Below are 110,792 nucleotides of genomic sequence, written 5' to 3'. Positions count from 1 at the left end.
GGGTGGACGAGTGCGGGGTCGAGAGACTCGCGGGCGAGGAAACGAGACGGATGGCCGCCGCCGACGACGGAGGTAAGGCACACATGGCACCGTACGCATCCGACGACAGTACGACCGCCGGGGAGGGCGAGGACCTGCGCGCGGCGCGACGGCGCAAGGCCGCGCGGTATGTCGTCCCGGTCACGGTCGTGGGAGTCGCGGCGGCGACCATCGGGCTCGTCCCGGCGATCGCCGACTCCGGCGACCCGGACCTGCCGGAGATCACCGCGCAGCAACTCATCGAGAAGATCGCCCAGTCGGACGTGCAGCAGCTGTCCGGCACCTTCAAGATCACCACCGATCTGGGCCTGCCCGACCTCGGTGGCCTGGAGTCGAGCCTCACCTCCGGCGCCATGGGCTCGGGATCGGGTGACGGGTCCTCCGCCGACCCCTCGGCCAAGCTCACCGAGCTCGCGTCCGGCACGCACACGCTGCGCGTCGCCGCCGACGGCCCGGACCGGCAGAAGCTCTCCCTGCTGGAGGACGCCGCCGAGTACAGCCTCATCCACAACGGCAAGGACATCTGGGGCTACGACAGCGCGTCGAACGAGGTGTTCCACGGCACCGCCGAGGAATCCCAGGGCGAGAAGGGCAAGGGCAGGACCGAAGAGGTACCGGCCACTCCCAAGGAGCTCACCGAGGAAGCCCTCAAGGCGGTCGACGACACCACGTCCGTCACCGTCGACGGCACCGCGCAGGTCGCGGGTCGGGACGCGTACCGGCTGCTCATCAAGCCGAAGCAGTCCGGGACCACGGTCGGCGCGATCACCGTCGCCGTGGACGCCAAGACCGGCATGCCGCTGAAGTTCACGCTGACCCCGTCAAGTGGCGGCGCGGCCGTGATCGACGCGGGCTTCACCCAGGTCAGCTTCGCCAAGCCGGCCGCCTCCACCTTCGACTTCACCCCGCCCAAGGGTGCGAAGGTCACCGAGGAGGGTGAGCTGGACGGCGCGGCCCCGGAGCACGGCGGCGCGAAGTCCGAGGACGAGCTGCGCAAGGAGTTCGAGAAGGAGTTCGGCGGTCCGAAGGGCGAGGGCGAGCAGGGCAAGGCGCCCGAGGGCGGCCCCGAGGTCATCGGCGAGGGCTGGAACTCCGTGGCCGTCTTCGACACCGGCGGCGAGGGCGTCCCCTCCGGCGCCGAGGTCGGCGGCGACATGGGCGGCTTCCTCGACTCGCTGGGCGACAAGGTCACCGGCAAGTTCGGCTCGGGCACGGTCTTCAAGACCCGCCTGATCAACGCCCTGATCACGGACGACGGCAAGGTCTATGTGGGCGCGGTCGACAAGGACGCGCTCGTGAAGGCGGCCGAGTCGGCCAAGTGAACCGGCCCCGACCGCCGTACCAGCACCATTAGCCGAGGAGCCTGAGGAGCCTATGGAGGAGCTGTCCGCCGCGGACACCGACGAGGTCGATCACGCGGACCAGGTCGACCGGCTCGATCAGGTCGACCCGGTCGACGACGTCGGCACGGTGATCGCCACCCGCGCGCTCACCAAGCGCTACCGCGGCGGACAGCTCGCCGTGGACGGTCTCGATCTGACCGTCCCGGCGGGCAGCGTCTTCGGCTTCCTCGGGCCAAACGGCTCGGGCAAGACCACCACCATCCGCATGCTGATGGGCCTGATCGAGCCCACCTCCGGTACCGCGCGCGTGCTCCGGCAGCCCATGCCCCGGGCCGCGCGCGCCGTACTGCCGCACGTCGGCGCGCTCATCGAGGGGCCCGCCCTGTACGGCTTCCTCTCCGGCCGCGACAATCTCCTCCGCTACGACGCCGCCGACCCGACCGCCGATCCGCGTACCCGGCGCCACCGCGTCGCGGCCGCGCTGGACCGGGTTGGCCTGACGGCCGCCGCCGGCAAGAAGGCGAAGGCGTACTCGCTCGGCATGAAGCAGCGGCTGGGACTCGCGGCCGCGCTGCTCCAGCCGCGCAGGCTCCTCGTCCTGGACGAGCCGACCAACGGCCTCGACCCGCAGGGCATGCGCGAGATCCGTTCGCTGGTCCGGGAGTTGGCGTCCGACGGCACGACCGTCTTCCTCTCCTCCCATCTCCTCGACGAGATCGAGCAGGTGTGCACCCACGCGGCGGTGATGGCCCAGGGGCGGCTGATCACCCAGGGCGCGGTGGCGGAGCTGGCGGCCGGGGCACGCGGCCGGCTGGTCGTGACCACGCCCGACACCTCGGACGCGGCCCGGGTACTGAAGGAGCAGGGCGCCGGAGACGTCGTCATCACCGAGGACCGGGTGACCGCCGAACCTCCCGATCGTGATCTCGCCGATCTCAACGCGGCGTTGGTCACCGCCGGGGTCAGGGTCCGCGGTTTCGGCGTGGAACGGGCCTCACTGGAGGACGCGTTCGTGGCGCTCACGGGGGAGGGGTTCGATGTCGCGGGCTGAGGTCATCCAGCGGGGTGGCGAGATCGCCGGCGCCCGAAAGGTCAGTCCCTTGTGGACATTCGGCCTCCTCCGCAGCGAACTGATCACCACCTTCCGCCGCTGGCGCACGCTCGCGCTGCTCGGTGTCCTGGCCGCCGTGCCGATCCTGGTCGGCATCGCCGTGAAGATCGAGACCGGCGACGGTTCGTCGGCGGGAGGCGGTGGCCCGCAGGGCGGTGGCGGTGGCGGCCCGGCGTTCATCTCCCAGATCACCAACAACGGCCTGTTCCTGGTCTTCACCGCCCTGGCCGCGACGCTCCCGTTCTTCCTGCCGATGGCAATCGGCGTCATCGCGGGTGACGCGATAGCGGGCGAGGCGAACGCGGGCACCCTCCGCTACCTCCTGGTCGCCCCCGCCGGCCGCACCCGCCTGCTGCTCACCAAGTACGCGACCACGATGGCCTTCTGCCTGGTGGCCACACTCGTGGTCGCGATCTCGGCGCTCACGGTCGGGGCACTGCTCTTCCCACTCGGCGACCTGACGACCATCTCCGGTACCCGGATCAGTTTCGCCGAAGGGCTGGGCAGAGCCCTGTTGATCGCCCTGGTCGTCGCCGCGTCACTCATAGGCGTGGCGGCGCTCGGCCTGTTCGTGTCGACGCTGACCAACAGCGGCATCGCCGCGATGGCGACGACGGTCGGCCTGCTGATCACGGTCCAGATCCTCGACCAGATACCCCAACTCCACGCGATACAGCCGTACTTCTTCTCCCACTACTGGCTGTCCTTCGCCGACCTCATGCGCGAACCCGTGTACTGGGACGAACTGGTCAAGAACCTCGGCATCCAGGCCCTGTACGCGGCGGTGTTCGGTTCGGCGGCGTGGGCGCGGATCACGGCGAAGGACGTCACCGCGTAGCACGACATCGCGGCGTAGGACATCACCGCGTAGGAGTCACTCCGTCTCGTACGGGAAGCGAGCGAGCGGTGCCTCCTGGGCGAAGAACGTCTTCGCGCGCGAGAGTGCCTCGGTGTCGTTCAATACGTCGCCCGGCTTGCTGCCGTTGCCGAGCAGTACTCCGCCGAAGCGCATCCCCATGTACGCGGCGGAGTTGCTGAGCGTGCCGACCAGCGGGTCGGCGACCTCCTGCTCCTCGTGCGCGAGCGCGCTGACACCCCACAGGGTGCGCCCCGACAAGGTCGCCTTGAAGTCGAGGCCGGGAGTGCGCAGCCACCCCGCCCAGTAGTCGAGGTAGCGCTTGACGTGCGCGGACACCGAGTACCAGTACAGCGGGGAGGCGATCACGACGTCCGTCGCGGAGAGCGTCGCGTCGAGCAGCAGCGCCACGTTCCCCTCGGTCGGGCGCACATGGTCGCTGTCGTGTCGCAGGTCCTCGAAGTCCGGCAGCGGATGCGCGGCCAGGTCGATCCACTGCTGCTCGACCCCCTCGGGCAACTGCTCGGCGGCCCTACGGGCCAGAAGTTCGGTGTTGCCGTCAGGGCGGCTGCTGCCGAGGACGAACAGGAAGCGGCGGGTCATGGGTCCCCCAAACGGTCGGCCACAACTGGTGCCGCAGATGGTCGGCATACGAATATTACTCGCGCGTGCATCTATCGCTCATGCATTAATCTCTCCGCGCATTATATGTGCACGCATGCACTTGTCCAGGGTCCGATATGCCTCTCGGCCACCCCAGCCACTCCGAGCAGCAGCGATTCCGCTCCACGCGCCGCCACGAGCTGGAGCCCGACCGGGCAGCCGTCAGCGTCGAATCCCGCGGGAATGCTGATCGCTGGATGCCCGCTCAGGTTGAACGCCCAGGTCAGCGCCGTGGAGTAGCGGTCGCCGGGGCCTTCGTGGCCGTGTGGTGAGGTGGGGGCGGTCGGGGTCACGAGTAGCTGTGCGTCGGCGAGGAGGCTGTCGAGGCGGCTTTCGTTCGCCGCCCGGATGCGGTGGGCGGGGGCGAGGTCGGCGCCGGGCGTGCGGAGCGCGAGCCATGCGGGGGCCGGGTCATCGAGGTGGAGGGGTGGGTTTGGGTGTGTGAGCCGTAGCGCGCCGGCTTCGGCGAGTCGTACGGCTGCGGAGTGGGCGACGGCGACGATGGCCGGGTCGGGGGAGTCGAAGCCGAGGTCGGGAGACCATACGGCCGTCGGCGTGGCGAACTCGGTGGGCGGTGCGTCGTTGTCGTCCGACCCCTCCGCCCGCACTGTCCCCCCGTGCGCCCGCGACATCACACCCCAGTACGCCGCCACATCCGCCACGCACCGGGCCAGCACCCCCGGCGCCATGAGCCCGGTACGGTCGGCCGACGGCAGCCGCCCGTTGGTCACCTTGAGTCCGACGATCCCGCACCACGCCGCAGGGATCCGTACCGACCCGGCCCCGTCGCTCCCGGTCGCGAGCGGTACCAGCCCCGCCGCCACAGCCGCCGCGGAACCGGCGGAGGAGCCGCCCGGCGTACAGTCGTACCGCCACGGGTTGACGGTACGGCCGTAACGGCCAAGCCCCCAGGTCTGCCAGGGAGTTCCCGGCCCCGGAACGGACGTCGCCCCCACCGCCACGCACCCCGCCGCCAGCAGCGGGCCGGCGGTGCGCAGCCCGTGCCGCCCCTTGACGCCGATCGGCACACCGGCCAACGGCAGCCGCTCACCCGCGCCGACTCGCACGTCCACCTCGCCGGCGCGTTCGAGTGCCTCCTCGCCCCACACCTCGAGGAAGGCGCACAGCACGGGATCGGTGCGCCGGATCCGTTCGAGGGCCGCCGCGACGACGTCGACGGCGCGGAGAGTGCGCGAGCGGACGGCGGAGGCGATCTGCTCGGCAGAGAGGGGGGCGGGGGCGGGCCGGGGTTCTGGGCGGCGGTCGCGTGCGGTCGTCATGGGGTGATTCTCCGCGAATGTTCCCCCGTAAGGGCCTCGCAAGCTTCCGCGGAGTCACCACGCCGACCGACGCACCCCGCCCCGCTTCAGCGAGAACGCCCCGACCGACGCACCCCGCCCCGCCTCAGCGAGACCGCCCCGTCAGCCGCGCCAGCGCATCCGCCTCCCGAGGTGGCTTCCCGGTCAGATCGCCGAGCCGCCAAGCGGGCACCCAGGGCACCCGGTACACATCGATGACCGACTCGATCACCTTGACGCGCTCGGCGAGTGGCCGCGGAAGTCGTCCCGGCGCGTCCGCGACCAGGACCACGGCATTGAGGTCGAGACCGTGTGGCGCCTCCCCGCGCCGGAAGACCTCGAGGGCGTTCAGGGCGGCGGCCAGCCCGGTCGCATGCGTGCGGGCGACGAGCAGTACCGACGGCGGGTCGGCGGGCCCCGGCCAGGCGTGCCCGCAGTCGTGGCCGCCGTACACCGTGGCGAGCGTGGAGACACCCGCCCCACCGTGTGTGCCGACCCAGGAGAAGCGCCGGGGCGTGTCGGCGGCGGGAGAGGGCGGGGGGTCGTCCGGTAGGGCCACCGGCCCGCGGATCCAGATCTCCGGTCCGAGTTCCGGTTGCCCCTGTTGCACGTGCATGTCAGTCCGCATGCCCGCACTCCTCCCTCGTCACGCCACCGATCTTGGCGCCAGGCATGAGAACGCTGTGACGTGGCACAAGCTCCTGGAACGAGTCTGTGACGCCACGGTGACGTCCGCGCCGCCCGCGTCCGGAGAGACTCGACAATATGTGTACGAGGTGCAGGCCGGGTCCGAAGCGCGGGTCCGGCCTGTACGACCGGATCGTGACGCCGGGGAAGCCAGGCGGACGGCGGCAGGGAGCACCATGGAACCGGAACCCGCCGTCCGCGACGTCCCCCGACGCATGCGAGTGAGGGAAGCGATGTCTCGACTCAGCCGCGCGAAGAAGCGGGAACAGAAGCGCGCCGCGGCCTCGGCGGCCCCCGCGGCCGCGCCGATCGACGTGCGCGTCCCCGCCGTCGGTCCGGGCGCGAGCGGCGCGTCGATCGGCGGCGTACCCGTCGCCGCGGCCCCCGGCGAGGAGATCCAGCACGTTGTCCTGACCCACCTCCAGCGCATCGCCCTCGCCTCCGGCCACCCCGTGCATGCCACGGTCCACGACGAGCGCATCGGTTACGTCGTCCCGCTCCTGGTGGACGCGGACGGCTCCAGCCGGTTCACGGCTGATCCCGTACGGACGGCTCCCCCGGTGGAACGGACGGTTCCGTCGGCGGAGCGCACGGCCTCGCCGGGGGAACAGGCATTGCCAGGAGATGCCGATGCCGTACGGCATCCCGTGGTGCCGCCGGCGTCGTCCATGCCGCCCGCGTCACCCGTTCAGTCGGCGTCGGAGACCCCGCCTGCTCCGCCCGCTCCGGATGCGACTCCGTATCGGGACAGGCCTACCCATGTCCTACGACCCCTGCAGGACCCGTCGCAGGACGCCCCGCCCACGTTCCGGATGCGCACCTTGTCCGGGCCGGTGCAGGACAGGGTGCCCGGCACGGTCGCGCCGCCGCTGGGGGAGTTCGGCCCACCGCCGCCCATGGACGCGAGGCCGCTGCCGACGGACGTACCGCAGGCCGACGTACCGCCAGTCGGCATGCCGATTCCCGGCGGCCCGACCCCAGGTGTGCCCAGGGTCGACCAGGCGCCGGACCACGTACGCGAACCCACACCCCTGCCCGCCCGTGACTCCACCCCTGCCCGTGACTCCGCCCCCGCCCGTCACTCCGCGCCCGAGCGCGACCCCCTCCTCCTCTCGGAGCCCGACCCCGACCCCACCCCGCCACCCCGAGGCTTCGACGCCGTGGCCGAAGCCGTTCTCGGGGACGGGCGACCCGCGCCCACCGCCGACGCCTCCCCCTTCGCCGAGCAAGTGGCCCGGATCCACGAGGCCGTGACGGCGGGGCGGACCACGGAGGCGGCGGAGCTCGCGGAGCGGGCCGTGGCGGAGGCGTCCGCGGTGCTGGGGCAGGCGCATGCCGAGGTGCTGTGGATCCGTGAACTCGCCGCGTACATCGCCTATTTGACCGGCGATCCGGTGCAGGCCTTCCGTCTCTCCCTCGAGGTGTCCCGGACGCACCACCGCATCGGGGACGCGGATGCGGCGTACGGCAGCCTCCATGGCGCGGCCACGGCCTGGCGGGCCGTACGCGACCCGGCGCTGGGGCTCGACCTGGGCCGGGAGCTGCTGGGCCTGTGGACCGAGCAGCTAGCGACCGAGGGCGGTCCGGCCGCCGCGGACATCGAGGAGCTGGAGTCGGCCCGCGCCCGCATGGACCGGCTCGCCACTCGTGCCGCCAAGTCGGCCGAACCGCCCGTGGATTGAGTCAGCGGCTCCGCGGATCAGGGGATCAGCGGGTCACTCCGACAGCTCCCACACCGCGTACGCCACGGCGTCGCTGTTCCGGTCGAGGGCGGTGTCGTTGATGTTGGACGTGGTGTCGCAGGACGAGTGGTAGCAGCGGTCGAAGGCCTGCCCCGACGTACCGCCCCACTTGGCCACCTGTGCCGCCGTCTTCGTGCGGCTCGCCCCCGTGAACAGCCCGCCCACCGGCACGCCCGCGCTCTTGAACGGTGCGTGGTCGGAGCGGCCGTCGCCCTCGGTCTCGATCTCGGTCGCGACGCCGAGGCCGGCGTAGTAGTCCTTGAAGGTCTTCTCGATCGCGGGGTCGTCGTCGTAGACGAAGTAGCCGGGGTTGGGCGAGCCGATCATGTCGAAGTTCAGATAGCCGCTGATCTTCGCGCGGTTGGCGGCGGAGAGGTTGTTGACGTAGTAGCGCGAGCCGACGAGCCCCAGCTCCTCCGCGCCCCACCAGGCGAACCGCAGATGCTTGGTGGGCTGGTAGCCGGCCCGCGACACGGCGAGCGCGGTCTCCAGGACGGCCGCCGAGCCGGAGCCGTTGTCGTTGATGCCGGGGCCGGAGGAGACGCTGTCGAGGTGCGAGCCGGCCATGACGACCTGGTTGGTGTCGCCGCCGGGCCAGTCGGCGATGAGGTTGTAGCCGGTACGGCCGGAGGACGTGAACTGCTGGATGGTCGTGGTGTACCCGGCGGCGTCCAGCTTGGCCTTCACATAGTCGAGCGAGGCCTTGTAGCCGGGGCGTCCGTGGGCGCGGTTGCCGCCGTTGGCGGTGGCTATGGACTGCAGCTGGGTGAGGTGGGCCTTGACGTTCGTCACGGGTATGTCGGGCGCGGCGGCGGCCTCGACGTCGGCCTTGGATGCCGCGCCGGCCATGGACCCGCTGGTCAGCAGCGTGGCGGTGGCGACCGCGGCGGCCGCCGACGCACGCCAGGAGACGGAGAGCTTCATGTGGGGGGCTCCGAATTCCAGGGGGACCCCCGTGGGGTCACCACAGGGGATCCACAGTGAATGGGGTGCCTGGATGGTCGGCGCGTGCCTGACTCTCCGTCAAGAGCCTTATTCGGACTGGAAGTTCCTATAGGGAAAACCCTGCGCTCCGCGTTCGTTCCTCACTGCACGCAGAACTCGTTCCCCTCCGGATCCGCCATCACCGCCCACTCCCCGCCCGGCTCCTTCACGTGCCGCAGCACACTCGCTCCCAGCCTCTCCAGCCGCCCGACCTCGGCCTCGCGCTCCCCGGCCGCCGCGTGCAGATCGAGATGGAGCCGGTTCTTCACGCTCTTCGCCTCGGGCACCCGCTGGAACAGCAGCCGCCGCCCGAGCCCGGTCCCCCTGTCCTTGTCATACGGGTCGTCCGGATGCCGCACGGCCACCAGATCCCGGAAGGCGAGGCGGGCATGGAACTCGACGACCGCCTCACGCGGCAGCGCGCCGAGTTCCAGCAGCCGCTCGATGAGGGCGTTGTTGTCCTCGACCTCGTAATGCAGCGCGGCGGCCCAGAAGTCGGCCTGCGACTGCGGGTTGGCGCAGTCGATGACGAGCTTCCAGTGGAGGGGGGCGGGTGCGGTTCCGGGGGCCTGTGTTGGCTGTGTCATGCGACCACTCATAGGGGGAGGGGGAGCGGGCCGCAATGGGAATCGCCGGTCGGTCGGTCACTCTCAACGCCGGTCCAGGCGAACTCAGCCCGTCCGGCGTTTGAGGACGAGGCCCCTTCAGGGCCGAAGCGGGGGTCTGGGGGCGGCAGCCCCCAGCTCAGGCGTCCACCGCGGCGGACGCCGGCTTCTCAACCCGCGGCACGCTGAGCCGGCCCACCCGGCCCCGCCGAGCGGAGCGCATCGCGTCTGCCGTCAGCAACGTCAACGCCAGCCACACCAGCGCGAACCCGGCCCACCTCTCGGCCGGCATCGCCTCATGGAAGTACAGGACACCGAGCAGGAACTGGAACACCGGCGCAAGGTACTGCAACAGCCCCAGCGTCGACAGCGGCACCCGTATCGCGGCCGCGCCGAAGCAGACGAGCGGCAGGGCGGTGACGACACCCGTGGCCGCGAGCAGCGCCACGTGTCCCGGCCCCTGCGAGGTGAACGTCGACTCCCCGCGCGCCGACAGCCAGACCAGATACCCCAGGGCGGGCAGGAACTGGATCGCGGTCTCGGCGGCCAGCGACTCGACGCCGCCGAGGTTGACCTTCTTCTTCACCAGCCCGTAGGTGGCGAAGGAGAAGGCGAGGACGAGGGAGATCCACGGCGGCCGCCCGTACCCGACGGTCAGCACGACCACCGCCGCGAGGCCGACCCCGACCGCCGCCCACTGCACCGGCCGCAGCCGCTCCTTCAGCAGCAGCACGCCCATCGCGATGGTGACGAGCGGATTGATGAAGTACCCGAGCGAGGCCTCCACCACATGGCCCGTGTTCACGGACCAGATGTAGACGCCCCAGTTGACGGTGATCACACCCGCGGCCACGGCGACGAGGGCCAGCCGCCGAGGCTGCCGTATGAGCTCACCCGCCCAGGCCCAGCGCCGTACGACGATCAGGGCGACCGCCACGAAAACGAGGGACCAGGTCATCCGGTGCGCGAGGATCTCGACCGCCCCGGCGGGCTTGAGCAGGGGCCAGAAGAGGGGAACGAGCCCCCACATCCCGTACGCCGCGAAGCCGTTCAGCAGTCCTGCGCGCCGCTCACTCTGCGACTTCCCGCTCACGGCCCCTCCTTCGCGCCCTCACCCGGCCGCGCGAACGCGACGGCCTGCACGAAGGTAACGCCGAACGCCCCCGCGTGTCATGTCCGTATCGCCATACGGTCATGACACGCGGGGGTGCGGCTCTCGACGTGCGCCTCGGTCGCGCCGGGCTCAGTTCTTGACCGCGGCGGCGATCGCGTCGGCGAGGGGCGTGGTCGGACGGCCGGTCAGGCGGGACAGGTCCCCGCTGTCGACGACCAGCTCGCCCTTCTCGACGGAGGCGTCCACGCCGGCCAGGATCGCGGCGAGCGGTCCGGGCAGCCCGGCGCCGGTCAGGATGCCGGTGAAGGCCTCGACGGAGACGGGGTTGTTGGCGATCTCCTTGCCGGTCTGCCGGCTCAGCTCGGCGGCGTACTCGGCGAAGCTCCAGGCGACGTCGCCGCCCAGCTCGTACGTCTTGTTCTCGTGCCCCTCGCCGGTGAGTACGGCGACGGCGGCGGCCGCGTAGTCGGCGCGGGAGGCGGAGGAGACGCGGCCCTCGCCGGCGGCGTGGGTGACCGCGTTGAACTGCAGAACCGGGGCGAGGTTCTCGGTGTAGTTCTCGTGGTACCAGCCGTTGCGCAGCAGCGCGTACGGCAGACCGGACTCCAGGAGCGCCTTCTCGGTGCCCCGGTGGTCGTCGGCGAGGGCGGCCGTGAGGCTGCCGGGGGCGCTGGTGTAGGCGAGCAGTGCGACGCCGGCGGCCTTGGCGGCGTCGATGACGACCTTGTGCTGGCCGACGCGGTCGTTGCCGACCTCGCTGCCGGATATGAGCAGCACCTTGTCTCCGGCCGCGAACAGCCCGTCGAAGGTCTCGGGGGTGTTGTAGTCGGCGACGGCGATCTTCACGCCGCGCTCGGCGAGGTCGGCGCCCTTCTCGGGGGTGCGGACGACGGCGGTGACCTGGTCGGCCGGAACCTTCTCCAGCAGCTGTTCCACGACGTGGCGGCCCAGGTTTCCGGTGGCTCCGGTGACGACGATGCTCATGAGGAGAACTCCTTGTGGGGTGCGATGGCACTAACCCTAGGAGAGGCGCTAACTATGCGAAAGTACCCACTTTGAAGTAAGGTACTGGCATGACAGTAAGTACTGTGGACACCATGACAGCCGTGCCGACCGGCAAGTACGGCACCGGCGAGGAGATGTGCCCGTACCGCCTGGTCCTGGAGCATGTCACCAGCCGATGGGGTGTCCTGGTCCTGATCGAGCTCCTGGAGCGCCCGTACCGCTTCAGCGAACTGCGCCGCGCGATCAGCCGCTGGGGAGGCCGGGGCGTCAGCGAGAAGATGCTGACCCAGACCCTCCAGACCCTGGAACGCGACGGCCTCGTCCACCGCGACGCCAAGCCGGTGATCCCGCCCAGGGTCGACTACTCCCTGACCGACCTGGGCCGCGAGGCGGCGGAACAGGTGCGCGGGCTCGCGCTGCGGACCGAGGAGCGGATGGCGGAGGTGCAGAAGGCGCGGGAGGTGTACGACGCGCGGAAGAGCGCTTCTGAGCAGCGATGATGGGCTCGGCCGGAGCCGAATGAACGAATGCGGGCGGCGCCTGCGGGGCACACGTATGTCAGGGCGCCGGTCGACGTAAGCCTCACGTCCTTCCGTGCGCCCCCTCTCCGCCTCCCGCTCCGACTTGAACTGCCGGGCATGCTGGAGGCGGTCTTTCGAGTCCACCGCGCACCGGTCCTCGCGCCGCCCGCAACGCCGCGGACAGGAGGAAGGGGCTGCCTGACACGGGGGTTGACATGCCCACTCTGATGCCACCTCTGCGGCGGATCGGCTTGGCGATGCGGGCCGGATTCCGTCGACGACGGCACCAGGAGGAGCTTGTCCTGGGTCTCGTGCGGGAACTGGCCCGTCTGAGGTCCGAGATCCACTACGCGAATCTGATCCAGTACCACCGCCTGGTCATGGAGCAGTCGAGCGAGGCGATGGACGACCCGGCCCTCGGAGAGACGCTGAGCACGCTCAAGGCGGTGACGGAGCGGCAGCGCCGGCAGTTGCTCTTCGCGAACCGCGAGTATGCGACGGTGCTCCTGGCGCATCGCATCGGCCTGTTCGACTGGGACGAGCTGATCGGGCATCTGAGGGTGCTCAGCATCAACCCGGTGTTCGCCGACTACTGGCGACGCACGGCGGAGCACCGCCTCAGCCTTCCCCATGAATCGCTCGAGGCCACGGTGGGACGGGCGGTGGACGTGCTGATGGAAGAGCTGGCCGATGACCCGGATGAGTGGTGGGTGGTGGGCGACGGCGACGGGCCGCAATCGCCGGACTCGGCGACGTGATCGACCACCCCGGTACGCCAAGCGGGGTGTCGACATGCAGACATGATTACCAAGAGTTACTCAATCTCACGGAAATGTGCATACTTCTACAGTCGGCTGGGTACGATCTCGCGCCTGCGCAGGTACGCGGAAGGCGCTTTTCCTGGCTTCCAGTTGACGAACTGTCAGATTCAGTGGCCTTCCGCTGCGTGCTGCCCTCAATCGTCTCTCGGCGGGCTCGGGGAGTCCGCCGTGGGAGGTTGTGAGCGCAGAGGGAGCCCGCGCGTGTCCTTGAGAATCGTCCGTCGCATCGGAGATTCCCCCCGTCAGCGAGGCAGCGTCACCGGAGAGACCTGCCCGGACATCTTCGAGCTGAGCGACGGGGACTTCGCGGTCATCGGCACGGACCGGACCGAGGACCTGGACGCGCAGCTCCCGGCGGACGCCGCCCGGGCCGACTATGAGCGCATCGTCGTCATCTCCCGCGAGACCCTGGTCCGAGCCAAGAGGGACATCCCCAGCGCCTGACGGCGTACAGGGCGAAGGGCTTGGACGCCGTACGACACCCAAGCCCTCCGCCGTGTTCGAACGCGCCGGTCAGCCCACGACCGTCCAGGTGTCCCCACCCGCCAGCAAGGCCGCCAGGTCACCCTTGCCGTTCTGCTCGATCGCCGAGTCCAGCTGGTCGGCCATCTGTGTGTCGTACACCGGACGGTCCACCGAGCGGAACACGCCGATCGGGGTGTGATGCAGGGTGTCCGGGTCGGCCAGGCGGGACAGGGCGAAGGCTGTGGTCGGGGATGCGGAGTGGGCATCGTGGATCAGGATCTGCGACTCGTTCTCCGGCGTCACCGTGACGACCTTCAGGTCACCCGTCTGTGCGTCCCGTACGACGCCGCGCGAACCGTCGTCGGTGCCGAAGCGGATCGGCTGCCCGTGCTCCAGGCGGATCACCGCCTCCTCGGCCTGCTGCTTGTCCTTGAGGACCTCGAAGGCGCCGTCGTTGAAGATGTTGCAGTTCTGGTAGATCTCGATCAGCGCGGTGCCCTTGTGGGCGGCCGCCTCGCGCAGGACCTGGGTGAGGTGCTTGCGGTCGGAGTCCACCGTGCGCGCCACGAAGGACGCCTCCGCGCCGATCGCGAGGGATACCGGGTTGAAGGGTGCGTCCAGCGAGCCCATCGGTGTCGACTTGGTGATCTTGCCGACCTCGGACGTCGGGGAGTACTGGCCCTTCGTCAGGCCGTAGATCCGGTTGTTGAACAGCAAGATCTTCAAGTTGACATTTCGGCGCAGGGCGTGGATCAGGTGGTTGCCGCCGATCGACAGCGCGTCGCCGTCGCCCGTGACCACCCATACCGACAGGTCCCGGCGCGACGTGGCCAGGCCCGTCGCGATCGCGGGCGCGCGGCCGTGGATGGAGTGCATCCCGTATGTGTTCATGTAGTACGGGAAGCGAGACGAACAGCCGATGCCCGAGACGAAGACGATGTTCTCCTTGGCCAGGCCCAGCTCCGGCATGAAGCCCTGTACCGCGGCGAGGATCGCGTAGTCACCGCAACCGGGGCACCAGCGCACCTCCTGATCGGACTTGAAGTCCTTCATGGACTGGCGGGCCTCGGCCTTGGGGACGAGCGAGAGCGCCTCGATCGTGCCCGTGCCTTCCGCGGACGTCTCAGGCATCGATGGCCTCCTTGAGAGCCTTGGCGAGCTGTTCCGCCTTGAACGGCATGCCGTTGACCTGGTTGTACGAGTGGGCGTCCACCAGGTACTTCGCGCGGACCAGAGTGGCGAGCTGGCCGAGGTTCATCTCGGGGATCACCACCTTCTCGTAGCGCCCGAGTACCACGCCCAGGTTGCTCGGGAACGGGTTCAGATGGCGCAGATGCGCCTGCGCGATCGACTCACCGGCGTTGCGCAGCCGGCGCACCGCGGCCGTGATCGGGCCGTACGTCGATCCCCAGCCCAGCACCAGCGTCTTCGCCTCGTGCGGGTCGTCGACCTCCAGGTCGGGCACCTCGATGCCGTCGATCTTGGCCTGACGGGTGCGGACCATGAAGTCGTGGTTGGCCGGGGCGTACGAGATGTTGCCCGTGCCGTCCTCCTTCTCGATCCCGCCGATCCGGTGCTCAAGACCCGGCGTGCCCGGGATCGCCCACGGCCGGGCGAGGGTCTGCGGGTCCCGCTTGTACGGCCAGAAGACCTCGGTGCCGTCCTCCAGGGTGTGGTTGGGCCCCTGCGCGAACTGCGTGGTCAGGTCCGGCAGCTCGTCCAGCTCCGGGATGCGCCAGGGCTCCGACCCGTTGGCCAGATAGCCGTCGGAGAGCAGCATCACGGGTGTTCGGTACGTCAGCGCGATCCGCGCCGCCTCCAAAGCCGCGTCGAAGCAGTCGGCCGGTGTGCGCGGGGCGACGATCGGCACCGGTGCCTCGCCGTTGCGGCCGAACATCGCCTGCAGCAGGTCCGCCTGCTCGGTCTTGGTCGGCAGACCGGTCGAGGGCCCGCCGCGCTGGATGTCGATCACCAGCAGCGGCAGCTCCAGCGACACCGCGAGGCCGATGGTCTCGGACTTCAGGGCTACGCCCGGACCGGACGTCGTGGTCACCGCGAGCGAACCGCCGAAGGCCGCTCCCAGCGCCGCGCCGATACCGGCGATCTCGTCCTCGGCCTGGAAGGTCCGTACGCCGAAGTTCTTGTGCTTGCTGAGCTCGTGCAGGATGTCCGAGGCCGGGGTGATCGGGTACGAGCCCAGGAACAGCGGCAGGTCCGCCTGGCGAGACGCGGCGACCAGCCCGTAGGACAGCGCGAGGTTCCCCGAGATGTTGCGGTAGGTGCCGACGGGGAAGGCCTTCGCCGCCGGGGCGACCTCGTAGGAGACGGCGAAGTCCTCCGTCGTCTCGCCGAAGTTCCAGCCCGCGCGGAAGGCGGCGATGTTGGCGGCCGCGATGTCGGGTTTCTTGGCGAACTTCGACTTCAGGAACTTCTCGGTGCCCTCGGTCGGGCGGTGGTACATCCAGCTCAGCAGGCCCAGCGCGAACATGTTCTTGCTGCGCTCGGCCTCCTTGCGGGTGAGGTCGAACTCCTTCAGCGCCTCGACGGTCAGCGTCGTCAGCGGCACCGGATGGAGGCTGTAACCGTCGAGCGAACCGTCCTCCAGCGGGCTGCTGTCGTAGCCCACCTTCTGCATCGCCCGTCTGGTGAACTCGTCCGTGTTGACGATGATCTCCGCGCCGCGCGGCAGATCGCCGATGTTGGCCTTCAGCGCCGCCGGGTTCATCGCGACCAGCACGTTCGGCGCGTCGCCCGGCGTCAGGATGTCGTGATCGGCGAAGTGCAGCTGGAAGGAGGACACGCCCGGCAGGGTGCCGGCGGGGGCGCGGATCTCCGCCGGGAAGTTCGGCAGCGTCGACAGGTCGTTGCCGAAGGACGCCGTTTCCGAGGTGAAGCGGTCGCCGGTGAGCTGCATACCGTCGCCCGAGTCTCCCGCGAAACGAATGATCACCCGGTCCAGCCGGCGGACGTCCTTCGTCCCTGCCGGTTTGCGCTGCTCTCCCACGACGGCTTCGTCGGCCTGCTCCGCTGGGCTACTGACCTGGCTGGTCACTGAACTGGCCCTCCTTCGAGGCGGCTGTCTGGGCATGGCCTTCCCGCAAGCCTTCCCAGGATCAACCCTACGTCCGCAGAGGTCGCCCTCCCGGGACCATTCGCATGACGGACATGATTTTGAGACGCTTCCCCACCCTGACTTGTCATGATTTCCACGCCCCCCGGCGCTTGCTTACAAGACGCTCCCCGCTCGTTCTTCGGTTCTGGGCTCCGCCGGAGCCCCGTTATCTGACACGGTGTCAGACCGTCAGGAGTTCAGGTAGGTGAGGACCGCCAGAACACGGCGGTGGTCACCGTCGCTCTGGGACAGCCCGAGCTTGAGGAAGATGTTGCTGACGTGCTTCTCGACGGCGCCGTCGCTCACCACCAGCTGCCGGGCGATCGCGGAGTTGGTCCGCCCCTCGGCCATGAGTCCCAGGACCTCCCGCTCCCGCGGAGTCAGCCCCGCGAGCACGTCCTGCTTACGGCTTCGGCCCAGCAGCTGGGCGACGACCTCCGGGTCGAGGGCCGTCCCCCCTTGCGCCACCCGCACGACCGCGTCCACGAACTCGCGAACCTCCGCCACGCGGTCCTTGAGCAGATAGCCGACTCCGCGGCTGGAACCGGCCAGCAGTTCGGTGGCGTACCGCTCCTCCACGTACTGCGACAGTACGAGTACCCCCAGCCCGGGGTGCGACTTGCGCAGCTGTACGGCAGCCCGTACTCCTTCGTCGGTGTGCGTCGGCGGCATTCTCACGTCCGCCACCACCACATCCGGCAGCTCGCCCTGTCCGTCCAGCTCGGTGATGGTCTTGATCAGCGCGTCGCCGTCTCCGACGCCCGCCACGACCTCGTGCCCACGGTCGGTCAAAAGCCGGGTCAGTCCCTCCCTGAGCAGCACCGAATCCTCGGCGATGACCACCCGCACCCTGTCCTCCACGTCCCCGGCCCCCCGTGTGCCTTGGCATTCGGCCGAGCGTGTCCCGGCCCTGTCGTTCTTCGCGCCCTCAGTATCCCGCGATCGGCTCTTCCGCACCGGGCCTGTGGATAACTGCATGCGAACGGCGTGACGGGACTCGGGGTGTGTTTGCGGGCAAGGCGTGCTTGCGGTCAATTGCGTGCTTGCGGTCAATGCGTGTTTGCTGCCACACGGAAATCCGGCCCCCGAACCAACCGGAGCCGGATCCCTATGTCAGTGGGACGCCGAAGGGCACCCCCGAACGGCACCCGAACGGCACCCTCCGAACTACACGGTCCGCCAGGGAAGCTCCGCCGTCACCCGGGTGGGCCCGCCGACCGGCGAGTCGACCACCAGGATCCCGTCGACCGCGTCCAGCCGCTCGGCCAGTCCCGACAGCCCCGAGCCGCCGGAGGTGCCCGCGCCACCGACCCCGTTGTCCACGACCTGCAGCATCAGCCGGTTCTCCACCCGCCACACATCCACGGCCGCCCAGGTGGCCCGCGAGTGCTTGCTGATGTTCTGGAGCAGCTCCGACACCGTGAAGTACGCGATCCCCTCGATCGCCGGCACCGGCCGCTCCTCCAGGTCTACCTGTACCTCCACCGGTACCGCGCACCGCGAGGCCACCGCGGACAGGGCCGCGTCCAGCCCCCGGTCCGTCAGCACCGCCGGATGGATGCCGCGTGCCAGATCCCGCAGCTCCTGCAGGGCCGTCTTCACCTCGCCGTGCGCCTCGTCCACCATCCGGGCCGCGGCCTGCGGGTCCTCCGCGAGCTTCTCCTTCGCGAGGCCCAGATCCATGGCCAGGGCCACCAGGCGGGCCTGGGCGCCGTCGTGCAGGTCGCGCTCGATGCGCCGCAGGTCGGCAGCCGCCGTATCGACCACGACACCGCGGTCGGACTCCAGCTCCACCACACGCGTGGCCAGCCGGGACGGCCCGAGCAGGCCGTGCACCATCACCCGGTCGACCATCGTCAGCGCCCGGACGATCCAGGGAGTCGCGAGGGTGAAGAGCAGGCCGACCAGCGCGGTCACCGTGATCTCGAAGGGGTTGTCGAGGTAGATGCGGTGGGTCCCGTCGCCGTACAGCTGAAGGCCGTCCTGGCCCGCCCACACCGGGAAAACCCAGAACCACAGCGGATAGGTGAGCAGCGCCCAGCCGTACGCCCAGACGTTCACGGCGACGACGAAGGAGAACACCGCCCACGGGAAGTGCAGCACCGCGTACAGCAGGGTCCGCCACGACGTGCCGCTCTTCAGTACCGCGCCCATCCAGGCCATGAAGCCGCGCCGTCGCATCCGCAGCGGCTCCGGCTCGGCCACGTTCAGGTCGAGCAGCGCACGCGCGCGTGCCCGCTCCAACGCGCCGAACCCCCGGCAGCCGGCGAGGGCCGCCGCCAGCACCGGGATGCCGAGGAACGTCACCAGCAGGCCCGCGCCCAGCGACACCATGGTGATGGCGTACACGAACAGCAGGATGCTGATCGGCAGGCTCAGCAGCACATACCCGAACTCGCGCCAACTGCGCGCCTCGAACGGCGCCCGCAGCCCGGCCGGCAGCCGGTGCCGTCGTTCGCCGCCGTGCTCGGGGAGGCCGCGCTCGGGGAAGCCGAGCCCGTGCCCGTAGCCCTGTCCGTACTCCGTGGCCATCGGCGCCGTCCGTTCTCCTCGTCCCGTCAGCCCCGCCGGGGCTGTTGCGTCGTACCTCCACCCTCCTCGACGCCGGGTCCGGGGAACATGGAGGCCGTCGGCGTCTTGAACGGGGGGTTTTCCCTACCCCTGCCCGGGGACGCGGTCCCGCCAGGGCAGCTCGGCCGTCACCGTCGTAGGGCCGCCCTGCGGTGACTCGATGACGAACAGGCCGTCCACCGCGTCCAGCCGGTCGGCGAGCCCGCGCATGCCCGTGCCGCCGTCGAGGCTCGCGCCACCGCGGCCGTCGTCCCACACCTGGATGAGCAGCCGGTCGTCCGACCGCCACACATCGACCGACGCCGTCTTCGCCCAACTGTGCTTGCTGATGTTCTGCAGCAGCTCGGAGACGGTGAAGTAGGCGATGCCCTCGATGGCCGCGGCCGGTCTGGACAGCAGGTCGACCGTCACCTTCACCGGCACCGTGCAGCGCGAGGCGACCGCCGACAGGGCGGCGTCCAGGCCGCGGTCGGTGAGGACGGCCGGATGGATGCCGCGCGCCAGATCGCGCAGCTCCTGCAGTGCGAGCTTCACCTCGCCGTGCGCCTCCTCGACCATCGCCGCCGCCGAGTCGGGGTCCTCGAGGAGCTTCTCCTTGGCCAAACCCAGGCCCATGGCGAGGTTGACGAGGCGAGCCTGCGCGCCGTCGTGCAGATCGCGCTCGATGCGCCGCAGATCGGCGGCCGCCGTATCCACGACGACCCCCCGGTCCGACTCCAGTTCGGCGATACGGCGCTCCAGCTCGTCGGAGGGCGACAGCAGGCCGCGCACCATCGCCCGGTCCGCGTTGGCCAGACCCCGCGCGATGAAGGGCAGCACCGGCCACAGCACGAACAGCGAGGTCAGCGTGATGGTGAAGGTGAGGATGCCCCAGGGCAGCCGGATGAAGTCGTACAGGACCGTCCGCCAGCCCACCGGGTCCTTCAGTGCCAGCCACAGCTGCGGGAAGAAGCCGTTCCTGCTGCCACGCAACGGCAGCGGGCTCGGCTCGTCCACCCGCACCCCGAGCAGCGCACGCGCGCGTGCCCGCTCCAGCTTGCCCAACTGCCGCGCGCCCATCAGCCCGGCCGCGAGCAGCGGGAACCCGATCACCGTCACGGTCAGCCAGGCACCGGTGAACAGCACCGTCACGACGTAGACGAAGCCGAGCAGCGACACGGGAAGGTTCGCCAGGAGGTGCGCGATCTCCTTCCATGTGGTCCGGTCGTAGGCGAAACGGGCAGGTGGCAACGGCGGCTGGTCGCTGTCGGGCCGCCCGGCGGCGTTCCGCGATGGGCTGGGGCGTTCGGTCATATGGGCTAGCGTGCCGCGCGGTACGCCGTCGCGCCATGAGGCGGACCGCCGTGATCTCCGGGGGAAATCCCCACCCTCGGGACCGGCCGGGCCGTGGGCCCGCGTCCGCCGTCGCATCTCGACGAGATCTCAACGCGTGACGGGCTGCTTACGCTGTCTTTAGCAGGGCCTAGACTCCCGTGCGTACAGATCGTCGAACAGTGGTGTTCACGAGATCACATTTCGCAGGACACTGGTCCCAGGGCCTGTTTCCTGGGGCATCGGTCACGAGGTCAGGGAGCGAGGGACGGACGTGTCGGAACAGACCGTCGTCGTCGCGGCGGATGCGCACTACGTCGTCGTCTCGGCGGACTACTTCCAGTCCTACTCGGTCGTCGGACTGCTAGCCGTCATCGGCGTGCTGTTCGTCGCCGTCGCCTTCGGGGCGGGCCGACTGCTGCGCCCCGTGGTCCCCACGCCCGAGAAGCTGCTGACGTACGAGTGCGGCGTCGACCCCGTCGGCGAGGGCTGGGCCCACACCCAGGTCCGCTACTACGTGTACGCCTTCCTGTACGTGATCTTCGCCATCGACTCGATCTTCCTGTTCCCCTGGGCGACGGTCTTCGCCGACCCCGGCTACGGCGCGACCACGCTCGTCGAGATGTTCGTCTTCCTCGGCTTCCTGGCCGTGGGTCTGCTCTACGCATACAAGAAGGGCGTTCTGGCATGGACGTGACGCCAGACACCAACGAGCAGCCGGTTCTGTTGCCGGAACCGAAGCGGCTGGGCGCGCTGGCCCGCCTCGCTCCCGAGCCGATGAAGGTGATCCTGAACTGGGGCCGCCGCTACTCGCTCTGGGTCTTCAACTTCGGCCTCGCCTGCTGCGCGATCGAGTTCATCGCCGCGTCGATGGCCCGCCACGACTTCATCCGCCTCGGCGTGATCCCCTTCGCGCCCGGCCCGCGCCAGGCCGACCTGATGGTCGTCTCCGGCACGGTGACGGACAAGATGGCCCCGGCCGTGAAGCGCCTGTACGAACAGATGCCCGAGCCGAAGTACGTCATCTCCTTCGGGGCCTGCTCGAACTGCGGGGGCCCGTACTGGGACTCCTACTCCGTCACCAAGGGCGTCGACCAGATCATCCCGGTGGACGTGTACGTCCCCGGCTGCCCGCCACGCCCCGAGGCGCTGCTCCAAGGGATCCTGAAGCTCCAGGAGAAGATCGCGCGGGAGTCGCTCGGGGAGCGGTACGCGGGCGCGGCGGGGCGTCCGTCGACGGCGGCTCTGCAGAGTGGGCTGGTGCGGGGGCCTGGGGTGGCGGGGGTCGGTGGTGGTGCTGAGGGTTCTGGCGGCGCCCCTGGTAGCAGCGGGGCCGATGGTGCTGCTGACGGTGTTGCCGATACTGGCGGCACGGGGGAGGCGGCCCGATGACGACGATCGGCTGGCTGCCCGCCCCCGTCGAGGACCTCTTCGGCGCGGAGGCCACGGCCGAGGAGTCGTATGAGGTCCTGACCGTCGACGTACCCCCCGCATCCTGGCTCGTGGCGCTGGAGACGGCCCGCGACGAGCTGGGCTGCACCTACTTCGACTGGCTGAGCGCGGTCGACGAACCGGGCACGGGCTTCCGCGTCGCCGCCCACGTGGCGGCTCTGTCTCCGGTACGACGCCTGCTGGTCCGTACGACGGTCCCGCATGAGGCCCCGACGCTGCCCTCCGCGGTCGGCGTCTACGCGGGCGCGGCCTGGCACGAACGCGAGACGCACGAGATGTTCGGCGTGCGGTTCGCCGACCACCCTGCCTTGGACCACCTGCTCCTCCCGGAGAACTTCGAGGGCCACCCCCTGCGCAAGGACTTCGTCCTGGCGGCCCGCGTCGCCAAGGCCTGGCCCGGCGCCAAGGAACCCGGCGAGTCGGAACACGGCGGCCCCAAGCGCCGCCAGATGCTCCCGCCCGGCGTCCCCGACCCCAACGAATGGGGCCCCCTGAAGGGCCAGCTACCCCCTGCCCCGGCCCGCCCGGCCAGGGGCGCGGGACGTGCAGCTGGGGAGCGGCCGGCGCGGGCTGCGGGGGAGCGGCCGGTGCGGCGTACGCGTACGGCGGCGGAGGGGTCGGCGAGCCAGGCCGGTGCGTCGGCCGGAGCTCCGGAGGGGGGTGCGGTGCCACGGCGGGCTCGTTCGGCGGCGGAGGGTTCGGCGAGCCAGGGTGGGGAGTCTGCGGCTGGGGCACCGGCGGCCGGTGCGGTGCGGCGGACGCGTACGGCGGCCGAGGGTTCGGCCGGCCAGACCGCTGCTGCGGGTGCCGAGCCGGCGAGGGAGGCAGGCTCGTCCCCCGCGGATACCGGCACGACGCCGACCGCATCCGGCACGCCGGCCGCGCCACGCCGCGCGCGGACTGCCGGCGAGGGCTCGGTGAGCCAGCGGGCCGAGGCGCTGACGGACACAACAACCGAGGGAGCGGACGAGCGCGCAGAGGGGGACGGCCGGGGAACGGCGGCACCCAGCACCTCACCGACCGCGCCCACCACCCCGTCGGCCCGGCGTACCCGCAGCGCGAGCGAAGGCTCTGCATCACAGCGCCCTGGAACGGGGAGCGCCCCGAGCGGCCCTCGCCGTTCGCGCAGCGCCTCGGAGGGCTCGGCGAGCCAGAGGGCAGTTGACGCTCCCGATGAGCCCGTGTCCGATGAGCCCCTGTCCGATGAGGCCGCCTCCGGCAAGGCTCCCGACAAGGCCGCCTCCGGTGCGGCGGCGTCCGATGCTTCTGCGTCTCCGAGGACCCCCACGGCCCCCCGCAGCCCGGACGCCCCGTGGCACCACGCCCGCCCGGCCTTCGACGAACCGGAAACCAGCCGCCAGGTCGAGCCCGACCCGCAACCCGAGCCGGCACCAGAGCAGTCCGACCCCGGCGAGGCGACCGCCGCCGAGCCCACCCCCAAGAGGGACCGGGCAGCCAACCCCGAGCAGTCCCCGGACTCAGACGACGACCCCACCGATCCCGCAGGAGGCCCGCAGTGAACGACGCGCTCGACGTCACCCTGCGACTCCTGATCGTCTTCGTCGTCTTCCTCACCTTCCCCCTGATCATCGGCCAGACCGAGCACAAGGTGATGGCCCACATGCAGGGCCGCCTCGGCCCGATGTACGCCGGCGGCTTCCACGGCTGGGCCCAGCTCGTCGCCGACGGCGTGAAGTTCGCGCAGAAGGAGGACGTCGTCCCCGCCGGCGCGGACCGCCGCATCTTCCAGCTCGCCCCCGCTGTGGCCCTCCTCCCGTACCTGCTCGTCCTCCTCGCCATCCCCATCGGCCCGGGCGAGGGCGCGGTCGGCGAGGTCATCGACGCCGGCATCTTCTTCGTCCTCGCGGTCATGGGCGTAGGCGTCCTCGGCTCGCTCATGGCCGGCTGGGCCTCCGCCAACAAGTTCTCCCTCCTCGGCGGCCTGCGCACCGCCGCCCAGCTCCTCGCCTACGAACTCCCGATGCTGCTGACCGCCGCCTCCGTCGCGATGGCGGCCGGCACCGTCTCCCTTCCCGGCATCCTCGACGCCTTCGAGTGGTGGTGGCTGCCCTGGCAGATCGTCGGCGCGATCGTCTTCTTCGTCGCCGGACTCGCCGAACTCCAGCGCCCGCCGTTCGACATGCCCGTCGCCGACTCGGAGATCATCTTCGGCGCCTACACCGAGTACACCGGCCTCCGCTTCGCCCTCTTCCTCCTCGCCGAGTACGCCGGAATCGTGGTCCTGTGCGGCCTGACCACCGTCCTCTTCCTGGGCGGCTGGCACGGCCCCTGGGGCGCCGACGGCCTCGGCTGGGTCTGGACCCTGCTGAAGACGGCCGTCCTCGCCTTCATCGTGATCTGGCTCCGCGTCACCTACCCCCGACTGCGCGAGGACCAGCTCCAGAAGCTCTCCTGGACCCTCCTCGTCCCCCTCTCCCTCGCCCAGATCGCCCTCACCGGCGTCGTCAAGGTGGTGATCCAGTAACCATGGCCATTCCTGGAAGTGGCCTCGCCAAGGGCCTGGCCGTCACCCTCCGCACGATGACGAGGAAGTCCGTCACCGCGCAGTACCCGGACACTCAGCCCGACCTCCCGCCCCGCACCCGCGGCGTGATCGGACTGTTCGAGGAGAACTGCACGGTCTGCATGCTGTGCGCCCGCGAATGCCCGGACTGGTGCATCTACATCGACTCCCACAAGGAGACGGTCCCGGCAGCGACCCCCGGCGGCCGCGAACGCAGCCGCAACGTCCTCGACCGCTTCGCCATCGACTTCTCCCTGTGCATGTACTGCGGTATCTGCATCGAGGTCTGTCCTTTCGACGCCCTGTTCTGGTCCCCGGAGTTCGAGTACGCCGAGACCGACATCCGCGACCTCACCCACGAACGCGACAAGCTCCGCGAGTGGATGTGGACCGTCCCGGCCCCGCCCGCCCTTGACCCCGGTGCGGAGGAGCCCAAGGAGATCGCCGCCGCCCGCAAGACCGCCGAGAAGCTGGCCGCCCAGCAGCAGGCCGCAGCCGCCGAACCCCCCGCCCCCAGCACGACCGAGCCGCACGCGGACGAGCAGGCCCGCGCCGCCGGGCAGCCCACACGACCGGCGGGGGAGTCCAAGCAGCAGACGGACCAGCCGAAGCAGGAGGGCCGGGAATGATCCTCGCCGCAACCGCCGGCATCCTCGCGGCACATCCGACCACCACGGCCGCCACCGACACCCACGGCTTCCTCTCCCCGACCGGAGTCGAGATCGCCTTCCTCCTGGTCGGCCTGGTCACCTTCGGCGCCGCGCTGGTCACCGTCACCACCCGGCAGCTGGTGCACGCCGCCCTGTGGCTGGTGGTCACTCTCGGCGGCCTCGCAGTCGAGTTCCTCCTGCTCACCGCCGAGTTCATCGCCTGGGTGCAGGTCCTCATCTACGTCGGTTCCGTCGTCGTCCTCCTTCTGTTCGGTCTGATGCTCACCAAGGCCCCCATCGGCCGCTCCCCGGACGCCGACTCCGGCAACCGCTGGGCCGCCCTCACCGTGGCCGTCGCCAGTGCGGCCACCTTGATCTGGGTGGTCGTCGACGCCTTCCGCACGACCTGGATCGACCTCGACGGCCCCGCCGCCGGCTCCACCAGAGCCACCGGCGAGAGCCTCTTCCAGAACTGGGTCCTCCCCTTCGAGGGCCTCTCCGTCCTCCTCCTCGCCGCCCTGGTCGGCGCGATCGTCCTGTCCCGCAAGGCGAAGGAAACAGCCGAACAGCCCGGCGCGGGCGTCTCCGCTCCGACTCCCGCCGACCGGCCCGGCACTGGCGCCTCCGCCACCGCCGCCACCGAGCCCGGCGCCCCGAGCGAGAAGGAGCCGCGCTGATGCACCTCGCCTACCCCGCCGTACTCTCCGCCCTCCTCTTCTGCACCGGCCTGTACGGCGTCCTCGCCCGCCGCAACGCGATCCTGGTCCTGATGTCGGTCGAGCTGATGCTCAACGCCGTCAACCTCAACCTGGTCGCCTTTGACGTCTGGCTCAGCAAGACCGCCGAGGAGACCCTGCACTCCGGCCAGGCCCTGACCCTGTTCACCATCACCATCGCCGCCGCCGAGATCGGCATCGGCCTGGCGATCGTCCTCGCCGTCCACCGCAACCGCGGCACCTCGGACATCGACAAGCTCCGCGACACCGCCGAGAGCCACGACACCGACGGCCCCGACCACGACGCCCTCACGACCGGGCAGGCCGAGAAGGCTGAGGCCACCGCGTGACCACGACCACCCTCGCCGCACTCGTCCCCCTCCTCCCCTTCCTGGGCGCCTCGGCCGGCCTGCTGCTGGGCCGCACGGCCCCCGGATTCGTCCGCCCGCTCGCCGTCGTGCCGACGCTCGCGTCCCTGGTACTCGCCGCGGTGGTCGCCGTGCGCCAGGGCGGAGACCAAGCGATCAACGCCGCCACCGAGCTCACGCCCACCGGCTCGGTCCCGATCGAGCTCGCCCTGCACATCGACGGCTTCGCAGCCCTGGTCGCCGTCCTGGTCGGCGTCGTCGCGACCTGCGTGCAGATCTACTCGACCGGCTACCTGCGCGAGGACCCGCGCTACCCCTCGTACGCCGCGCTCGTCTCCCTGTTCACCTCCGCGATGCTGCTCGTCGTCTACTCCGGCGACCTGATGGTGCTGCTGGTCGGCTGGGAGATCATGGGCATCTGCTCGTACTTCCTGGTCGGCCACTACTGGGAGACCCCGGAGGCCCGCGCCGCCTCCATCAAGGCCTTCCTGGTCACCAAGCTCGGTGACGTCCCCTTCCTCATCGGCCTGTTCGCCCTGGCCACCGACGCCGGTTCCTTCCGCATCACGAAGGTCCTCGGCACCGTCGCGAGCGGCGGACTCGACCACCCGACACTGATCGCCCTGCTGCTCCTCGCGGGAGTGGCAGGCAAGTCGGCGCAGTTCCCGCTGCACACCTGGCTCCCCGACGCGATGGCGGGCCCGACGCCCGTCTCCGCGCTGATCCACGCCGCGACGATGGTCGCCGCCGGTGTCTACTTCATCGCCCGACTCCTCCCCGTCTTCGAGGCCTCCCAGGCCGCGATGATCGTCCTCGCCGTCATGGCCGCCGTCACGATGATCGGCTCCGGCCTCGCCGCGCTCGCCCAGGACGACATCAAGCGCGTCCTCGCCTACTCGACGATCGGCCAACTCGGCTATATGACCGGCGCCCTCGCTGTCGCCGACCGCGGTGCCGCCGTCTTCCACCTCCTCTCCCACGGCGCCTTCAAGGCGCTGCTCTTCCTCGCGGCCGGCGTGATCATCCACGCCGCCGGCACCAACTCACTGGCCGCCATGTCGCGCATGAGCCACCTGCGCGACCGCGTCCCGGACGCCTTCTGGACGATGACCGTGGCGCTCCTCGCGCTCGCCGCGATCCCGCCGTTCAGCGGCTTCTTCTCCAAGGAGTCCGTCCTCGGCGCCGCCGAGCACGTCGCCACCGGCCACACCGAGCACGCCCCCGGCGCCGCGGGCTGGACCGTCCTGATCGCCGGCGTGGTCACCGCCCTGCTCACCGCCGCGTACGCGATGCGCTTGTGGCTGCTGGCCTTCCGCGGCCGGGGCGCCGAGGCCCCCGACCACGGCAGGCAGCCGCTGACGATGACCGTGGTGCTGTGGGTGCTGGCCGTGCCGTCCCTCGCCGTCGGCGCGCTCGCGTACCGCGTGCTCCCGGACTGGTTCGACGGCCGCGACCTCGCCCCGACCCTCACCACCTCCGTCCTCGGCACGGGCATGGCCCTGATCGGCGGCATCGTCACCTACGCGGCCTGGCGACACACGACCTCGCTCGCGGCCCGTGTCCCGCTGGGTGCGGTCGCGGCCCATCCCGAGGGCGACGCCGCCCAGGTCGAGGCGGAGGCCATCGCCAGTCACGCGCCCGTGTACGGGGGAGTGGCCTACGCCCCGGACCCGGCGGACCCCGGCCGACTGCTGCTCGGCCCGCTGCACCGCCCCGCGGCCGTCGGCTTTCACCTCGACGAGGTGTACCGGGCGCTGTTCGTCCGCCCTGTCCAGGGCGGCGCGAGCCTCGTCCGATTCCTCGACCGTGAGGTCGTCGACACCTACGTGCGTGGGGCGGGTGCTCTACCCCGCTGGCTCGGCATCGCCGTACGGCGCGCCCAGACCGGCAATGTGCAGACCTATGTGAGCGCGCTGCTCGCCGGCACCGTCGTCCTCGCGGTCGCCGCCGTCCTCGTCGCCATGGGAGCGTGAGCAGGCGTGATCGATATCAACGAGTCCGTGATGCAGTTCCTTCTGGCGTTCGTCGTCGTCGGCCCGCTTCTCGGCGCGGCCGCCGCTCTCCTGCCGGCCCCGCCCGGGCTGAAAGGGAAGTCGCCCGAGCAGGCCGTACTCCGGCACGGCGTCACCGTCACCGGCGCGGTCCTCATCGCCGCGATCGTCCTCGCGCTCGGCTTCGACCACGACCAGCCGTCGAAGATGCAGGCCAGCACGGACATCAGCTGGATCCCCGCACTCGACGTACGCATCCACCTCGGCATCGACGGCATCTCCCTCCCCCTTCTGGTCCTGACCGCGCTGCTGACCTTCCTGTGCGCGCTCTACTCGTACTTCAAGATGCCGTCGGGCCCGTCCCCGAAGGCCTTCGTCGCACTGCTGCTCGTCCTCGAGTCCGGCACCCTCGCCACCTTCGCCGTCCTCGACCTGCTGCTGTTCTTCCTCGCCTTCGAGATGGTCCTGATCCCGATGTACTTCCTCATCGCCCGCTGGGGCGGTGAGGGCCGGGCCGAGGCCGCCTGGAAATTCATCCTCTACACGCTGCTCGGCTCCGTGGTCATGCTGCTCGGCCTGCTCCTGATCGGAATCAAGGCGGGCACATTCGACATGGTGGCACTCGCCACTGACAACGGCCGGTCGCTGACCGCATCCGTGCAGGTCATCGCAGTATTGGCGATCGGGATCGGGCTCGCGGTCAAGACACCGATGTGGCCGCTGCACAGCTGGCTGCCCGACGCCCACACCGCCGCGCCGACCGTCGGCTCGGTCCTGCTGGCCGGCGTCCTGCTGAAGATGGGCACGTACGGTTTCGTCCGAATCCTGCTGCCGATCACCCCCGACGGGTTCACCGACTTCGCGCCGTATCTCGCCGCCTTCGCCGTCGTCGGGATCATCTACGGATCCCTGGCCTGCCTCGCCCTCGCCAAACGGGGCGCGAAGGGCGACCTCAAGCGCCTCATCGCCTATTCCTCCGTCGGCCACATGGGCTTCGTGCTGCTCGGCATCGCCACGATGACCCCGACCGGCGTGAACGGCGCCCTGTTCGCCAACATCGCCCACGGCCTGATCACCGGCCTGCTCTTCTTCCTGGTCGGCGCGCTGAAGGACCGTACGGGCACGACCGACCTCGACGCCCTCGCCGAGCAGACCGGGGCCGCGCTGTACGGCAAGGCCCCGCGCTTCGGCGGCCTGCTCGCCTTCGGGGCGGTCGCCTCGCTCGGGCTTCCGGGTCTCGCCGGGTTCTGGGGCGAGATGCTCGCGCTGTTCGGCGCGTTCCAGCCCGCCGCCGAGCTCAGCCGCCCGGCGTTCCTCACCTTCATGGCGATCGGCGCCTTCGGCACCCTGCTCACGGCCGCGTACCTGCTCGTCGTGGTCCGCCGCGTCTGCATGGGCGCAGTACCGCAGGACGCCCCGAAGCTCGCCGACGTCCAGAGCTACGAGTACGCGGCCTGGACCCCGCTCGTCGCCCTCACCGTCGTCGCCGGACTGTGGCCGAAGACCCTCCTCGGCCTGACCGACCCGGCCGTGCAGCAGCTCCTCGCAGGAGGCACCCGATGAGCTCCCTGGCCCAGCCCCTGGCCGAGTCGGTGGTCCAGTCCGTCGACTGGCTCGCCATCGCGCCGCCCACCATCGCGGCGGTCGTGGGACTCGTGGTCCTCGTCGCCGACCTGTTCGTCGCGGAGAACAAGAAGGCGCTGCTCGGCTGGACCTCCGTGGTCGGCCTGGCTGCCTCCGCGCTCCTGCTGCTGCCCCTCCTGGACGGCGATCGCTCCACCTTCTGCCTCACCGGCGACCCCGGCGTCTGCAGCTACACGGCGGACCGCTTCACCCTCGTGATCCAGTTCCTGGTCCTCGGCGGCGCCCTCCTCGCGGCCCTCCTCTCGGTCACCGCCCTCAAGGACGCCAACAAAGGACTCCCCGAAGGGGAGTTCTGGTTCCTCCTGCTCTCCTCCGCAGCCGGAGCCGCCCTCCTGCCGGCCTCCCGGGACCTGGCGACCCTCATCGTCGCCCTCGAAGTCGCCTCTCTCCCCGCATTCGCCCTGGTCGGCCTCCGCTACGGTGACCGCAAGTCCTCCGAAGCGGCCCTGAAGTTCTTCCTGTCGTCGGTCACCGCGACCGCGGTCAGCCTCATGGGCATCAGCTTCGTGTACGCCTCCACGGGCACCCTCTACCTCACCCAGATCGCCGAGCGGATCCAGAACGTCGACGGACAGCTCGAGATCCTCGCCCAGACCGGAGTCGTCCTCACCCTGGTCGGCTTCGCCTTCAAGACCGCCGCCGTGCCCTTCCACTTCTGGGTGCCGGACACCTATGTCGGAGCACCCCTGCCGGTCGCCGCCTATCTGTCGGTCGTCGGCAAGGCGGTCGGCTTCACCGGGCTGATCCTCGTCACGGTCATCGCCCTCCCGTCCTACGCCGACGTCTGGGGCCCCGCCCTCGCGGCGCTCGCCGCCCTCACCATGACCGTCGGCAACGTAGGTGCCCTGCGCCAGCAGGCCACGCGCGCGTACAGCGCGGTACGCCTGCTCGCCTGGTCCTCCGTCGGCCAGGCCGGCTACCTCCTGGTGCCGATCGCCGCCGCCGCGTACTCCGACGACGCCGAGCGATCCATCGGCTCCACCGTCGCCTACGCCCTCATGTACGGCGCCGTGAACCTGGGCGCCTTCGCGGTGGCCGCACTCGTCGGCCGTACAAAGACCCTCAACCGCATCAGCGACTACCGCGGCCTGTACCAGCGCAACCCGCTGTCGGCACTGGTCCTGGCCTTCTTCCTGCTCTGCCTCGCCGGACTCCCGCCGGGCATCATCGGCCTGTTCGCCAAGGTCACCGTCTTCTCCGCCGCCGTCGACGCGGGCCTCGGCTGGCTCGCCGTGATCATGGCCGTCAACGTCGTGATCGCGCTGTACTACTACCTCCAGTGGACGGCAGTGCTCTTCCGCGCCCCGGAGGGCGAGCCCGTCAAGCACCTCGTCCCCGCTCCCGTGACGGCCACGCTGGCCCTCACCGGCGTCGTCGCCATCGCCCTGTCCGGCGCGCCTCAGCTGATCCTGCGCTTCGCCGACACCGGACTCTTCTGAGCCCTGGCGCACTACGCCGGCGTTGTGAGCCCTGGCACGTTCAGCACGCGCGCGTGCCGCACCCATGCCCCCGCGCGCGTGCCGGCGCCTTCACCCGGTCGGCCCACGCCCGCCGCCGTACCCACCAGGGAACCCGTGGCCCTCGCCTGGCGTTGACCAGTACGGAAGGGTCCACTGGACGTGACACGACGACACCAGTGGCATCGGAGATCGACCAGCAAAGGGTTCCCCTGCCGCACCACTTGGAGGGCGTACCGTGCACCGCCGGCACAACGGGCTCAGGACCGCAGTACTCCTCGGGGGACTGTCCGCACTCATCATCGTCATCGGCAGCTTCTTCGGCCGTATGGGGCTCGTCGTCGCGGTCCTGATCGCGCTGGGAACGAACGCGTACGCGTACTGGAACAGCGACAAGCTGGCGCTACGCGCGATGCGCGCCCGCCCGGTCAGCGAGTTCGAGGCCCCGGGGCTCTACCGCATGGTCCGCGAGCTCTCCACCCAGGCGCGCCAGCCCATGCCCCGCCTCTACATCTCGCCGACGGAGGCGCCGAACGCGTTCGCGACGGGCCGCAACCCGCGCAACGCCGCCGTGTGCTGTACCGAAGGCATCCTGCGCATCCTCGACGAGCGCGAGCTGCGCGGCGTCATCGGCCACGAGCTGAGCCACGTCTACAACCGTGACATCCTGATCTCATCGGTCGCCGGCGCTCTCGCCTCGGTGATCATGTTCCTGGTCAACTTCGCCTGGCTGATCCCGATCGGCCGCTCCGATGACGACGACGGCCCCGGCATCCTCGGCCTCCTGCTGATCATGATCCTGGGCCCGCTCGCCGCCACACTCATCCAGTTGGCCATCAGCCGCTCCAGGGAGTACGAGGCCGACGCGTCCGGATCCCAGCTCACCGGCGACCCGCTCGCTCTCGCCAGCGCCCTGCGCAAGCTCGAACTCGGCACCAAGCAGCTCCCGCTGCCCCCCGAGCCCCGCATCGAGACCGCCAGCCACATGATGATCGCTAACCCCTTCCGCCCGGGTCAGGGGTTCTCCAGAATGTTCTCCACCCACCCGCCGATGGCGGACCGTATCGCCCGGCTCGAAAAGATGGCAGGCCCCCCACAGTGAAGACCATCCTCAACGTCATCTGGCTCGTCCTGAGCGGCTTCTGGCTGTTCCTCGGCTATCTGCTCGCGGGCCTCCTGCTCTGCATCACGATCATCGGCATCCCGTTCGGCATCGCGGCCTTCCGTATCGGCATCTACGCCCTGTGGCCCTTCGGGTACACCACGGTCGAGCGCCGCGACGCCGGAGCGCCGTCCTGCATAGGAAACGTCCTGTGGCTGGTCCTCGCGGGCTGGTGGCTGGCCATCGGCCACATCGTCACGGGCCTCGCCCTCTGCATCACGATCATCGGTATCCCGTTCGGCATCGCCAACTTCAAGCTGATCCCGGTGTCGCTGTTCCCGCTGGGCCGCGAAATCGTGCGGTCGGACCAGCCGTTCTCGTCACGCTGGTAACGCTGTGGGGCGCCGGTAGAGCTGCGGGACCGGGGCTGCGTAGACCACCGGGTTTCCACAACTCGGTGGTTGTCCACAGGCCGGACCGATTGTCAGTGGCGGCTTGCATCATGAACGCATGACCGAGAACGAGCAGTTGCTGACGAGGGTGGCGGACAAGGCCCGCAACACCCGCCCGTGGGGCTGGACTTCACTCCCGGAGCCCGTGGACGCGGCCATTCTGGCCCGTGCCGAGGCCACCCTCGGCTTCCGCCTGCCCCCGCTGCTCGCCGACCTCTACCTGAGCATAGGAGACGGCGGATTTGGACCGGAGTACGGTCTGTTGCCCCTGCTCGACAGCCCTCCCGCCGGTGAGCCCGCCGCCGTCCTGCAGTACCTCGCCAACCGTGAGAGTGCCCGCAAGGATCCCGACTGGCCCTGGCCCGAAGGCGTCCTGCCGATATCCCACTGGGGCTGCGCGATGTACGCGTGCGTGGACTGCCACAGCCCCCAGGCCACCGTCCTGCTCTTCGAACCGAACGCCGACGACGCCGACCAGGCGTGGTACGTGGACGCCCCGAGCCTCACCGACTGGCTGCGCGCCTGGGTCGACGGCACGGGCTGGTACGAGGAGATGAACGAGGAGCTGGAGATGGTCCCTTGGGCCGACTTCCGCATACGAGCGGCGACGACTCGGGCGTCCTGAGGACGCGCGAACGGGCGGTTGCCGACTGGGGCCGGTCGGCGCCGAGCGGACGACTCGCTGCGATGACGTCCGGCACGCCCTGCTGCTCCACTGCCGTTCCGCTTTACAGCCCACTGCCACTCGCCTTACCGCCCTGCTGCGCTTCCGCCTTGCCGCACGGCCCTACGCCCCACCCCACCACAGCGGCGACCACCGACTCACACCACGGGCCCACACCGGGAAGTCACACCAGCGGACTCAAACCAGCTACTCACGTCAGCGACTCACACCCCTACGCCGCCCTACCGCGCCCGCCCACCCGACCGCTCCGCCACCCACCGCCGCACCCCATACGCGACTACACCCACCGCCAGCACCCCCGCACCGGCAACGACCGATATCCCCGGAAGGGAGAACGCCAGCACCACGCAACCGAGCAGCCCCACCGCCGGCACGATCCGCGCGGCCGGCTTCGAGTCGAGAGTCCAGGCGGACGCGTTGGCCACCGCGTAGTACGCCAGCACACCGAAGGAGGAGAACCCGATCGCGCCCCGCACATCCACCGTGGCGGCCAGGACCGCGACCACCGCACCCACGGCCAGCTCGGCCCGGTGCGGCACCTGGAAACGTGGATGCACGGCTGCCAGGGCACCGGGCAGATGCCGGTCGCGGGCCATGGCCAGCGTCGTCCGCGAGACGCCCAGGATCAGAGCGAGCAGCGAGCCCAGCGCGGCGACAGCGGCGCCCACTCGCACCACGGGGGCCAGCCCGGGTACCCCGGCCGCCCGGACCGCGTCGGCCAGCGGCGCGTCCGCGTCCCCGAGAACCTCCGGCCCCAGCACGGAAAGGACAGCCACCGCCACACACGCGTACACCACCAGCGCGATGCCCAGGGCCAGCGGAATCGCCCGGGGGATGGTGCGCGCGGGGTCCCGCACCTCCTCGCCGAGGGTCGCGATCCGTGCGTACCCGGCGAACGCGAAGAACAGCAGCCCCGCCGCCTGCAGCACCCCGTCCACGCCGCCCGAGGCCCCGATGTCCAGGCGCCCGGCATTGGACTCCCCGGACCCCAGACACACGACCACCACACAAGCGAGGACAGCCAGGACCACCGCAACGATCGCCCGCGTCAGCCAGGCGGACTTCTGGACGCCGCCGTAGTTCACCGCGGTCAGCGCCACCACGGCCGCCACCGCGACCGCGTGCGCCTGCCCCGGCCAGACGTACGCGCCCACGGTGAGCGCCATCGCAGCACAGGAGGCCGTCTTGCCGACGACGAAGGACCAGCCGGCGAGGTATCCCCAGAACTCTCCGAGCCGCTCCCGGCCGTACACGTACGTGCCGCCCGAGGCTGGATACAGAGCGGCCAGCCGTGCCGACGATGTGGCATTGCAGTAGGCGACGACGGCCGCGACCGCGAGCCCGAGCAGCAGCCCGGATCCGGCCGCGCGCGCGGCGGGGGCCAGGGCGGCGAAGATTCCGGCGCCGACCATCGAGCCGAGCCCGATGACCACGGCGTCCCCGACCCCCAGGGTGCGCCGCAGCTCGGAAACGGAATTGGAGCCTGTCATGGCTCGCACCCTACTGATCAGTGCAACCGAGGAGTGCCACAGTGACGTCCTCTTCATCAACAGAGCACGAACAGGCGCGCCACGAGCCGGACTCAATGCCGAGCGGCACACGGCGCGCAGCACACACGCACGTCGCGCCACGCACCAACTGTCCGCACGGAAGTCACACAGGTCGGACAGTGAGAGCACGGCGCGGAAGGGCAGGTTCAGGTCATGACCATCATCAGCTGGATCATCCTGGGGCTGTTGGCCGGGGCCATCGCGAAGTTCCTGCTGCCGGGCCGAGACCCGGGCGGCTTCATCGGCACGACGATCATCGGCATCGCGGGCGCGTTCATCGGTGGCTGGATCTCGGCCCGCTGGCTGGACCACCCGATCACCAAGGACTTCTACGACGGCACCACCTGGGCCGCCGCGATCGGCGGCTCACTCGTGCTCCTGATCGCCTACCGCATCCTGTTCGGCCACTCGCGCAACTGAGCGAGGAGCACATACCGGACCGCGGCCAGCAGGCGAGAAGGGTGGGCACCGACGGGCGCCCACCCTTCCTCGTACCTCCTGCGACGGTGACTCAGTGGGTCACCGGTAGTTCACGAACTGCAGCGCGAAGTCGAAGTCCTTGCCCTTCAGCAGGGCGATCACGGCCTGCAGGTCGTCACGGCTCTTCGAGCTGACCCGAAGCTCGTCGCCCTGCACCTGAGCCTTGACACCCTTCGGTCCCTCGTCGCGAATGATCTTCGCCACCTTCTTCGCGTTCTCCTGGGAGATGCCCTCCTGGATCGACGCGAAGATCTTGTATTCCTTGCCCGAGAGCTGGGGCTCGCCCGCGTCCAGGGCCTTCAGCGAGATCCCGCGCTTGATCAGCTTGGACTGGAAGACGTCGAGGACTGCGTTCACCCGGTCCTCGGAGTTCGCCTCCATCAGGATCTTCTCACCGGACCACGAGATCGAGGCACCCACGCCCTTGAAGTCGTAGCGCTGCGAGATCTCCTTGGCGGCCTGGTTGAGGGCGTTGTCGACCTCCTGCCGCTCGACCTTCGAGACGATGTCGAAACTGGAGTCGGCCATGTCCTGTGGCTCCTTGTATCGGGGTGCGTGTTGGGTGCGTATCGGCGGGCGTGGGGGTGGCCGCCGAGCCCGGGGCAGGCCCCGGCCGCATCCGGACAAGCCTAGCCACCCGTCGTGCCCCGGGAGGCGATCAATCGGGTGGCGAAGCACCCCTCCGCATCGGGTATTGTTTACGTCGTTGCCAGGGAGCACCGCCGAAAAGCGGTTCGAATGGCAGCAAACCCGGCGGTGTGCCCGAGCGGCCAAAGGGAGCAGACTGTAAATCTGCCGGCTCAGCCTTCCCAGGTTCGAATCCTGGCGCCGCCACGCTGAGCGATACCCCCTCCGATCTGCGGAAACGTAGAGCGGAGGGGTTTCCGCGTTCCGGGATCACGGCCGGGGCACACTGGCCCCATGGCCACGCGTCGCAGAAGCTGCCCCGAGTGCCGTCGTGAGATCGCCGTCGTCGCCGGCCGGTTCGCGCGGCACGATCCGCCCGGCGCGCGGGAGAACGGGGAACTGATGTCGTGCCCCGGATCACGGCGGCAGGCGCAACTCGGGGCCGCGCAGCCCGCCCTCGACGGGTACGTCGTGCCCGATTTCCCTGGGCAACTTCCGCTGTTCTGAGGCTTCGAACGCCCGGTTTTCGTCAGCCCCGGTTCCGACAGCCCAGAGTCCCCTCTCCGAGGGCCTCTCCCTAGCCGCCCGCTCGGACATCCATCCGCGTCACCAGCCCGTCCCCGTCGAACCGGTACACATGCTCGACCGTCTCCTCCGCCCACCGCTCACCCGACGCGTCGCGCACCCCGAGTCGCACGGTAGCCACGACCGCATCGCCGTCCGCGTCGCGGTGCAGACCCTCCAGCCGTACGAGGGGATGCCCGGCGGCGAACTGCCGTGCCCAGTACGCGCGTACCGCCTCGCGGCCGTGCAGCCGGACACCGTCCAGGACGTTCGGCCAGTCCACGTCGGGCGCCAGGCACCGCTGCATGAACGGCTCCCGCTCGTCCGTCGAGAAGACCTCGTACATGCGTCGCAGCAGCGCCTCTTGTGCGTCGGGCACGCCCTCGCCGCTCAACTTCAGTTACCTGCCACCGACTTCACCGCCACTGACACCGGAGCCGATCCGCTGATCAGTTCGAGCGTCAGGCCGGCCGTCGCCGGTGTGTCGAGCAACTCCGCGAGTACGGCGGCCACGTCGTCGCGCGGGATGGGGCCGCGGCCGGTGCTGGCCTCAAGGCGTACCTGCCCGGTACCGGCGTCGTTCGTCAGCATGCCGGGACGCAGGATCGTCCAGTCCAGGGCGTCCAGGCCACGGACGTACTCGTCGGCCGCGCCCTTCGCGCGCAGGTAGACGTCGAAGATCTCGCTGCCTTCGTGATTCGGGTCCGCGCCCATCGACGACACGATCACGAAGCGCCGTACGCCCGCCCGCACCGCCGCGTCCGCGAAGAGGACCGCCGCCCCTTTGTCCACCGTGTCCTTGCGGGCGGACCCGCTGCCGGGGCCCGCGCCGGCCGCGAAGACCGCCGCGTCGGCGCCCCGCAAACGTTCCGCGACCTCCTCGACCGAGGCCGACTCCAGGTCCAGCAGGACGGGCTCGGCGCCGGACTCCCGCAGATCGTCGGCCTGTTCGGCCTTGCGGATGATTCCCGCGACCTCGTCCCCACGCGCGGCGAGCAGCTTTTCCAGCCGCAGCGCGATCTGACCATGACCACCAGCGATGACAATGCGCATGTTTCCGACCGTACGCCCGGACGGCCGCATCCGCCGCACGACTTCAGCCACGCCTCACGCGCCCAGGCGCACGCCCACCGCCGAGGGGCGCACAGCTACGTCCGTGGGGCGCACGCCCGTCCCGGACGCCGGGCACACGCCCGTCCCCAGACGCGTACACACGCCCGTCCTCGCTGGGCGCACAGCCTCCGACACCCCCCGAAGCACCCCCACGCCCACACCGCCGGAGAGCACCTACTCCAGCTCCCGCCGCCCTCAGGACAGCTCCCCCCGCCCCTGCCGAGGCAACCCCAACTCCGCGGCCACAGCCGAGTTGCAGTACTCCCGCACCGCGCTCGTCCGTGCCACCACGCGCCCCCGATGCACCACGATGCGGCTGTACGCGAGTGACAGCGCACCCGCCAGCCGGTCCCCGCGCACCGCCAGCAACTCCGCCGGGAAGCCCGCCTCGACGCGCACCTCCGGCAGGCCCAGCACCGCACGGGCCGACGCGCTCACCGCGTCGTAGGAGTCCTCTGGGCGCAGCCCATGGCGCGAGGAGAGCAGATAGGCGGCCTCCAGCGGATCACCGCGTCCCACCGGATTCGCTACGTCCCTCAGGGCGCCGCTCCCCGCCGCGACCCGTACGCCGGCGGAGCGCAGCAGACGTACGGGCGCCGTGGCCCGCCGTTCCACACCCGCGCAGCCGCCCTGCGGCAGGCACACCACCGTCACCCCGGCCGCCGCGAGTTGGTCCGCGGTGCGCGAGGCCACCTGCGCGGGCAGGCGTCCGAGGGCGCCGCACGGCCCGAGGGTCACCCCGGGGCGCAGCCCGCCGGCCATCGCGGCGAGGCGCGCCAGGCGGGCCGGGTCGGTGGCGTCGGTGTGCAGGTCGACGGGGCAGCCGTGCTCCGAGGCGACCTCCAGGACCGCCTCCACGTAACCCGTCGGATCAGGGTCCAGGTCGGGACAGCCGCCGACCACCGACGCGCCCATCTTCAACGCGTCCCGCAGCATCGCCAGCCCCTCGGCGCCGGCCACGCCGGTCAGCAGTCGCGGCATCGCCACCGTCGTCAACTCGGTGAGTCCGCGCAGTGAACGCCGTGCCTGGAGTACGGCGGTCAGCGCGCCCAGCCCCTGGACGTCACCCACGCGCACATGTGCCCGCAGCGCGGTCGCCCCGTGCCCGAGCTGGAGCAGGGCGGCCTCGGTGGCCCGGCGCTGGACGTCCTGGGGGTCGTACGAGACGGGCCCGCCCTGGTCGGCGGAGAGGGCGGTGTCGCCGTGGGCGTGCGGTTCGGCCGGGGCCGGCAGCAGCAGATAGCCGCTGAGGTCCACGCGCGCGCCGCACGCGCGCGTGCCGTCCCCCGCCAGGCTCCCGGCCGTACCGACCGCCTCGATGCGCCCACCGACCAGCCGTACGTCCACGGTCCGGCCGTCGGTGAGCCGCGCTCCGCACAGCAGCAGTGCGGCCGGGTCGGCCGGTCCGGACGAGCCCGACGAGGACGACGAGTGGGGCGGCTGGGGCTGACTGTCGGGCATCGCGTTCCAGAGGCTCGGGGCTGCGCGTCGGGGCTGTGGGGACGGTGCCGGGGAACTGCGCCGGGCACGCAAGATCACGCAGAGTGAGACGAGCCTAGGCTGGCGACCCGGCCCTGGCGCGCAGGAGCGCAATAGTCGTACTGGTGTGGTCCGCCGAACAGGGGCCCGCTCCGCGGTGGCTCCGTGGTGGCGCAGTGGCCTGCGAGGCGTCTGTGTGGTCAGCCGATCGGCCGCAGGGAGGGGCCGCGAAACGGATTTGGGTGAACGGCAGCCGAGCGTGTAATGTCTTCATCGCTCGCCCCAATAGCTCAGTCGGCAGAGCGTCTCCATGGTAAGGAGAAGGTCTACGGTTCGATTCCGTATTGGGGCTCTGGTGTGAAGGGTTCCCGCCGCGAGGCGGGGGCCGATCGCATCACAGCGGTGTAGCTCAGTCGGTAGAGCAAGCGGCTCATAATCGCTGTGTCACCGGTTCAAGTCCGGTCACCGCTACTGACAGTAGCCGATTGCGGGGTCGGTCCTTCGATCGGCTACTCTTTCTTGCGTTAAATCAATCTATCCGTTCGTCAAGGAGCACTCACGTGGCTGCCACCGACGTCCGCCCGAAGATCACGCTGGCCTGCGTGGAGTGCAAGGAGCGGAACTACATCACCAAGAAGAACCGGCGTAACAACCCGGACCGTCTTGAGATGAAGAAGCACTGCCCGCGTTGCAACGCGCACACCGCGCACCGCGAGACGCGATAAATCAGGCTCGTACGCGAGGCCGCCCCCACAAACGGGGGGCGGCCTCGCGTCGTTTCCGCCCCGGTTACCGGTCGGTTCCGGCCGGCCCCGGGTGAATCAGCCAGGCGAACCAGCAGGTCAGCCGCAGCAGACAGCAGGAGGTGCCGAGCCATGGCGCTCGACCAGTCCTTCGTGGGGCGGAGCTACCCGCCCACCGACCCCTACGAGGTGGGCCGGGAGAAGATCCGGGAGTTCGCGCAGGCGGTCGGGGACACCAACCCGGCGTACACGGACCCGGAGGCCGCCAAGGCGCTCGGCCACTCGGATGTGATCGCTCCGCCGACTTTTGTGTTCGCGATCACCTTCAAGGCCGCGGCACAGGTCACCACCGACCCCCAGCTGGGCCTGGACTACAGCCGGGTGGTGCACGGCGACCAGAAGTTCGCCTACACCCGCCCGGTGCGCGCCGGCGACCGGCTGAGGGTCACCTCGACCATCGAGGCCATCAAGTCCATGGCGGGCAACGAGATCCTGGACATCCGCGGCGAGGTCCACGACGAGGCGGGGGAGCACGTCGTGACCGCCTGGACGAAGCTCGTCGCCCGTGGGGCGGACGCCACAGAAGGGGAGGCCTGAGACCGATGACGGCGAAGATCGCTTACGGCGACATCGAGGTCGGCACCGAACTGCCCACCCAGACCTTCCCCGTGACCCGCGCCACCCTCGTCCAGTACGCGGGTGCCTCCGGTGACTTCAACCCGATCCACTGGAACGAGAAGTTCGCCAAGGAGGTCGGCCTGCCGGACGTCATCGCGCACGGCATGTTCACCATGGCCGAGGCGATCCGCGTGGTCACCGACTGGGCCGGAGATCCGGGCGCGGTCGTCGAGTACGGCGTCCGTTTCACCAAGCCCGTCGTCGTTCCGAACGACGAGCAGGGGGCCACGATCGAGGTCAGCGGCAAGGTCGCGGCCAAGCTCGACGACAACCGGGTCCGCGTCGACCTGACCGTGAAGAGTGCCGGGCAGAAGGTGCTCGGGATGTCGCGGGCGGTCGTACAACTGGCGTGAACGGCACGCGCGCGTGCCGCGAGGTAAGGGGCGTCCTCCATGGCGGGGCGCCCCTTACGCCTTCTCGGCCGCCGCCCTTGTCCAGTTAGTGATTGAGTACTAACTTTGTTCTCATGCCCAGGATGAGCGCAGAAGAGAGGCGCGAGAGCGTCATCCGCGCGGCGACGACCGAGTTCGCCCGTGGTGGCTACCACGGCACGTCGACCGAGGCGATCGCCAAGCGCGTCGGAGTCTCGCAGCCGTATCTCTTCCGGCTCTTCCCGGGTAAGAAGGCGATCTTCCTCGCGGCCGCCGGGCGCTGTGTCGAGGACACCATCCGGATGTTCGAGGAAGCCTCCGACGGGCTGGAGGGTGAAGAGGCTCTCCAGGCCATGGGGGAGGCGTACCGGAAGGTGGTCACGGAGCAGCCCGAGTGGCTGATGATGCAGATGCAGATGTACGTCGCCGTGGCGGCCGCCGAGCAGGAGGGCGACCACGAGTTCGGCGAGGCGGTGCGCGCCGGCTGGATGCGGCTGTGGGACACCGTGCACCTGCCACTGGGGGCGGATGTCAACGAGACGACGACCTTCTTGGCGTACGGCATGCTCATCAACTGCCTGCTGGCCATGGGCTTCCCGCCCGAGCACCGGGTCTGGGCGGGAATGACCCCGCCGGAGCGGCCCGAGGAAAAGCCCTGAGGGTGGCATGCGGAGGGTTTCGGCCCCGCTTCATGAGCGCAAAAGTTAGTGATCAATAACTACCAAAGGCGGAACCTGGAGACGAACGACCCCAGCGAACTGTCCACAGCCGACCGGAACCCATGCATCACCCCTGGGGGAGCGATGACACACCACACCGACCAGAACGCGCGGACAACCCTCAAAGGCGGGGCCGGCTGGGCCCTCGTCATCACCAGCGTCGCCGGGTTCATGGCGTCGCTCGACAACCTCGTGGTCACCACCGCGTTGCCCTCGATCCGCAAGGACCTGGGCGGAGCGCTGCACGACCTGGAATGGACGGTGAGTGCGTACACACTCACCTTCGCCGTCCTGCTGATGTTCGGCGCGGCACTGGGTGACCGCTTCGGCCGCCGACGGCTCTTCCTCGTCGGCATCACGATCTTCACCGGCGCGTCCGCGGCCGCGGCCCTCGCCCCCGGCATTAACTCCCTCATCGCGGCCCGCGCCGTACAGGGCGTCGGCGCGGCGATCATGATGCCGCTGACGCTGACCCTGCTGACGGCGGCCGTGCCCGTGGCCAAGCGGGGGATGGCATACGGCATCTGGGGCGCCGTCAACGGCCTCGCCGTCGCCTCCGGCCCTCTCATCGGCGGCAGCCTCACGGAGCACATCTCCTGGCAGTGGATCTTCTGGCTGAACGTTCCGCTCGGACTCGTCCTGCTACCTCTCGCCCGGCTGCGTCTCGCCGAGTCGTACGGCACCGGCGCCCCGCTCGACATCCCCGGCACCCTGCTCGCCAGCGGCGGCCTGTTCGGCATCGTGTACGGCCTGGTGCGCGGACCCGCCGACGGCTGGACCGGCCGACTGGTCCTGGCCGGCCTGTTCACCGGAGGGGCGATGCTCGTCGGCTTCGTCCTCTACAGCGCCCGAGCCAAGAACCCGATGCTGCCGATGAGGCTGTTCCGCTCCCGGGCCTTCTCCGGGATCAACGCCGCGAGCATGCTGATGTTCCTCGGCATGTTCGGGTCGATCTTCCTGCTCAGCCAGTACATGCAGGGAGTGCTCGGCTACTCGCCGACCGAGGCGGGCCTGCGCATGCTGCCCTGGACCGGCATGCCCATGCTCGTCGCGCCGATCGCGGGCATACTCTCCGACCGCGTCGGCGGTCGCCCCGTGGTCGCCACGGGCCTCTTCCTCCAGGCCGCGGGCCTCGCCTACCTGACCTCCGTGATCACCGTCGACGCCTCCTACGGCGCCCAGCTGCCCGGCCTGATCATCAGCGGCATCGGCATGGCCCTGTTCTTCGCCCCGGCCTCCAACCTGGTCATGTCCAGCGTCCGAGCCTCGGAGCAGGGCATCGCCTCCGGCGCAAACAACGCCCTGCGCGAGGTCGGCGGCGCGCTCGGCATCGCCGTCATGGCGTCGGTCTTCTCCGCGCAGGGTGGCTACGAGACCGGCCAGACCTTCGTCGACGGACTGCGGCCCGCCCTGGTCACCGGCGCCACGGTGGTGGCCCTCGCCGGAGTGGCTGCCCTGCTGATTCCGGGCAGGCGGCGCGACGGCAAGGCCGCGCGCGTGGCCGAGCAGCTGCCCGAGCCCGTCCTGGAGACGGCCCGCCACTGACAACCCCCGACCCGTGAGGAGCAGTCATGCCCACCCTTCCCTGGACCGTGCCGAACCCCGCGCCGCCGGACACCGAGGTGCACGTCTTCGCCTCCCGCTTCGAGACCCGCACCCTTTGGGGAGCGCTTCGCTTCCTCGCCCGTACGCCCGGTGTGTGGCGGCAGGTGAGCCAGGCGCCCGGAGCGTACGGGGCATCCCTCAAGGCGGAGCCGTTCAAGCGGACCTTCTGGACGCTGTCCGCATGGGAGTCACCGGCGGCGCTCAAGGACTTCGCTCGCTCGGGCACTCATGCCCCGACGTCGCGGGGCCTGTCCGCGCAGATGCGGGATGCGAAGTTCGCCACCTGGCAGGTGTCGAGCGACGACCTCCCGCTCGGCTGGGCCGAGGCGTTCCGGCGTCTGACCTGAACGGCACGCGCGTGTGGCGTGTGCCTCCGCCCCGGCGCTCACCAGGGGTGCCGGGGCTGTCAGTGCCGTCTCGTAGTCTTGAGCGCGTGCAGGAACTCCACGACGCCCCACTCGCCCCCCTCACCACCTTCCGGCTGGGCGGCCCCGCCACCCGCCTGGTGATCGCGACCACCGACGCCGAGGTGATCGACGTCGTGCGCGAGGTCGACGCCGCCGGTACGCCGCTGCTGCTCATCGGCGGCGGATCGAACCTCGTCATCGGCGACAAGGGCTTCGAGGGCACCGCACTCGTCATCGCCACGAAGGGCTTCGAGCTCGACGGCACCACCCTCGAACTGGCCGCCGGCGAGGTCTGGACCGACGCCGTCGCCCGCACCGTCGAGGCCGGGCTCGCCGGCGTCGAGTGCCTCGCCGGAATCCCCGGCTCCGCGGGCGCGACGCCCATCCAGAACGTCGGCGCCTACGGCCAGGAGGTCTCCTCCACGATCACCGAGGTGATCGCGTACGACCGCCAGGCAGGCCAGACCGTCGTCATCTCGAACGCCGACTGCGCCTTCTCCTACCGCCACAGCCGCTTCAAGGCCGACCCCGAGCGCTACGTCGTCCTGCGCGTCCGCTTCCGACTGGAGGACGCCGACGGGCTCTCCGCCCCCGTGAAGTACGCCGAGACGGCCCGCGTTCTCGGAGTCGAGGTCGGCGACCGCGTGCCCCTGGCGGCCGCCCGCGAGACCGTGCTGAAGCTGCGTACGGGGAAGGGCATGGTCCTGGACCCCGAAGACCACGACACCTGGTCGGCGGGATCCTTCTTCACCAACCCGATCCTCACGGACGAGCAGTTCACCGCGTTCCACGCGCGTGTGCGCGAGCGCCTCGGCGACGGCGTGGAACCGCCCGCCTACCCCGCGGGGGAGGGCCACACCAAGACGTCCGCGGCCTGGCTCATCGACAAGGCGGGCTTCACCAAGGGGTACGGCACCGGCCCCGCCCGCATCTCCACGAAGCACACCCTCGCGCTCACCAACCGCGGCGAGGCGACCACCGAGGACCTCCTCGCACTCGCCCGCGAGGTCGTCGCAGGCGTCCGCGAGACCTTCGGCATCACGCTGGTGAACGAGCCGGTGACGGTCGGAGTCAGCCTCTAGCCCAGGCTTTCTCCAGGCCAGACCCTCAGTAGGCCACGCCCACCCCCTCCTTCACCGTCGCCGGATCGCCGATCATCCCCAGCATCGCGTGGGCCACATCCGCCCGCCCGATGAAGCGCCCCCTGAGCGGAAACCCGCCCACAACCGTGCGGTACCTGCCGGTGACCGGCTTGTCCTGCAGTCGCGGGGGCCGTACGACCGTCCAGTCCACGTCGCCACGGGCGACCTCGGCCTCCATCACCCGGAGGTCGGCGTAGATGTCCTTGAGAACGGCCGACACGATGCCGCGCACCGCACGGTCCAGGAACCCGTCCCCCTCCGGCTCGGGCCCGACCGGCGCGGCGCTCACCACGAGCAGCCGCCGCACCTCCTCTGCCTCCAGTGCAGCCAGCACCGTACGGGTCAGCCGTGCCGCGACCCCCGCATCCCCGCGCCCGCGCGCACCGAGGCCGGACAGCACCGCGTCCCGTCCCGCGACGGCGGGCCGCAGCGCACCGGGGTCGGTGAGATCCGCGCGGAACACCTCCAGACGGTCACCGGTGAGGGGGAGGCGCGCGGTGTCCCGCACGACGGCTGTGACCTCATGGCCGGCGTCCAGGGCCTGACGGACGATCTCCTTGCCGATGCCTCCGGTCGCGCCGAAAACGGTGAGTTTCATGAGGGCTCCCGTCCGCATGAGATTCGGTGGGTGAGTGTTCACTCACCCGGTCTCCCTCTAGAGTGAGTAAGTACTCACCCACCCGTCAAGTGCGATTGGACAGGCCATGGAGAACAAACCGACCCGCGTGCGGCTCCTCGACGCCGCACACGAGCTGATGCGCACGGTCGGACTGTCGCGGGCCACGACGAAGGAGATCGCACGGGCGGCCGGGTGTTCCGAGGCGGCGCTGTACAAGCACTTCGAGAGCAAGGAGGAGCTCTTCATCCAGGTGCTCACCGAGCGGCTGCCCCCGCTCCGCCCGCTGCTCAGCAGCCTCGCCGCCGAGCCGGGCCGGCACTCCCTCCAGGAGAACCTCACCGAGATCGCCCGACAGGCGGCGCTGTTCTACGAGCAGAGCTTCCCGATCGCCGCGTCGCTGTACGCGCAGACCGAGCTCAAGCGGCGGCACGACGACGCCGTACGGCAGATGGGGGCGGGCCCGCATGTGCCGATCCAGGAGCTCGACACGTACCTTCGGGCCGAGCAGGAGCTGGGCCGGGTCGGCACGGACGCGGACACGTTCGCGGCGGCGTCCCTGCTGATGGGCGCCTGCGCGCAACGGGCGTTCGCCTATGACGCGACGAAGGAGGCGGTACGGCCGCCGGTGGACGAGTTCGCCGCCCGGCTGGCCCGTACGCTGCTGGCCGGTATCGGCGGCTGACCGGCCGACCCCGCACCCCGCGCAGCACCCCCCGCTACGCGAGCCAGTCGTCAATTCCCGCCAGCAGCTTCGCCTTCATGTCCTCCGGCGCCGCCGACCCGCGCACCGACTGCCGGGCCAACTCCGCCAGCTCCTCGTCCGTGAAGGCGTGGTGGTGGCGGGCGATGTCGTACTGGGCGGCGAGCCGCGAGCCGAAGAGCAGCGGGTCGTCGGCGCCGAGGGCCATCGGGACGCCGGCCTCGTACAGCGTCCGCAGCGGGACGTCCTCCGGCTTCTCGTAGACGCCGAGGGCGACGTTCGACGCGGGACACACCTCGCAGGTCACGCCCCGGTCGGCGAGCCGCTTCAGCAACCGTGGGTCCTCGGCCGCCCGCACCCCGTGGCCGATCCGGTTCGCGTCCAGGTCGTCCAGGCAGTCCCGGACCGAGGACGGGCCGGTCAGCTCGCCACCGTGCGGGGCCGACAGCAGGCCGCCCTCGCGGGCGATGTGGAACGCACGGTCGAAGTCCCGCGCCATGCCCCGGCGCTCGTCGTTCGACAACCCGAAGCCGACGACACCCCGATCCGCGTACCGCACCGCGAGCCGCGCCAGCGTGCGGGCGTCCAGGGGGTGCTTCATCCGGTTCGCGGCGACCAGGACGCGCATCCCGAGACCCGTGTCCCGCGACGCCGTCTCCACCGCGTCCAGGATGACCTCCAGCGCCGGGATCAGACCGCCCAGCCGGGGCGCGTACGACGTCGGGTCGACCTGGATCTCCAGCCACCCGGCGCCGTCCTTGATGTCCTCCTCCGCCGCCTCCCTGACCAGCCGCTGGATGTCCTCCGGCTGCCGCAGGCACGAGCGCGCCGAGTCGTACAGACGCTGGAAGCGGAACCAGCCCCGCTCGTCCGTCGCCCGCAGCTTCGGCGGCTCCCCGCTGGTCAGCGCGTCGGTCAGCGCCTCCGGCAGACGCACCCCGTATTTGTCGGCCAGTTCCAGCAGGGTCGCCGGCCGCATAGAGCCGGTGAAGTGCAGGTGCAGATGGGCTTTCGGCAGTTCAGAGACATCACGTACACGCTCCATTCCAGGATCCTGCCGTACGTGTCCGCCGTCCCGGTAGCGGTTTCCCCTTTAGTGGTCTTGCTCGCACAAACAAATGAGGCACCTCCGAAATCCGGAGGTGCCTCATGACAGCGACGGACCTCAGTCCCTGGCCTCCGCCAGCAGCTTCTGGATCCGGCTCACGCCCTCGACGAGGTCCTCGTCACCGAGCGCGTACGACAGCCGCAGATAGCCCGGCGTGCCGAAGGCCTCGCCCGGGACCACCGCGACCTCGGCCTCCTCCAGGATGAGCGCGGCCAGCTCGACCGAGTCCTGCGGGCGCTTGCCGCGGATCTCCTTGCCGATGAGGGCCTTCACCGAGGGGTAGGCGTAGAAGGCGCCCTCGGGCTCCGGGCAGACCACGCCGTCGATCTCGTTGAGCATCCGCACGATCGTCTTGCGGCGGCGGTCGAAGGCCTCGCGCATCTTCGCGACGGCGTCCAGGTCGCCGGAGACGGCGGCGAGGGCGGCCACCTGCGCCACGTTCGAGACGTTCGACGTGGCGTGCGACTGCAGGTTCGTCGCGGCCTTGACGACGTCCTTCGGGCCGATGATCCAGCCGACCCGCCAGCCCGTCATGGCGTACGTCTTGGCGACACCGTTGACCACGATGCACTTGTCGCGCAGCTCCGGCAGGACCGCGGGCAGCGACACGGACACCGCGTCGCCGTAGACCAGGTGCTCGTAGATCTCGTCCGTCATCACCCACAGGCCGTGCTCGACGGCCCAGCGGCCGATCGCCTCGGTCTCGGCCTCGCTGTAGACCGCTCCGGTCGGGTTGGACGGGGAGACGAACAGGACGACCTTCGTCTTCTCGGTGCGGGCCGCCTCCAGCTGCTCGACCGAGACGCGGTAGCCGGTCGTCTCGTCGGCGACGACCTCGACCGGGACACCGCCGGCGAGGCGGATCGACTCGGGGTACGTCGTCCAGTACGGGGCCGGAACGATGACCTCGTCGCCCGGGTCGAGGATCGCGGCGAAAGCTTCGTAGATGGCCTGCTTGCCGCCGTTGGTGACCAGGATCTGGGAGACGTCGGGCTCGTAGCCGGAGTCCCGCAGCGTCTTCGCGGCGATCGCGGCCTTCAGCTCGGGCAGGCCGCCGGCCGGGGTGTAGCGGTGGTACTTCGGGTTCTTGCAGGCCTCGATGGCGGCCTCGACGATGTAGTCCGGGGTCGGGAAGTCGGGCTCACCGGCGCCGAAGCCGATCACCGGTCGCCCGGCGGCCTTGAGGGCCTTGGCCTTGGCGTCCACGGCGAGGGTGGCGGACTCGGAGATCGCGCCGACTCGGGCGGAGACCCGGCGCTCGGTGGGAGGGGTTGCAGCGCTCATGGGGCCCATGGTTTCAGACCGGAAACGCGGGCGGCATGCGGGTTTCACAGACTGAACATCGGTTGAACATTCGTCCGGATCGGGCCCGCGGCCAGGGCGATCTTGCGCCGTCGCACCGCCGAACTCCGGGCGATCTTCCGCCAACCAAGCCCTCATCGGCCACTTTCTGTTCGACGGGGCGCCCGGGACCACGTACACTCTCACCTCGTTGGCCTTCAGCAGCCCGCAGTCGCACGGTGCACAACGAGCACCCGGTCGGATGCGGTACGTTGGGGGACACACCAAAGGGTCGTAGCTCAATTGGTAGAGCACCGGTCTCCAAAACCGGCGGTTGGGGGTTCAAGTCCCTCCGGCCCTGCTACACACACCTTCGCCAGGATGTGTGCGCATGTACGTACAGCAATGCACCGCCGTGCGGCTCAGACCGGGCGCGGCACGGCCACGACCCGGAATCAGGTGAGGACGAGTGACGGACGCCGTGGGCTCCATCGACATGCCTGATGCCCAGGACGAGGCGCCGGAGTCCAAGAAGAAGACCCGCAAGGGCGGCAAGCGTGGCAAGAAGGGCCCGCTGAAGCGACTCGCGCTCTTCTACCGCCAGATCGTCGCGGAACTCCGCAAGGTCGTCTGGCCCACGCGCAACCAGCTGACGACGTACACCACCGTGGTGATCATCTTCGTCGTCATCATGATCGGCCTGGTGACCGTGATTGACTATGGGCTCGACAACGCCGCCAAGTACGTCTTCGGCTGAGCCAAGAGCGAAGGGCGCCGTGGTTACCGGCGCCCCTTTCGCATGTTCCACCCCTATGTATCCAGGAAGAAGCAGCCACCGTGTCTGACCAGAACCTGAACGACGCCATCGAGCCGCACGGACAGGACGCCGAGTCCGTGGAAGACGAGCTCGACATCGTCGAGGGCGCGGACGAGGACCTGGACGAGGTCGAGGCTGCCGACGCCGAGGCGGGCGAGCCGGCCGAGGAGGCCGCGCTGCACGTGGAGGACGAGGAAGAGGCCGCCGAGGAAGAGGCCGAGCCCGTCGACCCCGTCGCCGCCCTGCGCGAGGAGCTTCGCACGCTGCCCGGCGAGTGGTACGTCATCCACACCTACGCCGGTTACGAGAACCGCGTGAAGACCAACCTGGAGCAGCGCGCCGTCTCGCTGAACGTCGAGGACTACATCTTCCAGGCCGAGGTGCCGCAGGAAGAGGTCGTCCAGATCAAGAACGGCGACCGCAAGACGATCAAGCAGAACAAGCTGCCGGGTTACGTCCTGGTCCGCATGGACCTGACGAACGAGTCCTGGGGTGTCGTCCGCAACACCCCCGGCGTCACCGGCTTCGTGGGCAACGCCTACGACCCGTACCCGCTGACCCTGGACGAGATCGTCAAGATGCTCGCCCCGGAGGCCGAGGAGAAGGCCGCCCGCGAGGCCGCCGAGGCCGAAGGCAAGCCGGCTCCGGCCCGCAAGGTCGAGGTCCAGGTGCTGGACTTCGAGGTCGGCGACTCGGTCACCGTCACCGACGGCCCGTTCGCCACGCTGCAGGCCACCATCAACGAGATCAACGCCGACTCGAAGAAGGTCAAGGGCCTCGTGGAGATCTTCGGCCGCGAGACGCCGGTCGAGCTGTCCTTCGACCAGATCCAGAAGAACTGATCCCTCCCGGGGTTTCCGAGTCTTCTGGACTCACCGCTTCCGCGCAGGTCAGACGGGCTCTCGTAGCCGGTCTGACCTGCGCGGTTTTTAGCCGCGCATCTATACCCGTTATCGTTGTGCGGTATGCCTTCATCCGGGACGCGACCCGGGCGAGGGCACACTTCAATCGAAAGGACCCGGAGAGTAATGCCTCCCAAGAAGAAGAAGGTCACGGGGCTCATCAAGCTCCAGATCCAGGCCGGTGCCGCCAACCCGGCCCCGCCGGTCGGCCCCGCGCTGGGTCAGCACGGCGTCAACATCATGGAGTTCTGCAAGGCCTACAACGCCGCGACCGAGTCGCAGCGCGGTTGGGTCATCCCGGTGGAGATCACGGTCTACGAGGACCGTTCCTTCACCTTCATCACCAAGACGCCGCCGGCCGCCAAGATGATCCTCAAGGCCGCGGGCGTGGAGAAGGGCTCCGGCGAGCCGCACAAGACCAAGGTCGCCAAGATCACCGAGGCGCAGGTCCGCGAGATCGCCACCACCAAGATGCCCGACCTCAACGCCAACGACCTGGACGCCGCCGCGAAGATCATCGCCGGCACCGCCCGATCCATGGGCATCACGGTCGAGGGCTGACCTCAACCCCCGTACACCAAGCAGATACGTGGGAGGGCCTGCTCGGCCCGGACCACGACTCCTAAGAAAACACAGGAGCAGCAGTGAGCAAGCGCAGCAAGACTCTCCGCGCTGCGGACGCCAAGGTCGACCGGGAGAAGCTCTACGCCCCGCTCGAGGCCGTCCGTCTCGCCAAGGAGACGTCCACGACCAAGTTCGACGGCACCGTCGAGGTCGCCTTCCGTCTGGGTGTCGACCCGCGTAAGGCCGACCAGATGGTCCGTGGCACCGTGAACCTTCCGCACGGCACCGGTAAGACCGCCCGGGTCCTGGTCTTCGCGACCGGCGACCGTGCCGAGGCCGCGCGTGCCGCGGGCGCCGACATCGTCGGTGCCGACGAACTGATCGACGAGGTTTCGAAGGGCCGCCTGGACTTCGACGCCGTCGTCGCCACCCCGGACCTCATGGGCAAGGTCGGCCGCCTCGGCCGCGTGCTCGGTCCGCGTGGTCTGATGCCGAACCCGAAGACCGGCACCGTCACCCCCGACGTCGCCAAGGCCGTCACCGACATCAAGGGCGGCAAGATCGAGTTCCGCGTCGACAAGCACTCGAACCTGCACTTCATCATCGGCAAGGTGTCCTTCGACGACACCAAGCTGGTGGAGAACTACGGCGCCGCGCTGGAGGAGATCCTCCGTCTGAAGCCGTCCGCCGCCAAGGGTCGCTACATCAAGAAGGCCGCCATCACCACCACGATGGGCCCCGGCGTTCCCGTCGACCCGAACCGCACCCGCAACCTCCTCGTCGAGGAGGACCCGGCCGCGGTCTGAGCCATCGGCTCACCAGGCTCGAAGCGGGCCCCGCACCCTTCCCGGGTGCGGGGCCCGTCCCCTTGTCCGGCTCCGTTTGTCAGTGCCCTGGGTTAACTTTCATTAACGGGGTTCGCACAGGGGGGACGAATGACGAGTACGAGGGCGCGTCGGCCGGTGCTCTGGATCGCGCTGCTGACCGCGCTGACGGCCCTGGCCGCCTGCACCTCCTCCTCCGACCGTCCCGACGAGCAGAACCGCGCCACGCCCTCCCGCGCCGTCACAGCCGCCCTGCGCAGCGTCGAACGGTCCACCGGCCAGGCCGAGTCAGCCCGGGTGAAGTCCACGACCACCATGGGCTCGGCACTGTCCATGACGGCCGATGGCACCCTCGCCTGGGGCGACGGCCTCACCGGCACCCTGACGATCACATACACCGGCGGCACGACGGCCGAGACGATGCGCCGACTCGGCAGCACGTCGATGGAGGCCCGCTATCTCCCCGACGCCTACTACGCGCGCATGGGCGACGGGTTCGCCGCGAAGGCCGACGGCAAGCACTGGATCAAGTACGCCTACGACGACCTGGAGGACCTCGCCGGTGGCTCGGGAGCGGACCTCGCCGACCAGATGCGCGGCACCGCGCCGCACACATCGGTGAAGCTGCTGCTGACCTCCACGGACGTGCGGAAGGTCGGCGAGGAGACGGTGCGAGGCGAGCCCACCTCGCACTACTCCGGCAGCGTGCCCGGGGAGGGCTCCGGCCCGCAGACCGTCGACATATGGGTCGACGACCGCAACCTGCTGGTCAAGAAGGTCGAGAAGGGCCACACGGCCACGGGGCAGCTCACCCAGACCGCGTACTACAGCGACTACGGGGTGAAGGCCACGGCCGAGAAGCCTCCGGCGGGGGACACCGTGGACCTCAAGGAGCTGCTGAAGCAGCGAGGAGGGCTCGACGGCACGCCCTGAGCGCCGGCAACGGTTCCTTGGGGCCCAGGCTTCGGCCGCCGAGGGGCGCTCGAACCGACGGGGAGCCGAGCACCGTAGGGGCCGATTTGCTTGACAGCGAATCCGTCCCGTACTCTCCTACAGAAGCCAAAGACCGCTGGTCGTTGCCGTGCGCTCGTAAGAGGGTGCGGTGGCCGAAGGATCCGCTGAACTGCGGACGACCCGCGCAGGTGACAGTGGAAGAACTCCCGGAGTACACGCGTCCCGCGTGTGCGGCCGGTCGAGTCCGCCCCGTGCGCCTGCGCCGGGGCGTTTCGTTTTCCCCAGTCCTCCTTCGGGTCCGCGCGGTCAGAATCACCCGGAAGGAGGCCGAGGCTCATGGCGAGGCCCGACAAGGCTGCCGCAGTGGCCGAGTTGACGGAGCAGTTCCGCAACTCCAACGCTGCCGTGCTGACCGAGTACCGCGGTCTCACCGTGGCGCAGCTCAAGACGCTGCGTCGTTCGCTCGGTGAGAACGCCCAGTACGCCGTGGTGAAGAACACGCTGACCAAGATTGCGGCCAACGAGGCCGGGATCACGACGCTGGACGACCTGTTCAACGGTCCGACGGCTGTCGCCTTCGTCACCGGTGACCCGGTGGAGTCGGCGAAGGGTCTCCGTGACTTCGCCAAGGACAACCCGAATCTCGTCATCAAGGGCGGTGTCCTTGAGGGTAAGGCGCTCAGCGCCGACGAGATCAAGAAGCTTGCGGACCTCGAGTCCCGCGAGGTTCTGCTCAGCAAGCTGGCCGGTGCCTTCAAGGCGAAGCAGTCCCAGGCTGCCTCCGTCTTCCAGGCGCTGCCGTCGAAGCTCGTCCGCACGGTGGACGCGCTCCGCGCCAAGCAGGCCGAGCAGGGCGGTGCCGAGTAATTCGGCTCGCACACTGGCCCCCGCAGCCTGACCGCGGAGGCCACAGCGGGCCGACGTACGCCCGCCTCACCCAGTACATCCGGCACCTGCCGATTTAGTGGAAGGACCGCCATCATGGCGAAGCTCAGCCAGGAAGACCTGCTCGCGCAGTTCGAGGAGATGACCCTCATCGAGCTCTCCGAGTTCGTGAAGGCCTTCGAGGAGAAGTTCGACGTCACCGCCGCCGCTGCCGCGCCGGTCGTCGTCGCCGGTGGTGCCGCTGGTGGCGCCGCCGCCGAGGCCGCCGAGGAGAAGGACGAGTTCGACGTCGTCCTCACCGGCGCCGGCGACAAGAAGATCCAGGTCATCAAGGTCGTGCGTGAGCTGACCTCCCTCGGCCTGAAGGAGGCCAAGGACCTGGTCGACGGTGCGCCGAAGCCGGTTCTCGAGAAGGTCAACAAGGAAGCCGCCGACAAGGCCAAGGAGGCCCTCGAGGGCGCCGGCGCCTCCGTCGAGGTCAAGTAAGACCTTCGCGAACGCCTGTGACAGCCCCAGGGGGCTGTAACGCGAACGCACCGAAGAGCGATCATCCATTCGGGTGGTCGCTCTTCGGCGTTCCCGGGGGCCCGGCCACGGTTGCCTTGCTCTCGCATACGCGAGGGGTATGGTGATCTTCGTCGTGTCTCCGGAACCCCTGGTTCGGCCAAGGGGGCCTTGACGAACCGCACGCAGCGCGCAATTCTCAGGACGCGTCGTCACAAGGATCCGATTCCGAGGCATGGATCGACGACGAAGAGGGCAGTATCAACGTGCGTTGAGGGCAGGCATGGCGCAGACGTTGAGAACAACGAGGGTCTCAGAAAACCGGGACTGGACAGCAGTGTGCCGAGTGGCTACACTGACCCTTTGCGCTGCCTGTTAGCTGTCCCCTGCCCGTCACCAGGGGTCTGCCCTCGCCTCAGCATCGACGATCGGAATTCCCTGACCTGGGTTTTCTGTCTCTTTGTGTGGGTGAGGGGCCGGTACGCGCGTAGTGAGTCCGAGCCCTCGGAAGGACCCCCTCTTGGCCGCCTCGCGCAACGCCTCGACCGCGAATATGAACAACGGCGCCAGCACCGCCCCGCTGCGCATCTCCTTTGCAAAGATCAAGGAGCCTCTCGAGGTTCCCAACCTGCTCGCGCTGCAGACCGAGAGCTTTGACTGGCTGCTCGGGAACACCGCCTGGCAGAGTCGGGTCGAGGAGGCTCTGGAGTCCGGTCAGGATGTCCCCACGAAGTCCGGTCTGGAGGAGATCTTCGAGGAGATCTCCCCGATCGAGGACTTCTCCGGGTCGATGTCGCTGACGTTCCGTGACCACCGCTTCGAGCCGCCGAAGAACAGCATCGACGAGTGCAAGGAGCGCGACTTCACGTACGCCGCCCCGCTCTTCGTGACGGCTGAGTTCACCAACAACGAGACCGGCGAGATCAAGTCCCAGACGGTCTTCATGGGCGACTTCCCGCTCATGACGAACAAGGGCACGTTCGTCATCAACGGCACCGAGCGTGTCGTGGTGTCGCAGCTGGTCCGTTCGCCCGGTGTCTACTTCGACTCGACCATCGACAAGACGTCCGACAAGGACATCTTCTCAGCCAAGATCATCCCGTCCCGGGGTGCCTGGCTGGAGATGGAGATCGACAAGCGCGACATGGTCGGTGTCCGTATCGACCGCAAGCGCAAGCAGTCCGTCACCGTCCTGCTCAAGGCGCTCGGCTGGACGACCGAGCAGATCCTCGAGGAGTTCGGCGAGTACGAGTCGATGCGCGCCACCCTGGAGAAGGACCACACCCAGGGCCAGGACGACGCGCTGCTCGACATCTACCGCAAGCTGCGTCCGGGCGAGCCCCCCACGCGTGAGGCCGCGCAGACGCTTCTTGAGAACCTGTACTTCAACCCCAAGCGTTACGACCTCGCCAAGGTCGGCCGCTACAAGGTCAACAAGAAGCTGGGTGCGGACGCTCCGCTCGACGCGGGCATCCTGACCGTCGAGGACGTCATCTCGACGATCAAGTACCTGGTGAAGCTGCACGCCGGTGAGACCGAGACGGTCGCCGACAGCGGTCAGACGATCGTCGTCGAGACCGACGACATCGACCACTTCGGCAACCGTCGTCTGCGCAGCGTCGGCGAGCTCATCCAGAACCAGGTCCGTACGGGTCTGGCCCGTATGGAGCGCGTCGTCCGCGAGCGCATGACGACCCAGGACGTCGAGGCGATCACGCCGCAGACCCTGATCAACATCCGGCCGGTCGTCGCCTCCATCAAGGAGTTCTTCGGCACCAGCCAGCTGTCGCAGTTCATGGACCAGAACAACCCGCTGTCCGGGCTGACGCACAAGCGTCGTCTGTCCGCGCTCGGCCCGGGTGGTCTGTCCCGTGAGCGGGCCGGCTTCGAGGTCCGTGACGTGCACCCGTCTCACTACGGCCGTATGTGCCCGATTGAGACCCCTGAAGGCCCGAACATCGGTCTGATCGGTTCGCTCGCCTCCTACGGCCGCGTCAACGCGTTCGGTTTCGTCGAGACGCCGTACCGCAAGGTCGTCGACGGTCAGGTCACCGACGAGGTCGACTACCTGACGGCCGACGAGGAGGACCGCTTCGTCATCGCGCAGGCCAACGCCACGCTGACGGACGACCTGCGCTTCGCCGAGGCCCGGGTGCTCGTCCGCCGCCGTGGCGGCGAGGTCGACTACGTCGGTGGCGAGGACGTGGACTACATGGACGTCTCGCCGCGCCAGATGGTGTCGGTCGCGACCGCCATGATCCCGTTCCTCGAGCACGACGACGCCAACCGCGCCCTCATGGGCGCGAACATGATGCGCCAGGCCGTTCCGCTCATCAAGGCGGAGGCCCCGCTCGTCGGCACCGGCATGGAGTACCGCTCCGCCGTCGACGCCGGCGACGTCGTCAAGGCCGAGAAGGCCGGTGTGGTCCAGGAGGTCTCCGCGGACTACATCACCACCGCCAACGACGACGGCACGTACATCACGTACCGTCTGGCCAAGTTCGCCCGCTCCAACCAGGGCACCTCGGTCAACCAGAAGGTCATCGTCCACGAGGGCGACCGCATCGTCGAGGGCCAGGTCCTCGCCGACGGTCCGGCCACCGAGAACGGTGAGATGGCGCTGGGCAAGAACCTGCTCGTGGCGTTCATGCCGTGGGAGGGTCACAACTACGAGGACGCGATCATCCTGTCGCAGCGCCTCGTGCAGGACGACGTCCTCTCCTCGATCCACATCGAGGAGCACGAGGTCGACGCCCGTGACACCAAGCTCGGCCCCGAGGAGATCACCCGGGACATCCCGAACGTCTCCGAGGAGGTCCTCGCCGACCTCGACGAGCGCGGCATCATCCGTATCGGTGCCGAGGTCATCGCCGGTGACATCCTCGTCGGCAAGGTCACCCCGAAGGGTGAGACCGAGCTGACGCCGGAGGAGCGCCTGCTGCGCGCGATCTTCGGTGAGAAGGCCCGTGAGGTCCGTGACACCTCGCTGAAGGTGCCGCACGGCGAGACCGGCAAGGTCATCGGCGTCCGCGTCTTCGACCGCGAGGAGGGCGACGAGCTTCCCCCCGGTGTGAACCAGCTGGTGCGCGTGTACGTCGCGCAGAAGCGCAAGATCACCGACGGTGACAAGCTCGCCGGCCGTCACGGCAACAAGGGTGTCATCTCGAAGATCCTTCCCATCGAGGACATGCCGTTCCTCGAGGACGGAACTCCGGTCGACATCATCCTCAACCCGCTGGGTGTGCCGTCCCGAATGAACCCGGGACAGGTCCTGGAGATCCACCTCGGCTGGCTCGCCAGCCGCGGCTGGGACGTCTCCGGCCTCGCGGACGAGTGGGCGCAGCGCCTCCAGGCGATCGGCGCCGACCAGGTCGACCCGGGCACCAACGTCGCGACCCCCGTCTTCGACGGTGCGCGCGAGGACGAGCTCGCGGGTCTGCTGCAGCACACCATCCCGAACCGCGACGGCGAGCGCATGGTGCTCCCGACCGGTAAGGCGCGGCTGTTCGACGGCCGTAGCGGTGAGCCGTTCCCGGACCCGATCTCCGTCGGCTACATGTACATCCTGAAGCTGCACCACCTGGTCGACGACAAGCTGCACGCTCGCTCGACCGGCCCGTACAGCATGATCACCCAGCAGCCGCTGGGTGGTAAGGCCCAGTTCGGTGGCCAGCGCTTCGGTGAGATGGAGGTGTGGGCCCTCGAGGCCTACGGCGCCGCGTACGCCCTCCAGGAGCTGCTGACCATCAAGTCCGACGACGTGACCGGCCGCGTGAAGGTCTACGAGGCCATCGTCAAGGGCGAGAACATCCCCGAGCCCGGCATCCCCGAGTCCTTCAAGGTGCTCATCAAGGAGATGCAGTCGCTCTGCCTGAACGTGGAGGTGCTGTCCAGCGACGGTATGTCCATCGAGATGCGTGACACCGACGAGGACGTCTTCCGCGCTGCGGAGGAGCTCGGCATCGACCTGTCCCGGCGCGAGCCGAGCAGCGTCGAAGAGGTCTGACGGGAGTCCGGCGGGGCCCTCACCCACAGGGCCCCGCCGACCCCCAGGCCCCCGTTTCAGACCACAGACTTACAACCCTGAGAGGGATTGACGCATAGTGCTCGACGTCAACTTCTTCGATGAGCTCCGGATCGGTCTGGCCACCGCTGACGACATCCGTCAGTGGAGCCACGGCGAGGTCAAGAAGCCCGAGACCATCAACTACCGCACCCTCAAGCCCGAAAAGGACGGACTCTTCTGCGAGAAGATCTTCGGTCCGACCCGGGACTGGGAGTGCTACTGCGGCAAGTACAAGCGCGTCCGCTTCAAGGGCATCATCTGCGAGCGCTGTGGCGTCGAGGTCACGCGCGCCAAGGTGCGCCGTGAGCGGATGGGCCACATCGAGCTGGCCGCGCCCGTCACGCACATCTGGTACTTCAAGGGTGTCCCGAGCCGGCTGGGCTACCTGCTCGACCTGGCTCCCAAGGACCTCGAGAAGGTCATCTACTTCGCGGCGTACATGATCACGTACGTCGACGAGGAGCGCCGTACCCGCGACCTGCCCTCCCTGGAGGCGCACGTCTCCGTCGAGCGGCAGCAGATCGAGAACCGCCGGGACGCCGACCTGGAGGCCCGCGCCAAGAAGCTCGAGACCGACCTGGCCGAGCTGGAGGCCGAGGGCGCCAAGGCCGACGTGCGCCGCAAGGTGCGCGAGGGTGCCGAGCGCGAGATGAAGCAGCTGCGTGACCGTGCGCAGCGCGAGATCGACCGCCTCGACGAGGTGTGGACCCGGTTCAAGAACCTCAAGGTCCAGGACCTCGAGGGCGACGAGCTCCTCTACCGCGAGCTGCGTGACCGCTTCGGCACGTACTTCGACGGCTCGATGGGTGCCGCGGCGCTGCAGAAGCGCCTGGAGTCCTTCGACCTCGACGAGGAGGCCGAGAAGCTCCGCGAGATCATCCGTACCGGCAAGGGCCAGAAGAAGACCCGTGCGCTCAAGCGCCTGAAGGTCGTCTCCGCGTTCCTGCAGACCAGCAACAGCCCCAAGGGCATGGTGCTGGACTGCGTGCCGGTCATCCCGCCGGACCTTCGCCCGATGGTGCAGCTGGACGGTGGCCGCTTCGCGACCTCCGACCTGAACGACCTGTACCGCCGTGTGATCAACCGCAACAACCGTCTGAAGAGGCTCCTCGACCTCGGCGCGCCCGAGATCATCGTCAACAACGAGAAGCGCATGCTTCAGGAGGCTGTTGACGCCCTCTTCGACAACGGTCGTCGTGGTCGCCCGGTCACCGGTCCCGGTAACCGCCCGCTGAAGTCCCTCAGCGACATGCTGAAGGGTAAGCAGGGTCGATTCCGTCAGAACCTGCTCGGTAAGCGTGTGGACTACTCCGCGCGTTCCGTGATCGTCGTCGGTCCGCAGCTGAAGCTGCACCAGTGCGGTCTGCCCAAGGCGATGGCGCTGGAGCTCTTCAAGCCGTTCGTGATGAAGCGCCTGGTCGACCTGAACCACGCGCAGAACATCAAGAGCGCCAAGCGCATGGTGGAGCGCGGCCGCACGGTCGTGTACGACGTCCTCGAAGAGGTCATCGCCGAGCACCCGGTTCTGCTGAACCGTGCTCCCACCCTGCACCGCCTCGGCATCCAGGCCTTCGAGCCGCAGCTGGTCGAGGGCAAGGCCATCCAGATCCACCCGCTCGTCTGCACTGCGTTCAACGCGGACTTCGACGGTGACCAGATGGCCGTGCACCTGCCGCTGTCCGCGGAGGCGCAGGCCGAGGCCCGCATCCTGATGCTGTCCTCGAACAACATCCTCAAGCCCGCCGACGGCCGTCCGGTGACGATGCCGACCCAGGACATGGTCCTCGGTCTGTTCTTCCTCACCACGGACAGCGAGATGCGGGACGTGAAGGGCGTGGACCGCTCCTTCTCCTCCGTGGCCGAGGCGATCATGGCCTTCGACGCGGGCGAGCTCTCGCTCCAGTCGAAGATCGACATCCGCTTCCCGGTCGGCACCATCCCGCCGCGCGGCTGGACCCCGCCGGCGCAGGAGGAGGGCGAGCCGGAGTGGCAGCAGGGTGACAGCTTCCGTCTGAAGACCACGCTGGGTCGTGCGCTCTTCAACGAGCTGCTGCCCGAGGACTACCCGTTCGTCGACTACGAGGTCGGCAAGAAGCAGCTCTCCGAGATCGTCAACGACCTCGCCGAGCGCTACCCGAAGGTCATCGTGGCGGCGACGCTCGACAACCTGAAGGCGTCCGGCTTCTACTGGGCCACCCGTTCCGGCGTCACCGTCGCCATCTCCGACGTCGTCGTTCCCGAGGCGAAGAAGGAGATCGTCCGCGGCTACGAGGCGCAGGACGAGAAGGTCCAGAAGCAGTACGAGCGCGGTCTGATCACCAAGGACGAGCGCACGCAGGAGCTCATCGCGATCTGGACCAAGGCGACCAACGAGGTCGCCGAGGCGATGAACGACAACTTCCCGAAGACCAACCCGATCTTCATGATGGTGAACTCGGGTGCACGAGGCAACATGATGCAGATGCGTCAGATCGCCGGTATGCGTGGTCTGGTGTCGAACGCGAAGAACGAGACGATCCCGCGTCCGATCAAGGCGTCCTTCCGTGAGGGCCTGTCCGTGCTGGAGTACTTCATCTCCACGCACGGTGCCCGTAAGGGTCTGGCGGACACCGCCCTGCGTACCGCCGACTCGGGTTACCTCACCCGTCGTCTGGTCGACGTCTCCCAGGACGTCATCATCCGCGAGGAGGACTGCGGCACCGACCGTGGCCTCAAGCTCCACATCGCGGAGGTCGGCGCGGACGGCGTGCTGCGCAAGGCGGACAACGTCGAGACGTCCGTGTACGCGCGCTGCCTCGCCGAGGACATCGTGGTCGACGGCAAGGTGCTGGCCCCGGCCGGTACCGACCTCGGCGACGTGCTCATCGACGAGCTGGTCCGCCACGGCGTCGCGGAGGTCAAGACCCGCTCGGTCCTGACCTGCGAGTCCGCCGTCGGCACCTGCGCCATGTGCTACGGCCGTTCGCTGGCCACCGGCAAGCTGGTCGACATCGGTGAGGCGGTCGGCATCATCGCCGCCCAGTCCATCGGTGAGCCCGGTACCCAGCTGACGATGCGTACCTTCCACACCGGTGGTGTGGCCGGTGACGACATCACCCAGGGTCTGCCGCGTGTCGTCGAGCTCTTCGAGGCCCGTACCCCGAAGGGTGTCGCCCCGATCTCCGAGGCCACCGGCCGCGTGCGGATCGAGGAGACCGAGAAGACCAAGAAGATCGTCGTCACCCCGGACGACGGCAGCGACGAGACGGCGTACCCGATCTCGAAGCGTGCCCGACTCCTGGTCAGCGAGGGCGAGCACGTCGAGGTGGGCCAGAAGCTCACCGTGGGTGCCACCAACCCGCACGACGTGCTGCGCATCCTGGGCCAGCGTGCCGTCCAGGTCCACCTGGTCGGCGAGGTCCAGAAGGTCTACAACTCGCAGGGTGTGTCGATCCACGACAAGCACATCGAGATCATCATCCGGCAGATGCTCCGCCGCGTGACGATCATCGAGTCCGGCGACGCCGAGCTGCTGCCCGGCGAGCTGGTCGAGCGCTCGAAGTTCGAGCACGAGAACCGTCGTGTGGTCCAGGAGGGCGGTCACCCGGCCTCCGGTCGTCCGCAGCTCATGGGTATCACCAAGGCCTCGCTGGCGACCGAGTCCTGGCTGTCGGCGGCGTCCTTCCAGGAGACGACCAGGGTCCTCACGGACGCGGCGATCAACGCCAAGTCCGACTCCCTGATCGGCCTCAAGGAGAACGTCATCATCGGTAAGCTCATCCCCGCCGGTACGGGCCTGTCCCGCTACCGCAACATCCGGGTCGAGCCGACCGAGGAGGCCAAGGCCGCGATGTACTCGGCCGTCGGCTACGACGACATCGACTACTCGCCGTTCGGCACGGGCTCCGGCCAGGCCGTTCCGCTGGAGGACTACGACTACGGTCCGTACAACCAGTAAGGCGTACGTCCACTGAAGGGCGGTCACCTCTCGGGGTGGCCGCCCTTCGGCGTGCCCCGGGGCCGTCTGAGGGTTTTCTCCGGGTGGACCCCGATGCCTGGAATGCCGGTTCGGCGCATCATGGAAGGACTCCGACCAGTACGGGGGAGGTGCTCCATGACGCATCCGTCGTGGCAGCCGTGGCAACCGGGGCAGGGCGGCGGCGTCCCGCAGCGGTGGCAGGACGGCGGTGCCCCACAGGCGTGGAACGGGCCCGCAACCCCGGCGATGCTCGCCTCGCACGCCGACCGTGAGCGGGCCGTGGACGTGCTCAGGGCCGGGTACGGCGAAGGTCGGCTTGAGCACGCCGAGTTCGAGAAGCGGGTCTCGCGGGCCTACACGGCCCGTACCGTGGGCGAACTCGCCCTGCTGGTCGCCGACCTGCCCCAGGGGCCGATGCCGCAGCCGGCGCCCGTCACGCCCGTGCCGCGGACCTTTCTGCAGGTGTCCCGGCCGCAGACCAACGGCAAAGCGGTCGGCTCCGCCGTCTGTGGGGTGCTGTGTCTGGTGAGCTTCGGGCTGACCGGGATTCCGGCCGTGGTGCTGGGGCACGCGGCGCGCTCCGAGATACGCCGCACCGGGGAGGGCGGTGACGCGCTCGCGCTGACCGGGCTCGTGCTCGGGTGGCTGTCGAACGTGGCCTGGGCGGCGCTGCTGGCGCTGATGATCGTGGCCACGGCCCTGTCCGCATAGCCCCGTGGGCGGCTGGTTCGAGGGGTGTGCGGACAGGGTTCTGAGGTGCCCGAATCGGCGATTCGAAGATCAAACACGTCGCGCGGTCTTGACATCGGCCGTATGGCGATGCGGGCGACGCCCATTTGTTTTGACCGCAGCGAATGAGGTAGGTACGCTCAGACCTTGTGCCTGGGGTGTGCCCTGGCTCTCGTGCGTGCCTTCAACCGCATAGCGAGCTGTGAGCGGCCACCGTGATCTGTGCTCTTTTCGCCTCGCGGCGGGAGTCCGCCGGATTCGACACACCCGACCGCGTGGGTCGGCGACGTTCCAGGTTAGCTTCACCATTCGGCACACAGAAACCGGAGAAGTAGTGCCTACGATCCAGCAGCTGGTCCGCAAGGGCCGGCAGGACAAGGTCGAGAAGAACAAGACGCCCGCACTCGAGGGTTCCCCTCAGCGTCGTGGCGTCTGCACGCGTGTGTTCACGACCACCCCGAAGAAGCCGAACTCGGCCCTGCGTAAGGTCGCGCGTGTGCGTCTGACCAGCGGGATCGAGGTCACCGCTTACATTCCGGGTGAGGGACACAACCTGCAGGAGCACTCCATCGTGCTCGTGCGCGGCGGCCGTGTGAAGGACCTGCCGGGTGTTCGCTACAAGATCATCCGTGGCTCCCTCGACACCCAGGGTGTCAAGAACCGCAAGCAGGCCCGTTCCCGCTACGGCGCCAAGAAGGAGAAGTAAGAATGCCTCGTAAGGGCCCCGCCCCGAAGCGCCCGGTCATCATCGACCCGGTCTACGGTTCTCCTCTGGTCACGTCGCTCATCAACAAGGTGCTGCTGAACGGCAAGCGCTCCACCGCCGAGCGCATCGTCTACGGCGCCATGGAGGGCCTGCGCGAGAAGACCGGCAACGACCCGGTCATCACGCTCAAGCGCGCTCTCGAGAACATCAAGCCGACCCTCGAGGTCAAGTCCCGCCGTGTCGGTGGCGCCACCTACCAGGTCCCGGTCGAGGTCAAGCCCGGCCGTGCCAACACCCTGGCGCTGCGCTGGCTGGTCGGTTACTCCCGCGCCCGTCGCGAGAAGACCATGACCGAGCGTCTCCTCAACGAGCTTCTCGACGCCTCCAACGGCCTCGGTGCGGCCGTGAAGAAGCGCGAGGACACCCACAAGATGGCCGAGTCCAACAAGGCCTTCGCGCACTACCGCTGGTAGTCGCTACCCCATCGAGAACCGAGAGAAGACTGAAGCCTTATGGCTACCACTTCACTTGACCTGGCCAAGGTCCGCAATATCGGGATCATGGCCCACATCGACGCGGGCAAGACGACCACCACCGAGCGGATCCTGTTCTACACCGGTGTGTCCTACAAGATCGGTGAGGTCCACGACGGCGCTGCCACGATGGACTGGATGGAGCAGGAGCAGGAGCGTGGCATCACGATCACCTCTGCTGCCACCACCTGTCACTGGCCGCTGGAAGACGTCGACCACACCATCAACATCATCGACACCCCGGGCCACGTCGACTTCACCGTCGAGGTGGAGCGCTCCCTGCGCGTGCTCGACGGTGCCGTGACGGTGTTCGACGGCGTCGCCGGCGTTGAGCCCCAGTCCGAGACGGTGTGGCGTCAGGCGGACCGTTACCGCGTTCCGCGTATCTGCTTCGTCAACAAGCTGGACCGTACCGGCGCCGAGTTCCACCGCTGTGTGGACATGATCTCGGACCGCCTGGGCGCCCAGCCGCTCGTCATGCAGCTCCCGATCGGTGCCGAGGCCGACTTCAAGGGCGTCGTGGACCTGGTCCGCATGAAGGCGCTCGTCTGGTCCGCCGAGGCCACCAAGGGCGAGATGTACGACGTCGTCGACATCCCGGACACGCACACCGAGGCTGCCGAGGAGTACCGCGGCAAGCTGCTCGAGGCCGTCGCGGAGAACGACGAGGAGATCATGGAGCTGTACCTGGAGGGCGAGGAGCCCTCCGAGGAGCAGCTGTACGCGGCCATCCGCCGCATCACGATCGCCTCCGGCAAGTCCAGCGACACCACGGTCACCCCGGTGTTCTGTGGTACCGCGTTCAAGAACAAGGGCGTCCAGCCCCTGCTCGACGCGGTGGTCCGCTACCTGCCCTCCCCGCTCGACATCGAGGCCATCGAGGGCCACGCGGTGAACGACCCGGAGGAGGTCGTGAAGCGCAAGCCCTCCGACGACGAGCCGCTGTCGGCGCTGGCGTTCAAGATCATGAGCGACCCGCACCTCGGCAAGCTCACCTTCGTCCGGGTCTACTCGGGCCGCCTGGAGTCCGGCACGCAGGTGCTGAACTCCGTCAAGGGCAAGAAGGAGCGCATCGGCAAGATCTACCGCATGCACGCGAACAAGCGTGAGGAGATCCAGTCGGTGGGCGCCGGCGACATCATCGCCGTCATGGGTCTGAAGCAGACCACGACCGGTGAGACGCTGGCCGACGACAAGAACCCGGTGATCCTGGAGTCCATGGACTTCCCGGCGCCGGTCATCCAGGTCGCCATCGAGCCCAAGTCGAAGGGCGACCAGGAGAAGCTCGGCGTCGCGATCCAGCGCCTGGCCGAGGAGGACCCGTCCTTCCAGGTCCACTCGGACGAGGAGACCGGCCAGACCATCATCGGTGGTATGGGCGAGCTGCACCTCGAGGTGCTGGTCGACCGTATGCGCCGTGAGTTCAAGGTCGAGGCCAACGTCGGCAAGCCGCAGGTCGCGTACCGTGAGACGATCCGCAAGGCCGTCGAGCGTGTCGACTTCACGCACAAGAAGCAGACTGGTGGTACCGGCCAGTTCGCCAAGGTGCAGATCGCGATCGAGCCCCTCGAGAGCGGCGACACGTCGTACGAGTTCGTGAACAAGGTGACCGGTGGTCGTATCCCGAAGGAGTACATCCCTTCGGTCGACGCCGGTGCGCAGGAGGCCATGCAGTTCGGCATCCTCGCCGGTTACGAGATGACCGGTGTCCGCGTCACCCTGCTCGACGGCGCGTACCACGAGGTCGACTCCTCCGAGCTCGCGTTCAAGATCGCCGGTTCGCAGGCCTTCAAGGAGGCCGCGCGCAAGGCCAGCCCTGTTCTCCTTGAGCCGATGATGGCCGTCGAGGTCACCACGCCCGAGGACTACATGGGTGAGGTCATCGGCGACATCAACTCCCGCCGTGGCCAGATCCAGGCCATGGAGGAGCGGGCGGGTGCCCGCGTCGTGAAGGGCCTCGTGCCTCTCTCGGAGATGTTCGGTTACGTCGGCGACCTGCGCAGCAAGACGTCCGGCCGGGCCAGCTACTCCATGCAGTTCGACTCCTACGCCGAGGTTCCGCGGAACGTCGCCGAGGAGATCATCGCGAAGGCCAAGGGCGAGTAACGCACCGCGTTCACACGCTTTAGGCTTGACTCCGGAGCCTTGAGGGGCAAACACCCGCGAACACGGATGTTTGCCCCGGGGCCCGGGCTTTCCAGCAAAGATCACCTGGCGCCGATGAAGCAAGGCGTTCAGAACCACTCCACAGGAGGACCCCGTGGCGAAGGCGAAGTTCGAGCGGACTAAGCCCCACGTCAACATCGGCACCATCGGTCACATCGACCACGGTAAGACGACCCTCACGGCCGCCATTACCAAGGTGCTGCACGACGCGTACCCGGACCTGAACGAGGCCTCGGCCTTCGACCAGATCGACAAGGCTCCCGAGGAGCGCCAGCGCGGTATCACCATCTCCATCGCGCACGTCGAGTACCAGACCGAGACGCGTCACTACGCCCACGTCGACTGCCCCGGTCACGCGGACTACATCAAGAACATGATCACCGGTGCTGCCCAGATGGACGGCGCCATCCTCGTGGTCGCCGCCACCGACGGCCCGATGCCGCAGACCAAGGAGCACGTGCTCCTGGCCCGCCAGGTCGGCGTTCCGTACATCGTCGTCGCCCTGAACAAGGCCGACATGGTGGACGACGAGGAGATCCTGGAGCTCGTCGAGCTCGAGGTTCGTGAGCTGCTCTCCGAGTACGAGTTCCCGGGCGACGACGTTCCGGTCGTCAAGGTCTCGGCGCTCAAGGCGCTCGAGGGTGACAAGGAATGGGGCCAGTCGGTCCTGGACCTGATGGCCGCCGTCGACGAGGCGATCCCGCAGCCCGAGCGTGACGTCGACAAGCCGTTCCTGATGCCGATCGAGGACGTCTTCACGATCACCGGTCGCGGTACGGTCGTCACCGGCCGTATCGAGCGTGGTGTCCTGAAGGTCAACGAGACCGTCGACATCATCGGCATCAAGACCGAGAAGACCACCACCACGGTCACCGGCATCGAGATGTTCCGCAAGCTGCTCGACGAGGGCCAGGCCGGTGAGAACGTCGGTCTGCTGCTCCGCGGCATCAAGCGCGAGGACGTCGAGCGCGGCCAGGTCATCATCAAGCCGGGCTCGGTCACCCCGCACACCGAGTTCGAGGCGCAGGCCTACATCCTGTCCAAGGACGAGGGTGGCCGCCACACGCCGTTCTTCAACAACTACCGTCCGCAGTTCTACTTCCGTACGACTGACGTGACCGGTGTTGTGACCCTCCCCGAGGGCACCGAGATGGTCATGCCCGGCGACAACACTGAGATGAAGGTTGAGCTCATCCAGCCCGTCGCCATGGAAGAGGGCCTGAAGTTCGCCATCCGTGAGGGTGGCCGGACCGTGGGCGCCGGCCAGGTCACCAAGATCAACAAGTGAGCTTGTTGACCTGACCTGGTAGCTCCAGCGCGAGCTCCTGAAGGGGCCCGTACGACTTCGGTCGTGCGGGCCCCTTTGCTGTTCGAGGACAGTCGGCCCGCCAGGAGTCGGACCGTGGGGGGCCCGGCAAGTCCCGGGCCCCCCACAAGTGACTGGTCAGAGCCGGTTATGCACTGCCGGTCCAGAAGATGTCAGGTGTTGTTGGTCGGGGGAGGATTGTAGCCGTCCGGCTTGACGCAGAAGTCGATGTGGCTGATGCCGTAGAGCTGGTTGTTGTTCGGGTTGACCGGGGCGTGGAGAAGCGTGTCCGCCACAATGCCGTTGGGGTAGTGGAAGAGGTTCTGGACGGCGACGTTCCCGCCCCCGCCCTTGACGAAGACCTCTGTGACGGCTGCCTGACCCTCGACGTTGAAGTCGAACAGTCGGGGCTCGCCGTCGACTTCGGAGACGTCGATGGTGATCGATGCGTTGATGCCCGGGACTTCTTGCGTCGTCTCCCCGGCCACGGGGTCTTCGAACCTCAGTCCGGTCGTGCCGTCAGGGCACAGCGGAGGCCCACCCGTCCACGGCACCAGCACGGGCTGCACCCCTGCTTCCCCGGAGGGGTCCCCCGGGGTCTGAGCGAACGCAGGGCTGGCGGCGACACCGACGGCCACCGCCGTGGTCAGGCCCACGCCGACGAGCCGCGTGGGCCATCTCAACCTTCTCGACTGCATGGCTACTCGCATAACGAGCAGTCCTCCTTAGTTCTTCTGGGGTACCAGACCTCAGGTACCGGATTTCGCCCGCGCGGACTCTCGCGCCTTTTCGTTCGGCGATTCGAGTTCTGGCTTCATCCGCCGTCGGGCAGTCAGATCATTTGCATAATCAGACCGATGTCAGTCCTCAAAGAGCCTTCTGCCTAGCCCATCCGAGTTCCAGAGCACCGGAAAGGCGGAGTGTCGGCACGACATCGCGAAATCCGACGAGGGCGTCATGCGCCTCGCGCCCGGCCTCCTGCGTCCGTGAGTGCACCGCTGAGCCGGCCAGCCAGGCATGACGACAAAGCGTGTAAGTAGGACATGCCTAAAAAGAGTTGATATAGGCTCAGATGTGGCGCGTGAGCTGCTCCAAATCTTCGATGCAGCCGCGCCTACGTCTTTGTCGGGTGCCGGGGCCACAGGGAGAACCATGCGGCAGTTCACCAGCGCGGTGTCGGGACGGGCTGTCCCTCTCGCACCGCACCGGACAACTTCGCGCAAAGGTCGGACGGACGGGTGGTACGTACCGGTCGCGGTCTTTGCCGACTCGGCCGCAGTGGCCCTGCCGACACTGGCGGTGTTGTCCGCGATCGGGGAGGCCCATGCCGTGCACCGGGCTGCGGTGATCACTGCTGTCTGGCTGCTCGTGCGCGTCGCCGCCAGGCGCTACGCCTCCTGGACATGGGACGAAGGCGTTCCGGTCGGGTCGGTCCTGCGGGACTGGCTGGTGCTGCTCGGCGCCCTGACCGTGCTGCGGACCGTGGCAGGGATCGGGAGTCCGCCCGCCGCGGAGTTTGTCGCCCTGTGTCCGGCGTTGCTCGTGACCGTGGTCTGCCGCAAGGCCGTCCACCGGCATCTGATGGCCGTACGACGACGCGCCCGGGCGCTCCGGCGTGTTCTGGTCATCGGCGAGGCCGCGACGGTGGACGCCGTGGTCGGACAGCTCGCCGAGCGTACCGACCACGGGTACGTGGTGGTCGGGGCCTGTGTGGTGGGTGAGGGCGGCGTCCTGTCCGGGGTGCCGGTGTCCACCCGGCTTCGGGCCGACGAGCCGACCGCTCTCGACGAGGATGCCGTGCCCGTCGCGGAAGCCGCCGAGGCGCTCGGTGCCGACCTGGTCTTCGCCGCGACGGGCAGGTACATGTCCGGTCACCGGCTGCGGCGGCTGTCCTGGGCCCTGCACGACCGGGGCTGCCCGCTGATGGTCCTGCCGGGCCTCGTCGAGGTGGTCCGGCGCCGGGTCCGGCTCACCTCGGCGGCCGGGCTCACGCTGCTGGACATCTCGCCGCCGACGCGCCGCGGTCTGCCGGTGCTCCTGAAGGCCGTCACGGACCAGGTGGGCGCGCTGGTCCTGCTCGTCACCCTGGCCCCGCTGTTCGCACTCCTGGCGATCGTGGTTCGCATGGGATCGGCCGGCCCTGTGATCTACCGACAGACGCGTGTCGGCCGGAACGGCGAGCCTTTTCCCATGTGGAAGTTCCGGACCATGGTCGTGGGTGCCGACCGGATGAAAGGGGACCTGGCGACCGCGAACGAGCACGACGGCCATATGTTCAAGCTGCGCCGGGATCCACGTATTACGCCGATCGGCCGCTTTCTGCGCCGTTATTCGCTGGATGAACTTCCCCAGTTGGTGAATGTTCTGCTCGGCCATATGTCACTGGTGGGCCCCCGCCCGCCCCTCCCCGAGGAAGTCGCCCACTACGACCAGGTCGAGATGCGCCGGCTGAGCGTCAAACCCGGCCTCACCGGACTGTGGCAGGTGAGCGGACGGTCCGACCTCTCCTGGCACGAGACGGTCTCGCTGGACCTGCAGTACGTGGACAACTGGTCGTGGGGTTGGGACATCTCGGTCATGACCCGCACGCTCCGTGCGGTGCTGGACGGGCGCGGGGCCTATTGAAGCAAGGGGGCGAGGAGGCTCACGCGCCGACCGTCGCCCGGTGCACCGCCCGTGAGTCGTCCCCCGTGCTCAACCATGACGCGTACGTGGCGGTGATGCCCTCACGCAGGGCGATCCTGGGCTTCCAGCCGAGTGCCGTCAGGCGGGAGACGTCGAGCACCTTGCGCGGGGTGCCGTCCGGCTTGGTGGTGTCGAACGTGATCCGTCCCTCGTAGCCGACGACCTTCCCGACGATCCCGGCCAGTTCACGGATCGTCAGGTCGTCGCCGCAGCCGACGTTGACGGGGGCATCGCCGTCGTAGCGGCGCAGCAGCGTCAGGCAGGCGTCCGCGACGTCGTCGACGTGCAGGAACTCCCGGCGAGGGGTGCCGCTGCCCCAGAGCACGACCTCGTCGAGGCCGTCCCGCTTCGCCTCGTGGAAGCGACGGATGAGGGCCGGCAGGACGTGTGAGGTCTCCAGGTCGAAGTTGTCGCCGGGGCCGTAGAGATTGGTCGGCATCGCGCAGATGAACGAGGCGCCGTACTGCCGCCGGTAGGACCGCACCTGGACGATACCCGCGATCTTGGCCAGCGCGTACGGCTCGTTGGTCGGCTCCAACGGGCCTGTGAGCAGGGCCGCTTCGCGGATCGGCTGTGCTGTGAGCCTGGGGTAGATGCACGACGAGCCGAGGAACAGCAGGCGTCGTACGCCCGCTTCGTACGCGGCCGAGATCACGTTCAGCTGGATCCGCAGGTTGTCCTCGATGAACTGCACCGGAGACGTGCTGTTGGCCATGATGCCGCCCACCTTGGCCGCGGCCAGGACGACGGCGTCCGGCCGGGTGTCGCGCAGGAACGCCGTCGTGGCGGTCGCGTCGCGGAGGTCCAGCTCGGACCGGGGGCGGGTCAGGACCTCGTAACCGTCGGCCGTCAGACGGCGGGTCACCGCCGAGCCGACGAGTCCGCGATGGCCGGCGACGTAGATGCGGGCGGGTGCGGCAAGAAGATCTTCCATGTGGCCGAGTCTGCCAGCAACACACCTATATATGCCGCGTAACGCTAGAAAGTAGTGGAAACTCGCATATGCGGACATAGTGTCGACTCCGGTCCCGTCCTTGACCCTGCCCGCACTCGCACCCGTGCCTTCGCCCTCGATCCCGACTCCCGGGAGGGACCACGCCATGGCAGATACCGCAGTGTCGCCCGACTCCCGCGATCAGTCCGGCCACCAAGTGGGCCACAGCGCCGACGGGGCCGCCCGCCGGGCCGTCGTGGAACGTTCCCTGCGGGGCTTCACGGGAGCCGGTTATGACAAGGGGCGCTCCTTGCTCGTGCAGGCGGCCTGGTTCGCCGTACTCAACCTGGCCTTCGTCAAGTGGTGGTTCCCGGCGCGCTGGCGGCCGGCCCTGCTGCGGGCGTTCGGTGCGCGGATCGGGCAGCGGGTGCTGATCCGTCAGCGGGTGCGGGTGCACTGGCCGTGGCGGCTGGAGGTCGGCGACGACGTGTGGATCGGTGAGGGCGCCTGGCTGCTGAACCTGGAGCGGATCACGATCGGCAGCAACGTGTGCGTCTCTCAGGGCGCGCTGCTGTGCACCGGGAGCCATCAACGCCGTACTCCCACCTTCGAGTTCGACAACGGGCCCATCCGGCTCGAGCCCGGTGCGTGGGTCGCGGCGCGAGCCGTCGTCCTGCGCGGCGTCACCGTGGGCCGGGGTGCCGTGGTGGGCGCCTCGGCGGTCGCCCACCGTGACATCGACCCGGGTGCGGTCGTGACGGCCGGAGCCGCGGCATGAGACTCGTGCACGTGGTGACGCTCGTCAGCGACGACGGAGCGTACGGCGGCCCCACGAGCGTGGCCGTCGGACAGCTGCAGGAGTGCGCCGCCCGGGGCCACGAGGTCACGCTGCTGTCGCTGTGGAGGGGAAGGACCACGGCGCCCGCGCGCATCGGCTCGGTGGCGCTGCGCACGCGCCCGGCGCGCGCTCTGCTTCCGGGGCGCTTCACCGGCCTCTTGCACCCGCTGCTCGTCGCGGACCTGTGGCGCTCCATGGGCAGGGCCGACGTGGTGCACATCCACGCGGGACGTGATCTGGTCTCCCTCACCGCGCTCGTGGTGGCCGCACTTCGGCGCAAGCGGTTCTTCGTCCAGACGCACGGCATGGTGGAGCCGCGTCGCTCGGCCGTCGTCAGGCTCTTCGACCGCGTGTACGTGCCCCTTCTGCGCCGGGCACGCGGCTGCCTGGTCCTCACCGAGCGGGAGCGGAGCGCTGTGGCCGAGGTCGTCGGCCCCGGTGGTCCGCCGCTGCTGATCACGCCCAACGGTGTCCGACCGGGGGACGGCGGTACGGCGGACGGGGTGCGGCACGGCCGAGAGGTGCTCTTCCTCGCACGGCTGCACCCGCGCAAGCGCCCGGACGCCTTCGTCGAGATGGCCGCCCTGGTCCACCGGACGGTGCCCGACGTCCGGTTCACCCTGTACGGGGCGGACGAGGGCTCGCTGCCAAACGTGCGCCGTCTCATCGCCGCCCATGGGCTCGGCGGGGTCGTCTCCTACGGCGGGGCGCTGGACCACGCCGAAGCCGTATGGGCCTTCACGACGGCGACCGTGTACGTGCTGCCCAGCGTCGACGAGCCGTTCGGGATGACGGTCCTCGAGGCCATGTCCGTGGGCACCCCTGTCGTGTGCACCGAGACCTGCGGCCTGGCGGACGAACTGGCCCGACGTGAGGCGGCGATCGTCACCGACGGCAGCCCGCGGGCCATGGCCGACGCGGTCTGCCGACTGCTGACGGATGAGGACACACGCGAAGCACTCGTGAAAGCGGGCCGCCGTGCCGTGGAGGACGTCTTCTCCATCCATGTGGTGGCGGAGCGACTCGAAGAGATCTACCGAACCGTTGATGCCCCGCCGGTGATGTAACGAGGAGACGCATGTCGCTCACGAACCTGGAATCCCGCGCCGACATGAACAGCCCACGGTCCGTGCGATCCGCCACGGACGTGGTCATCATCGGCGGCTGCGGACGAGTGGGACTTCCTCTGGGGATCGCGCTCGCCGCGCACGGAATGCTGTCGGTGACGCTCTACGACATCGACGCCGCCGCCGTCGACACGGTCAACCGGGGGGAGCTGCCCTTCGCCGAGAGCGGGGCCGCCCAGCCGCTGCGTGAGGCCGTACGCGACGGTCTGCTGCGCGCCACGACCGACGGCACGTGTGTGGCCGGCACCGAGAACCTCATCGTGGTGGTCGGGACACCCGTTGACGAGCACCTCAATCCGGACCTCGGGGCGGTCCCCAGGGCCCTGGAGCGCTGCGCGGAACATCTGCACGACGGCCAGCTGGTCATGCTCAGAAGCACCGTGCACCCCGGGGTCACCGCGCTGACCGAGCGGCTGCTCGAACGGCTCGGCAAGAACGTCGATGTGGTCTTCTGCCCGGAGCGCATCGCCGAGGGCGCGGCCATGACCGAGCTGTTCGAACTGCCCCAGCTGGTGGCGGCCCGCTCCGAACGGGCCGGTGACCGGGCGGAGAAGTTCTTCCGCATCCTTACGGACAAGATCGTCCGTATGCGTCCGGAGGAGGCGGAGCTCGCGAAGCTCTTCGCCAACACCTGGCGGTACGTCAAGTTCGCCACCGTCAACCAGTTCTGGATGATGGCGAACGAATTGGAGCTCGATTTCGAGCAGATCCGCAAGGCCATCACCTACGACTATCCGCGGGCGTCCGACATGCCGGGAGCGGGTTTCGCCGCCGGCCCCTGCCTGCTCAAGGACACCCTGCAACTGGCGGCGTTCACCGGGAACAACTTCGTCCTGGGGCACGCGGCCATGCTGGTCAACGAGGGGCTGCCGCTCTACCTGGTGTCCCGCCTGGAACGCAGGTTCCCGCTCGCGGAAACGCGGGTGGGAGTCCTCGGCATGGGTTTCAAGGCCGGCAGCGACGACGTTCGGGAAAGCCTGTCGTTCAAGCTTCGCCGGATCCTGATGGCCAAGGCACGGGAAACCCTGTGCACCGACCCGTATGTCAGCGACCCGCGCTTCGTGGAGCTGAGCGAGGTCATGCGCCGGGCGGATGTGCTGATCGTCGCCACGCCGCACCCCGAATACCGGGATCTGGCCACGGAGAAGCCCGTCGTGGACCTCTGGGGCATCGCCGGCCGCGGTGTTCGCGTCTGACCCGTTCCGCTGCGTCGAAGGCCCGCCTCCCCTTCACCCGAAGCCCTCCCGCCAGCTCAAGTCCCCACATCCGAAGCCCCCGTGTCCGAGGGCTCGACGACCGCACCAGAAAGGTCTTCCGTGAAGGTTCTCGTCACCGGAGCGTCCGGTCTGATCGGCAGTTACCTCGTCAGGGAACTGCTCCACCAGGGGCACACCGTGGTGGGTCTGGACAACTTCTCGAAATACGGCGACGCCCGCCGCAGCACCGTGCAGGACTCGCGGTACCGGCTGGTCGAGGGAGACGCCCGGGACGTGGATCTCGTCGCCGAACTGCTGGCCGACTGCGACCACTTCGTCGCTGGTGCGGCGATGATCGGCGGGATCTCCTACTTCCACACCTACGCCTACGACCTCCTCGCCACGAACGAGCGGATCACCGCCGCGGCGTGCGATGCGGCGATCCGGGTCCACGGCGACGGGCCGCTGCAGAAGGTGACGTACCTGAGCTCCTCGATGGTGTACGAGAACACCGACTTCTGGCCGTCCCGGGAGGGGGACGAGCGCCGCATCCCTCCGGCGTCGTCCTCGTACGGCTTCCAGAAGCTGGCGGTGGAGTACTTCGCCAGGGCGGCATGGGACCAGTACAGCCTCCCCTTCACCATCGTGCGGCCCTTCAACTGCGTGGACGTGGGGGAGGAACGCACCGTCGGCCAGGGCGAGGAACGCTCGGGCGACATCAAGATCAGCACCTCCCATGTGGTGCCCGACCTGGTCCAGAAGGTGCTCAAGGGGCAGGACCCCCTGCACATCCTCGGCAGTGGCGCCCAGGTGCGGCACTTCACCTACGGCGGGGACCTGGCCCGCGGTATCTGTTCGGCGATCTTCCACCCCGCCGCGCTCAACGAGGACTTCAACCTGGCGAACGCCGAGGGCACCAGCATCCTGGAGCTGGCGGAGCGGATCTGGCGCAAGATCAAGGGCGCCGACGAGCCGTTCCGGTACACGAGCGACCGGCCGTACGAGCACGACGTGCAGCGCCGGTCCCCCGACGTGTCCAAGGCCCGGGACGTGCTCGGCTTCACCGCGACCACCACGCTGGACGAGATCCTCGACAAGATCATCCCGTGGGTGTCCCAGGCCGTCGACGAAGGTCGCCTGTGACCGTTCGGCCTCCCGCCGGCCGGGGCGCTATGAGCTCAGCGCCTCGGCCAGCATCGCGGTGATCCGTCCGAGCCCGGCCTGCGGACTGAGGCGTTCGCGCACGTAGGCCGGGCCACGAGCGCCGAGTGCGGCCGAGCGCGCCGGGTCCCGGATCAGTTCTCCCAGGGCGGCGTGGAGCGCCGCGGGGTCCTCCGCCGGGACGACGACTCCCGCCCCGGAGCGACGCACCTCCTGGGCCGTGCCGCCCTGCGGGGCCACCGAGGCCACGACCGGGCGGCCGCTCGCGAAGTAGGACGTCAGCTTGGAAGGCAGGCTCATGTCGAGCACGGATGCCCGCTGGGTCACCGCGAGGGCGTCCGCGGCGGCCAGCACGTCGGGGAAGTCCGCGTCGGCCGCGGGCGGAAGCAGATCCACGTTCGCCAGGCCGGCGGCGAGCCGCTCCACGTGTGACCTCTGGCTGCCGTCCCCCATGAGGACGACCCGCAGCCGCGGGGTGGCGCCGGCCGCGATCCGAGCGGTCTCGACCAGCACGTCGAGGCCCTGCTTCAGCCCCATGTTCCCGGCGTGCAGCACGATGAACTCGTCGTCCGCCCAGCCGAGTCGCGCCCGTACCGCCCGCCGGTCACCCGTGGGGGGCGGCACATGAGTCCAGTTGGGCACGACTCTGACGTGCTGTCCCGGCACCCCGGTCGCGGTGACCCGGTCCACGAACGACTCATGCACCACCCCGACCAGAGCGGCCGAGCGCAGGATCCTCGCCTCCACGCCGGCCACCAGGGACGCCACCCGGCCCCCACCGCTGATACCGCTCTGCGCGGCCGCGGCCCCCATGAGGTCCTGCACCACGACGACGTGCGGCACCCCGTGCCGACGGGCCAGCCGGCCGCCGATGACGCCTCCCGCGAGGGTCGGCATCTGACTCAGAACGATGTCCGGCCGTCCGGCCGGCGGCCGGACCGACCCGTGTGCGAGGAAGCTGACCTCGTAGCCGGCCCGGCGGAGCGCGGTCTGCCGCGACGGCACGAAACCGCGGCGGCGATGGATGCGTACGCCTTCCCGGCTCTCCACCATCCGCCAACGCCCCCGGTAGTCGCGGTGGACGCGCCAACCCGGGTAGTGCGGCATGGCCGCCAGGACGTCGACCTCGGCGCCGCGGGCGGCCAGATGCTCCGCGGTTCCGGTCGCGTAGGGCGCGATTCCGGCGTGCTCGGGGGCGTAGTTGGCCGACACGAGGAGGACGTGACGACCTGTCAGGAGATCGGTCATTTCATGAAAATACGATGCAAGTATCGCAATACTCCAGAAAGCGCGCCGATTGCTTCGATGGTTATGTGTTATTAGTGCGCTATAAATCAACTGTCCTAGTTCCATGATGTTTGTCAGGTTCAATAAGGGGACGCAGGTGCAGGGTGGTCACGTCCGTTGTCTTGCTGCGGTGAGCGGCTGGGGCGTCGTACTCATCGGCTTGCTGCCAGGCCTGGTGCTGCAGAACCTGGACGTTCACTTCGGCGCGGCACTCGCCCTGCAGTGCGTCGTCGTGGCGCACACCGGTGGGGCGCTCGCCCGGGTGCTCACCAGTACGTCGGTGCGGCTCGTCGCTCTCGGGTTCTGGCTGTTCGCCTATGTGTGGCTCGGTCTGGCACCGCTCGCCATGCTCGCCACCGACATGTACCCACTCGACTACCGCACCGGTGAGGCCACCGCCTTCGCCGCCGCCGCCCTGACCGAACTCGGGCTGCTCGCCTACACCGCAGGCACGGCACTCGCCGCACGGCGAGGTCACGGCCGGCGGGTCGTGCTCGAGCCGCTGCTGTCCCGCAGGCTCACTCCGGTGCCCGTTCTCCTCCTGTGCGGCGCCGCGCTCGTGCTCGCGGTCGCACTGATTCCCCATCTGGGCGGACTGGCCGCCTTCTTCACGAGCAGACAGGCCGTGCGCCAGACGGGCGCCGCGTCGGAGACGGCACGGGCGATGAGCATCTGGGCAGTCGCCGTCCCCGCCTTCTGGGGACTGCTGGGCCTGTTGCACCTGCCCCTTCTGAAAGGGGGCGACCGATGGTTGCGCAAAGTCCGCTGGATGCTCCTGCCGCTCATGCTCGTGCTGAACGTCGTCGTCAACAACCCCATCAGCAGGCCGCGCTTCTGGGCCGGAACCGTCCTTCTCACCCTGCTGTTCTCATGGCGCCGGTTCGACAGCCCGCGGGCCTTTCGCGTCACCGCCGCCGCGCTCACGGCCGTGGTGCTGCTCGTCTTCCCGTACAGCGACTACTTCCGTTACAACGAACGCGAAACCGTCCAGGTGGTGTCCCTGTCCGAACAGCTCACCACGGGCATGGACTACGACGGCTTTCAGCAGATGCAGACAGGCATCGACCAGGTGGGGGAGAACGGCTTCTCACCGTCGTCCGCGCTGGCGGTCCCCCTGTTCATGGTCCCGCGCTCCGCGTGGCCCGACAAACCGCAGGCCACCGGTGCCATGCTCGCCGACTACGTGGGCTACGACTTCAAGAACCTCTCGGCGCCGCTGTGGATCGAGTGCTTCCTGTGGGCGGGTGCCCCCTGTGTGGCCGTCGTCTTCTGTCTGCTGGGCGTGGCCTCACGCCGCATGGACGACATCCGGGAACGGCTGCGGGACAGCCGTTCCACCTTGGCGGTACTGCTGGTCCCGGCCTTCGCCTTCTACCAGCTCATCCTGCTGCGCGGCAGCCTCAGCGCCATTGTGGGACCGCTGCTGCTGCTCATCCTCGTCCCCTTGTTGCTCACTACCCGCTCCGCCCGGTCGTCCCGGGTCCCTTCACCGGTGCAGCCGTCCGCGAACGCGGGCCACGCACCGATTCCTGGAACAGGAGGTATCCGTGACCAGTCCCACCAGCCTGGATGACCGTGACGACGAACGGGACCAGCTGCGCGACCAGTTGCGTCAACTGCTGAGGTACCGCGCGGTCATCGCGCTGGGCATCGTCCTGGGGCTGCTCGGTGGACTGCTGCTGGTGATGTTCCGCGCCGGGACCTACACCGCGACGGGTGAGGTTCGCATCCGCTCGACCGCTGACCCGATCAACGCGTTCGGGGTGTCCATCGACAACCAGGTGACCATGGGCACGGAGCGGCGGATCGCGCTCAGCCCCGCCGTTGCGGCCCGTGCGGCCAGGGCGCTGGGGGAACCGTCCCGGGGCGACGCGCTGGCGGCGGAACTGCGGGTCGCGAGTCCGGCGGACAGCCAGGTCCTCAGGTTCGAGTACACGGCGGCCACCGCCAAGCGGGCGGCCCGGGTGACCAACGCGTTCGCCGCTGCCTATCTCGCCGATCGCAAGGACCGGATCCATGCCATGGTCAAGCGGATGACCGGTGAGCTGGAGCGGCAGATCGCCGCGCTGGCGAAGCGGAAGACCGCGAAGGGCGACGAGGCCGCGGCTCTGCGGGACCAGACCGGCGCCCTGCACAAGCGGATCTCGGACATCAGAACCTACGACACCACCGCGGGGGAGGTGGTCCGCAGGGCCGAGCCGCCGGCACAGCCGTCGGGACCGGGCCCCGCTTCGCTCATCGGTGTCGGCCTGTTGGGCGGTCTGGTCCTCGGCGCCTTCCTCGCCTGGCTGTGCGCCGCACTCGACCCGCGGGCACGCTCGGTCGGCGAGGTCCAAGGGGCCCTCGGCGCTCCGGTGCTGGGTCTCCTCCCACGGTCCGAGCCGGACGGCGAACTGCTGCGGGTCGGCCGGGTCGCCGGCAGCCTCACGGAGGCCTACCGGGCTCTCGCCTTCCGGCTCCGTCACGACGAGAACCACGCGGCCAAGGGAACGCTCCTGGTCGTGGCACCGAAGCAGGGCCAGGACGCCGAGGCCGCCGCGGTGAACCTCGCCGCCGCACTCGCCGAGTCCGGTGAGGACGTGCTGCTGGTGGATGCCACGGCGAACATGCCCGGCCTCTCGGCACGGCTGCCCTCGGTGGCCGATGGTCCCGAGGCCGGCACCGAAACGGCCGCCGGCCCCACGGGCCGGGTCGTCGTCGACGCGGGCACGGCCGGGCGATTCACGCTCTTCCCCGACCGCGGCGCCAGCACCACGACCGACGAAGCCCTGACGCCCTCCGCGGTGACTCGCGCGCTGCCCGGCGCCGACTCCGCAACGTCGGCCCTCGTCATCACCCGGCCTCTGCTCGACCATCCCGACGCTCTGGCGGTCGCCCAGCGTGTGGACGGCGTCCTGGTGGTGGGCGGCCTGGACCACACCAGGCGCGACGACCTCAAACAGGTGCGCGAACTGATCAGCTGCTCGGGCGGACACGTCGTGGGCGCGGTGCTGGACACCGGCACACCGCGGAGCCGACTGCGCCGTGCCATGGACGCCGTCCGGGGGGCCCGTCGGCTGACGGAGCTGCGCCGGTTCACGGCAACGACCGCGCCCGCAGCCGGGGCCGGGGACCGCCCCGCGCCCCCGCATCAGGCCGACGGCGGGCCGCAGGAGGAGAAGCTCGCCCCGTCACCGCAGGGCGCCTCCGCGCAGGACGACACACTCTCCGCCTCCCGATGAGCGCCGCCGGAACGGCTGTTCCCGTCACCGGCGGGACGGCCACCCGGAACGGAGTCGCCGCCACCGCGCGCGGCGGTTGGTGGGGCTTCCTCGGTGCGGTGATCAACGCCACCTTCGGCTACCTCCTCGTCGCCCTGATCACGCGTGCCCTCGGCGCGCACGGATCGGGAGCCGTCTTCACGGGCGTCGCCGTCTTCACCATCCTCAGCAACACCTGCAAACTCGGTGCCGACACGGGGCTGGTGCGCTTCGTGTCCCGCGACGTGGCCACCGGCCGTGGCCACCAGGTGGGCGCCCTCGTGCGCAGTGCCGTCGTACCGGGGGCCGCGGCGAGTACGGCGGCCGCGGCCCTGCTGTTCCTGTCGCCCTCGACCGCCACCTCGCTGCTGCCGAACCTCGCCCCGGAGGACGCGGTCACCCTGGTACGGCTCTTCGCGCTGTTCCTCCCGCTGGCCACGGTGAGCCTGATCCTGCTCGGCGCAACCCAGGGCTACGGCACGGTGGTTCCGTTCGTAGGCGTCGAGCAGGTCGGCAAACCGGTCCTGCGCGTTCTGATCGCCGTGCCGGTCGCGTTTGTGACCCCGAGTGTGCTGAGCCTGGCATCCGCCTGGCTCATCCCCTCCATGGCCGGGGCCGTCGCCGCCTGGCTCGCGCTGCGCCGGTGCCACCGCACGCACCGCAAGCGTCCGTCCGGACCTGAAGTGGCCGCTGCCCGGCGGGGATTCTGGGCGTTCGCCGCACCTCGGGCGATCTCCTCCGTGTTCGACATCAGCGCCGTATGGGTGGGCGTCGTCCTGCTGTCGTCCCTGGCCACGAGCGAAGAGGCGGGCATCTACACCGCCGTCGGCCGTGTCATTGTCGCGGCGACTCTGCTCCAACTCGCCATCCGCCTGGCCGTCGCTCCGGAGATCAGCCGCCTGCTCGCCGTGGACGAGACCGCACAGGCCTGCCACCTCCATCGCATCTCGACGCGCTGGATCGTGCTGTTCTCCTGGCCTCTGCTCGTGCTCCTGACGAGTTTCCCCGAGACGGTGCTCTCGTTGTTCGGCCCGGAGTTCGAGCAGGGGGCCGTCGCGCTGGTGGTGCTCTGCGTCGCCTCGGCCATCAACGTCGGCGTGGGCAACGCCCAGACGGTGCTGCTCATGGCGGGCCGTAGCTCATGGCATCTCGCGGTCACCGGCGTCGCCTTCGCGGTGCAGTTGGCCGTGGGCATTCTCGCCGTGCCCCACTGGGGCGTTCTGGGAGCCGCCTTGTCCTGGGGAGCGGCGATCGTCGTGGAGAACCTCGTCTCCGCCGTCCTGGTGCGCCGCCACCCGGGCTTCACGATCGTCGACCGCGGCTACCTCGCCGCCGTGGTCGTCGGTCTCTGCCTCACGGGCGCTCTCGTCCTTCCCGTCAGGCTGCTGGCAGGCGACACGGCCTTCGGACTCGCCGCCGGAATCGTCCTGGGAATGTGCGTATTCAGTATAAGTTTGTCCCGTTTTCGAGCCACGTTGGGAGTACGTGAACTGGTCGGCGTCCTCCGTGATCGCGCCTCGTAAAACCGTCCGGAAACCGAATTCCCCGTAATTCCGACCTCCCACCCTCCGTATCCGTCATCTCCGGGACAGCTCATGCATCTCAGAAATCGCAGGACGAGGATCGGCACCGCGGCTTGTACGGCGGTATTCCTCGCGATCACTTCGCTCCTGTCGACCGCCGCCTCGGCAGCCGACGGCGAGAAGACCATGACCGCCGATCCCTTGCCGACCTGGCAGACGGACGGCATCGTCTGGTCGCTCGAGTACGCACATGGTGTCGTGTACGTCGGCGGCACCTTCAGCAAGGTCCGCCCGCCCGGCGCGAAGCCCGGCGAGAAGGAGGTCACCCGCACCAACTTCGCCGCGTTCGACGCCACCACCGGCGAACTGCTGCCCTGTGCCCACTCGTTCACGGGGGGCGAGAACACCGTGCGGGCACTGAAGGCATCGCGAGACGGCAAGGTGCTCTATATCGGCGGCTCGTTCGGCAAGGTCGACGACACCGACGTGTACAGCACGGCCGCGATCAACACGGCCGACTGCTCGCTGCACAAGGAGTTCCGGCCGATGGCCTCGGCGACCGTTCGGGCCATCGAGACCACGGACTCCGCGGTCTATCTGGGCGGCGACTTCACACTGATCAACAACCAGACCAGGAACAGCATCGCGGCGGTCGGCCCGGATGGCTCGCTCCTGCCGTTCAAGGCGGACATCGATCTGCCGGTCCGGGCCATCGTGGCCGCACCCGAGCACGGGAAGATCGTGGTCGGCGGGGACTTCGTCGAGGTGAACGAGGACCTCATCCACGCGCTGGTCGCCCTGCATCCCACGACCGGCGCGACCGTCGCCGAATACCCGCTGTGGCTTCCGGCCAGGTCGGTGGTGAAGGCACTGGCACGCGACGAGAACAACTTCTACGTGGCGGCGGAGGGCAGAGGGACAGGCATCTTCGACGGTCGCATCGGGGGACGTCTGTCCGACAACGCGATGCTGTGGAAGGACAGGTGCTGGGGCGCGACCCAGGCCGTCGCCGTGCACAAGGGTGTCGTCTACAGCGGATCCCACGCCCACAGATGCGTCGACACCCCAGGGGGCTTCCCCGAGCACGAGGGGGGAAACCGGCAGCACTTCCTGGCCCAGTCGGCCCGGGACATGCGCATTCTGCACTGGTTCCCCGACACGAACGGAGGCATCGGTGAGGGGCAGGGTCCCCGAGTGCTGGAGGTGGCCGGAGACACCCTCTGGGCCGGTGGGGAATTCACCACGGTCAACGAGAACCCGCAGCAGAGTCTGACCCGCTTCGCGGCCGCCCCCGACACCGGAGCCCCCGAGCCGGCACCCACGCTCAATGTCACGGAGAACCGCGCCGGCAAGGTCACGCTCACCTGGCGCGCGGCCTGGGACCGGGACGACGCGGAGCTGACGTACCAGATCTACCGTGACGGCGACCTCGTGGCCTCGCCCAAGCAGCGGTCCGCCTGGTGGAACCGCTCCGACATGACGTACACGGACTCCGTCGCCCCCGGCTCTCGCCACAGCTACCGGATCGCCGTCACCGACGGCAGGAACACGACGCCCAGGTCGGAGCCGCTCACCGTGACCGCGGCCGCCGACGGGCAGCCGACGGGGGAGCGCTGATGGGAGAACGTCTCGGTTACGCGCCGGGCGTCTTCGACCTCTTCCACGTGGGCCATCTCAACATCCTGCGCCGGGCCCGGGAGCACTGCGACCGACTCGTCGCGGGCGTCTGCTGCGACGACCTGGTGGTACGGCTGAAGGGCAGGCCGCCCGTCGTACCGCTCTCCGAGCGACTGGAGATCGTCCGCGGCATCCGCTACGTCGACGAGATCTATGTCGCAACGGTGAACGACAAGATCGAGATCTGGAAGGAAGTCGGGTTCGACGTCATTTTCAAAGGCGACGACTGGCTCGGCACCGACGTCTGGAAGACCCTCGAATCGGAATTCTCGAAGGTCGGTGTAGAGGTCGTCTATTTCCCCTACACCCCCCACACCTCCAGCACTCTTCTGCGCCGCGCCCTCGACCTCCTGACCTTGGCGAAACCCCCCGGTCCGCCAAGGTCAGGAGAGCTCGCGGAACCACTTCAGAAGGAAGGCGGCCGCGAAGAGGACATGGGCCGCGAGCAAGGCGCAGTAGACGCCGAGAAAGAGATCCTGATCCGCCAGGAATAGGAAGCTGACGCAGACCATGCCGTAGTCGACGGGAAGAAGGATCACGGCCCGCAGTGTCGAGGGCGGCGCCGGCGAGGTCACTCTTCCCGTCTGTCGCTTCAGCTTCTCGGTCAGGATCCCGCCGAAGAGGATGACGACCGCCGCGAGCTGGAATGCCATGGGCACGACCAGGAAGGCGTCGCTGGGCAGGTCGAAGAAGCGGTAGAACGACACCAGCACCGCCATGTGAACGCCCATGATCTTGACGGCGTCGACGACGTGGTCCAGCCACTCGCCCCGGGCGCTCTCCGTTCTGCGGCTGCGAGCCAGCTGTCCGTCCGCCGCGTCGAGGGCGAAGCCCAGCGCCAGCGCCGCGAACACCATGACCGCCAGCACCGGCGCGGGCGGCAACAGTGCCACGGCCGCCAGCGCCGGGAAGGTGAAGCACGCGCCGAGCACGGTGACCTGGTTCGGGGTGATCTCGCTGCGGTAAGCCAGCGCCGCGAGCATGCGGCCTGCCGGCCGATTGACGAACCGGCTGTAGAGAGAGACCCCCTTGGAAGGCTTCTGGGCTGCCGAAAGGTGCCTGAACACATCAAAGATTTCCGACATTCCGTCCTCTTTATGTGCAGAGCATAGAATATCGGTAATTGTTGCATGCGGGGATGCCCGTACTGATCATTGAGGGCTTCCGTGCGGTGGCCGGTGAGTGCCGGGCGCGGGCGGGTGCGGGACCCGCGTTTGACCTGTGTCACTCCCGGGGTATTCTCTCCGGCTCGATTGGCGGAGCCCCGGCCCCGTATGGCAGACTGTCCGAGTTGCTCGGTCGAGTGTTGATGCTGCGCGCCTCCCGCCGGGAGGACCGGAAGCGAGTCCCACAGTACTCGTCGCCCTAACTGCCGTAAGGCAGCGCTGGGGCGGACGTACGGGAATCTTTCGGGAAGCAAGGTGCGGCACCGGCCAGGCACCCGGTGGGCCTTCCGCCCCCGGTCCTGCGGTTCGCAAGGGCCGTGCTCCCAGGCAAGGGATGTTCGAACAAGGGGCATCTGTGTCAGCGGCAGCGCGACACGCCCGACCGCGTGGGTCGGAGAGCGGGGACTGGAACGCCGGGTTCCAGAGCGTTACGAGACAAAGGACTACTGAGTAGCCATGGCGGGACAGAAGATCCGCATCCGGCTCAAGGCCTACGACCACGAGGTCATCGACTCCTCGGCGAAGAAGATCGTCGAGACGGTGACCCGCACTGGTGCGTCGGTCGCGGGCCCGGTGCCGCTGCCCACTGAGAAGAACGTGTACTGCGTCATCAAGTCGCCGCACAAGTACAAGGACTCGCGCGAGCACTTCGAGATGCGCACGCACAAGCGCCTGATCGACATCCTCGACCCGACCCCCAAGACCGTTGACTCTCTGATGCGACTCGACCTCCCGGCCGGTGTCGACATCGAGATCAAGCTCTGAGGCGCGGTGATCTGAGAGATGGCTAAGCAGATCAAGGGCATCCTGGGCGAGAAGCTCGGCATGACGCAGGTGTGGGACGAGAACAACCGTGTTGTTCCGGTCACCGTCGTCAAGGCCGGCCCCAACGTCGTCACCCAGGTTCGTACCAACGACGCCGACGGCTACGAGTCCGTCCAGCTCGCCTTCGGCGAGATCGACCCGCGCAAGGTGAACAAGCCCCTCAAGGGCCACTTCGCGAAGGCCGACGTCACCCCCCGTCGTCACCTCGTCGAGATCCGTACGGCTGACGCCTCCGAGTACACGCTCGGTCAGGAAGTCACCGCCGAGGTCTTCGAGGCGGGCGTCAAGGTCGACGTCACCGGCAAGAGCAAGGGCAAGGGCTTCGCCGGTGTCATGAAGCGCCACAACTTCCGTGGCCTCGGCGCCGGGCACGGCACCCAGCGCAAGCACCGCTCTCCCGGTTCCATCGGTGGCTGCGCCACCCCGGGCCGTGTGTTCAAGGGCCTCCGCATGGCGGGTCGCATGGGCAACGAGCGGGTCACCACCCAGAACCTGACCGTCCACGCCGTTGACGCGGAGAAGGGTCTGCTGCTCATCAAGGGCGCGGTTCCCGGTCCGAACGGCGGCCTCGTCCTGGTCCGCACCGCGGCCAAGGGGGCCTGAGGTAACCGATGAGCACTGTTGACATCCTTTCGCCGGCGGGCGACAAGGCCGGTACCGTCGAGCTCCCCGCGGAGATCTTCGACGTAGAGAAGATCAGCGTTCCGCTGCTTCACCAGGTCGTCGTCGCGCAGCTGGCCGCTGCCCGCCAGGGCACGCACAAGACCAAGACCCGCGGTGAAGTCCGTGGTGGTGGCAAGAAGCCGTACCGCCAGAAGGGCACCGGCCGCGCCCGTCAGGGTTCGACCCGCGCGCCGCAGTTCGCCGGTGGTGGCGTCGTGCACGGTCCCGTGCCGCGTGACTACTCGCAGCGGACCCCGAAGAAGATGAAGGCCGCGGCCCTGCGCCACGCCCTCACCGACCGGGCCCGCAACAACCGCATCCACGTCGTCTCCGGCGTCATCGAGGGCGAGACCCCGTCCACGAAGTCCGCCAAGACGCTGTTCGGCAAGATCTCGGAGCGCAAGAACCTGCTCCTGATCGCCGAGCGCGCCGACGAGGCCGCGTGGCTGTCCGCCCGCAACCTGCCCCAGGTCCACATCCTGGAGCCGGGCCAGCTGAACACGTACGACGTTCTCGTCTCGGACGACGTGGTCTTCACCCAGGCCGCGTTCGAGTCCTTCGTGTCTGGCCCCAAGGCCGCTGACACCGAAGGGAGCGAGGCCTGATGGCTACGCGTCACCCGAGCATTGCCTCCAAGGCCGCGAAGGCCGCCAAGGCCGCGCGCGTCGCCAAGGCGCGTCGCCACGCCGCCGAGGGCAAGAACACCGTCGAGACCCCGGTGAGCAAGTCCTTCACGGACCCCCGTGACGTGCTGCTCAAGCCGGTCGTCTCCGAGAAGAGCTACGCGCTCCTCGACGAGGGCAAGTACACGTTCATCGTCGCCCCGGGCGCCAACAAGACCCAGATCAAGCAGGCCGTCCAGGCGGTCTTCTCGGTCAAGGTCACCGGGGTCAACACGATCAACCGCCAGGGCAAGCGCAAGCGGACCCGCACGGGCTTCGGCCAGCGTGCCGCCACCAAGCGCGCGATCGTGACCCTCGCCGAGGGCGACCGTATCGACATCTTCGGCGGTCCGACCGCCTAAGGGCGGTCCGGATCGTCCGATATCGGACGAGGACTGAGAAATGGGAATCCGCAAGTACAAGCCGACTACGCCGGGCCGTCGTGGTTCCAGCGTCGCCGACTTCGTCGAGGTCACGCGGTCCACGCCGGAGAAGTCGCTGGTCCGCCCGCTGCACAGCAAGGGCGGCCGTAACAACGCCGGTCGTGTGACCGTTCGCCACCAGGGTGGCGGACACAAGCGCGCCTACCGCGTGATCGACTTCCGTCGTCACGACAAGGACGGCGTGCCGGCGAAGGTCGCGCACATCGAGTACGACCCCAACCGCACCGCGCGCATCGCGCTGCTGCACTACGCCGACGGCGAGAAGCGCTACATCCTCGCCCCGCGCAACCTGCAGCAGGGTGACCGCGTCGAGAACGGTCCCGGGGCCGACATCAAGCCGGGCAACAACCTGGCCCTCCGCAACATCCCGGTCGGTACCACGATCCACGCGATCGAGCTCCGTCCCGGTGGCGGTGCCAAGTTCGCCCGCTCCGCCGGTGCCTCCGTGCAGCTGCTCGCGAAGGAGGGCTCGATGGCCCACCTCCGCATGCCGTCCGGTGAGATCCGCCTGGTCGACGTGCGCTGCCGCGCCACCGTCGGCGAGGTCGGCAACGCCGAGCAGAGCAACATCAACTGGGGTAAGGCCGGCCGTAAGCGCTGGCTGGGCGTCCGCCCGACCGTTCGCGGTGTGGCGATGAACCCGGTTGACCACCCCCACGGTGGTGGTGAGGGCAAGACCTCCGGTGGTCGCCACCCGGTCAGCCCCTGGGGTCAGAAGGAAGGTCGTACTCGTGCTCCCAAGAAGGCGAGCAACAAGTACATCGTCCGCCGCCGCAAGACGAACAAGAAGCGCTAGGAGCGGGTTTAGATGCCGCGCAGTCTCAAGAAGGGGCCCTTCGTCGACGACCACCTGATCAAGAAGGTGGAAGCCCAGAACGAAGCCGGCACCAAGAACGTCATCAAGACCTGGTCCCGTCGCTCCATGATCGTGCCGGCCATGCTCGGCCACACGCTCGCGGTGCACAACGGCAAGACCCACATCCCGGTGTTCGTCACCGAGTCGATGGTCGGCCACAAGCTCGGCGAGTTCTCGCCGACGCGCACCTTCCGGGGTCACGTCAAGGAAGACCGGAAGTCGAAGCGCCGCTAGTAGCGGATCGCATTCAGACACGTAAGTAACTGAAGGGACAACCATGGAAGCCAGGGCCCAGGCGCGGTACATCCGCGTCACGCCCATGAAGGCCCGCCGTGTGGTGGACCTCATCCGTGGCATGAACGCCACGGAGGCCCAGGCGGTCCTGCGATTCGCTCCGCAGGCTGCCTCTGTGCCGGTCGGCAAGGTGCTCGACAGCGCCATCGCCAACGCCGCGCACAACTACGACCACACGGACGCCTCCTCGCTGGTCATCAGCGAGGCGTACGTCGACGAGGGTCCGACCCTGAAGCGGTTCCGGCCGCGCGCCCAGGGTCGTGCCTACCGGATCCGCAAGCGGACCAGCCACATCACCGTGGTCGTCGCCAGCAAGGAAGGAACCCGGTAATGGGCCAGAAGGTAAACCCGCACGGGTTCCGGCTCGGTGTCACGACCGACTTCAAGTCGCGTTGGTACGCCGACAAGCTGTACAAGGACTACGTCAAGGAAGACGTCGCCATCCGTCGGATGATGACGTCCGGCATGGAGCGCGCCGGCATCTCGAAGGTGGAGATCGAGCGCACCCGTGACCGTGTCCGCGTGGACATCCACACCGCGCGTCCGGGCATCGTCATCGGCCGCCGTGGCGCCGAGGCCGACCGCATCCGCGGTGACCTCGAGAAGCTCACGGGCAAGCAGGTCCAGCTGAACATCCTCGAGGTCAAGAACCCCGAGACCGACGCTCAGCTGGTTGCCCAGGCCGTTGCCGAGCAGCTCTCCTCCCGCGTCTCCTTCCGTCGGGCCATGCGCAAGAGCATGCAGTCCGCCATGAAGGCCGGCGCCAAGGGCATCAAGATCCAGTGCGGTGGCCGCCTCGGTGGCGCCGAGATGTCCCGCTCGGAGTTCTACCGCGAGGGCCGTGTGCCCCTGCACACGCTCCGCGCGAACGTGGACTACGGCTTCTTCGAGGCCAAGACGACCTTCGGCCGCATCGGTGTGAAGGTCTGGATCTACAAGGGCGACGTCAAGAACATCGCCGAGGTCCGCGCCGAGAACGCTGCCGCCCGTGCGGGTAACCGCCCGGCGCGTGGCGGTGCCGACCGCCCGGCCCGTGGTGGCCGCGGTGGCGAGCGGCGCGGTCGCAAGCCGCAGCAGGCTGCCGGTTCCGAGGCCCCCAAGGCCGAGGCTCCCGCGTCCGCTCCGGCTGAGAGCACCGGAACGGAGGCCTGACCGACATGCTGATCCCCCGTAGGGTCAAGCACCGCAAGCAGCACCACCCGAAGCGCTCCGGCGCTGCCAAGGGTGGCACGACGGTTGCGTTCGGCGAGTACGGCATCCAGGCGCTCACCCCGGCGTACGTGACGAACCGTCAGATCGAGGCCGCTCGTATCGCCATGACGCGTCACATCAAGCGTGGTGGCAAGGTCTGGATCAACATCTACCCGGACCGTCCGCTCACCAAGAAGCCCGCCGAGACCCGCATGGGTTCCGGTAAGGGTTCTCCGGAGTGGTGGATCGCCAACGTCAAGCCCGGACGCGTGATGTTCGAGCTGTCGTACCCCAACGAGAAGATCGCCCGTGAGGCGCTGACTCGTGCGGCCCACAAGCTGCCGATGAAGTGCCGGATCGTCAAGCGCGAGGCAGGTGAAGCGTGATGTCGGCCGGTACCAAGGCGTCCGAGCTGCGCGAGCTGGGCAACGAGGAGCTTCTGGCGAAGCTTCGCGAGGCCAAGGAAGAGCTGTTCAACCTCCGCTTCCAGGCGGCGACGGGTCAGCTCGAGAACCACGGCCGTCTCAAGGCGGTCCGCAAGGACATCGCGCGGATCTACACCCTGATGCGCGAGCGTGAGCTGGGCATCGAAACGGTGGAGAACGCCTGATGAGCGAGAAGAACGTGACTGAGAACGCAGAGGCGCGCGGCTTCCGCAAGACCCGTGAGGGTCTCGTCGTCAGCGACAAGATGGACAAGACCGTCGTCGTCGCCGTCGAGGACCGCGTGAAGCACGCGCTGTACGGCAAGGTCATCCGCCGTACGAACAAGCTCAAGGCGCACGACGAGCAGAACGCCGCGGGTGTCGGCGACCGCGTCCTCCTCATGGAGACCCGGCCGCTGTCCGCGACGAAGCGCTGGCGCGTCGTCGAGATCCTCGAGAAGGCGAAGTAATCAAGCGGGGCTACGGCCCCGCTGACCCCCGCCGGGGCTCCGGCCCCGGCGGACAGGGTTCTTCCCTTTCAGAGGCGCAAGTAATTCCTGCGAGGCAATCCCCGCAGGACGGTTCCGCCAGGCTCTCCGGTTCAAACCCCGGAGGGAACCGGCAGACAAACAGGAGATAGACGTGATCCAGCAGGAGTCGCGACTGCGTGTCGCCGACAACACTGGTGCGAAGGAGATCCTTTGCATCCGTGTGCTCGGTGGCTCCGGTCGCCGCTACGCGGGCATCGGTGACGTCATCGTCGCCACCGTCAAGGACGCGATCCCCGGTGGCAACGTGAAGAAGGGTGACGTCGTCAAGGCGGTCATCGTTCGCACCGTCAAGGAGCGCCGCCGTCCGGACGGCTCGTACATCCGCTTCGACGAGAACGCCGCCGTCATTCTGAAGAACGACGGCGACCCTCGCGGCACCCGTATCTTCGGCCCCGTCGGCCGTGAGCTGCGCGAGAAGAAGTTCATGAAGATCATCTCGCTCGCGCCGGAGGTGCTGTAAGCATGAAGATCAAGAAGGGCGACCTGGTCCAGGTCATCACCGGCAAGGACAAGGGCAAGCAGGGCAAGGTCATTGCCGCTTACCCGCGCGAGGAGCGCGTCCTGGTCGAGGGTGTCAACCGGGTCAAGAAGCACACCAAGGCCGGTCCGACCGCTCGCGGTTCCCAGGCCGGCGGCATCGTCACGACCGAGGCGCCGATCCACGTCTCCAACGTCCAGCTGGTCGTTGAGAAGGACGGCAACAAGGTCGTCACGCGTGTCGGTTACCGCTTCGACGACGAAGGCAACAAGATCCGCGTTGCCAAGCGGACGGGTGAGGACATCTGATGGCTACCACCACGACTCCGCGTCTGAAGCAGAAGTACCGCGAGGAGATCGCGGGCAAGCTGCGTGACGAGTTCAAGTACGAGAACGTCATGCAGATCCCCGGCCTCGTCAAGATCGTGGTCAACATGGGTGTGGGCGACGCCGCCCGCGACTCCAAGCTGATCGAGGGCGCCATCCGCGACCTCACCACGATCACCGGTCAGAAGCCGGCCGTCACCAAGGCCCGCAAGTCCATCGCGCAGTTCAAGCTGCGTGAGGGCCAGCCGATCGGTGCCCACGTCACGCTCCGTGGCGACCGCATGTGGGAGTTCCTGGACCGCACCCTGTCGCTCGCGCTCCCGCGCATCCGCGACTTCCGTGGTCTGTCCCCCAAGCAGTTCGACGGCCGTGGCAACTACACCTTCGGTCTCACGGAGCAGGTCATGTTCCACGAGATCGACCAGGACAAGATCGACCGCGTCCGGGGTATGGACATCACCGTGGTGACCACGGCGACCAACGACGCTGAGGGCCGCGCGCTCCTTCGTCACCTCGGCTTCCCGTTCAAGGAGGCGTGAGCGAGATGGCGAAGAAGGCTCTGATCGCTAAGGCTGCTCGCAAGCCCAAGTTCGGTGTGCGTGGCTACACCCGCTGCCAGCGCTGCGGCCGTCCGCACTCCGTGTACCGCAAGTTCGGCCTGTGCCGCGTGTGCCTTCGTGAGATGGCTCACCGTGGCGAGCTGCCGGGCGTGACCAAGAGCTCCTGGTAATCCCCTTATTTAGGGATTCCGGAAGCTCTCGGTAAGCATCTGGGTGGACAGGGGCCCACCCCCGCATGGCTTAGGCTTGTGGGGTTGGGCGCCTGTCACGCCCGTACGACTTACTACGCCGTAGGTCCACCGCGCCGCACCCGTCCCGTCTCGGATCGGGGAGAGGGATGGCGCACCAGGAAACCCCGGCGAGAGAGGCCGAAGGCCAATTCATGACCATGACTGATCCGATCGCAGACATGCTTACGCGTCTGCGGAACGCGAACTCGGCGTACCACGACACCGTGGCGATGCCGCACTCGAAGATCAAGTCGCACATCGCGGAGATCCTCCAGCAGGAGGGCTTCATCACGGGCTGGAAGGTCGAGGACGCCGAGGTCGGCAAGAACCTCGTCCTGGAGCTGAAGTTCGGCCCCAACCGTGAGCGCTCCATCGCGGGCATCAAGCGGATCTCCAAGCCCGGTCTGCGGGTTTACGCGAAGTCCACCAACCTGCCGAAGGTGCTCGGCGGCCTCGGCGTGGCGATCATCTCCACGTCCCACGGGCTCCTCACCGACAAGCAGGCCGGCAAGAAGGGCGTAGGCGGAGAAGTCCTCGCCTACGTCTGGTAGCAGAAGGGAACGGAGGAAACAGCTATGTCGCGCATCGGCAAGCTCCCCATCGCGGTTCCCGCCGGCGTGGACGTCACCATCGACGGCCGTACGGTCAAGGTCAAGGGCCCCAAGGGCGAGCTGACCCACACCGTGTCGGCGCCGATCGAGGTCGCCAAGGGCGAAGACGGCACCCTGCAGGTGACCCGCCCGAACGACGAGCGTCAGAACAAGGCCCTGCACGGCCTGTCCCGCACGCTGGTGGCGAACATGATCACCGGCGTGACCCAGGGTTACGTGAAGAAGCTCGAGATCAGCGGTGTCGGTTACCGCGTGACCGCCAAGGGCTCGAACCTCGAGTTCGCGCTCGGTTACAGCCACCCGATCCTGGTCGAGGCCCCCGAGGGCATCACCTTCAAGGTCGAGGCTCCGACGCGTTTCTCGGTCGAGGGCATCGACAAGCAGAAGGTCGGCGAGGTCGCGGCCAACATCCGCAAGCTGCGCAAGCCCGACCCGTACAAGGCCAAGGGCGTCAAGTACGAGGGCGAAGTCATCCGCCGCAAGGTCGGAAAGGCGGGTAAGTAAGCCATGGCATACGGGCAGAAGATTCTCAAGGGCGACGCCTACAAGCGCGCCGCGATCAAGCGCCGTCACATCCGGATCCGCAAGCGGATCAACGGTACGGCGGAGCGTCCCCGTCTGGTCGTTACCCGCTCCAACCGCCACATCGTGGCCCAGGTGATCGACGACCTCAAGGGTCACACCCTTGCGTCGGCGTCCACCCTGGAGACCTCGATCCGCGGTGGCGAGGGCGACAAGTCCGCGCAGGCCAAGCAGGTCGGCGCCCTGGTCGCCGAGCGCGCCAAGGCCGCGGGCGTCGAGGCCGTCGTATTCGACCGTGGTGGTAACCAGTACGCCGGGCGCATCGCCGCCCTGGCGGACGCCGCCCGCGAAGCCGGCTTGAAGTTCTGAGCCGTTCGTAGCTAGCGGAAAAGAGAGAGGTAAATCCAATGGCTGGACCCCAGCGCCGCGGTGGCGGTGCCGGTGGCGGCGAGCGGCGGGACCGGAAGGGCCGTGACGGCGGCGCAGCTGCCGCCGAGAAGACCGCGTACGTTGAGCGCGTTGTCGCGATCAACCGCGTCGCCAAGGTTGTGAAGGGTGGTCGTCGCTTCAGCTTCACCGCGCTGGTCGTGGTGGGCGACGGTGACGGCACCGTGGGTGTCGGTTACGGCAAGGCCAAGGAGGTGCCGGCCGCCATCGCCAAGGGTGTTGAGGAGGCCAAGAAGCACTTCTTCAAGGTCCCCCGCATCCAGGGCACCATCCCGCACCCCATCCAGGGTGAGAAGGCTGCCGGCGTCGTCTTGCTCAAGCCCGCGTCGCCCGGTACCGGTGTTATCGCCGGTGGTCCGGTGCGTGCCGTGCTCGAGTGCGCCGGTATCCACGACGTGCTGTCGAAGTCGCTCGGCTCCGACAACGCCATCAACATCGTGCACGCGACCGTGGAGGCCCTGAAGGGCCTGCAGCGTCCCGAGGAGATCGCGGCCCGCCGTGGTCTGCCGCTCGAGGACGTCGCCCCCGCGGCTCTTCTCCGTGCGCGTGCCGGGGCGGGTGCGTAATCATGGCGCAGCTCAAGATTACGCAGGTCAAGTCCTACATCGGCAGCAAGCAGAACCACCGTGACACCCTGCGCTCCCTTGGTCTCAAGGGCATCAACACGCAGGTCGTCAAGGAGGACCGCCCCGAGTTCCGCGGCATGGTGCACACCGTCCGCCACCTCGTGACGGTCGAGGAGGTCGACTGATCATGGCGGAGCAGAACCCGCTGAAGATCCACAACCTCCGTCCCGCCCCGGGCGCCAAGACCGCCAAGACCCGTGTCGGTCGTGGTGAGGCGTCGAAGGGTAAGACGGCCGGTCGTGGTACGAAGGGTACGAAGGCTCGTTACCAGGTTCCGGAGCGCTTCGAGGGTGGCCAGATGCCCCTCCACATGCGTCTTCCGAAGCTGAAGGGCTTCAAGAACCCGTTCAAGACCGAGTACCAGGTCGTGAACCTCGACAAGCTGGCGTCCCTGTACCCCGAGGGTGGCGAGGTCACCGTCGAGGGCCTGGTCGCCAAGGGTGCCGTTCGCAAGAACAGCCTCGTCAAGGTCCTCGGCCAGGGCGAGATCTCCGTGGCGCTGCAGGTGACGGTCGACGCCGTCTCCGGCTCCGCCAAGGAGAAGATCACCGCCGCCGGCGGTACCGTCACCGAGCTCGTCTGAACGCATCAGGCGTCTTGATGACTTGAGCGATCCCGACCGGGGATACCCCACAAATGGGGTATCCCCGGTTGGTCGTTCCAAGGGGGGCAGTCTCGCCGGTATGGTGGCCTGCACTGCCCACTTTTACGGAGTGCTTCTTGTGGGGCACTCTGAGCGGCAGTTGACCGTTAGCTAAGTCGTTCCTATTAGTCGAACCTCAAGACCGTCACCCTTGACGCAGTAGCGCGGGGGTCGCAGGAGGCACCGTGCTCACCGCGTTCGCCCGGGCGTTCAAGACGCCCGACCTGCGCAAGAAGCTGCTCTTCACGCTCGGCATCATCGTGATCTACCGGATCGGTACACATATCCCGATCCCCGGCGTCGACTACAGGGCCGTCCAGGTCTGCATCGACCAGGCGAGCACCAACCAGGGCCTGTTCGGTCTCGTCAACATGTTCAGCGGCGGCGCGTTGCTGCAGATCACGATCTTCGCGCTCGGCATCATGCCGTACATCACGGCGAGCATCATCCTGCAGCTGCTGACCGTCGTGATCCCGCGCCTGGAAGCCCTGAAGAAGGAGGGCCAGTCCGGCACGGCGAAGATCACGCAATACACCCGATACCTGACGGTGGCGCTCGCCATCCTGCAGGGCACCGGCCTGGTGGCCACGGCCCGCAGCGGCTCGCTCTTCCCGAACTGCCAGGTGGCCGGCCAGATCGTTCCCGACCGCTCGATCTTCACCACCGTCGTCATGGTCATCACGATGACCGCCGGTACGGCCACCGTCATGTGGCTCGGTGAGCTCATCACCGACCGCGGTATCGGCAACGGCATGTCGATCCTGATGTTCATCTCGATCGCCGCGACCTTCCCGTCCGCGCTGTGGGCAATCAAGCAGCAGGGCGATCTGGCGGGTGGCTGGATCGAGTTCGGCACGGTGGTCGCCGTCGGCCTGGTCATGATCGGCCTGGTGGTCTTCGTCGAACAGGCTCAGCGTCGTATTCCGGTGCAGTACGCGAAGCGCATGATCGGCCGTCGGTCCTATGGCGGTACGTCGACGTACATTCCGCTGAAGGTCAACCAGGCGGGCATCATTCCTGTGATCTTTGCCTCGTCGCTGCTGTACATCCCGGCACTGATCGCGCAGTTCTCCGGAGGAAACGCCGACTGGAAGGTCTGGGTCGAAAAGAACCTGGCGCAGACGGACGCCCCGATGCACATCGTCCTCTACTTCTTCCTGATCATCTTCTTCGCTTTCTTCTACGTGGCCATCTCGTTCAACCCCGAGGAAGTCGCGGACAACATGAAGAAGTATGGTGGCTTCATCCCGGGCATCCGGGCTGGCCGACCGACCGCTGAGTACCTTTCCTACGTGCTCAACCGGATCACTTGGCCGGGCTCGCTGTACTTGGGTCTGATCGCTCTCGTGCCGACGATGGCGTTGGCTGGTTTCGGGGCAAACCAGAACTTCCCGTTCGGCGGGACCAGCATCCTGATCATCGTGGGTGTGGGTCTCGAGACGGTGAAGCAGATCGAGAGCCAGCTCCAGCAGCGCAATTACGAAGGGTTCCTCCGCTGATGCGAATCGTCCTCGTCGGGCCGCCGGGTGCCGGAAAGGGAACGCAGGCCGCGTTCCTGGCCAAGAACCTGTCGATCCCGCACATCTCCACGGGCGACCTTTTCCGCGCCAACATCAGCCAGCAGACGGAGCTCGGGAAACTCGCGAAGTCCTACATGGACGCGGGCAACCTGGTGCCGGACGAGGTCACCATCGGGATGGCCAAGGACCGCATGGAGAAGCCGGACGCCGAGGGCGGCTTCCTGCTGGACGGTTTCCCGCGCAACGTGTCCCAGGCCGAGGCGCTCGACGAGATGCTGCAGTCCGAGAGCATGAAGCTGGACGCGGTGCTGGACCTCGAAGTCCCCGAGGAGGAGGTCGTCAAGCGGATCGCCGGGCGGCGCATCTGCCGCAAGGACTCCAGCCACGTCTTCCACGTCACGTACAGCCGGCCGAAGCAGGAAGGCGTCTGCGACGTCTGCGGCGGCGAGCTGTACCAGCGGGACGACGACTCCGAGGAGACCGTCCGCAAGCGGCTGGAGGTCTACCACACGCAGACCGAGCCGATCATCGACTACTACAAGGCGCAGGGGCTGGTGGTCACCATCTCCGCGCTCGGCAAGGTCGAAGAGGTGACGGCTCGCGCGATGGAGGCGCTCCAGCGCGACGAGGACGGCAAGTAGGAGCGTTCGCAGCGCGTATGCAGCTCAGGCCGCGGTTCCCGGTGAGGGGGCCGCGGCTGCTGTGTGGGGTGGGTGTGCCGACTCCCCCCTTATGGTTGAAGCAGTCCCCGTGTCCGGTCCGAGAAAGGCCTCCGTCCCCATGGTGCAGATCAAGAGCCCCGAGCAGATCGCCAAGATGCGTGAGGCGGGGCTGGTCGTCGCCGCCATTCACGCGGCCACGCGCGAGGCAGCGGTGCCCGGGGCCAGCACCAAGGATCTGGACGAGGTCGCCCGCAAGGTGCTCGCGGAGCACGGCGCCAAGTCGAACTTCCTCGGCTACGGCGGCTTCCCCGCAACGATCTGCACGTCCGTGAACGACGTCGTCGTCCACGGCATCCCGTCCGAGGACGTCGTCCTCAAGGACGGCGACATCATCTCCATCGACTGCGGCGCCGTCATCGACGGCTGGCACGGCGACGCCGCCTACACCGCCTTCGTGGGCTCCGGTCACGCTCCGGAGCTGGTCGAGCTCTCCCGGGTGACCGAGGAGTCGATGTGGGCCGGTATCGCGGCGATGAAGCAGGGCAACCGTCTGGTCGATGTGTCGCGGGCCATCGAGACGTACATCCGCCGGCAGCCGAAGCCGGGTGGCGGCAAGTACGGGATCATCGAGGACTACGGCGGCCACGGCATCGGCACCGAGATGCACATGGACCCGCATCTGCTGAACTACGTCGACCGGCGGCGGGGGAAGGGGCCGAAGCTGGTCCCGGGTTTCTGCCTGGCGATCGAGCCGATGGTGTCCCTGGGCACGCCGAAGACGGAGGTCCTGTCGGACGACTGGACGGTCATCACCACTGATGGCACGTGGTCGTCCCACTGGGAGCACTCGGTCGCGTTGACGGCGGAGGGGCCGCTGGTGCTTACGTCTCCCGACGGGGGTAAGGCGAAGCTGGCGGAGCTCGGGATCGTTGCTGCGCCGGATCCGTTGGGCTGAGTGTGGGGGCTGGTCGCGCGCCCACGCGGCGGAGCCGCGCATCGAGACACCCCCGCGCCCCTTTGGGGCGCGCTTAACGATCTGTCCCCTGGGGCAGACTCCCTCGATTCGTCTTTCCGGGTGCGCTGACGTAGACTGACTCGTCGGCTCTTGTGTACCCGCATGTCTGCATGCGCCCGTAAGGGAAAAGTGCACGGGTCGATCAAGGTAGTCGATTCCGAAGGGCGAAGCGTGGCCAAGAAGCAAGGTGCCATCGAGATCGAGGGCACTGTCGTCGAGTCTCTGCCGAACGCCATGTTCAAGGTCGAGCTCCAGAACGGCCACCAGGTCCTGGCACACATCAGCGGCAAGATGCGTATGCACTACATCCGCATCCTCCCTGACGACCGGGTCGTGGTGGAGCTGTCTCCGTACGACCTGACGCGTGGCCGGATCGTCTACCGGTACAAGTAGATCTTGCCCCCGCCCCGGGTCCTCCCGTGGCGATGGCACTGACCCGGAGAACCTCACCCAATGAAGGTCAAGCCGAGCGTCAAGAAGATCTGCGACAAGTGCAGGGTGATCCGCCGTCACGGTCGGGTCATGGTCATTTGCGAGAACCCGCGCCACAAGCAGCGCCAGGGCTGACCGCACGATCACCTTTCTGCATTCGCAGGACTTCGCGCGACGCGAGCTGAATATGTTCATACGCAGGATCCAGACGCTTCGGCGCCTGATACCCCCGGTTCGGAGGCCGGGGACCCAGTTCGTACCTGGTACGGCGGCTGGGAGTCGGTTCTGCGGAAGACCTCCGAAGATCACCAGGAGCCATTGAATGGCACGCGTTTCCGGTGTTGACATCCCGCGCGACAAGCGCGTGGAGGTCGCCCTCACCTACGTGTTCGGCATCGGCCGGACCCTTTCGCAGCAGACGCTGGCCGCGACCGGCGTCAACCCCAACACCCGCGTTCGCGACCTCTCCGAGGAGCAGCTCGTCGCGATCCGCGAGTACGTGGACAACAACATCCGCACCGAGGGTGACCTCCGTCGCGAGATCCAGGCCGACATCCGCCGCAAGGTCGAGATCGGCTGCTACCAGGGTCTGCGTCACCGTCGTGGGCTGCCCGTCCGCGGTCAGCGCACCAGCACCAACGCCCGCACCCGCAAGGGCCCGCGTCGCGCCATCGCCGGCAAGAAGAAGCCGGGCAAGAAGTAGTCCACAGCGGACTTCGCCGTCCAGCGGTCTTCGCTGTAGGACCGACCACCTCCCGTAGGAGTACAGATGCCCCCCAAGGGTCGTCAGGGCGCTGCCAAGAAGGTGCGCCGCAAGGAAAAGAAGAACGTCGCTCACGGCCACGCGCACATCAAGAGCACGTTCAACAACACGATCGTCTCCATCACGGACCCGTCCGGCAACGTGATCTCCTGGGCCTCCGCCGGCCACGTCGGCTTCAAGGGCTCCCGGAAGTCCACGCCGTTCGCCGCGCAGATGGCCGCCGAGTCGGCTGCCCGCCGCGCCCAGGAGCACGGCATGCGCAAGGTCGACGTGTTCGTGAAGGGTCCGGGTTCGGGTCGTGAGACCGCGATCCGCTCCCTGCAGGCCACGGGCCTCGAGGTCGGCTCCATCCAGGACGTCACCCCGACCCCGCACAACGGCTGCCGTCCGCCGAAGCGTCGTCGCGTCTGACGTACGGCTGCTTCGAGCAGGCTCTGGGTTCGGGCGGTACGGCTCTGCAAAGGGCCGTATCGCCCTTACCCTTGCAGTACCCGCACTTTTCACGGGTGCGGTTTCCGTCGGGCGTCAAATAGCGGGCGTCCACGAAAGAAGGATCTGATCCACACATGCTGATCGCTCAGCGTCCCTCGTTGACCGAAGAGGTCGTCGACGAGTTCCGCTCCCGGTTCGTGATCGAGCCGCTGGAGCCGGGCTTCGGCTACACCCTCGGCAACTCGCTCCGCCGCACCCTCCTGTCGTCGATCCCCGGCGCTGCTGTCACCAGCATCCGCATCGACGGTGTCCTGCACGAGTTCACCACCGTGCCGGGCGTCAAGGAGGACGTCACTGACCTGATCCTCAACATCAAGCAGCTGGTCGTCTCCTCGGAGCACGACGAGCCCGTCGTGATGTACCTGCGCAAGCAGGGCCCGGGTCTGGTCACCGCCGCCGACATCGCGCCCCCGGCCGGTGTCGAGGTGCACAACCCCGACCTCGTCCTCGCCACGCTCAACGGCAAGGGCAAGCTGGAGATGGAGCTCACGGTCGAGCGTGGCCGTGGTTATGTCTCGGCTGTTCAGAACAAGCAGGTGGGCCAGGAGATCGGTCGTATCCCGGTCGACTCCATCTACTCGCCGGTTCTGAAGGTCACGTACAAGGTCGAGGCCACGCGTGTCGAGCAGCGCACCGACTTCGACAAGCTGATCGTCGACGTCGAGACCAAGCAGGCGATGCGTCCGCGTGACGCCATGGCCTCCGCCGGTAAGACCCTGGTCGAGCTGTTCGGTCTCGCCCGCGAGCTGAACATCGACGCCGAGGGCATCGACATGGGTCCGTCCCCGACGGACGCTGCGCTTGCCGCGGACCTTGCTCTGCCGATCGAGGAGCTCGAGCTCACCGTTCGGTCGTACAACTGCCTCAAGCGCGAGGGCATCCACTCCGTGGGTGAGCTCGTGGCTCGTTCCGAGGCCGACCTGCTCGACATTCGTAACTTCGGTGCGAAGTCGATCGACGAGGTCAAGGCGAAGCTGGCGGGTATGGGCCTCGCGCTCAAGGACTCGCCTCCCGGGTTCGACCCCACGGCCGCGGCGGACGCCTTTGGTGCGGACGACGACGCCGACGCCGGGTTCGTCGAGACCGAGCAGTATTAAGAGCTCGGGACCGACTGCCGGTTCTTGGCTGCGGGCCCGCTGTGGCTGGTCGCGCAGTTCCCCGCGCCCCTTTGGGGCGCGGGGTCTCCGACGAGCAAACCCGCTCGCTCGGATACTGACCCCGGTACCTGATACGGCCGGGGCAGACACACAGGAGAAGAACAATGCCGAAGCCCACCAAGGGTGCCCGTCTGGGCGGCAGTGCCGCGCACGAGAAGCTGCTCCTCGCGAACCTGGCGAAGAGCCTCTTCGAGCACGGCCGTATCACCACCACCGAGGCGAAGGCCCGCCGTCTGCGGCCGTACGCCGAGCGTCTGATCACCAAGGCGAAGAAGGGTGACCTTCACAACCGCCGTCAGGTGCTCCAGGTCATCACGGACAAGGGCATCGTCCACACGCTCTTCACCGAGATCGGCCCGCGGTACGAGAACCGTCCGGGTGGCTACACCCGCATCACCAAGATCGGTAACCGCCGTGGCGACAACGCGCCCATGGCTGTCATCGAGCTGGTCGAGGCGCTGACGGTTGCGCAGGAGGCCACCGGTGAGGCCGAGGCCGCGACGAAGCGTGCCGCCAAGGACGCGGAGGCTGCTGAGGCCAAGGTCGACACGACCAAGGCCGACGAGGCCGCGGAGGCTCCCGCCGAGGAGTCGAAGGACGCCTAAGCGTCTGCCGGGTGGCTGTTGTCGTGCGGCTGCGGCTCCGTCGTGGTTGTTCGCGCAGGTCCCCGCGCCCCTTGAGGGCGATTGCGGGTCCGTTCCTTTCGAGGGGCGGGCCCGCTTTTTTTGTACCTGAGAGGATCTGTACGTGAGTGATGAAGCAGCACCCGGTTACGTTCGTGTCCGCCTCGATCTGTCCTATGACGGGACCGAGTTCCACGGCTGGGCCAAGCAGGCCGGCGGTAGGCGGACCGTGCAGGGGGAGATCGAGGATGCTCTGCGGACCGTCACGCGGTCCGGGGGCACCACGTACGAGTTGACCGTTGCCGGGCGTACCGATGCCGGGGTGCATGCGCGGGGGCAGGTGGCGCATGTCGATCTGCCGGAGTCGGTCTGGCGCGAGCACCACGAGAAGCTGCTCAAGCGGCTCGCCGGGCGGCTGCCCAAGGACGTGCGGGTGTGGGCCCTGCGGGAGGCGCCCAGTGGGTTCAACGCGCGGTTCTCCGCTGTCTGGCGGCGTTATGCCTATCGCGTCACCGACAATCCCGGCGGGGTCGATCCGCTGCTGCGCAATCACGTTCTCTGGCACGACTGGCCTCTCGATGTCGATGCCATGAACGAGGCCGCCGGGCAGCTCCTCGGGGAGCATGACTTCGCCGCCTACTGCAAGAAGCGGGAGGGGGCCACCACCATCCGCACGCTTCAGGAGCTGAGCCTCGTGCGGGGGGAGGACGACGGGATCATCACCGCCACCGTTCGGGCCGACGCCTTCTGCCACAACATGGTGCGGTCGCTCATCGGGGCGCTGTTGTTCGTCGGAGACGGGCACCGGCCCGCCGACTGGCCCGGCAAGGTGCTCGCCGCGGGTGTCCGGGACTCCGCCGTGCATGTCGTACGGCCGCACGGGCTGACCCTCGAAGAGGTCGGGTACCCCGCGGACGAGTTGCTCGCCGCACGGAACAAGGAAGCGCGAAACAGGCGATCCCTGCCCGGGACGTCCGGATGCGAAACCTGTTAGTTACCTGACATTTGGGGTCGGATAGTGCTCATGTCGGGACTTACCGGGCGTAAGTCCGCTTGATGCCCCTTACGGCCTTCTTACCTCTCGTATAACCTTTCGCCTCTCGGGCGGTAGTTCGAGCTGCTCGGCCGTTGTTCGAGAAATCGACATGGGGAAGGCCGCGCAGAGGGTGGGGGTCAACGGGCCGTATCCGGGCCCGGGGGTGGGTCTTTCATGAGTTCAGTTGGTCCTGCGCGGACCGGGGGGCGCCGCGCCGTGCGCGAGAACGGTGGCGGGCGCCGGAAGGCGGGGCGGGGTGATGGCGCTCCTTTGGGGTTGCTGCCGCTGCCGCCGACGGACAAGGAGAAGTACTCCTACGCCAGACGGCATCTGTGGATTCTGACGATCAGTTCGCTGATCAGCTTCTGCTGTCTGGTGGTGAGCCAGTTCAAGCTGGCGCAGTCGACGCCGGTGCTGTGGATCTACACGCCGCTGCTCGTCTTCACGGTGCTGTACTACCTGGTCTCGCTGCGGGTGAACGGTTTCACCCGGGACTTCGACATCGCGCACCACAAGCGGCTCGTGCACAACTGGCGGCCGGACGTGTATCCGACGGTCGATGTCTTTCTTCCTGTGTGCGGTGAGCCCATCGAGGTGCTGCACAACACCTGGCGGCATGTGCGGGAGATGGCCGACCGGTATCCGGGGGTGTGTGTTCCGTTCGTGCTCGACGACGGGGCCAGTCCCGAACTCGCCGCCATGGCACGCGACTTCGGGTTCCGCTACGGCACCCGGGAGAACCGCGGCTGGTTCAAGAAGGCGGGCAACCTGCACTTCGGGTTCGGGCAGTCCGACGGGCAGTACATCCTGATCCTGGACGCCGACTTCACCCCGCGCTCCGACCTGCTCCAGGAGCTGCTGCCGTACATGGAGGCGGACCCGCGCATCGGCATCGTCCAGTCGCCGCAGTACTTCCGGGTGCTGGACTCGCAGAACTGGATCGAGCGCGGGGCCGGTGCGGTGCAGGAGCTGTTCTACCGGTCCGTGCAGGTGTCGCGGCAGGGCAGTGACGGCGCGATCTGCGTGGGCAGTTGTGCGGTGTACCGGCGGGCGGCACTGGAGACCAACGGCGGTACGACGCTGATCGAACACTCCGAGGACGTGCACACCGGGTTCGATCTGCGGGGGCTCGGCTGGGATCTGCGGTATGTGCCGGTCGCCGTGTCGACCGGCGTGTGCCCGGACACGGCCGGCGCCTTCTTCAACCAGCAGTACCGCTGGTGCTCCGGGTCGATGAGCCTGCTCGGCAGCCGTAAGTTCTGGCAGGCGAAGATCAGGTTCTCCAGCCGCCTGTGCTACATGTCCGGCTTCTTCTACTACATCCACACGGCGCTGTTCACCTTCGCCGCCCCGGTCATCCCGATCGTGCTGCTGCTGATGATGCCGGAGAAGCTGATGGTCGAGCACCTGGCCCTGGTGCTGCCCAGCATCATCTACACCACGATCGTCTTCCCGATGTGGCACAAGGCGCCCTACCGCCTGGAGGCCTGGGCGGCCCGCCTGATGTACGGCTGGGCCCACGTCTTCGCCATCTGGGACATCCTGCGCAAGAACCGCATGGGCTGGCAGCCGACCGGCTCCTCCGGTGCCAAGAAGAACAAGACCCGGCGCTTCTGGATCGGCATGTGGGTCTGGAGCGGCGGCACCGCGCTGATCTGGGTCCTGGGAGCGGTCTACCGGACGTTCACCATGGACGCCCCGGACTTCGCCCTGATCCTGTCCTCCGGGCTCTTCTACGCCCTGGTCGTGGGCCGGGTCCTGGTGCAGCCGCGCGAGAAGGAGGTGGCTGCCTGATGCGGACGTTCACCCGTGCCCGTACGGCTCTGACGGCCTGCCTGCTCGCCGGCGCGCTCGCCCTCACGGGCTGCTCGGTCCTCGGCGAGGACTCGGGCGGCTCCGCCTCGGCCGGTGCGGGGGAGGCCGAGGCCGGGGCGGACTCCTCGGCGAGTCCCGAGGCCGACGTCCCCTACGACGTCGTACCCCTGCTGAAGCCGGGCAAGAAGTACTTCGGGGCCGCCGTCGACGGCGCGCCCAACTCCATGGCGGCCATCGACACGTACACGAAGATGGTCGGCAAGCAGCCGAACCTCATCGAGTACTACGCCGCCTGGGGCGACGGCTTCGACGCCAGCGGGGTGCGCAACGCCTGGCGTGAGGGCGCCATGACGCTGATGTCGTGGGAGCCCTTCGACACGCCGGTCGCCGACATCGCGGCAGGGAAGTCGGACGCGTACATCAAGGAGTACGCCACCGCCGTCCGGAAGCTGAACCTGCCCGTCGTGATCTCCTTCGCCGATGAGTTCAACGGGCACTGGGAGAAGTGGGGCACGAAGAACGTGACTCCCGCGGACTACGTGGCCGCCTGGCGGCACGTCCACGAGACCTTCATCGACGTCGGCGCCTCGAACGTCATCTGGGCCTGGTCGCCCAACATCGTCAACCCGGTCAAGAGCGTCAAGCTCAAGCCGTACTACCCGGGCGACGCCTATGTCGACTGGGTCGGGCTGATCGGCTACTGGACGATCGAGGAGGACGGCGCCTTCGACAGCGTCTTCGGGGCGACCCGGGACCAGGTCCGCACCTTCACCAAGAAGCCGATGATCCTGCTGGAGACCGCCGCGATGGCGGGTGAGCGGCGGCGTGCCGACATCCGCAACCTGTTCGCGGGCGTCACGGCGGACGACGACATGCTCGGTTTCGTCTGGTTCAACCACAAAAAGCGTGCCGACTGGCGATTGGAGGCGAGCCCGCTGGCGCTGAAGGAGTTCAAGCGCCTGGCCGCCGACGACAGCTTCGGCTTCGACGTACGGAAGCCGTGATGACCTCCCGACACGATCACTACACACCTCAGCCCTACGATCCGTACGCCGAGGAGGAGAACGCCTCCACCTGGTTCAACTCCAACGGTCAGCGCCCCTCTCAGCAGGGTTATGCGTACGACGACCAGTACCAGGCCTACGAACAGCAGCAGCCGCCGTACACGGCAGCCGTCCCCCAGCAGCCGCAGGGGATGCACGACGACCAGCCGACCTACGCCCTGCGCACGGTCCGGTACCAGCAGGTGCCGGACGAGCCCGGGTACCACATCCCCGAAACGCCGGAAGCCGGCTGGGAGATGGCGGCGAGCAGGCGGCGGGCCTGGGTCAGCCGGGCCGTGCTGCTGTGCATCCTGGCCATCCAGGCGGCGTTGTCGCTGCGGCTGTCCAACACCGCGTTCCAGGACGAGGCGCTGTACCTGGCGGCCGGCCACGCCGAGCTGGACCACCTGCTCCACGGCACCGAGATGCCCCGCGACTACGCCGCGTACTTCTCCGGCTCGCCGCAGCTCTACCCGCTGCTCGCCGCGATCGTGGACGCGAAGTTCGGGCTCGCCGGGGCGCGGACCTTGAGCCTGTTCTTCATGCTCTGCACGACCGGGCTGCTGTACTCGTTCACGCGGCGCCTGTTCAACGAGCGGGCCGCGCTGGCGGGCGCCGCGCTCTTCGCGGTGCTCCAGTCGACCGTCGTCATGGGCTACTTCGCCACGTACGACGCGGCCGCGGTGTTCCTGCTGGCCCTGACCACCTGGATCGTCGTGCGCACCGACCGGGCGCCCGTGATCGCCGTGCTGCTCGCCGCACCGGTCGGGGTGCTGGCGGTCGGGGTCAAGTACGCGTCCGCGCTGTACCTGCCGACCATCGTCGTGCTCGCGCTGCTCACCGCGTGGCCGCACAAGGGCGGCAAGGCGTTCGCGCGGATGGTGCTGCTCGGGCTCGGCATGGGCGGTCTGCTCGCCGCCGGGGTGTACACCACCGACCTGATGGCCGGTGTGCGGCAGACCACCACCGACCGTACCCATGGCACCGACACCACCGAGTTCCTGCTGGAGCAGACCGTCAAGTGGGGCGGGCTGATGTTCCTGGCGGCCGTCGGCGGCGCGATCTCGTACGTCCGGCGCAGCCGTATGAACGAGTCGCCGCTGGCCCTGCACCTCGGCAACCCCGGCTGGCGCTGGCGGGCCCTGCTCGGCCTGGTGCTGTGCGGCACGGCCGTACTGGCACCGGCGTACCAGATCCATCTGGGCACCGTCGTCTCGCTGTTCAAGCACGTCGGCTTCGGTCTGCTCTTCGCCGCGCCGATGGCCGGTGTGGGAGTGACCCGCCTGGTGGGTGCGCACTTCCGCTATCCGCAGCTCGGCATCATGCTCTGGACGGCGGTGCTGTGCCTGGGCATCCAGCAGGCGGACTGGCGCTTCGACATCTGGCCCAACTCCACCAAGATGATCAACGCCATCGAGCCCCATGTGGACCGCAAGGGCAACTACCTCGCCTCGACGCCCGAGGTGCCCGTCTACTACTTGTACGACAAGTCCAGCCACGGTCAGTGGCACAGCCTCTTCGGCATGGAGTACAAGGACGAGAAGGGCAAGTACTACAGCGGTGACGAGGCCTACAAGGCGGCGGTCAAGGACGGCGACTTCGACCTGATCGTCCTCGACGGGCTCACCAACCCGAGGGTGGACGACATCATCGCCGCCGCGGTGAAGGGCAACTCGCACTACCGGCTGCTGGCCGAGATCCCGTTCCGCAACGCGAACGGCACGAGCGAGTACCGCATCTGGATCAAGACCTCCTGAGCTCCCTCTGAAGCAAGAAAGGCCGTACTGATGCGGCTCACCGTCATCGGCACCGGCTACCTCGGTGCCACCCACGCCGCCTGTATGGCGGAACTCGGCCACGAGGTCCTCGGGGTCGACGTCGACCCGGACAAGGTCGCCGCGCTGCGGGCGGGCCGGGTGCCGTTCCACGAGCCCGGGCTGCCCGAGCTGATAGCGAAGCACACGGCGAGCGGCCGACTCCGCTTCACCACCTCCTACGAGGAGGCCGGGGCCTTCGGCGACGTGCACTTCGTGTGTGTCGGTACGCCGCAGCTCAAGGGCTCCGAGGGGGCGGACCTGACGTACGTCGACTCGGCCTTCGCGGCCATCGCCGAGCACGCCGGGCCCGACGCGCTGCTGGTCGGCAAGTCGACCGTGCCGGTGGGGACGGCGGAAAGGCTCGCCGAGGCGCATGCCGAGGCCGAGGTCGCGTGGAACCCGGAGTTCCTGCGGGAGGGGTTCGCGGTCGAGGACACGCTGCGGCCGGACCGGCTGGTGTTCGGGGTGCGGTCGGAGCGTGCCGAAACGATTCTGCGCACCGTGTACGCCCCCGTCCTCGCCGCCGGCACTCCGCTCGTCACCGCCGACTTCCCGACCGCCGAGCTGGTCAAGACGGCCGCCAACGCCTTCCTCGCCACCAAGATCTCCTTCATCAACGCGATGGCGGAGGTCTGCGAGGCCGCGGGCGGCGACGTCGGCGTGCTCGCCGAGGCGATCGGGTACGACGACCGGATCGGCCGCAAGTTCCTGCGGGCCGGCGTCGGCTTCGGCGGGGGCTGCCTGCCCAAGGACATCCGCGCGTTCGCGCACCGCGCCGACGAGCTGGGCGTCTCGCTGGCCTTCCTGCGCGAGGTCGACGCGATCAACATGCGGCGCCGCGACAAGGTTGTCGAACTGGCGCGGGAGCTGTGCGGGGGATCGGTGCTGGGGGCCCGGATCGCCGTGCTCGGGGCCGCCTTCAAGCCCGACTCCGACGACATCCGTGACTCGCCGGCGCTCAACGTCGCCGCCCGGCTGCGCCTCGACGGCGCCGACGTCACGGTCTACGACCCCGAGGCGATGGACAACGCCCGCAAGGCGTTCCCGCTCCTCGGCTATGCGCTGTCGGCCGAGGAGGCGCTGGGGGGCGCCGATCTCGTGCTGCATCTGACCGAGTGGCCGCAGTTCCGGGAGATCGACCCGGAGCGGGCCCGGTCGCTGGTTTCCCGTCCGCGGATCGTGGACGGGCGGGGGGTGCTCGACGCGGACCGCTGGGCCGCGGCGGGCTGGCAGTTCCGGGCGCTGGGGAGGCCCGCGCCCGTTGGGGAGGGGCCCCGGTAGGGGCTCCTAGGGGAGGGAAAGAGAAAGCCATGACGGAACTCGACAGACACCCTGGTGTGCCGGTCACCGTGGTCATGCCGACCTACAACGAGGCCGCGAACCTGCCGCGGATGGCCGAGCTGGTGCTCGGCCTGCCGATCGACGGGCTGCACCTGAAGATCGTCGACGACTCCAGCCCGGACGGCACCGGGCGGCTCGCCGAGGAGCTGGCCGAGAAGTACAACTGGGACGGGCGGCGCCGGATGAGCGTGCTGCACCGGACCGAGAAGGACGGGTTGGGGCGGGCGTACGTCGCGGGCATGAGCGCCGCGCTCGAGGAGGGCGCCGCGTACGTCGTCCAGATGGACGCCGACGGCAGCCACCCGGCGGAGGCTGTGCCGCGGATGCTGGGAACGGCGGTGGCCTCGGGGGTGGGCCTGGTGGTCGGCAGCCGGTACGTCGAGGGCGGCTCCCTCGACGAGGACTGGGGGATGCACCGCGTTCTGCTGTCCCGGTTCGCCAACCGGTACGCCCGTGCCGTGCTCGGAACGAAGATCCGGGACATCACGGCCGGCTTCAATCTGTGGTCGGCGGCGACCCTGCGGGACATCGACCTGGCCACGCTGGACAGCGCGGGCTACAGCTTCCAGGTCGAGCTGAAGTACAAGGCCGTGCGGGCCGGGCACAGCGCCGTGGAGATCCCGATCCGCTTCGAGGAGCGGACGGAGGGTGTGTCCAAGATGACACTGAGGACGCAGCTGGAGTCGGCGGTCGTGCCGATCCGGTTGCGGCTCAAGCACCGGTGAAAGTGGGGGCGTACGGATGAGCTGCGGCGGCGGGCGGAAATCCATCCAACCGCGCCCCAACGCCACCTCTTCCCCGTCTACTCGGTCGTCCGCCACTACTCGTTGGCCGCCGCCGACGCCTGGGCCTCGCCCCGCTTGTGAATCCGGTCGTACGTGAGGCTGTTCAGGTTGTTGCTGGCCTTGTAGACCTCCGTGTCCTTGTCCGTCACGTCCTTGCCGCTGGTGAAGCCGGTGATGGTGAAGTAGGCATAACGGCCGTAGGAGTTGGCGGACATCAGACAGACGGTGGAGTTGCAGAAGCCCTTGACGCCCTTGCCGGAGAGCGACCTGAGGAAGTCCTTCTGGGGGTCGACCTTGGCGGCGGCCTTGGTGGCCTGTGCCTCGGTGTCGAAGACGGCCACGCCGACGGTCACCGCGATGCCGCCCTGGACGTAGGAGACACGCAGGAGGCGGGTGCAGTCGTTGTCGGTGAGGATCTTCGGGAGTCCGCCCTTGGCGGCCGCGGAGCAGCTCTTCGTGTCGTCCGTCGGGCCCTTCTTGTACACCGTCTCGCCCACGGTGTACTGCGTGCCCGGGAAGAGGATCTGCGCGCCGAGGGGGGAGGTGTCCTTGCTCTTGCTGGAGATGAAGTCCTTCGGGTCCAGCGGCGGCGGAGCGCTCGTCGGCTCGAACGACGGGGCCTGGGTGGTGGAGCCCGGCAGGTTCCCCGCACCGGACAGGCCCGAAGCCGGTTGGTTCGAGGAGGGGTTGTCGTTCGCTGACACCACGGCCACGGCGACGGCGGTACCGACCGCGATGGTCGCGAGCGCGCCGCCGCCGACGAACAGCAGCCGGCGCCGCTTGTTGCGCGACTCGGAGGCCTCGGCGAGCGCGGCCCAGTCCGGGGTCTGGTCGGCGCCGCCGCCGTTCCACGGCTGCTGGGAATGCGGTTTCCAGGGATCCCATTGGGACTGGGGTCCCCCCTGCTGCCCATAGCTCATGGGGCGCATCTTAGACGGGTCGCGGGTGTGCCGCTCCGCCCCAAGAGGCCCAAGCGCCCCTAGCGTTCAGACGGTGAGCGAGCACAAAAGCGACATCTCCGGGTGGTTGGTACGACGGGCGACGTGGCATCTGTGGGTGGTGCTCGGGGCCGTGCTGACGGCACTTGTGGTGCGTACGGCTCGTGTGACCTCGGACGGAGGGATGGACAACGCCAACGTCGTGCGGGCGGCGCGGGTCTGGCTGGCCGGGGGTCGCCGTATGACGACTCCCACTTCCTCTATTTGCCGAGTGCGGTGCTGGCGACGGTCCCGCAGGTGCTGATTGCGCGGGATGCGCTGGGTGTGCTGGTGCCGGTGGGGGTCGTCGGGTGTCTGGTGGGGGGCTGGGTGTGCGCCCTGCGCCTGCACGGTGTCGCGTTGCGCAGCCGTTTCGCGGCGCTCGGGCTGATCGGGCTCGCGGTGGGGTTCGCGCCGTTCGCTCACCTTGTGCTGCTGGGGAACTGGACGGCCACGGCCACGGCCGCGCTCGCACTGCCGCTGGGGCTGTTGCTGGCGGGACGGGGGCGGTGGGTGGCGGCCGGGGCGGTGATCGGGGCGGCGGTCGCGTTGAAGCCGTTGCTGGCGCCGGTGGCGTTGCTCTTCGTGTTCGCGGGGCGGTGGCGGGGGCTGGGGGTGATGGTCGGGGTGCCGGTGGCGGCGTCGGCGGGGGCGGCGTTGCTGTTGCCGGATCCGGCGGGGTTCGTCACTCATCTGCTGGTTGTCGTGCCTGTGCTGGTGGCGGGGGTGCCGTGCGCGGG

Annotated in this window: 115 protein-coding genes, 4 tRNA genes and 1 pseudogene; 95 read left to right on the top strand and 25 right to left on the bottom strand. The window is 68.6% G+C overall.

The genetic code is table 11. From position 1 onward, the window contains the following. Positions 1–83: 83 nt before the first annotated feature. From IF78_RS0122675 to IF78_RS0122665, 3 genes are read left to right on the top strand one after another with little or no spacing between them, the layout of a single operon-like run. The gene (locus IF78_RS0122675; protein ID WP_031477968.1) at positions 84–1,361 is read left to right on the top strand and encodes a LolA family protein; all 1,278 of its coding nucleotides are present in this window, start codon (positions 84–86) and stop codon (positions 1,359–1,361) included. A gap of 52 nt (positions 1,362–1,413) precedes the next feature. Beyond that, the gene (locus tag IF78_RS0122670) at positions 1,414–2,433 is read left to right on the top strand and encodes an ABC transporter ATP-binding protein (protein ID WP_031477967.1); all 1,020 of its coding nucleotides are present in this window, start codon (positions 1,414–1,416) and stop codon (positions 2,431–2,433) included. Then, on the top strand, positions 2,420–3,331 hold the full coding sequence (locus tag IF78_RS0122665) for an ABC transporter permease (RefSeq protein WP_031477965.1): 912 nt from the start codon (positions 2,420–2,422) through the stop codon (positions 3,329–3,331). Before IF78_RS0122670 ends, IF78_RS0122665 begins: the two co-directional genes overlap by 14 nt. Positions 3,332–3,367: 36 nt before the next feature. Here the strand turns inward: IF78_RS0122665 and IF78_RS0122660 are convergent, their stop codons facing one another. From IF78_RS0122660 to IF78_RS0122650, 3 genes are all read right to left on the bottom strand, one after another. Beyond that, entirely contained in the window at positions 3,368–3,952 is a 585-nt protein-coding gene (locus IF78_RS0122660; RefSeq protein WP_031477963.1) for a flavodoxin family protein, read from the bottom strand. Between the two features lie 101 nt (positions 3,953–4,053). Continuing rightward, on the bottom strand, positions 4,054–5,292 hold the full coding sequence (locus IF78_RS0122655; protein ID WP_051828087.1) for an amidase: 1,239 nt from the start codon (positions 5,290–5,292) through the stop codon (positions 4,054–4,056). A 124-nt stretch (positions 5,293–5,416) separates the two neighbouring features. Continuing rightward, on the bottom strand, positions 5,417–5,938 hold the full coding sequence (locus IF78_RS0122650; protein WP_031477960.1) for a DUF6668 family protein: 522 nt from the start codon (positions 5,936–5,938) through the stop codon (positions 5,417–5,419). A 292-nt stretch (positions 5,939–6,230) separates the two neighbouring features. On the opposite strand from IF78_RS0122650, the gene IF78_RS0122645 reads away from it, so the two are divergent. Further along, a complete protein-coding gene (locus IF78_RS0122645) occupies positions 6,231–7,679 on the top strand; it encodes a tetratricopeptide repeat protein (protein ID WP_031477958.1) in 1,449 nt (482 codons plus the stop codon). Between the two features lie 33 nt (positions 7,680–7,712). Here IF78_RS0122645 and IF78_RS0122640 read toward each other — a convergent pair whose 3' ends face one another. From IF78_RS0122640 to IF78_RS0122625, 4 genes are all read right to left on the bottom strand, one after another. After that, positions 7,713–8,663: a M28 family metallopeptidase gene (locus tag IF78_RS0122640; protein ID WP_031477957.1), complete on the bottom strand. Its 951-nt coding sequence runs from the start codon at positions 8,661–8,663 to the stop codon at positions 7,713–7,715. 161 nt (positions 8,664–8,824) lie between these two features. Then, positions 8,825–9,310, bottom strand: coding sequence for a VOC family protein (locus IF78_RS0122635; protein ID WP_031477956.1), 486 nt, complete (start codon positions 9,308–9,310; stop codon positions 8,825–8,827). A gap of 157 nt (positions 9,311–9,467) precedes the next feature. Further along, a complete protein-coding gene (rarD, locus tag IF78_RS0122630) occupies positions 9,468–10,421 on the bottom strand; it encodes an EamA family transporter RarD (RefSeq protein WP_031477954.1) in 954 nt (317 codons plus the stop codon). A gap of 150 nt (positions 10,422–10,571) precedes the next feature. Continuing rightward, complete coding sequence (locus IF78_RS0122625) at positions 10,572–11,426, bottom strand: SDR family oxidoreductase (RefSeq protein WP_031477952.1); 855 nt, start codon at positions 11,424–11,426, stop codon at positions 10,572–10,574. A gap of 89 nt (positions 11,427–11,515) precedes the next feature. Here IF78_RS0122625 and IF78_RS0122620 point away from each other — a divergent pair, with 89 nt between their 5' ends. The 3 genes from IF78_RS0122620 (at position 11,516) to IF78_RS0122610 (ending at position 13,233) form a co-directional block, all read left to right on the top strand. Continuing rightward, entirely contained in the window at positions 11,516–11,947 is a 432-nt protein-coding gene (locus tag IF78_RS0122620; RefSeq protein WP_031477951.1) for a winged helix-turn-helix transcriptional regulator, read from the top strand. Between the two features lie 236 nt (positions 11,948–12,183). Continuing rightward, positions 12,184–12,726 (top strand): DUF6082 family protein, encoded by a 543-nt coding sequence (locus IF78_RS0122615; protein ID WP_037640992.1) that lies wholly within the window; start codon positions 12,184–12,186, stop codon positions 12,724–12,726. 270 nt (positions 12,727–12,996) lie between these two features. Continuing rightward, entirely contained in the window at positions 12,997–13,233 is a 237-nt protein-coding gene (locus tag IF78_RS0122610; RefSeq protein WP_031477947.1) for a hypothetical protein, read from the top strand. 69 nt (positions 13,234–13,302) lie between these two features. Here IF78_RS0122610 and IF78_RS0122605 read toward each other — a convergent pair whose 3' ends face one another. From IF78_RS0122605 to IF78_RS0122585, 5 genes are all read right to left on the bottom strand, one after another. Then, on the bottom strand, positions 13,303–14,385 hold the full coding sequence (locus tag IF78_RS0122605) for a 2-oxoacid:ferredoxin oxidoreductase subunit beta (RefSeq protein WP_031477945.1): 1,083 nt from the start codon (positions 14,383–14,385) through the stop codon (positions 13,303–13,305). Beyond that, positions 14,378–16,306, bottom strand: a complete 1,929-nt coding sequence (locus tag IF78_RS0122600; protein ID WP_031477943.1) for a 2-oxoacid:acceptor oxidoreductase subunit alpha — start codon at positions 16,304–16,306, stop codon at positions 14,378–14,380. The genes IF78_RS0122605 and IF78_RS0122600 overlap by 8 nt, the downstream gene beginning before the upstream one ends. A 249-nt stretch (positions 16,307–16,555) precedes the next feature. Next, the gene (locus tag IF78_RS0122595) at positions 16,556–17,215 is read right to left on the bottom strand and encodes a LuxR C-terminal-related transcriptional regulator (RefSeq protein WP_280514411.1); all 660 of its coding nucleotides are present in this window, start codon (positions 17,213–17,215) and stop codon (positions 16,556–16,558) included. Between the two features lie 318 nt (positions 17,216–17,533). Next, positions 17,534–18,898 (bottom strand): sensor histidine kinase, encoded by a 1,365-nt coding sequence (locus IF78_RS0122590; RefSeq protein WP_031477941.1) that lies wholly within the window; start codon positions 18,896–18,898, stop codon positions 17,534–17,536. Positions 18,899–19,021: 123 nt separating this feature from the next. Further along, positions 19,022–20,230 (bottom strand): sensor histidine kinase, encoded by a 1,209-nt coding sequence (locus IF78_RS0122585; RefSeq protein WP_031477940.1) that lies wholly within the window; start codon positions 20,228–20,230, stop codon positions 19,022–19,024. A 292-nt stretch (positions 20,231–20,522) separates the two neighbouring features. On the opposite strand from IF78_RS0122585, the gene IF78_RS0122580 reads away from it, so the two are divergent. The 13 genes from IF78_RS0122580 (at position 20,523) to IF78_RS0122520 (ending at position 33,229) form a co-directional block, all read left to right on the top strand. After that, positions 20,523–20,945 carry an NADH-quinone oxidoreductase subunit A gene (locus IF78_RS0122580; RefSeq protein WP_031477938.1) on the top strand — a complete coding sequence of 141 codons (423 nt, stop codon included), beginning with the start codon at positions 20,523–20,525 and terminating at the stop codon, positions 20,943–20,945. After that, positions 20,936–21,640: an NADH-quinone oxidoreductase subunit B gene (locus IF78_RS0122575; RefSeq protein ID WP_037640990.1), complete on the top strand. Its 705-nt coding sequence runs from the start codon at positions 20,936–20,938 to the stop codon at positions 21,638–21,640. Before IF78_RS0122580 ends, IF78_RS0122575 begins: the two co-directional genes overlap by 10 nt. Beyond that, complete coding sequence (locus tag IF78_RS0122570) at positions 21,637–23,220, top strand: NADH-quinone oxidoreductase subunit C (RefSeq protein ID WP_031477934.1); 1,584 nt, start codon at positions 21,637–21,639, stop codon at positions 23,218–23,220. Before IF78_RS0122575 ends, IF78_RS0122570 begins: the two co-directional genes overlap by 4 nt. Further along, positions 23,217–24,185 (top strand): complex I subunit 1/NuoH family protein, encoded by a 969-nt coding sequence (locus IF78_RS0122565; protein ID WP_031477932.1) that lies wholly within the window; start codon positions 23,217–23,219, stop codon positions 24,183–24,185. Before IF78_RS0122570 ends, IF78_RS0122565 begins: the two co-directional genes overlap by 4 nt. A gap of 2 nt (positions 24,186–24,187) precedes the next feature. Then, complete coding sequence (locus tag IF78_RS0122560) at positions 24,188–24,853, top strand: NuoI/complex I 23 kDa subunit family protein (protein ID WP_031477930.1); 666 nt, start codon at positions 24,188–24,190, stop codon at positions 24,851–24,853. After that, positions 24,850–25,551, top strand: a complete 702-nt coding sequence (locus IF78_RS0122555; protein ID WP_031477928.1) for an NADH-quinone oxidoreductase subunit J family protein — start codon at positions 24,850–24,852, stop codon at positions 25,549–25,551. Before IF78_RS0122560 ends, IF78_RS0122555 begins: the two co-directional genes overlap by 4 nt. Continuing rightward, positions 25,551–25,940: an NADH-quinone oxidoreductase subunit NuoK gene (nuoK, locus tag IF78_RS0122550; RefSeq protein ID WP_031477927.1), complete on the top strand. Its 390-nt coding sequence runs from the start codon at positions 25,551–25,553 to the stop codon at positions 25,938–25,940. The genes IF78_RS0122555 and nuoK overlap by 1 nt, the downstream gene beginning before the upstream one ends. Continuing rightward, entirely contained in the window at positions 25,937–27,931 is a 1,995-nt protein-coding gene (locus IF78_RS0122545) for an NADH-quinone oxidoreductase subunit 5 family protein (RefSeq protein WP_031477925.1), read from the top strand. The genes nuoK and IF78_RS0122545 overlap by 4 nt, the downstream gene beginning before the upstream one ends. A 6-nt stretch (positions 27,932–27,937) precedes the next feature. Next, positions 27,938–29,512, top strand: a complete 1,575-nt coding sequence (locus IF78_RS0122540; protein ID WP_031477923.1) for a complex I subunit 4 family protein — start codon at positions 27,938–27,940, stop codon at positions 29,510–29,512. Then, positions 29,509–31,032: an NADH-quinone oxidoreductase subunit N gene (locus IF78_RS0122535; RefSeq protein ID WP_031477922.1), complete on the top strand. Its 1,524-nt coding sequence runs from the start codon at positions 29,509–29,511 to the stop codon at positions 31,030–31,032. Before IF78_RS0122540 ends, IF78_RS0122535 begins: the two co-directional genes overlap by 4 nt. Before the next feature lie 256 nt (positions 31,033–31,288). Further along, positions 31,289–32,152 (top strand): zinc metalloprotease HtpX, encoded by an 864-nt coding sequence (gene htpX, locus IF78_RS0122530; RefSeq protein WP_031477920.1) that lies wholly within the window; start codon positions 31,289–31,291, stop codon positions 32,150–32,152. After that, positions 32,149–32,544 carry a YccF domain-containing protein gene (locus tag IF78_RS0122525; RefSeq protein ID WP_031477918.1) on the top strand — a complete coding sequence of 132 codons (396 nt, stop codon included), beginning with the start codon at positions 32,149–32,151 and terminating at the stop codon, positions 32,542–32,544. Before htpX ends, IF78_RS0122525 begins: the two co-directional genes overlap by 4 nt. A gap of 118 nt (positions 32,545–32,662) precedes the next feature. Further along, the gene (locus IF78_RS0122520) at positions 32,663–33,229 is read left to right on the top strand and encodes an SMI1/KNR4 family protein (RefSeq protein ID WP_031477917.1); all 567 of its coding nucleotides are present in this window, start codon (positions 32,663–32,665) and stop codon (positions 33,227–33,229) included. A 281-nt stretch (positions 33,230–33,510) separates the two neighbouring features. Here IF78_RS0122520 and IF78_RS0122515 read toward each other — a convergent pair whose 3' ends face one another. Next, the gene (locus IF78_RS0122515; protein WP_031477915.1) at positions 33,511–34,779 is read right to left on the bottom strand and encodes an APC family permease; all 1,269 of its coding nucleotides are present in this window, start codon (positions 34,777–34,779) and stop codon (positions 33,511–33,513) included. Between the two features lie 213 nt (positions 34,780–34,992). Between IF78_RS0122515 and IF78_RS0122510 the strand changes: the two genes are divergently transcribed. Continuing rightward, on the top strand, positions 34,993–35,259 hold the full coding sequence (locus IF78_RS0122510) for a GlsB/YeaQ/YmgE family stress response membrane protein (protein WP_031477913.1): 267 nt from the start codon (positions 34,993–34,995) through the stop codon (positions 35,257–35,259). 99 nt (positions 35,260–35,358) lie between these two features. Here IF78_RS0122510 and IF78_RS0122505 read toward each other — a convergent pair whose 3' ends face one another. After that, complete coding sequence (locus tag IF78_RS0122505) at positions 35,359–35,847, bottom strand: YajQ family cyclic di-GMP-binding protein (RefSeq protein WP_031477911.1); 489 nt, start codon at positions 35,845–35,847, stop codon at positions 35,359–35,361. A gap of 224 nt (positions 35,848–36,071) precedes the next feature. Here IF78_RS0122505 and IF78_RS0122500 point away from each other — a divergent pair. Both IF78_RS0122500 and IF78_RS46350 read left to right on the top strand, forming a co-directional pair. After that, positions 36,072–36,153 (top strand) — tRNA-Tyr (locus tag IF78_RS0122500). A gap of 87 nt (positions 36,154–36,240) precedes the next feature. After that, complete coding sequence (locus tag IF78_RS46350) at positions 36,241–36,453, top strand: hypothetical protein (RefSeq protein WP_078662546.1); 213 nt, start codon at positions 36,241–36,243, stop codon at positions 36,451–36,453. A 70-nt stretch (positions 36,454–36,523) separates the two neighbouring features. Here the strand turns inward: IF78_RS46350 and IF78_RS0122495 are convergent, their stop codons facing one another. The 3 genes from IF78_RS0122495 to IF78_RS0122485 form a co-directional block, all read right to left on the bottom strand. Beyond that, positions 36,524–36,889, bottom strand: coding sequence for a nuclear transport factor 2 family protein (locus IF78_RS0122495; protein ID WP_037641012.1), 366 nt, complete (start codon positions 36,887–36,889; stop codon positions 36,524–36,526). 17 nt (positions 36,890–36,906) lie between these two features. Continuing rightward, a complete protein-coding gene (locus IF78_RS0122490) occupies positions 36,907–37,563 on the bottom strand; it encodes an SDR family oxidoreductase (RefSeq protein WP_031477908.1) in 657 nt (218 codons plus the stop codon). Positions 37,564–37,818: 255 nt separating this feature from the next. Beyond that, on the bottom strand, positions 37,819–39,084 hold the full coding sequence (locus IF78_RS0122485; protein ID WP_031477906.1) for an amidohydrolase family protein: 1,266 nt from the start codon (positions 39,082–39,084) through the stop codon (positions 37,819–37,821). Between the two features lie 297 nt (positions 39,085–39,381). On the opposite strand from IF78_RS0122485, the gene IF78_RS0122480 reads away from it, so the two are divergent. The 9 genes from IF78_RS0122480 (at position 39,382) to IF78_RS0122440 (ending at position 44,707) form a co-directional block, all read left to right on the top strand. Then, a tRNA-Thr gene (locus IF78_RS0122480) sits at positions 39,382–39,454 on the top strand. Positions 39,455–39,500: 46 nt separating this feature from the next. After that, positions 39,501–39,573, top strand: a tRNA-Met gene (locus IF78_RS0122475). An 89-nt stretch (positions 39,574–39,662) separates the two neighbouring features. Further along, on the top strand, positions 39,663–39,827 hold the full coding sequence (gene rpmG / locus IF78_RS0122470; RefSeq protein ID WP_003948671.1) for a 50S ribosomal protein L33: 165 nt from the start codon (positions 39,663–39,665) through the stop codon (positions 39,825–39,827). A gap of 150 nt (positions 39,828–39,977) precedes the next feature. Continuing rightward, positions 39,978–40,442 (top strand): MaoC family dehydratase N-terminal domain-containing protein, encoded by a 465-nt coding sequence (locus IF78_RS0122465; RefSeq protein WP_031477900.1) that lies wholly within the window; start codon positions 39,978–39,980, stop codon positions 40,440–40,442. 5 nt (positions 40,443–40,447) lie between these two features. Next, on the top strand, positions 40,448–40,876 hold the full coding sequence (locus IF78_RS0122460) for a MaoC family dehydratase (protein ID WP_031477898.1): 429 nt from the start codon (positions 40,448–40,450) through the stop codon (positions 40,874–40,876). 113 nt (positions 40,877–40,989) lie between these two features. Continuing rightward, a complete protein-coding gene (locus IF78_RS0122455) occupies positions 40,990–41,553 on the top strand; it encodes a TetR/AcrR family transcriptional regulator (protein WP_031477896.1) in 564 nt (187 codons plus the stop codon). 144 nt (positions 41,554–41,697) lie between these two features. Further along, positions 41,698–43,158: an MFS transporter gene (locus IF78_RS0122450; RefSeq protein WP_031477894.1), complete on the top strand. Its 1,461-nt coding sequence runs from the start codon at positions 41,698–41,700 to the stop codon at positions 43,156–43,158. 26 nt (positions 43,159–43,184) lie between these two features. Then, positions 43,185–43,565: a DUF3291 domain-containing protein gene (locus IF78_RS0122445; protein WP_031477892.1), complete on the top strand. Its 381-nt coding sequence runs from the start codon at positions 43,185–43,187 to the stop codon at positions 43,563–43,565. 86 nt (positions 43,566–43,651) lie between these two features. Then, entirely contained in the window at positions 43,652–44,707 is a 1,056-nt protein-coding gene (locus tag IF78_RS0122440) for a UDP-N-acetylmuramate dehydrogenase (RefSeq protein WP_031477890.1), read from the top strand. A gap of 25 nt (positions 44,708–44,732) precedes the next feature. Here the strand turns inward: IF78_RS0122440 and IF78_RS0122435 are convergent, their stop codons facing one another. After that, positions 44,733–45,365, bottom strand: coding sequence for an NAD(P)-dependent oxidoreductase (locus IF78_RS0122435; protein WP_031477889.1), 633 nt, complete (start codon positions 45,363–45,365; stop codon positions 44,733–44,735). A gap of 106 nt (positions 45,366–45,471) precedes the next feature. On the opposite strand from IF78_RS0122435, the gene IF78_RS0122430 reads away from it, so the two are divergent. Further along, the gene (locus tag IF78_RS0122430; protein WP_031477888.1) at positions 45,472–46,068 is read left to right on the top strand and encodes a TetR/AcrR family transcriptional regulator; all 597 of its coding nucleotides are present in this window, start codon (positions 45,472–45,474) and stop codon (positions 46,066–46,068) included. A 34-nt stretch (positions 46,069–46,102) separates the two neighbouring features. Here IF78_RS0122430 and IF78_RS0122425 read toward each other — a convergent pair whose 3' ends face one another. Next, positions 46,103–47,131, bottom strand: coding sequence for an adenosine deaminase (locus IF78_RS0122425; RefSeq protein WP_031477887.1), 1,029 nt, complete (start codon positions 47,129–47,131; stop codon positions 46,103–46,105). Between the two features lie 120 nt (positions 47,132–47,251). Further along, on the bottom strand, positions 47,252–48,478 hold the full coding sequence (locus IF78_RS0122420; RefSeq protein WP_031477886.1) for a pyridoxal phosphate-dependent aminotransferase: 1,227 nt from the start codon (positions 48,476–48,478) through the stop codon (positions 47,252–47,254). A gap of 285 nt (positions 48,479–48,763) precedes the next feature. Between IF78_RS0122420 and IF78_RS0122415 the strand changes: the two genes are divergently transcribed. The 15 genes from IF78_RS0122415 (at position 48,764) to tuf (ending at position 67,371) form a co-directional block, all read left to right on the top strand. Next, a tRNA-Trp gene (locus IF78_RS0122415) sits at positions 48,764–48,836 on the top strand. Between the two features lie 108 nt (positions 48,837–48,944). Next, positions 48,945–49,232: a preprotein translocase subunit SecE gene (gene secE / locus IF78_RS0122410; protein WP_031477885.1), complete on the top strand. Its 288-nt coding sequence runs from the start codon at positions 48,945–48,947 to the stop codon at positions 49,230–49,232. Between the two features lie 80 nt (positions 49,233–49,312). Continuing rightward, positions 49,313–50,134, top strand: coding sequence for a transcription termination/antitermination protein NusG (gene nusG / locus IF78_RS0122405; protein ID WP_031477884.1), 822 nt, complete (start codon positions 49,313–49,315; stop codon positions 50,132–50,134). Between the two features lie 186 nt (positions 50,135–50,320). Then, positions 50,321–50,755 (top strand): 50S ribosomal protein L11, encoded by a 435-nt coding sequence (rplK, locus tag IF78_RS0122400; protein ID WP_028805116.1) that lies wholly within the window; start codon positions 50,321–50,323, stop codon positions 50,753–50,755. Positions 50,756–50,838: 83 nt separating this feature from the next. Next, positions 50,839–51,564: a 50S ribosomal protein L1 gene (gene rplA, locus IF78_RS0122395; RefSeq protein WP_031477882.1), complete on the top strand. Its 726-nt coding sequence runs from the start codon at positions 50,839–50,841 to the stop codon at positions 51,562–51,564. A 129-nt stretch (positions 51,565–51,693) separates the two neighbouring features. Further along, on the top strand, positions 51,694–52,515 hold the full coding sequence (locus tag IF78_RS0122390) for an SCO4651 family lipoprotein (protein ID WP_031477880.1): 822 nt from the start codon (positions 51,694–51,696) through the stop codon (positions 52,513–52,515). Positions 52,516–52,872: 357 nt separating this feature from the next. Beyond that, the gene (gene rplJ / locus IF78_RS0122385; protein ID WP_030046352.1) at positions 52,873–53,403 is read left to right on the top strand and encodes a 50S ribosomal protein L10; all 531 of its coding nucleotides are present in this window, start codon (positions 52,873–52,875) and stop codon (positions 53,401–53,403) included. Positions 53,404–53,517: 114 nt separating this feature from the next. Further along, positions 53,518–53,907, top strand: a complete 390-nt coding sequence (rplL, locus tag IF78_RS0122380) for a 50S ribosomal protein L7/L12 (RefSeq protein WP_031477878.1) — start codon at positions 53,518–53,520, stop codon at positions 53,905–53,907. 538 nt (positions 53,908–54,445) lie between these two features. Further along, on the top strand, positions 54,446–57,931 hold the full coding sequence (rpoB, locus tag IF78_RS0122375; protein WP_031477877.1) for a DNA-directed RNA polymerase subunit beta: 3,486 nt from the start codon (positions 54,446–54,448) through the stop codon (positions 57,929–57,931). A gap of 97 nt (positions 57,932–58,028) precedes the next feature. After that, positions 58,029–61,928, top strand: coding sequence for a DNA-directed RNA polymerase subunit beta' (locus IF78_RS0122370; RefSeq protein WP_031477875.1), 3,900 nt, complete (start codon positions 58,029–58,031; stop codon positions 61,926–61,928). A 156-nt stretch (positions 61,929–62,084) separates the two neighbouring features. Then, positions 62,085–62,660, top strand: a complete 576-nt coding sequence (locus tag IF78_RS0122365) for a DUF1707 and DUF4190 domain-containing protein (RefSeq protein ID WP_078662544.1) — start codon at positions 62,085–62,087, stop codon at positions 62,658–62,660. 352 nt (positions 62,661–63,012) lie between these two features. Next, on the top strand, positions 63,013–63,384 hold the full coding sequence (gene rpsL / locus IF78_RS0122360) for a 30S ribosomal protein S12 (RefSeq protein ID WP_003948652.1): 372 nt from the start codon (positions 63,013–63,015) through the stop codon (positions 63,382–63,384). 2 nt (positions 63,385–63,386) lie between these two features. After that, positions 63,387–63,857 (top strand): 30S ribosomal protein S7, encoded by a 471-nt coding sequence (rpsG, locus tag IF78_RS0122355; RefSeq protein WP_003998848.1) that lies wholly within the window; start codon positions 63,387–63,389, stop codon positions 63,855–63,857. 39 nt (positions 63,858–63,896) lie between these two features. Further along, positions 63,897–66,023: an elongation factor G gene (fusA, locus tag IF78_RS0122350; RefSeq protein WP_031477871.1), complete on the top strand. Its 2,127-nt coding sequence runs from the start codon at positions 63,897–63,899 to the stop codon at positions 66,021–66,023. Positions 66,024–66,177: 154 nt separating this feature from the next. Further along, complete coding sequence (gene tuf / locus IF78_RS0122345) at positions 66,178–67,371, top strand: elongation factor Tu (protein WP_030860906.1); 1,194 nt, start codon at positions 66,178–66,180, stop codon at positions 67,369–67,371. Between the two features lie 191 nt (positions 67,372–67,562). Here the strand turns inward: tuf and IF78_RS0122340 are convergent, their stop codons facing one another. Next, on the bottom strand, positions 67,563–68,072 hold the full coding sequence (locus IF78_RS0122340) for a hypothetical protein (protein WP_158751474.1): 510 nt from the start codon (positions 68,070–68,072) through the stop codon (positions 67,563–67,565). A 619-nt stretch (positions 68,073–68,691) separates the two neighbouring features. Here IF78_RS0122340 and IF78_RS0122335 point away from each other — a divergent pair. Continuing rightward, positions 68,692–70,014 carry a sugar transferase gene (locus IF78_RS0122335; RefSeq protein ID WP_234439744.1) on the top strand — a complete coding sequence of 441 codons (1,323 nt, stop codon included), beginning with the start codon at positions 68,692–68,694 and terminating at the stop codon, positions 70,012–70,014. A 19-nt stretch (positions 70,015–70,033) separates the two neighbouring features. Here the strand turns inward: IF78_RS0122335 and IF78_RS0122330 are convergent, their stop codons facing one another. Next, positions 70,034–71,008, bottom strand: a complete 975-nt coding sequence (locus IF78_RS0122330; protein WP_051828085.1) for a GDP-L-fucose synthase family protein — start codon at positions 71,006–71,008, stop codon at positions 70,034–70,036. A 166-nt stretch (positions 71,009–71,174) separates the two neighbouring features. Here IF78_RS0122330 and IF78_RS0122325 point away from each other — a divergent pair, with 166 nt between their 5' ends. From IF78_RS0122325 to IF78_RS0122310, 4 genes are all read left to right on the top strand, one after another. Beyond that, positions 71,175–71,786, top strand: coding sequence for an LbetaH domain-containing protein (locus tag IF78_RS0122325; RefSeq protein ID WP_199921361.1), 612 nt, complete (start codon positions 71,175–71,177; stop codon positions 71,784–71,786). Next, positions 71,783–72,913, top strand: coding sequence for a glycosyltransferase (locus tag IF78_RS0122320; protein ID WP_031477862.1), 1,131 nt, complete (start codon positions 71,783–71,785; stop codon positions 72,911–72,913). Before IF78_RS0122325 ends, IF78_RS0122320 begins: the two co-directional genes overlap by 4 nt. 11 nt (positions 72,914–72,924) lie before the next feature. Beyond that, entirely contained in the window at positions 72,925–74,169 is a 1,245-nt protein-coding gene (locus tag IF78_RS0122315; RefSeq protein WP_199921360.1) for a nucleotide sugar dehydrogenase, read from the top strand. A 120-nt stretch (positions 74,170–74,289) separates the two neighbouring features. Next, entirely contained in the window at positions 74,290–75,312 is a 1,023-nt protein-coding gene (locus IF78_RS0122310; protein ID WP_031477859.1) for an NAD-dependent epimerase/dehydratase family protein, read from the top strand. Positions 75,313–75,339: 27 nt separating this feature from the next. On the opposite strand, the gene IF78_RS0122305 is transcribed toward IF78_RS0122310, so the two are convergent. Then, entirely contained in the window at positions 75,340–76,578 is a 1,239-nt protein-coding gene (locus tag IF78_RS0122305; RefSeq protein WP_031477857.1) for a glycosyltransferase, read from the bottom strand. Between the two features lie 169 nt (positions 76,579–76,747). Here IF78_RS0122305 and IF78_RS0122300 point away from each other — a divergent pair, with 169 nt between their 5' ends. The 5 genes from IF78_RS0122300 to IF78_RS46340 all read left to right on the top strand — a co-directional run bounded on the left by IF78_RS0122300 (position 76,748) and on the right by IF78_RS46340 (position 83,550). Next, positions 76,748–78,190 carry a hypothetical protein gene (locus IF78_RS0122300; RefSeq protein WP_234439743.1) on the top strand — a complete coding sequence of 481 codons (1,443 nt, stop codon included), beginning with the start codon at positions 76,748–76,750 and terminating at the stop codon, positions 78,188–78,190. Then, positions 78,165–79,838, top strand: coding sequence for a hypothetical protein (locus IF78_RS0122295; protein WP_031477854.1), 1,674 nt, complete (start codon positions 78,165–78,167; stop codon positions 79,836–79,838). Before IF78_RS0122300 ends, IF78_RS0122295 begins: the two co-directional genes overlap by 26 nt. Further along, positions 79,835–81,379, top strand: a complete 1,545-nt coding sequence (locus tag IF78_RS0122290; RefSeq protein WP_031477852.1) for an oligosaccharide flippase family protein — start codon at positions 79,835–79,837, stop codon at positions 81,377–81,379. Before IF78_RS0122295 ends, IF78_RS0122290 begins: the two co-directional genes overlap by 4 nt. Before the next feature lie 72 nt (positions 81,380–81,451). After that, positions 81,452–82,996 (top strand): hypothetical protein, encoded by a 1,545-nt coding sequence (locus IF78_RS0122285; RefSeq protein ID WP_051828083.1) that lies wholly within the window; start codon positions 81,452–81,454, stop codon positions 82,994–82,996. Then, complete coding sequence (locus tag IF78_RS46340) at positions 82,996–83,550, top strand: FAD synthase family protein (RefSeq protein WP_078662542.1); 555 nt, start codon at positions 82,996–82,998, stop codon at positions 83,548–83,550. The genes IF78_RS0122285 and IF78_RS46340 overlap by 1 nt, the downstream gene beginning before the upstream one ends. Here IF78_RS46340 and IF78_RS0122275 read toward each other — a convergent pair. Then, positions 83,440–84,141: a CDP-alcohol phosphatidyltransferase family protein gene (locus IF78_RS0122275; protein WP_031477846.1), complete on the bottom strand. Its 702-nt coding sequence runs from the start codon at positions 84,139–84,141 to the stop codon at positions 83,440–83,442. The genes IF78_RS46340 and IF78_RS0122275 overlap by 111 nt on opposite strands. Positions 84,142–84,678: 537 nt before the next feature. Between IF78_RS0122275 and rpsJ the strand changes: the two genes are divergently transcribed. The 36 genes from rpsJ (at position 84,679) to IF78_RS0122095 (ending at position 109,015) form a co-directional block, all read left to right on the top strand. Beyond that, positions 84,679–84,987 carry a 30S ribosomal protein S10 gene (gene rpsJ, locus IF78_RS0122270; protein WP_003948644.1) on the top strand — a complete coding sequence of 103 codons (309 nt, stop codon included), beginning with the start codon at positions 84,679–84,681 and terminating at the stop codon, positions 84,985–84,987. A gap of 18 nt (positions 84,988–85,005) precedes the next feature. Then, positions 85,006–85,650: a 50S ribosomal protein L3 gene (gene rplC / locus IF78_RS0122265; RefSeq protein WP_031477844.1), complete on the top strand. Its 645-nt coding sequence runs from the start codon at positions 85,006–85,008 to the stop codon at positions 85,648–85,650. Positions 85,651–85,658: 8 nt separating this feature from the next. After that, a complete protein-coding gene (rplD, locus tag IF78_RS0122260; protein ID WP_031477842.1) occupies positions 85,659–86,315 on the top strand; it encodes a 50S ribosomal protein L4 in 657 nt (218 codons plus the stop codon). After that, a complete protein-coding gene (gene rplW, locus IF78_RS0122255; protein ID WP_031477841.1) occupies positions 86,315–86,734 on the top strand; it encodes a 50S ribosomal protein L23 in 420 nt (139 codons plus the stop codon). The genes rplD and rplW overlap by 1 nt, the downstream gene beginning before the upstream one ends. A gap of 40 nt (positions 86,735–86,774) precedes the next feature. Beyond that, positions 86,775–87,611: a 50S ribosomal protein L2 gene (rplB, locus tag IF78_RS0122250; RefSeq protein ID WP_031477839.1), complete on the top strand. Its 837-nt coding sequence runs from the start codon at positions 86,775–86,777 to the stop codon at positions 87,609–87,611. 12 nt (positions 87,612–87,623) lie between these two features. Then, entirely contained in the window at positions 87,624–87,905 is a 282-nt protein-coding gene (gene rpsS / locus IF78_RS0122245; RefSeq protein ID WP_003998828.1) for a 30S ribosomal protein S19, read from the top strand. A 43-nt stretch (positions 87,906–87,948) separates the two neighbouring features. Beyond that, positions 87,949–88,296, top strand: coding sequence for a 50S ribosomal protein L22 (rplV, locus tag IF78_RS0122240; RefSeq protein ID WP_031477837.1), 348 nt, complete (start codon positions 87,949–87,951; stop codon positions 88,294–88,296). Next, positions 88,296–89,117: a 30S ribosomal protein S3 gene (gene rpsC / locus IF78_RS0122235; protein WP_031477835.1), complete on the top strand. Its 822-nt coding sequence runs from the start codon at positions 88,296–88,298 to the stop codon at positions 89,115–89,117. Before rplV ends, rpsC begins: the two co-directional genes overlap by 1 nt. 5 nt (positions 89,118–89,122) lie before the next feature. Next, positions 89,123–89,542 (top strand): 50S ribosomal protein L16, encoded by a 420-nt coding sequence (gene rplP, locus IF78_RS0122230; protein WP_030967307.1) that lies wholly within the window; start codon positions 89,123–89,125, stop codon positions 89,540–89,542. Continuing rightward, positions 89,542–89,766, top strand: coding sequence for a 50S ribosomal protein L29 (gene rpmC / locus IF78_RS0122225; protein WP_007494763.1), 225 nt, complete (start codon positions 89,542–89,544; stop codon positions 89,764–89,766). Before rplP ends, rpmC begins: the two co-directional genes overlap by 1 nt. Beyond that, the gene (gene rpsQ, locus IF78_RS0122220; protein ID WP_018543912.1) at positions 89,766–90,050 is read left to right on the top strand and encodes a 30S ribosomal protein S17; all 285 of its coding nucleotides are present in this window, start codon (positions 89,766–89,768) and stop codon (positions 90,048–90,050) included. Before rpmC ends, rpsQ begins: the two co-directional genes overlap by 1 nt. A 172-nt stretch (positions 90,051–90,222) precedes the next feature. Beyond that, positions 90,223–90,591, top strand: a complete 369-nt coding sequence (gene rplN, locus IF78_RS0122215; RefSeq protein ID WP_003998823.1) for a 50S ribosomal protein L14 — start codon at positions 90,223–90,225, stop codon at positions 90,589–90,591. Positions 90,592–90,593: 2 nt separating this feature from the next. Beyond that, the gene (gene rplX / locus IF78_RS0122210) at positions 90,594–90,917 is read left to right on the top strand and encodes a 50S ribosomal protein L24 (RefSeq protein WP_031477830.1); all 324 of its coding nucleotides are present in this window, start codon (positions 90,594–90,596) and stop codon (positions 90,915–90,917) included. After that, a complete protein-coding gene (gene rplE / locus IF78_RS0122205) occupies positions 90,917–91,474 on the top strand; it encodes a 50S ribosomal protein L5 (protein ID WP_016434630.1) in 558 nt (185 codons plus the stop codon). The genes rplX and rplE overlap by 1 nt, the downstream gene beginning before the upstream one ends. A gap of 5 nt (positions 91,475–91,479) precedes the next feature. Continuing rightward, entirely contained in the window at positions 91,480–91,665 is a 186-nt protein-coding gene (locus IF78_RS0122200; RefSeq protein WP_003948630.1) for a type Z 30S ribosomal protein S14, read from the top strand. A gap of 212 nt (positions 91,666–91,877) precedes the next feature. Continuing rightward, complete coding sequence (gene rpsH, locus IF78_RS0122195; RefSeq protein ID WP_015658459.1) at positions 91,878–92,276, top strand: 30S ribosomal protein S8; 399 nt, start codon at positions 91,878–91,880, stop codon at positions 92,274–92,276. A 24-nt stretch (positions 92,277–92,300) separates the two neighbouring features. Continuing rightward, entirely contained in the window at positions 92,301–92,840 is a 540-nt protein-coding gene (gene rplF, locus IF78_RS0122190; RefSeq protein ID WP_031477828.1) for a 50S ribosomal protein L6, read from the top strand. A 3-nt stretch (positions 92,841–92,843) separates the two neighbouring features. Next, positions 92,844–93,227, top strand: coding sequence for a 50S ribosomal protein L18 (gene rplR, locus IF78_RS0122185; protein ID WP_031477827.1), 384 nt, complete (start codon positions 92,844–92,846; stop codon positions 93,225–93,227). Positions 93,228–93,265: 38 nt separating this feature from the next. Continuing rightward, positions 93,266–93,871, top strand: coding sequence for a 30S ribosomal protein S5 (gene rpsE, locus IF78_RS0122180; RefSeq protein ID WP_009190144.1), 606 nt, complete (start codon positions 93,266–93,268; stop codon positions 93,869–93,871). 2 nt (positions 93,872–93,873) lie between these two features. After that, positions 93,874–94,056 (top strand): 50S ribosomal protein L30, encoded by a 183-nt coding sequence (rpmD, locus tag IF78_RS0122175; RefSeq protein ID WP_003974250.1) that lies wholly within the window; start codon positions 93,874–93,876, stop codon positions 94,054–94,056. A 2-nt stretch (positions 94,057–94,058) separates the two neighbouring features. Continuing rightward, positions 94,059–94,514 (top strand): 50S ribosomal protein L15, encoded by a 456-nt coding sequence (gene rplO / locus IF78_RS0122170; protein WP_031477826.1) that lies wholly within the window; start codon positions 94,059–94,061, stop codon positions 94,512–94,514. A gap of 245 nt (positions 94,515–94,759) precedes the next feature. Continuing rightward, positions 94,760–96,073: a preprotein translocase subunit SecY gene (secY, locus tag IF78_RS0122165; protein WP_031477824.1), complete on the top strand. Its 1,314-nt coding sequence runs from the start codon at positions 94,760–94,762 to the stop codon at positions 96,071–96,073. Beyond that, complete coding sequence (locus IF78_RS0122160) at positions 96,073–96,735, top strand: adenylate kinase (RefSeq protein WP_031477823.1); 663 nt, start codon at positions 96,073–96,075, stop codon at positions 96,733–96,735. Before secY ends, IF78_RS0122160 begins: the two co-directional genes overlap by 1 nt. Before the next feature lie 139 nt (positions 96,736–96,874). Beyond that, entirely contained in the window at positions 96,875–97,711 is an 837-nt protein-coding gene (map, locus tag IF78_RS0122155) for a type I methionyl aminopeptidase (RefSeq protein WP_031477822.1), read from the top strand. Between the two features lie 231 nt (positions 97,712–97,942). Next, positions 97,943–98,164 (top strand): translation initiation factor IF-1, encoded by a 222-nt coding sequence (gene infA / locus IF78_RS0122150; protein ID WP_003948620.1) that lies wholly within the window; start codon positions 97,943–97,945, stop codon positions 98,162–98,164. Between the two features lie 60 nt (positions 98,165–98,224). Then, complete coding sequence (rpmJ, locus tag IF78_RS0122145) at positions 98,225–98,338, top strand: 50S ribosomal protein L36 (protein ID WP_003998809.1); 114 nt, start codon at positions 98,225–98,227, stop codon at positions 98,336–98,338. Between the two features lie 187 nt (positions 98,339–98,525). Further along, positions 98,526–98,906 carry a 30S ribosomal protein S13 gene (gene rpsM / locus IF78_RS0122140; protein WP_031477819.1) on the top strand — a complete coding sequence of 127 codons (381 nt, stop codon included), beginning with the start codon at positions 98,526–98,528 and terminating at the stop codon, positions 98,904–98,906. Positions 98,907–98,972: 66 nt separating this feature from the next. After that, the gene (gene rpsK / locus IF78_RS0122135) at positions 98,973–99,377 is read left to right on the top strand and encodes a 30S ribosomal protein S11 (protein WP_003956432.1); all 405 of its coding nucleotides are present in this window, start codon (positions 98,973–98,975) and stop codon (positions 99,375–99,377) included. A gap of 155 nt (positions 99,378–99,532) precedes the next feature. Further along, positions 99,533–100,555, top strand: a complete 1,023-nt coding sequence (locus tag IF78_RS0122130) for a DNA-directed RNA polymerase subunit alpha (protein ID WP_003966937.1) — start codon at positions 99,533–99,535, stop codon at positions 100,553–100,555. A 164-nt stretch (positions 100,556–100,719) separates the two neighbouring features. Further along, on the top strand, positions 100,720–101,220 hold the full coding sequence (rplQ, locus tag IF78_RS0122125; RefSeq protein ID WP_031477814.1) for a 50S ribosomal protein L17: 501 nt from the start codon (positions 100,720–100,722) through the stop codon (positions 101,218–101,220). Between the two features lie 142 nt (positions 101,221–101,362). Further along, positions 101,363–102,232, top strand: coding sequence for a tRNA pseudouridine(38-40) synthase TruA (gene truA, locus IF78_RS0122120; RefSeq protein WP_031477812.1), 870 nt, complete (start codon positions 101,363–101,365; stop codon positions 102,230–102,232). A 417-nt stretch (positions 102,233–102,649) separates the two neighbouring features. After that, positions 102,650–104,068: a glycosyltransferase family 2 protein gene (locus tag IF78_RS0122115; RefSeq protein WP_031477810.1), complete on the top strand. Its 1,419-nt coding sequence runs from the start codon at positions 102,650–102,652 to the stop codon at positions 104,066–104,068. Then, on the top strand, positions 104,068–105,093 hold the full coding sequence (locus IF78_RS0122110) for a glycoside hydrolase family 26 protein (protein WP_031477809.1): 1,026 nt from the start codon (positions 104,068–104,070) through the stop codon (positions 105,091–105,093). The genes IF78_RS0122115 and IF78_RS0122110 overlap by 1 nt, the downstream gene beginning before the upstream one ends. Then, positions 105,093–106,889, top strand: a complete 1,797-nt coding sequence (locus IF78_RS0122105) for an ArnT family glycosyltransferase (RefSeq protein ID WP_031477808.1) — start codon at positions 105,093–105,095, stop codon at positions 106,887–106,889. The genes IF78_RS0122110 and IF78_RS0122105 overlap by 1 nt, the downstream gene beginning before the upstream one ends. 30 nt (positions 106,890–106,919) lie before the next feature. After that, positions 106,920–108,230, top strand: coding sequence for a UDP-glucose dehydrogenase family protein (locus IF78_RS0122100; protein WP_031477807.1), 1,311 nt, complete (start codon positions 106,920–106,922; stop codon positions 108,228–108,230). A gap of 29 nt (positions 108,231–108,259) precedes the next feature. After that, positions 108,260–109,015 (top strand): polyprenol monophosphomannose synthase, encoded by a 756-nt coding sequence (locus IF78_RS0122095; protein ID WP_031477806.1) that lies wholly within the window; start codon positions 108,260–108,262, stop codon positions 109,013–109,015. A gap of 95 nt (positions 109,016–109,110) precedes the next feature. Here IF78_RS0122095 and IF78_RS0122090 read toward each other — a convergent pair whose 3' ends face one another. Beyond that, positions 109,111–109,995: a hypothetical protein gene (locus tag IF78_RS0122090; protein ID WP_031477804.1), complete on the bottom strand. Its 885-nt coding sequence runs from the start codon at positions 109,993–109,995 to the stop codon at positions 109,111–109,113. Here IF78_RS0122090 and IF78_RS43785 point away from each other — a divergent pair. Next, a pseudogene (locus IF78_RS43785) lies at positions 109,994–110,792 on the top strand (glycosyltransferase 87 family protein); the annotation flags it as partial. The gene IF78_RS0122090 and the pseudogene IF78_RS43785 sit on opposite strands and share 2 nt — an antisense overlap.

Source organism: Streptomyces bicolor (genome assembly GCF_000719285.1).
Taxonomy (GTDB): domain Bacteria; phylum Actinomycetota; class Actinomycetes; order Streptomycetales; family Streptomycetaceae; genus Streptomyces; species Streptomyces bicolor.
Note: the sequence above shows the minus strand (reverse complement) of the source record. Positions and strands in the feature narration are given on the sequence as shown.

What these genes read in the sequence shown, in the direction of transcription:
- IF78_RS0122635 (WP_031477956.1), bottom strand. Translation starts at nt 9,310, where the DNA reads ATGACACAGCCAACACAGGCCCCCGGAACCGCACCCGCCCCCCTCCAC.
- IF78_RS0122460 (WP_031477898.1), top strand. Translation starts at nt 40,448, where the DNA reads ATGACGGCGAAGATCGCTTACGGCGACATCGAGGTCGGCACCGAACTG.
- rpmJ (WP_003998809.1), top strand. Translation starts at nt 98,225, where the DNA reads ATGAAGGTCAAGCCGAGCGTCAAGAAGATCTGCGACAAGTGCAGGGTG.
- rplE (WP_016434630.1), top strand. Translation starts at nt 90,917, where the DNA reads ATGGCTACCACCACGACTCCGCGTCTGAAGCAGAAGTACCGCGAGGAG.
- IF78_RS0122650 (WP_031477960.1), bottom strand. Translation starts at nt 5,938, where the DNA reads ATGCGGACTGACATGCACGTGCAACAGGGGCAACCGGAACTCGGACCG.
- IF78_RS0122090 (WP_031477804.1), bottom strand. Translation starts at nt 109,995, where the DNA reads ATGAGCTATGGGCAGCAGGGGGGACCCCAGTCCCAATGGGATCCCTGG.
- rpsQ (WP_018543912.1), top strand. Translation starts at nt 89,766, where the DNA reads ATGAGCGAGAAGAACGTGACTGAGAACGCAGAGGCGCGCGGCTTCCGC.
- IF78_RS0122555 (WP_031477928.1), top strand. Translation starts at nt 24,850, where the DNA reads ATGATCCTCGCCGCAACCGCCGGCATCCTCGCGGCACATCCGACCACC.
- IF78_RS46350 (WP_078662546.1), top strand. Translation starts at nt 36,241, where the DNA reads ATGGCCACGCGTCGCAGAAGCTGCCCCGAGTGCCGTCGTGAGATCGCC.
- nuoK (WP_031477927.1), top strand. Translation starts at nt 25,551, where the DNA reads ATGCACCTCGCCTACCCCGCCGTACTCTCCGCCCTCCTCTTCTGCACC.
- rplF (WP_031477828.1), top strand. Translation starts at nt 92,301, where the DNA reads ATGTCGCGCATCGGCAAGCTCCCCATCGCGGTTCCCGCCGGCGTGGAC.
- IF78_RS0122330 (WP_051828085.1), bottom strand. Translation starts at nt 71,008, where the DNA reads ATGGAAGATCTTCTTGCCGCACCCGCCCGCATCTACGTCGCCGGCCAT.
- IF78_RS0122100 (WP_031477807.1), top strand. Translation starts at nt 106,920, where the DNA reads ATGCGGCTCACCGTCATCGGCACCGGCTACCTCGGTGCCACCCACGCC.
- rpsH (WP_015658459.1), top strand. Translation starts at nt 91,878, where the DNA reads ATGACCATGACTGATCCGATCGCAGACATGCTTACGCGTCTGCGGAAC.
- rplJ (WP_030046352.1), top strand. Translation starts at nt 52,873, where the DNA reads ATGGCGAGGCCCGACAAGGCTGCCGCAGTGGCCGAGTTGACGGAGCAG.
- IF78_RS0122325 (WP_199921361.1), top strand. Translation starts at nt 71,175, where the DNA reads ATGGCAGATACCGCAGTGTCGCCCGACTCCCGCGATCAGTCCGGCCAC.
- IF78_RS0122640 (WP_031477957.1), bottom strand. Translation starts at nt 8,663, where the DNA reads ATGAAGCTCTCCGTCTCCTGGCGTGCGTCGGCGGCCGCCGCGGTCGCC.
- rpsK (WP_003956432.1), top strand. Translation starts at nt 98,973, where the DNA reads ATGCCCCCCAAGGGTCGTCAGGGCGCTGCCAAGAAGGTGCGCCGCAAG.
- IF78_RS0122575 (WP_037640990.1), top strand. Translation starts at nt 20,936, where the DNA reads ATGGACGTGACGCCAGACACCAACGAGCAGCCGGTTCTGTTGCCGGAA.
- rplD (WP_031477842.1), top strand. Translation starts at nt 85,659, where the DNA reads ATGAGCACTGTTGACATCCTTTCGCCGGCGGGCGACAAGGCCGGTACC.
- IF78_RS0122305 (WP_031477857.1), bottom strand. Translation starts at nt 76,578, where the DNA reads ATGACCGATCTCCTGACAGGTCGTCACGTCCTCCTCGTGTCGGCCAAC.
- IF78_RS0122655 (WP_051828087.1), bottom strand. Translation starts at nt 5,292, where the DNA reads ATGACGACCGCACGCGACCGCCGCCCAGAACCCCGGCCCGCCCCCGCC.
- rplP (WP_030967307.1), top strand. Translation starts at nt 89,123, where the DNA reads ATGCTGATCCCCCGTAGGGTCAAGCACCGCAAGCAGCACCACCCGAAG.
- IF78_RS0122290 (WP_031477852.1), top strand. Translation starts at nt 79,835, where the DNA reads ATGAGCGCCGCCGGAACGGCTGTTCCCGTCACCGGCGGGACGGCCACC.
- IF78_RS0122390 (WP_031477880.1), top strand. Translation starts at nt 51,694, where the DNA reads ATGACGAGTACGAGGGCGCGTCGGCCGGTGCTCTGGATCGCGCTGCTG.
- IF78_RS0122570 (WP_031477934.1), top strand. Translation starts at nt 21,637, where the DNA reads ATGACGACGATCGGCTGGCTGCCCGCCCCCGTCGAGGACCTCTTCGGC.
- IF78_RS0122560 (WP_031477930.1), top strand. Translation starts at nt 24,188, where the DNA reads ATGGCCATTCCTGGAAGTGGCCTCGCCAAGGGCCTGGCCGTCACCCTC.
- rplO (WP_031477826.1), top strand. Translation starts at nt 94,059, where the DNA reads ATGGCGGAGCAGAACCCGCTGAAGATCCACAACCTCCGTCCCGCCCCG.
- IF78_RS0122200 (WP_003948630.1), top strand. Translation starts at nt 91,480, where the DNA reads ATGGCGAAGAAGGCTCTGATCGCTAAGGCTGCTCGCAAGCCCAAGTTC.
- IF78_RS0122365 (WP_078662544.1), top strand. Translation starts at nt 62,085, where the DNA reads ATGACGCATCCGTCGTGGCAGCCGTGGCAACCGGGGCAGGGCGGCGGC.
- IF78_RS0122320 (WP_031477862.1), top strand. Translation starts at nt 71,783, where the DNA reads ATGAGACTCGTGCACGTGGTGACGCTCGTCAGCGACGACGGAGCGTAC.
- IF78_RS0122665 (WP_031477965.1), top strand. Translation starts at nt 2,420, where the DNA reads ATGTCGCGGGCTGAGGTCATCCAGCGGGGTGGCGAGATCGCCGGCGCC.
- IF78_RS0122160 (WP_031477823.1), top strand. Translation starts at nt 96,073, where the DNA reads ATGCGAATCGTCCTCGTCGGGCCGCCGGGTGCCGGAAAGGGAACGCAG.
- rplB (WP_031477839.1), top strand. Translation starts at nt 86,775, where the DNA reads ATGGGAATCCGCAAGTACAAGCCGACTACGCCGGGCCGTCGTGGTTCC.
- rpsG (WP_003998848.1), top strand. Translation starts at nt 63,387, where the DNA reads ATGCCTCGTAAGGGCCCCGCCCCGAAGCGCCCGGTCATCATCGACCCG.
- IF78_RS0122465 (WP_031477900.1), top strand. Translation starts at nt 39,978, where the DNA reads ATGGCGCTCGACCAGTCCTTCGTGGGGCGGAGCTACCCGCCCACCGAC.
- IF78_RS0122490 (WP_031477908.1), bottom strand. Translation starts at nt 37,563, where the DNA reads ATGCGCATTGTCATCGCTGGTGGTCATGGTCAGATCGCGCTGCGGCTG.
- IF78_RS0122515 (WP_031477915.1), bottom strand. Translation starts at nt 34,779, where the DNA reads ATGACAGGCTCCAATTCCGTTTCCGAGCTGCGGCGCACCCTGGGGGTC.
- IF78_RS0122535 (WP_031477922.1), top strand. Translation starts at nt 29,509, where the DNA reads ATGAGCTCCCTGGCCCAGCCCCTGGCCGAGTCGGTGGTCCAGTCCGTC.
- IF78_RS0122625 (WP_031477952.1), bottom strand. Translation starts at nt 11,426, where the DNA reads ATGAGCATCGTCGTCACCGGAGCCACCGGAAACCTGGGCCGCCACGTC.
- rpmC (WP_007494763.1), top strand. Translation starts at nt 89,542, where the DNA reads ATGTCGGCCGGTACCAAGGCGTCCGAGCTGCGCGAGCTGGGCAACGAG.
- IF78_RS0122275 (WP_031477846.1), bottom strand. Translation starts at nt 84,141, where the DNA reads ATGTCGGAAATCTTTGATGTGTTCAGGCACCTTTCGGCAGCCCAGAAG.
- IF78_RS0122285 (WP_051828083.1), top strand. Translation starts at nt 81,452, where the DNA reads ATGCATCTCAGAAATCGCAGGACGAGGATCGGCACCGCGGCTTGTACG.
- IF78_RS0122435 (WP_031477889.1), bottom strand. Translation starts at nt 45,365, where the DNA reads ATGAAACTCACCGTTTTCGGCGCGACCGGAGGCATCGGCAAGGAGATC.
- rpsE (WP_009190144.1), top strand. Translation starts at nt 93,266, where the DNA reads ATGGCTGGACCCCAGCGCCGCGGTGGCGGTGCCGGTGGCGGCGAGCGG.
- IF78_RS0122615 (WP_037640992.1), top strand. Translation starts at nt 12,184, where the DNA reads ATGCCCACTCTGATGCCACCTCTGCGGCGGATCGGCTTGGCGATGCGG.
- rplR (WP_031477827.1), top strand. Translation starts at nt 92,844, where the DNA reads ATGGCATACGGGCAGAAGATTCTCAAGGGCGACGCCTACAAGCGCGCC.
- IF78_RS0122605 (WP_031477945.1), bottom strand. Translation starts at nt 14,385, where the DNA reads ATGCCTGAGACGTCCGCGGAAGGCACGGGCACGATCGAGGCGCTCTCG.
- IF78_RS0122585 (WP_031477940.1), bottom strand. Translation starts at nt 20,230, where the DNA reads ATGACCGAACGCCCCAGCCCATCGCGGAACGCCGCCGGGCGGCCCGAC.
- fusA (WP_031477871.1), top strand. Translation starts at nt 63,897, where the DNA reads ATGGCTACCACTTCACTTGACCTGGCCAAGGTCCGCAATATCGGGATC.
- rpsS (WP_003998828.1), top strand. Translation starts at nt 87,624, where the DNA reads ATGCCGCGCAGTCTCAAGAAGGGGCCCTTCGTCGACGACCACCTGATC.
- IF78_RS0122445 (WP_031477892.1), top strand. Translation starts at nt 43,185, where the DNA reads ATGCCCACCCTTCCCTGGACCGTGCCGAACCCCGCGCCGCCGGACACC.
- IF78_RS0122315 (WP_199921360.1), top strand. Translation starts at nt 72,925, where the DNA reads ATGTCGCTCACGAACCTGGAATCCCGCGCCGACATGAACAGCCCACGG.
- rplV (WP_031477837.1), top strand. Translation starts at nt 87,949, where the DNA reads ATGGAAGCCAGGGCCCAGGCGCGGTACATCCGCGTCACGCCCATGAAG.
- IF78_RS0122105 (WP_031477808.1), top strand. Translation starts at nt 105,093, where the DNA reads ATGACCTCCCGACACGATCACTACACACCTCAGCCCTACGATCCGTAC.
- rplK (WP_028805116.1), top strand. Translation starts at nt 50,321, where the DNA reads ATGCCTCCCAAGAAGAAGAAGGTCACGGGGCTCATCAAGCTCCAGATC.
- rpsJ (WP_003948644.1), top strand. Translation starts at nt 84,679, where the DNA reads ATGGCGGGACAGAAGATCCGCATCCGGCTCAAGGCCTACGACCACGAG.
- IF78_RS0122450 (WP_031477894.1), top strand. Translation starts at nt 41,698, where the DNA reads ATGACACACCACACCGACCAGAACGCGCGGACAACCCTCAAAGGCGGG.
- IF78_RS0122420 (WP_031477886.1), bottom strand. Translation starts at nt 48,478, where the DNA reads ATGAGCGCTGCAACCCCTCCCACCGAGCGCCGGGTCTCCGCCCGAGTC.
- IF78_RS0122520 (WP_031477917.1), top strand. Translation starts at nt 32,663, where the DNA reads ATGACCGAGAACGAGCAGTTGCTGACGAGGGTGGCGGACAAGGCCCGC.
- IF78_RS0122660 (WP_031477963.1), bottom strand. Translation starts at nt 3,952, where the DNA reads ATGACCCGCCGCTTCCTGTTCGTCCTCGGCAGCAGCCGCCCTGACGGC.
- IF78_RS0122510 (WP_031477913.1), top strand. Translation starts at nt 34,993, where the DNA reads ATGACCATCATCAGCTGGATCATCCTGGGGCTGTTGGCCGGGGCCATC.
- IF78_RS0122675 (WP_031477968.1), top strand. Translation starts at nt 84, where the DNA reads ATGGCACCGTACGCATCCGACGACAGTACGACCGCCGGGGAGGGCGAG.
- IF78_RS0122110 (WP_031477809.1), top strand. Translation starts at nt 104,068, where the DNA reads ATGCGGACGTTCACCCGTGCCCGTACGGCTCTGACGGCCTGCCTGCTC.
- rplX (WP_031477830.1), top strand. Translation starts at nt 90,594, where the DNA reads ATGAAGATCAAGAAGGGCGACCTGGTCCAGGTCATCACCGGCAAGGAC.
- IF78_RS0122620 (WP_031477951.1), top strand. Translation starts at nt 11,516, where the DNA reads ATGACAGTAAGTACTGTGGACACCATGACAGCCGTGCCGACCGGCAAG.
- rplQ (WP_031477814.1), top strand. Translation starts at nt 100,720, where the DNA reads ATGCCGAAGCCCACCAAGGGTGCCCGTCTGGGCGGCAGTGCCGCGCAC.
- rpmD (WP_003974250.1), top strand. Translation starts at nt 93,874, where the DNA reads ATGGCGCAGCTCAAGATTACGCAGGTCAAGTCCTACATCGGCAGCAAG.
- IF78_RS46340 (WP_078662542.1), top strand. Translation starts at nt 82,996, where the DNA reads ATGGGAGAACGTCTCGGTTACGCGCCGGGCGTCTTCGACCTCTTCCAC.
- IF78_RS0122095 (WP_031477806.1), top strand. Translation starts at nt 108,260, where the DNA reads ATGACGGAACTCGACAGACACCCTGGTGTGCCGGTCACCGTGGTCATG.
- IF78_RS0122670 (WP_031477967.1), top strand. Translation starts at nt 1,414, where the DNA reads ATGGAGGAGCTGTCCGCCGCGGACACCGACGAGGTCGATCACGCGGAC.
- IF78_RS0122455 (WP_031477896.1), top strand. Translation starts at nt 40,990, where the DNA reads ATGCCCAGGATGAGCGCAGAAGAGAGGCGCGAGAGCGTCATCCGCGCG.
- IF78_RS0122485 (WP_031477906.1), bottom strand. Translation starts at nt 39,084, where the DNA reads ATGCCCGACAGTCAGCCCCAGCCGCCCCACTCGTCGTCCTCGTCGGGC.
- IF78_RS0122645 (WP_031477958.1), top strand. Translation starts at nt 6,231, where the DNA reads ATGTCTCGACTCAGCCGCGCGAAGAAGCGGGAACAGAAGCGCGCCGCG.
- rpsC (WP_031477835.1), top strand. Translation starts at nt 88,296, where the DNA reads ATGGGCCAGAAGGTAAACCCGCACGGGTTCCGGCTCGGTGTCACGACC.
- IF78_RS0122590 (WP_031477941.1), bottom strand. Translation starts at nt 18,898, where the DNA reads ATGGCCACGGAGTACGGACAGGGCTACGGGCACGGGCTCGGCTTCCCC.
- rplC (WP_031477844.1), top strand. Translation starts at nt 85,006, where the DNA reads ATGGCTAAGCAGATCAAGGGCATCCTGGGCGAGAAGCTCGGCATGACG.
- IF78_RS0122505 (WP_031477911.1), bottom strand. Translation starts at nt 35,847, where the DNA reads ATGGCCGACTCCAGTTTCGACATCGTCTCGAAGGTCGAGCGGCAGGAG.
- rplL (WP_031477878.1), top strand. Translation starts at nt 53,518, where the DNA reads ATGGCGAAGCTCAGCCAGGAAGACCTGCTCGCGCAGTTCGAGGAGATG.
- rplW (WP_031477841.1), top strand. Translation starts at nt 86,315, where the DNA reads ATGGCTACGCGTCACCCGAGCATTGCCTCCAAGGCCGCGAAGGCCGCC.
- IF78_RS0122430 (WP_031477888.1), top strand. Translation starts at nt 45,472, where the DNA reads ATGGAGAACAAACCGACCCGCGTGCGGCTCCTCGACGCCGCACACGAG.
- IF78_RS0122130 (WP_003966937.1), top strand. Translation starts at nt 99,533, where the DNA reads ATGCTGATCGCTCAGCGTCCCTCGTTGACCGAAGAGGTCGTCGACGAG.
- map (WP_031477822.1), top strand. Translation starts at nt 96,875, where the DNA reads ATGGTGCAGATCAAGAGCCCCGAGCAGATCGCCAAGATGCGTGAGGCG.
- IF78_RS0122425 (WP_031477887.1), bottom strand. Translation starts at nt 47,131, where the DNA reads ATGGAGCGTGTACGTGATGTCTCTGAACTGCCGAAAGCCCATCTGCAC.
- rpsM (WP_031477819.1), top strand. Translation starts at nt 98,526, where the DNA reads ATGGCACGCGTTTCCGGTGTTGACATCCCGCGCGACAAGCGCGTGGAG.